The 99,505-nt window shown below is 72.3% G+C and carries 88 protein-coding genes and 3 pseudogenes; 31 read left to right on the forward strand and 60 right to left on the reverse strand.

All coding sequences use genetic code 11. The features are described from left to right. Window positions 1–47: 47 nt before the first annotated feature. Window positions 48–1,229 carry an MFS transporter gene (locus ACFFIA_RS41115; protein ID WP_377262351.1) on the reverse strand — a complete coding sequence of 394 codons (1,182 nt, stop codon included), beginning with the start codon at window positions 1,227–1,229 and terminating at the stop codon, window positions 48–50. Between the two features lie 211 nt (window positions 1,230–1,440). On the opposite strand from ACFFIA_RS41115, the gene ACFFIA_RS41120 reads away from it, so the two are divergent. Continuing rightward, a complete protein-coding gene (locus ACFFIA_RS41120) occupies window positions 1,441–1,938 on the forward strand; it encodes a GNAT family N-acetyltransferase (protein ID WP_377262354.1) in 498 nt (165 codons plus the stop codon). A 79-nt stretch (window positions 1,939–2,017) separates the two neighbouring features. Beyond that, window positions 2,018–3,229 (forward strand): CapA family protein, encoded by a 1,212-nt coding sequence (locus tag ACFFIA_RS41125; RefSeq protein WP_377262355.1) that lies wholly within the window; start codon window positions 2,018–2,020, stop codon window positions 3,227–3,229. A gap of 112 nt (window positions 3,230–3,341) precedes the next feature. Here the strand turns inward: ACFFIA_RS41125 and ACFFIA_RS41130 are convergent, their stop codons facing one another. Next, window positions 3,342–4,361: a LacI family DNA-binding transcriptional regulator gene (locus ACFFIA_RS41130; protein WP_377262357.1), complete on the reverse strand. Its 1,020-nt coding sequence runs from the start codon at window positions 4,359–4,361 to the stop codon at window positions 3,342–3,344. Window positions 4,362–4,529: 168 nt separating this feature from the next. Here ACFFIA_RS41130 and ACFFIA_RS41135 point away from each other — a divergent pair, with 168 nt between their 5' ends. Together ACFFIA_RS41135 and ACFFIA_RS41140 are read left to right on the forward strand one after the other, a co-directional pair. Continuing rightward, complete coding sequence (locus tag ACFFIA_RS41135) at window positions 4,530–8,099, forward strand: LamG-like jellyroll fold domain-containing protein (RefSeq protein ID WP_377262358.1); 3,570 nt, start codon at window positions 4,530–4,532, stop codon at window positions 8,097–8,099. Between the two features lie 98 nt (window positions 8,100–8,197). Then, on the forward strand, window positions 8,198–9,904 hold the full coding sequence (locus ACFFIA_RS41140) for a hypothetical protein (protein WP_377262360.1): 1,707 nt from the start codon (window positions 8,198–8,200) through the stop codon (window positions 9,902–9,904). A 98-nt stretch (window positions 9,905–10,002) separates the two neighbouring features. Here ACFFIA_RS41140 and ACFFIA_RS41145 read toward each other — a convergent pair whose 3' ends face one another. From ACFFIA_RS41145 to ACFFIA_RS41165, 5 genes are read right to left on the reverse strand one after another with little or no spacing between them, the layout of a single operon-like run. After that, window positions 10,003–10,197: a hypothetical protein gene (locus tag ACFFIA_RS41145; protein ID WP_377262361.1), complete on the reverse strand. Its 195-nt coding sequence runs from the start codon at window positions 10,195–10,197 to the stop codon at window positions 10,003–10,005. After that, window positions 10,194–11,708, reverse strand: coding sequence for an arabinosylfuranosidase ArfA (gene arfA / locus ACFFIA_RS41150; RefSeq protein ID WP_377262362.1), 1,515 nt, complete (start codon window positions 11,706–11,708; stop codon window positions 10,194–10,196). Before arfA ends, ACFFIA_RS41145 begins: the two co-directional genes overlap by 4 nt. 22 nt (window positions 11,709–11,730) lie before the next feature. Further along, window positions 11,731–12,642, reverse strand: coding sequence for a carbohydrate ABC transporter permease (locus ACFFIA_RS41155; RefSeq protein ID WP_377262365.1), 912 nt, complete (start codon window positions 12,640–12,642; stop codon window positions 11,731–11,733). After that, window positions 12,639–13,517: a carbohydrate ABC transporter permease gene (locus ACFFIA_RS41160; RefSeq protein ID WP_377262367.1), complete on the reverse strand. Its 879-nt coding sequence runs from the start codon at window positions 13,515–13,517 to the stop codon at window positions 12,639–12,641. Before ACFFIA_RS41160 ends, ACFFIA_RS41155 begins: the two co-directional genes overlap by 4 nt. Then, window positions 13,514–14,806 carry an ABC transporter substrate-binding protein gene (locus ACFFIA_RS41165; protein WP_377262369.1) on the reverse strand — a complete coding sequence of 431 codons (1,293 nt, stop codon included), beginning with the start codon at window positions 14,804–14,806 and terminating at the stop codon, window positions 13,514–13,516. Before ACFFIA_RS41165 ends, ACFFIA_RS41160 begins: the two co-directional genes overlap by 4 nt. A gap of 374 nt (window positions 14,807–15,180) precedes the next feature. On the opposite strand from ACFFIA_RS41165, the gene ACFFIA_RS41170 reads away from it, so the two are divergent. From ACFFIA_RS41170 to ACFFIA_RS41185, 4 genes are all read left to right on the forward strand, one after another. After that, a complete protein-coding gene (locus ACFFIA_RS41170) occupies window positions 15,181–16,236 on the forward strand; it encodes a LacI family DNA-binding transcriptional regulator (protein WP_377262371.1) in 1,056 nt (351 codons plus the stop codon). Window positions 16,237–16,654: 418 nt separating this feature from the next. Beyond that, window positions 16,655–18,037: an MFS transporter gene (locus ACFFIA_RS41175; protein WP_377262373.1), complete on the forward strand. Its 1,383-nt coding sequence runs from the start codon at window positions 16,655–16,657 to the stop codon at window positions 18,035–18,037. An 18-nt stretch (window positions 18,038–18,055) separates the two neighbouring features. Further along, window positions 18,056–18,907: a DUF3626 domain-containing protein gene (locus ACFFIA_RS41180; protein WP_377262376.1), complete on the forward strand. Its 852-nt coding sequence runs from the start codon at window positions 18,056–18,058 to the stop codon at window positions 18,905–18,907. A 41-nt stretch (window positions 18,908–18,948) separates the two neighbouring features. Next, entirely contained in the window at window positions 18,949–19,197 is a 249-nt protein-coding gene (locus tag ACFFIA_RS41185; RefSeq protein WP_377262378.1) for a hypothetical protein, read from the forward strand. A gap of 121 nt (window positions 19,198–19,318) precedes the next feature. Here the strand turns inward: ACFFIA_RS41185 and ACFFIA_RS41195 are convergent, their stop codons facing one another. The 11 genes from ACFFIA_RS41195 to ACFFIA_RS41245 form a co-directional block, all read right to left on the reverse strand. Further along, window positions 19,319–20,713 (reverse strand): FAD-dependent oxidoreductase, encoded by a 1,395-nt coding sequence (locus ACFFIA_RS41195; protein ID WP_377262380.1) that lies wholly within the window; start codon window positions 20,711–20,713, stop codon window positions 19,319–19,321. Continuing rightward, window positions 20,710–22,092, reverse strand: coding sequence for an MFS transporter (locus ACFFIA_RS41200; RefSeq protein ID WP_377262382.1), 1,383 nt, complete (start codon window positions 22,090–22,092; stop codon window positions 20,710–20,712). The genes ACFFIA_RS41195 and ACFFIA_RS41200 overlap by 4 nt, the downstream gene beginning before the upstream one ends. Beyond that, on the reverse strand, window positions 22,089–23,492 hold the full coding sequence (locus ACFFIA_RS41205) for an FAD-dependent oxidoreductase (protein ID WP_377262384.1): 1,404 nt from the start codon (window positions 23,490–23,492) through the stop codon (window positions 22,089–22,091). The genes ACFFIA_RS41200 and ACFFIA_RS41205 overlap by 4 nt, the downstream gene beginning before the upstream one ends. After that, window positions 23,489–24,451, reverse strand: coding sequence for a dihydrodipicolinate synthase family protein (locus ACFFIA_RS41210; protein ID WP_377262386.1), 963 nt, complete (start codon window positions 24,449–24,451; stop codon window positions 23,489–23,491). The genes ACFFIA_RS41205 and ACFFIA_RS41210 overlap by 4 nt, the downstream gene beginning before the upstream one ends. A gap of 1 nt (window position 24,452) precedes the next feature. Further along, window positions 24,453–24,890, reverse strand: coding sequence for a Zn-ribbon domain-containing OB-fold protein (locus ACFFIA_RS41215; RefSeq protein ID WP_377262388.1), 438 nt, complete (start codon window positions 24,888–24,890; stop codon window positions 24,453–24,455). After that, entirely contained in the window at window positions 24,883–26,019 is a 1,137-nt protein-coding gene (locus ACFFIA_RS41220; RefSeq protein ID WP_377262390.1) for a thiolase C-terminal domain-containing protein, read from the reverse strand. Before ACFFIA_RS41220 ends, ACFFIA_RS41215 begins: the two co-directional genes overlap by 8 nt. Beyond that, window positions 26,016–28,127, reverse strand: a complete 2,112-nt coding sequence (locus tag ACFFIA_RS41225) for an acetate--CoA ligase family protein (protein ID WP_377262392.1) — start codon at window positions 28,125–28,127, stop codon at window positions 26,016–26,018. The genes ACFFIA_RS41220 and ACFFIA_RS41225 overlap by 4 nt, the downstream gene beginning before the upstream one ends. Before the next feature lie 231 nt (window positions 28,128–28,358). Further along, a complete protein-coding gene (locus ACFFIA_RS41230; protein WP_377262394.1) occupies window positions 28,359–29,399 on the reverse strand; it encodes a LacI family DNA-binding transcriptional regulator in 1,041 nt (346 codons plus the stop codon). A 33-nt stretch (window positions 29,400–29,432) separates the two neighbouring features. Further along, window positions 29,433–30,437, reverse strand: coding sequence for a tripartite tricarboxylate transporter substrate binding protein (locus tag ACFFIA_RS41235; RefSeq protein WP_377262396.1), 1,005 nt, complete (start codon window positions 30,435–30,437; stop codon window positions 29,433–29,435). Beyond that, window positions 30,434–31,978 carry a tripartite tricarboxylate transporter permease gene (locus ACFFIA_RS41240; protein WP_377262398.1) on the reverse strand — a complete coding sequence of 515 codons (1,545 nt, stop codon included), beginning with the start codon at window positions 31,976–31,978 and terminating at the stop codon, window positions 30,434–30,436. The genes ACFFIA_RS41235 and ACFFIA_RS41240 overlap by 4 nt, the downstream gene beginning before the upstream one ends. Next, window positions 31,979–32,620, reverse strand: coding sequence for a tripartite tricarboxylate transporter TctB family protein (locus tag ACFFIA_RS41245; RefSeq protein WP_377262400.1), 642 nt, complete (start codon window positions 32,618–32,620; stop codon window positions 31,979–31,981). A 299-nt stretch (window positions 32,621–32,919) separates the two neighbouring features. Here ACFFIA_RS41245 and ACFFIA_RS41250 point away from each other — a divergent pair, with 299 nt between their 5' ends. Next, entirely contained in the window at window positions 32,920–35,349 is a 2,430-nt protein-coding gene (locus tag ACFFIA_RS41250; RefSeq protein ID WP_377262402.1) for a CoA transferase, read from the forward strand. 39 nt (window positions 35,350–35,388) lie between these two features. On the opposite strand, the gene ACFFIA_RS41255 is transcribed toward ACFFIA_RS41250, so the two are convergent. Both ACFFIA_RS41255 and htpG read right to left on the reverse strand, forming a co-directional pair. Continuing rightward, the gene (locus ACFFIA_RS41255; RefSeq protein WP_377262404.1) at window positions 35,389–36,468 is read right to left on the reverse strand and encodes a hypothetical protein; all 1,080 of its coding nucleotides are present in this window, start codon (window positions 36,466–36,468) and stop codon (window positions 35,389–35,391) included. Between the two features lie 136 nt (window positions 36,469–36,604). Next, complete coding sequence (gene htpG, locus ACFFIA_RS41260) at window positions 36,605–38,452, reverse strand: molecular chaperone HtpG (protein WP_377262406.1); 1,848 nt, start codon at window positions 38,450–38,452, stop codon at window positions 36,605–36,607. Between the two features lie 125 nt (window positions 38,453–38,577). Here htpG and ACFFIA_RS41265 point away from each other — a divergent pair, with 125 nt between their 5' ends. Further along, window positions 38,578–39,498, forward strand: a complete 921-nt coding sequence (locus tag ACFFIA_RS41265; RefSeq protein WP_377262409.1) for a bile acid:sodium symporter family protein — start codon at window positions 38,578–38,580, stop codon at window positions 39,496–39,498. 232 nt (window positions 39,499–39,730) lie between these two features. Here ACFFIA_RS41265 and ACFFIA_RS41270 read toward each other — a convergent pair whose 3' ends face one another. After that, window positions 39,731–41,374, reverse strand: coding sequence for a M28 family peptidase (locus ACFFIA_RS41270; RefSeq protein WP_377262411.1), 1,644 nt, complete (start codon window positions 41,372–41,374; stop codon window positions 39,731–39,733). Window positions 41,375–41,516: 142 nt separating this feature from the next. Here ACFFIA_RS41270 and ACFFIA_RS41275 point away from each other — a divergent pair, with 142 nt between their 5' ends. From ACFFIA_RS41275 to ACFFIA_RS41310, 8 genes are all read left to right on the forward strand, one after another. Then, window positions 41,517–41,765: a nuclear transport factor 2 family protein gene (locus tag ACFFIA_RS41275; protein ID WP_377262413.1), complete on the forward strand. Its 249-nt coding sequence runs from the start codon at window positions 41,517–41,519 to the stop codon at window positions 41,763–41,765. A 205-nt stretch (window positions 41,766–41,970) separates the two neighbouring features. Then, window positions 41,971–42,906, forward strand: coding sequence for an AraC family transcriptional regulator (locus ACFFIA_RS41280; protein WP_377262520.1), 936 nt, complete (start codon window positions 41,971–41,973; stop codon window positions 42,904–42,906). A 309-nt stretch (window positions 42,907–43,215) separates the two neighbouring features. Then, window positions 43,216–44,484, forward strand: a complete 1,269-nt coding sequence (locus ACFFIA_RS41285) for an ABC transporter substrate-binding protein (RefSeq protein ID WP_377262415.1) — start codon at window positions 43,216–43,218, stop codon at window positions 44,482–44,484. Beyond that, a complete protein-coding gene (locus tag ACFFIA_RS41290) occupies window positions 44,481–45,437 on the forward strand; it encodes a carbohydrate ABC transporter permease (protein WP_377262417.1) in 957 nt (318 codons plus the stop codon). The genes ACFFIA_RS41285 and ACFFIA_RS41290 overlap by 4 nt, the downstream gene beginning before the upstream one ends. Before the next feature lie 2 nt (window positions 45,438–45,439). Continuing rightward, on the forward strand, window positions 45,440–46,360 hold the full coding sequence (locus ACFFIA_RS41295; RefSeq protein WP_377262418.1) for a carbohydrate ABC transporter permease: 921 nt from the start codon (window positions 45,440–45,442) through the stop codon (window positions 46,358–46,360). Between the two features lie 93 nt (window positions 46,361–46,453). Continuing rightward, window positions 46,454–47,074, forward strand: coding sequence for a class I SAM-dependent methyltransferase (locus tag ACFFIA_RS41300; RefSeq protein ID WP_377262420.1), 621 nt, complete (start codon window positions 46,454–46,456; stop codon window positions 47,072–47,074). A gap of 483 nt (window positions 47,075–47,557) precedes the next feature. Continuing rightward, window positions 47,558–48,505, forward strand: a complete 948-nt coding sequence (locus ACFFIA_RS41305) for a GlxA family transcriptional regulator (protein ID WP_377262422.1) — start codon at window positions 47,558–47,560, stop codon at window positions 48,503–48,505. Window positions 48,506–48,613: 108 nt separating this feature from the next. Further along, window positions 48,614–49,006, forward strand: coding sequence for a VOC family protein (locus ACFFIA_RS41310; RefSeq protein ID WP_377262424.1), 393 nt, complete (start codon window positions 48,614–48,616; stop codon window positions 49,004–49,006). 42 nt (window positions 49,007–49,048) lie between these two features. Here the strand turns inward: ACFFIA_RS41310 and ACFFIA_RS41315 are convergent, their stop codons facing one another. The 4 genes from ACFFIA_RS41315 to ACFFIA_RS41330 form a co-directional block, all read right to left on the reverse strand. Beyond that, on the reverse strand, window positions 49,049–49,888 hold the full coding sequence (locus ACFFIA_RS41315) for an alpha/beta fold hydrolase (RefSeq protein ID WP_377262426.1): 840 nt from the start codon (window positions 49,886–49,888) through the stop codon (window positions 49,049–49,051). A gap of 116 nt (window positions 49,889–50,004) precedes the next feature. Beyond that, a complete protein-coding gene (locus tag ACFFIA_RS41320; RefSeq protein ID WP_377262428.1) occupies window positions 50,005–50,499 on the reverse strand; it encodes a helix-hairpin-helix domain-containing protein in 495 nt (164 codons plus the stop codon). Between the two features lie 81 nt (window positions 50,500–50,580). Continuing rightward, complete coding sequence (locus ACFFIA_RS41325; RefSeq protein ID WP_377262430.1) at window positions 50,581–51,258, reverse strand: TMEM175 family protein; 678 nt, start codon at window positions 51,256–51,258, stop codon at window positions 50,581–50,583. Between the two features lie 29 nt (window positions 51,259–51,287). Continuing rightward, window positions 51,288–51,704 carry a VOC family protein gene (locus ACFFIA_RS41330; protein ID WP_377262432.1) on the reverse strand — a complete coding sequence of 139 codons (417 nt, stop codon included), beginning with the start codon at window positions 51,702–51,704 and terminating at the stop codon, window positions 51,288–51,290. A gap of 91 nt (window positions 51,705–51,795) precedes the next feature. On the opposite strand from ACFFIA_RS41330, the gene ACFFIA_RS41335 reads away from it, so the two are divergent. Continuing rightward, the gene (locus ACFFIA_RS41335) at window positions 51,796–52,377 is read left to right on the forward strand and encodes a TetR/AcrR family transcriptional regulator (RefSeq protein ID WP_377262434.1); all 582 of its coding nucleotides are present in this window, start codon (window positions 51,796–51,798) and stop codon (window positions 52,375–52,377) included. Window positions 52,378–52,694: 317 nt separating this feature from the next. Here ACFFIA_RS41335 and ACFFIA_RS41340 read toward each other — a convergent pair whose 3' ends face one another. Beyond that, window positions 52,695–53,996: a hypothetical protein gene (locus ACFFIA_RS41340; protein WP_377262436.1), complete on the reverse strand. Its 1,302-nt coding sequence runs from the start codon at window positions 53,994–53,996 to the stop codon at window positions 52,695–52,697. Window positions 53,997–54,202: 206 nt separating this feature from the next. Between ACFFIA_RS41340 and ACFFIA_RS41345 the strand changes: the two genes are divergently transcribed. Continuing rightward, window positions 54,203–55,369 carry a sensor histidine kinase gene (locus ACFFIA_RS41345; protein ID WP_377262438.1) on the forward strand — a complete coding sequence of 389 codons (1,167 nt, stop codon included), beginning with the start codon at window positions 54,203–54,205 and terminating at the stop codon, window positions 55,367–55,369. Continuing rightward, a complete protein-coding gene (locus ACFFIA_RS41350) occupies window positions 55,366–56,016 on the forward strand; it encodes a response regulator (protein ID WP_377262440.1) in 651 nt (216 codons plus the stop codon). The genes ACFFIA_RS41345 and ACFFIA_RS41350 overlap by 4 nt, the downstream gene beginning before the upstream one ends. On the opposite strand, the gene ACFFIA_RS41355 is transcribed toward ACFFIA_RS41350, so the two are convergent. The 5 genes from ACFFIA_RS41355 to ACFFIA_RS41375 form a co-directional block, all read right to left on the reverse strand. Then, window positions 55,997–56,545, reverse strand: a complete 549-nt coding sequence (locus ACFFIA_RS41355) for a DUF2199 domain-containing protein (protein WP_377262442.1) — start codon at window positions 56,543–56,545, stop codon at window positions 55,997–55,999. The genes ACFFIA_RS41350 and ACFFIA_RS41355 overlap by 20 nt on opposite strands. Window positions 56,546–56,556: 11 nt before the next feature. Beyond that, entirely contained in the window at window positions 56,557–57,393 is an 837-nt protein-coding gene (locus ACFFIA_RS41360; RefSeq protein WP_377262522.1) for an ATP-grasp domain-containing protein, read from the reverse strand. Between the two features lie 475 nt (window positions 57,394–57,868). Then, entirely contained in the window at window positions 57,869–58,891 is a 1,023-nt protein-coding gene (locus tag ACFFIA_RS41365; RefSeq protein ID WP_377262524.1) for an ABC transporter ATP-binding protein, read from the reverse strand. Beyond that, window positions 58,891–60,405, reverse strand: a complete 1,515-nt coding sequence (locus ACFFIA_RS41370) for an ABC transporter permease (protein WP_377262526.1) — start codon at window positions 60,403–60,405, stop codon at window positions 58,891–58,893. The genes ACFFIA_RS41365 and ACFFIA_RS41370 overlap by 1 nt, the downstream gene beginning before the upstream one ends. Window positions 60,406–60,443: 38 nt before the next feature. Beyond that, window positions 60,444–61,475, reverse strand: coding sequence for an iron ABC transporter substrate-binding protein (locus ACFFIA_RS41375; RefSeq protein ID WP_512700743.1), 1,032 nt, complete (start codon window positions 61,473–61,475; stop codon window positions 60,444–60,446). A gap of 114 nt (window positions 61,476–61,589) precedes the next feature. Between ACFFIA_RS41375 and ACFFIA_RS41380 the strand changes: the two genes are divergently transcribed. Beyond that, window positions 61,590–64,124, forward strand: a complete 2,535-nt coding sequence (locus ACFFIA_RS41380) for an AMP-binding protein (RefSeq protein WP_377262446.1) — start codon at window positions 61,590–61,592, stop codon at window positions 64,122–64,124. A 1,192-nt stretch (window positions 64,125–65,316) separates the two neighbouring features. On the opposite strand, the gene ACFFIA_RS41385 is transcribed toward ACFFIA_RS41380, so the two are convergent. From ACFFIA_RS41385 to ACFFIA_RS41395, 3 genes are read right to left on the reverse strand one after another with little or no spacing between them, the layout of a single operon-like run. Next, the gene (locus ACFFIA_RS41385; protein ID WP_377262448.1) at window positions 65,317–66,228 is read right to left on the reverse strand and encodes a sulfotransferase family protein; all 912 of its coding nucleotides are present in this window, start codon (window positions 66,226–66,228) and stop codon (window positions 65,317–65,319) included. A 4-nt stretch (window positions 66,229–66,232) separates the two neighbouring features. After that, a complete protein-coding gene (locus tag ACFFIA_RS41390; protein WP_377262450.1) occupies window positions 66,233–67,114 on the reverse strand; it encodes a sulfotransferase family protein in 882 nt (293 codons plus the stop codon). Continuing rightward, window positions 67,111–68,352: a glycosyltransferase gene (locus ACFFIA_RS41395; protein WP_377262452.1), complete on the reverse strand. Its 1,242-nt coding sequence runs from the start codon at window positions 68,350–68,352 to the stop codon at window positions 67,111–67,113. Before ACFFIA_RS41395 ends, ACFFIA_RS41390 begins: the two co-directional genes overlap by 4 nt. 15 nt (window positions 68,353–68,367) lie before the next feature. On the opposite strand from ACFFIA_RS41395, the gene ACFFIA_RS41400 reads away from it, so the two are divergent. The 3 genes from ACFFIA_RS41400 to ACFFIA_RS41410 are packed head-to-tail and all read left to right on the forward strand — an operon-like array spanning window position 68,368 to window position 71,592. Then, window positions 68,368–69,321: a sulfotransferase family protein gene (locus tag ACFFIA_RS41400; RefSeq protein WP_377262455.1), complete on the forward strand. Its 954-nt coding sequence runs from the start codon at window positions 68,368–68,370 to the stop codon at window positions 69,319–69,321. Beyond that, window positions 69,314–70,078 carry a sulfotransferase family protein gene (locus tag ACFFIA_RS41405; RefSeq protein ID WP_377262457.1) on the forward strand — a complete coding sequence of 255 codons (765 nt, stop codon included), beginning with the start codon at window positions 69,314–69,316 and terminating at the stop codon, window positions 70,076–70,078. Before ACFFIA_RS41400 ends, ACFFIA_RS41405 begins: the two co-directional genes overlap by 8 nt. Beyond that, window positions 70,075–71,592 (forward strand): hypothetical protein, encoded by a 1,518-nt coding sequence (locus ACFFIA_RS41410; protein WP_377262459.1) that lies wholly within the window; start codon window positions 70,075–70,077, stop codon window positions 71,590–71,592. Before ACFFIA_RS41405 ends, ACFFIA_RS41410 begins: the two co-directional genes overlap by 4 nt. Window positions 71,593–72,494: 902 nt before the next feature. Here the strand turns inward: ACFFIA_RS41410 and ACFFIA_RS41415 are convergent. From ACFFIA_RS41415 to ACFFIA_RS41460, 10 genes are all read right to left on the reverse strand, one after another. Next, window positions 72,495–73,286 carry a sulfotransferase family protein gene (locus tag ACFFIA_RS41415; protein ID WP_377262461.1) on the reverse strand — a complete coding sequence of 264 codons (792 nt, stop codon included), beginning with the start codon at window positions 73,284–73,286 and terminating at the stop codon, window positions 72,495–72,497. A gap of 91 nt (window positions 73,287–73,377) precedes the next feature. Beyond that, entirely contained in the window at window positions 73,378–74,910 is a 1,533-nt protein-coding gene (locus ACFFIA_RS41420) for a flippase (RefSeq protein WP_377262463.1), read from the reverse strand. Then, window positions 74,907–75,887 (reverse strand): Wzz/FepE/Etk N-terminal domain-containing protein, encoded by a 981-nt coding sequence (locus ACFFIA_RS41425; RefSeq protein WP_377262466.1) that lies wholly within the window; start codon window positions 75,885–75,887, stop codon window positions 74,907–74,909. Before ACFFIA_RS41425 ends, ACFFIA_RS41420 begins: the two co-directional genes overlap by 4 nt. 1 nt (window position 75,888) lies before the next feature. Beyond that, on the reverse strand, window positions 75,889–77,334 hold the full coding sequence (locus ACFFIA_RS41430) for an O-antigen ligase family protein (RefSeq protein WP_377262468.1): 1,446 nt from the start codon (window positions 77,332–77,334) through the stop codon (window positions 75,889–75,891). Window positions 77,335–77,378: 44 nt separating this feature from the next. Beyond that, window positions 77,379–78,605, reverse strand: coding sequence for a glycosyltransferase family 4 protein (locus ACFFIA_RS41435; protein WP_377262470.1), 1,227 nt, complete (start codon window positions 78,603–78,605; stop codon window positions 77,379–77,381). A 366-nt stretch (window positions 78,606–78,971) separates the two neighbouring features. Beyond that, the gene (locus tag ACFFIA_RS41440; protein ID WP_377262472.1) at window positions 78,972–79,181 is read right to left on the reverse strand and encodes a LuxR C-terminal-related transcriptional regulator; all 210 of its coding nucleotides are present in this window, start codon (window positions 79,179–79,181) and stop codon (window positions 78,972–78,974) included. Beyond that, entirely contained in the window at window positions 79,178–79,438 is a 261-nt protein-coding gene (locus ACFFIA_RS41445) for a hypothetical protein (protein WP_377262474.1), read from the reverse strand. The genes ACFFIA_RS41440 and ACFFIA_RS41445 overlap by 4 nt, the downstream gene beginning before the upstream one ends. 21 nt (window positions 79,439–79,459) lie before the next feature. Next, entirely contained in the window at window positions 79,460–79,768 is a 309-nt protein-coding gene (locus tag ACFFIA_RS41450) for an STAS domain-containing protein (protein ID WP_377262476.1), read from the reverse strand. After that, window positions 79,768–80,229, reverse strand: coding sequence for an ATP-binding protein (locus tag ACFFIA_RS41455; RefSeq protein WP_377262478.1), 462 nt, complete (start codon window positions 80,227–80,229; stop codon window positions 79,768–79,770). Before ACFFIA_RS41455 ends, ACFFIA_RS41450 begins: the two co-directional genes overlap by 1 nt. A 107-nt stretch (window positions 80,230–80,336) precedes the next feature. Then, window positions 80,337–80,939 carry an MMPL family transporter gene (locus tag ACFFIA_RS41460; RefSeq protein ID WP_377262480.1) on the reverse strand — a complete coding sequence of 201 codons (603 nt, stop codon included), beginning with the start codon at window positions 80,937–80,939 and terminating at the stop codon, window positions 80,337–80,339. A 462-nt stretch (window positions 80,940–81,401) separates the two neighbouring features. Here ACFFIA_RS41460 and ACFFIA_RS41465 point away from each other — a divergent pair, with 462 nt between their 5' ends. Continuing rightward, window positions 81,402–81,860, forward strand: a complete 459-nt coding sequence (locus ACFFIA_RS41465) for a DUF2867 domain-containing protein (protein ID WP_377262482.1) — start codon at window positions 81,402–81,404, stop codon at window positions 81,858–81,860. Between the two features lie 37 nt (window positions 81,861–81,897). Here the strand turns inward: ACFFIA_RS41465 and ACFFIA_RS41470 are convergent, their stop codons facing one another. After that, window positions 81,898–82,875 carry a sigma-70 family RNA polymerase sigma factor gene (locus tag ACFFIA_RS41470; RefSeq protein WP_377262484.1) on the reverse strand — a complete coding sequence of 326 codons (978 nt, stop codon included), beginning with the start codon at window positions 82,873–82,875 and terminating at the stop codon, window positions 81,898–81,900. Window positions 82,876–83,325: 450 nt separating this feature from the next. On the opposite strand from ACFFIA_RS41470, the gene ACFFIA_RS41475 reads away from it, so the two are divergent. Beyond that, a complete protein-coding gene (locus ACFFIA_RS41475) occupies window positions 83,326–83,475 on the forward strand; it encodes a hypothetical protein (protein WP_377262486.1) in 150 nt (49 codons plus the stop codon). Between the two features lie 753 nt (window positions 83,476–84,228). Here ACFFIA_RS41475 and ACFFIA_RS41480 read toward each other — a convergent pair. The 14 genes from ACFFIA_RS41480 to ACFFIA_RS41545 all read right to left on the reverse strand — a co-directional run bounded on the left by ACFFIA_RS41480 (window position 84,229) and on the right by ACFFIA_RS41545 (window position 96,538). After that, the gene (locus ACFFIA_RS41480; protein WP_377262488.1) at window positions 84,229–84,723 is read right to left on the reverse strand and encodes a flavin reductase family protein; all 495 of its coding nucleotides are present in this window, start codon (window positions 84,721–84,723) and stop codon (window positions 84,229–84,231) included. After that, window positions 84,708–85,241 (reverse strand): NADPH-dependent FMN reductase, encoded by a 534-nt coding sequence (locus ACFFIA_RS41485; protein WP_377262491.1) that lies wholly within the window; start codon window positions 85,239–85,241, stop codon window positions 84,708–84,710. Before ACFFIA_RS41485 ends, ACFFIA_RS41480 begins: the two co-directional genes overlap by 16 nt. 12 nt (window positions 85,242–85,253) lie before the next feature. Then, complete coding sequence (locus tag ACFFIA_RS41490; protein ID WP_377262493.1) at window positions 85,254–86,345, reverse strand: LLM class flavin-dependent oxidoreductase; 1,092 nt, start codon at window positions 86,343–86,345, stop codon at window positions 85,254–85,256. Between the two features lie 59 nt (window positions 86,346–86,404). Further along, window positions 86,405–88,060: an ABC transporter substrate-binding protein gene (locus ACFFIA_RS41495; RefSeq protein ID WP_377262495.1), complete on the reverse strand. Its 1,656-nt coding sequence runs from the start codon at window positions 88,058–88,060 to the stop codon at window positions 86,405–86,407. Window positions 88,061–88,077: 17 nt separating this feature from the next. Beyond that, complete coding sequence (locus ACFFIA_RS41500) at window positions 88,078–89,103, reverse strand: ABC transporter ATP-binding protein (RefSeq protein WP_377262497.1); 1,026 nt, start codon at window positions 89,101–89,103, stop codon at window positions 88,078–88,080. Next, a complete protein-coding gene (locus ACFFIA_RS41505; protein WP_377262499.1) occupies window positions 89,100–89,900 on the reverse strand; it encodes an ABC transporter ATP-binding protein in 801 nt (266 codons plus the stop codon). Before ACFFIA_RS41505 ends, ACFFIA_RS41500 begins: the two co-directional genes overlap by 4 nt. Beyond that, window positions 89,897–90,793, reverse strand: coding sequence for an ABC transporter permease (locus tag ACFFIA_RS41510; RefSeq protein ID WP_377262501.1), 897 nt, complete (start codon window positions 90,791–90,793; stop codon window positions 89,897–89,899). The genes ACFFIA_RS41505 and ACFFIA_RS41510 overlap by 4 nt, the downstream gene beginning before the upstream one ends. Next, window positions 90,793–91,809, reverse strand: a complete 1,017-nt coding sequence (locus ACFFIA_RS41515) for an ABC transporter permease (protein ID WP_377262503.1) — start codon at window positions 91,807–91,809, stop codon at window positions 90,793–90,795. Before ACFFIA_RS41515 ends, ACFFIA_RS41510 begins: the two co-directional genes overlap by 1 nt. Further along, a complete protein-coding gene (locus ACFFIA_RS41520) occupies window positions 91,809–92,786 on the reverse strand; it encodes an alpha/beta hydrolase (protein WP_377262505.1) in 978 nt (325 codons plus the stop codon). The genes ACFFIA_RS41515 and ACFFIA_RS41520 overlap by 1 nt, the downstream gene beginning before the upstream one ends. Next, on the reverse strand, window positions 92,783–93,175 hold the full coding sequence (locus ACFFIA_RS41525) for a RidA family protein (RefSeq protein WP_377262507.1): 393 nt from the start codon (window positions 93,173–93,175) through the stop codon (window positions 92,783–92,785). Before ACFFIA_RS41525 ends, ACFFIA_RS41520 begins: the two co-directional genes overlap by 4 nt. Then, window positions 93,175–93,579 carry a RidA family protein gene (locus ACFFIA_RS41530; RefSeq protein ID WP_377262509.1) on the reverse strand — a complete coding sequence of 135 codons (405 nt, stop codon included), beginning with the start codon at window positions 93,577–93,579 and terminating at the stop codon, window positions 93,175–93,177. The genes ACFFIA_RS41525 and ACFFIA_RS41530 overlap by 1 nt, the downstream gene beginning before the upstream one ends. Beyond that, a complete protein-coding gene (locus tag ACFFIA_RS41535; RefSeq protein WP_377262511.1) occupies window positions 93,576–94,691 on the reverse strand; it encodes an LLM class flavin-dependent oxidoreductase in 1,116 nt (371 codons plus the stop codon). The genes ACFFIA_RS41530 and ACFFIA_RS41535 overlap by 4 nt, the downstream gene beginning before the upstream one ends. A 179-nt stretch (window positions 94,692–94,870) precedes the next feature. Further along, entirely contained in the window at window positions 94,871–95,563 is a 693-nt protein-coding gene (locus ACFFIA_RS41540) for a GntR family transcriptional regulator (protein ID WP_377262513.1), read from the reverse strand. Window positions 95,564–95,809: 246 nt separating this feature from the next. After that, the gene (locus ACFFIA_RS41545; protein ID WP_377262516.1) at window positions 95,810–96,538 is read right to left on the reverse strand and encodes a TSUP family transporter; all 729 of its coding nucleotides are present in this window, start codon (window positions 96,536–96,538) and stop codon (window positions 95,810–95,812) included. Here ACFFIA_RS41545 and ACFFIA_RS41550 point away from each other — a divergent pair. The 3 genes and pseudogenes from ACFFIA_RS41550 to ACFFIA_RS41560 all read left to right on the forward strand — a co-directional run. Then, window positions 96,504–96,593, forward strand: a pseudogene (locus tag ACFFIA_RS41550) (GntR family transcriptional regulator); the annotation flags it as partial. The gene ACFFIA_RS41545 and the pseudogene ACFFIA_RS41550 sit on opposite strands and share 35 nt — an antisense overlap. 364 nt (window positions 96,594–96,957) lie before the next feature. Then, on the forward strand, window positions 96,958–97,926 hold the full coding sequence (locus ACFFIA_RS42660; protein ID WP_512700742.1) for an NADPH-dependent FMN reductase: 969 nt from the start codon (window positions 96,958–96,960) through the stop codon (window positions 97,924–97,926). 152 nt (window positions 97,927–98,078) lie between these two features. Then, a pseudogene (locus tag ACFFIA_RS41560) lies at window positions 98,079–98,867 on the forward strand (transposase); the annotation flags it as partial. A 14-nt stretch (window positions 98,868–98,881) separates the two neighbouring features. On the opposite strand, the pseudogene ACFFIA_RS41565 reads toward ACFFIA_RS41560, so the two are convergent. Next, a pseudogene (locus tag ACFFIA_RS41565) lies at window positions 98,882–99,015 on the reverse strand (transposase); the annotation flags it as partial. 177 nt (window positions 99,016–99,192) lie between these two features. Between ACFFIA_RS41565 and ACFFIA_RS41570 the strand changes: the two are divergent. Continuing rightward, window positions 99,193–99,505, forward strand: a 313-nt coding sequence (locus ACFFIA_RS41570; RefSeq protein WP_377262518.1) for a hypothetical protein, incomplete at its 3' end; no start/stop codon positions are given.

The raw sequence follows: 99,505 nt of genomic DNA on the forward strand, positions 1-99,505 counted from the left end.
ACCGGAGCGGACAGCACAAACTGCTTCTACGGCACCTCCGACATCACCTACAGATAGGCGACGCGCTCCCGGCGCCACCGGTACCCGAGCAGGGTCAGGCCGGTGGCGCCGGCGAGTGCCGCGGCCACGACGAAGGTCGCCCGCGTGGAGGTCGCCGAGGAGAGCGGTCCGAACAGGAGCGGCGAAAGGAACTGCCCGCCGAAGCCGGCCGTCGCGAGCAGCGCGGTCGCCTGTCCACGATGGCTGGTCGGGGCGAGGTCGCCGGTCAGCACCGTGAGCGCCGGTACGGCCACGCCCATGCCGGCGCCGAAGAGCCCGACGGCGACGAGTGGCAGCGCCACCGCACCGGCGAGCCCGATGGCCAGCAGCGCGACCGTCCACAGCGCGAACGCGGCGAGCAGCAGTCCACTGTGGTCGACGCGGGAGCGCAGCCGCGTGTACCCGAGGCCGACGCCGCTCATCGCGACCGACAGGCTCGCGGTGAAGACCGCCACCGCGACCGTGCTCGTGACGCCCAACTCGCCGAGCCGCACCGGCAGGAAGACGAGCACGGCGTAGAGCAGGGCGGTGGCGATGCCCTGGAGCGCGTACACCGCCAGCAGCCCGGGCCGCCCGGCGAACAGCGCCAGCGGGCCGCGCCCCGCCCGCACCGCCGGCTCGGGCCGGGGGCGGTCGGCCATCCGCCAGGTGAGCGCGGCCAGCGGCACGCCGAGCAGGTAGACCGCGAAGGGCGCGTGCCACGAGATCGCCCCCAGCGCCCCGCCCACCAGCGGCCACACCACCCCGCCGAGGCTGATCGCGGCGGACCGCCAGCCCATGACCTTGTCGCGGAGCGGGCCGCCGTACCGGTCGAGCAGCTCCACGGTGGTGCCGGTGAAGACGAACGCGGCGCCGATGCCGAAGGCGAGCCGGGTCGCGATCAGCAGCGGGTACGACTCGACGACCAGCCCCGCGCCGCCGGCCAGCCCGTAGAGCAGCAGCCCGGCGGCGAGGGGCCGACGCGTGCCCCACCGGTCGACAAGCCAGCCCACCGCCGGCCCGGCCAGCGCGAGCGAGACGCCGTGCACGGTCACGACCAGCCCGGCGGCGGTGGCCGAGAACCCACGCTCGGTGCGCATCAGCTCGATGACGGGCGCGAGGACGGCGCCGGCCATCACGGTCAGGGTCGAACCGAGCAGCAGCACGCCGAGCGCGCCCGACCTGCCGGCACGTGCGGAAACCACGGTCACCGGCCCAGCATCAGACCTCAATGACGCTTGAGGTCAAGACCGCCGGGTCGCCCGCCCGAGCACCAGGATGCGAGGCGGCGCGCGGAAGATCGGCTCGTCCACTGTAGATATCCGCGCTGCCCACGCGGGCCCTCGCGGATTTCGACCCGACCTTCGACACGCTGCCGGGTCGCCCCGCACACCGCCGGGGCGCTCACGCTAGCGTGATCCCATGACGACTCTGCGCGGCGAGCGCGTGACGCTGCGGCCAGCCACGGCCGGCGATGTCCAGGCACTTGTCGAGATCCGGACGACGCCCGAGGTACGCCGGTGGTGGGGCGACGAGCACGACCACGCGGCGGTCGTCACCGAGGAGCTGTCGCAGACCTTCGTGATCATGGCAGACGGCGCGGTCGTCGGCGCGATCCAGTGGTACGAGAACGAGGATCCCCGCTACCGCCACGCCGGCATCGACATCTACCTGCGCCCGGACTCGGCCGGCAAGGGGCTCGGCACCGACGCGGTGCGCACGCTCGCCCGCCACCTGACCGGCACGCGCGGGCACCACCGGCTCGTCATCGACCCGGCGGCCGACAACACGGCGGCCATCCGGGCGTACCAGAAGGTGGGCTTCCGGCCGGTCGGCGTGATGCGGCAGTACGAGCGGGGCCCCGACGGCACCTTCCACGACGGACTCCTCATGGATCTCGTCGCCGGCGAGCTGACCTGACAAGCACACTCGCGGCCGGCGCGATGGCGGTTTCGCCAATCCCGACCGGCCCCCCACACCGCGCCCCAGAATGCCGGATATGCGGCGTAGATGGTGGACGGTGGTAGTGGTGGTGCTGGTCGCACTGGCCGGCGGATGTACCGACGACGACCCCGGAGCCGCGCGAAAGGCCGACGCCTCCACCACGGCGGCCCCCGCCCCGCCGGCCCGGCCGACGCGGCTGACCGTCGCGGCCGCGGGCGATCTCTTCGTGCAGCCGGAACTCGTCGCCCAGGCCCGCGCCGACGCCCAGGCGGCCGGGCGCGGCGGGTACGACTTCAGCCGGATCATGGCCGCGATCGTGCCGGCCATCGAGACCGCCGACGTCGCGGTGTGCCACATCGAGCAGCCGCTCGGCCCGGAACGCGGCCCGTTCACCGGTTTCCCGATCTTCAACTCCCCAGTGGAGCTGGCCGACAACGCCCGGGCCGCCGGCTTCGACACCTGCTCGACCGCGTCCAACCACACCCTCGACTACGGCGCCGAGGGAGTGACCCGCACGCTCGACAACCTCGACCGGGTCGGCCTGCACCACACCGGCTCGGCCCGCTCCGCCCGCGAGGCGACCACGCCCAACGTCTTCGACGTGCGGGGGATCAAGGTCGCGCAGCTGTCATACACGTTCAGCTTCAACGGCATCGACCGCCCGGCCGGCAAGCCCTGGATCGGCAACCTCATCGACCCGAAGGCGATCCTGGCCGAGGCGGGCCGCGCCAAGCAGGCCGGCGCCGAGATCGTCATCGCCTCGCTGCACTGGGGTACCGAGTACCAGAACGCCGCCGACGTCGGTCAGACCGGCCTCGCCGCGCAGCTCCTCGCCAGCCCCGACATCGACCTGATCATCGGCATGCACGCGCACGTGGTGCAGCCCTTCGAGCGGATCGGCGACAAGTGGGTCGCGTACGGGCTGGGCAACCTGCTCGTGCGCTTCCAGGACGGCTCCCCGGAGAACACCGCCGACTCCGTCATCCCCACGTTCACCTTCGCGGAGGTGGCGCCGGGCAGTTGGCGCGTGGAGGCGGTCCAGGTCCGACCGTTCTTCATGGACTACCACCCCCGCGCCCGGCTGGTCGACCTGAGCGCGGCCAAGACCGGCGACAGCCCTCGCAGGGCCGACTACGCCCGCATCCACCAGCGCATCAAGGGGTACGTCACCATGCGCGGTGCCGCCGCCGACGGCCTGGTCGTCGCCGACGGCCCCCTGGCGACCCCCGCCACCGCGACCAGCTCCGCGACGAAGCGTCCGGGGTGACGGTCGCCTGACGCGGTGCCACTCGCCACGGGTGACCGCGTTGAGGGCTGTTTACAAGGGTCGGTCGAGCCGATGCCCGCCGCGGGCCGGCCATGCCCTCGTGAAACAGGCCCTAACCGCCCACCGGTGCGGACGACGCGCGGACGACAAGGCGGCACGGCACGGTGTGCGCGCCCGGCTCGGTCGAGCCGCGCTGGATGGCCTCCAGCAGCAGCGCGCCGGCGGTGCGCCCCACCTGCTGGAGATTGAGATCGACACTGGTCAACGGGGGCCGCGAGCCCTCCGCGGTGGGCAGCCAGTTGTCCACGCCGACCAGCGCGATGTCCTCGGGGACCCGCCGCCCGCTGTCGCGCAGCCCCTCGGCGACGCCGCGCCCGATCGCGTCGCTGCCGCAGAAGACCGCGTCGACCTCGGGATGCTCGCGGACCAGTGACGCGGCGGCGAACCGGCCCCACACCTCGCTCCAGCCGCCGTACCACGGCTCGCCCACCAGCTCCAGCCCGGCCTCGCGCAGCGCGCGCAGCGTGCCGTCGACCCGGGTCCGCACCGAGGCGTGGCCGTGCGGGCCGGTGACGTGCGCGATCCGCCGCCGGCCCGTGCGCAGCAGGTGCTCGACGGCGAGCACCGCGCCCGCCTCCTCGTCGACGACCACGCTGCAGTCGGCGGGGTCGGCGGACCGGGCGAACGCGTACACGACCGGCACCTGTGGCAGGCCGACCAGCGGCGGGCGGGGCTCGGTGCGGCGCCCGGCGACGATGATCCCGTCGACCCGGCGCCGGGCGAGGCTGCGCACGTAGTGCTGCTCGCGGATCGGGTCGTCCCGCGTGTCGCAGACGAAGGCGAGCGTCTCGTCCCAGCCCAGCGCGTCTTCGGCGCCGTGCAGGATGGGCAGGCTGAAGCGTCCATGGTGGTCGGTCATGATCAGACCCACCGTGTACGTGCGGCCGGTGTGCAGGCTGGCGGCGACCGCGCTCGGCACGAAACCGAGCTCCTGCGCCGCGGCCCGCACCCTGGCCCGCGTCTCGTCGCGGAGCTGCCCGCGCCCATTGAGCACCTTTGACACCGTGCCGACCGATACGCCGGCCCGCCGGGCCACGTCGACGATGCCCACCCTGTTTCGCCGGTCTGCCACAGGGCCACCGTAGCGACGGAAAACCTTTTCCTCAACCAGCCCCGCTTCGAGGCGTTGACGGATGTCTCCGTCCCTCGTAACCTACGCGAAACCACGACGTGCCCCGGCTCAGAAAGCCGGAAACATTTTCCGCACGTGCTGTTAGCGTTCACACCAGCCGGAGGAGAGATGGTCCTGAGGCCGATCACCGCCGCCGCCCTGGCCGCCGCCGCTCTCGTCGCCCAACTGCCGGTCGCCGCCCCCGCGCTCGCCGCCCCGCCCGCGCCCCTGCTCCGGTACGAGTTCGACGCCGACGACCTGGCCACCGGCACCGTCACCGACTCCTCCGGCAACGGGCTGCACGGCACGCTCGTCAACGCCGCCACCGCCTCCCTCGTGGACGCTCCCGGCGGAGGTCACGCGATCGACCTGCCCGGCGGCGCGCCCACCTCCACCGGCGCGTACGTCCAGCTCCCCCGCGCCCTGCTGGAGGGGCGCACCGACCTCACGGTGCAGGCGCGCGTGCGGTGGGACGGCACAACCGCCCCATGGCAGTGGATGTACGCGCTGGGCAAGGACACCAGCCGCTACCTGTTCAGCACGCCGTACAACGGGGACGGGCGCCTGCGCACCGCGGTCACCTCCTCGTTCGCCGGGGGTGAGGCGCAGGTGACCGGCTACGCCCCGCTGCCCGCCGGCGCGTGGAAGACGGTCACGGTCACGCTCGACACGGCCGCCGACCGGGTCACCACGTACCTTTATGGCGCCGCCGTGGCCTCCGCCCGCACCACCGTGAGCGCCGCCGATCTGATCGACGCCGCCACCACGTCCGCCGGATTCATCGGCCGCTCGTTCTATCCCGACCCGCTCTTCGACGGCGCGATCGACGACTTCCAGGTCTACGCCGCCGCCCTGTCCGCACCGGAGGTGGCCGAGATCGCCGGCGCCGCACCGCCCACGCCCACCGGGCTCGCCCGGAACGCGTTCGACGTCCGCACCACGATCGGCACCGCGCCGCCGCTGCCCGCCGCCGTCCGCGCCACCTTCTCCGACGGGTACGACCGGGACGTGCCGATCGCCTGGTCGCCCGTGGACCCGGCGGACTACGCGGCGCGCGGCACGTTCACGGTGACCGGGGAGGCGGCCGGCACACCGGTCACCGCCACCGTCTCGGTGATCCGCGAGGGCGAGCTGAGCATCGACCTCGGCACGAACACCGGCGCCTTCCACGGCGGGGCCTCCGGCACGCTGTACGGCCTCTACGGTCCGGGCGTCCCCACCAACAACCTCATCGAGGGGATGCGGCTGCGCACCGTCTCGACCAAGGCGCAGGACGGTCCGCAGCATCCCGGCGCCGACGCGCTCGAGGTGGTCAGGCCGCTCGCCGACTCCACCGACGGCGACGTCTACATCTACATGACCGACATCCACCGCGGCTTCCCGTACCAGTGGCCGGGCAGCACGCCGAAGGAGAAGCTCGACCTCTTCCAGGAGAAGATCGCCAAGCAGGTCGAGCAGGTGCGCCAGCTCCCCGCGGAGTACCGGGACAACATCGTCTTCGTGCCGTTCAACGAGCCCGAGGGGAACATGTTCGGCACCGGCGAGTGGAGCTACAACCGGGTCAGCTGGCTCAGCGACCCGACCGACTACTTCCGCGCCTGGGACGAGATCTACGCGCTCATCAAGGGGAAGCTGCCCGACGCGCGGATCGCCGGCCCCAACACCAGCGTGCTCTTCGCCCAGGTCAAGGGCTTCCTGGAGCACACCGTCGAGGCGGGCACCGTGCCCGACGTGATGACCTGGCACGAGCTGAGCCACCCCGAGCAGGTGCGCGAGAGCGTGCGCCGCTACCGCGAGTGGGAGCGGGAGGTCCTCGGCGGCCGCCAGCTCCCGATCAACGTCAACGAGTACGCCTTCAACTACCACACCTCGGTCCCCGGCCAGATGATCCAGTGGATCTCCGCAATCGAGGAGTCCAAGGTGGACGCCGACATCGCGTACTGGAACATCGACGGCAACCTCTCCGACTCGGCCGTGCAGGCCAACCGCGGCAACGGTCAGTGGTGGCTCTACAACGCTTACGGCGGCATGACCGGCCACACCGTGCGGGTGACGCCGCCGTACCCGGGGCAGAACTACACGCTCCAGGGCGTCGCCACCCTCGACCGCGACAAGAAGCAGGCCCGCGCGATCGTCGGTGGTGCCAGCGGCGCCGGGCACATCCGCTTCGAGCGCGTGCCGCGCGACGTCTTCGGCCGCACCGTGCGCGCGCTCGTCCGGGAGATCCCGTGGACCGGGCAGCTGGGCGACTCGGCGCAGCCGCGGCTCGTCGCCGAGCGGGACGTGGCGGTGCAGGACGGCGCGGTCGTCCTCGACCTGCCGGGGCTGGTGGAGTCGTCGGCGTACGAGATCGTTCTGAGCCCGGCCGGCGGCAAGTCCCGCCCCACGCCGCGGTCGCTGCTGTGGGAGGGCTCGTACGAGGCCGAGGACGCCACGTACACCGGCGGCGGCTACAGCCGAAACGGCCCCGAGGGCTCGCCCGCCGACGTGTCGAAGTTCTACACCTCCGGCGGCTTCAACGTCGGCGGCCTGCGCACCGGCAGCGACGGCGTGCTCGACTTCACCGTCGACGTGCCCACCACCGGCCGGTACGACCTGCGCGTCTTCGCCAACTCACTGAACACGTACGACCTCGTGCGCGAGCAGGGGCCGACCAACGTGTTCCTGCGCGTGGACGGCGGCGCGGAGCAGGAGCTGTTCCTGCCACTGGGCTACAAGTGGGTCGTCTGGGACCACGCGGACACCACTGTGGAGCTCACCGCGGGGCGGCACACCATCTCGCTCGCCGCGCGCGGCCTCGACGGCAGCCGCGCCACCAAGGGCGACGCGATCGTCGACCGGATCACGCTCGCCCTGCCCAACCCGGCCGCCGCCACCTCCGTGTACGAAGCGGAGCTGGCCGACCTGCGCGGTGCCCGGCCGGTCTACAGTGGACAGGCCAGGGGCGTGGAGATCGGGCGCGGGCAGCCCGCCACCTTCTGGGTCTACTCCCCCACCGATGGCGAGTCCACACTCGACCTCGCCGTGGCCGGCGGCGGCAAGGTGCGGATGTCCGTCAACGGCATCGAGGTGGCGACCCCGCGCGCGGCGGTCTCGCTCTCCGGTGGCGTCAACAAGGTCACCGTCACCGGGCAGTCGCACCGCGCGCTGGTCGACCGGCTCTCCGTGACGCCGACCGCGAAGCACCTGCCGGCCACCGCCTACGAGGCGGAAGCCGCCGCGCGGGCCGGCACTGCGGCCGTGGCGAGCAGGAGCCTGGCCAGCGGGGCGGCGGCGGTCACCGGCGTCGGCGGCCCTCCCGGCAACGCCAACACGCTCACCTTCACCGTCACCGTGCCGCGCGCCGGCACGTACGCGATGCGGGTCCGCTACGCCAACCCCGAGCAGTCCGCCGCGACCCACTACAACCCCGACCCGCTCGCCCGGCACGCGGACATCTCGGTCAACGGCGGGGCGGAGCGGCGCGTGCTCTTCCCGCACACATTCCACGACAACAACTTCTGGGAGCTGACCGTGCCGGTGCGGCTCGCCAAGGGCGCCAACACGATCCGCTTCGCCGCCGCCGAGCTGCCCAACTTCGACGGCGTCACGTACGCGTCCGAGACGTTCCCCGGCATTCTGCTGCGCTCCCAGTACGCCCCCGTGATCGACAAGATCACGGTCGCCCCGTTCAGCGCGGTGGTCCCCCGCCCGCGCTGAGCCCTGTCGCCCGGCGCGGCTGCCCCCGGCCGCGCCGGGCCCGCCGTTCAGCGTGGTCGTCCCCGCCCGCGCTGGGCCCGTCCCGAGGAGGCACCCCCGTGCGAACGCCCCGCGTATCCGCGGCGGCGCTGGCCGCGGCCGTCACGGCCACCGTCGCCTGCGTCGCCCTGACCGAAGGCACAGCCAGCGCCGCCAACTCCACCCTCACGGTCAACGCCGCCACCCCGTTCCGCCCGGTCAGCCACGTCGGCGCCGGCGGACTCTACGCCCTGGCCGAGAACAACCGCCCGGCCGACAACATGCTGCTCCCGCTCAAGCTGCACACGATCACCCAGCCGGCGCCCCGGGTCGGCCAGCGCCCCAACGGCCAGCCGCCGGGCGGCGACTCGCTGCTCGTCGCGCCCCAGGCGACCCGGGTCGGCGCCGCCGAGTACATCCGCATGCCCGACATCTACCCCAACTTCCCGTACCAGTGGGTCAGCTGGAACGACTGGCTGGCCAAAGTGGACACGCAGGTGAACGACCGGCTCGCCGCCACCGGCACCAGCAACATCACCGGCTGGGAGCTGTGGAACGAGCCGGACTACACCTGGAACACCGCCGCGGCCGGCAACTTCAACGCCGGCTGGGTCCGCACGTACCAGCGGGTCCGCGCCCGGGACACGCTCACGCCGATCGTCGGCCCGAGCACGGCGACGTACAACGAGTCGTGGATGCGCTCGTTCCTCACGTACGCGCGGGACAACAACGCGCTGCCCGACATCATCTGCTGGCACGAACTCCAGACGTCGGCCAACGTCGCGGCCAACGTCGCCAACTACCGGAATCTTGAGCGGTCGCTCGGCATCAGCCCGCGCCGGATCTCCATCAACGAGTACGCCACGCCGACCGAGATCGACCAGCCCGGACCGGTCGCCAGCTACATCGCCAAGTTCGAGCGCGCCGGCGTGGACAACGCGCACCGCGCCTTCTGGTACGAGTACGGCACCGTCAACGGGCTGACCGTCGACAACCAGCCGACCGGGAGCTGGTGGCTGTACAAGTGGTACGGCGACATGGCCGGCAACATGGTGGTCACCACGCCCCGCGCGCAGACCGGGCTGGACGGCTTCGCCTCGCACGACCCGACCCGCCGCATCGTCGACGTGATCTTCGGCGGCGAGTCCGGCACCAACTACGTGCGGGTCACCGGCCTCTCCTCGCTCGGCGGCCAGGTCCGCGTGCGCGTGGAGTCGACGCCGGCCTCCGGGCGGTACACGCAGGTCTCCGCGCCGACGGTCATCAGCAACACCACCGCGACCGTCATCAACGGCGAGCTGACCGTCACCGTGCCCAACATGAGCGCCACCAGCGGCTACCACATCAACATCCAGCCGACCAGCGGCGTCCCCAGCTACCAGCAGCGGTACGAGGCGGAGAACGCGTCCATCTTCCGGGCCAACCGGTTCGGCAGCTCCAGCGCCTCCGCCGGCGCGTACGTCGGGCAGATCGACAACACCGGCGACCCGCGTACGGCCAGCTACGTCGACTTCGTGGTCAACGTGCCGACCGCCCGCGCCTACACGATGCGGATCGGATACGCCAACGCGACCGGCGCCACCGCGACGCACGGCCTGGCGTACAACGGCGGCGCCTGGTCCACGGTGAGCTACCCGCCCACCGGCGCGTGGGGCCAGTTCGGCGCGACGGTCAGCACCTCGGTCAGCCTGCGAGCCGGCTACAACGTGATCCGGCTGGCCAAGGGCTCGCCCTACTTCGGCGGCGGCACCGGATACGCGGAGCTGGACTACATCGAGCTGATCTGACCTCTCGACGGGCGTGGCCGCCGCCGGGCGCGGCGGCCACGCCGGAGGGCACGGCGGCGGCGCTCGACGCCGGCGCCGTGCCCTCCACCCCTGGTGGGCTACGAGGCGCAGACCGAGTACGAGCGCGCGTTCCACGGGCCGGCGCCGGACCCGTTGTAGTACCGGCCCTGCTTGATGATCGTGGGGTCGTGCGCGATCGGGTCCGGCGAGGCGGAGCCGGCGGCCGCCGCCGGGCCGGGCATCAGCGCGACGAACAGCGCCACGACGACGCCGAAGACGGTGCGCCGCCTCATCGCGGGGCCACCAGGCGGATCGCGCTCCACGAGACGCGGGGCAGGACGACCTTCAGCGTGGCGCCGTCTACCGAGGCCCCCGCGGTCGGTCGCGGCACGACCCGGTCCGGCCGTTCCTGGGTATTGGTGGCGCGCAGGTCGTCGTCGGTCAGCGTCCACGCCTCGGCGAGGCGCGGCTCGCCGCCGAACAGGTGCAGGTCCACGGTCAGCTCCACGGACTCGGTCTGGTCGCGGTTGACGGCGAAGACGACCAGGTCGCCGATCTCCTCGTCGTGGGTCGCGACCGCGTCCACGACGGACGCCTCACCGTGGCGGTCGGTGGCGTACGTGGGCGAGTCGAGCCGGGTCCGCAGCACGCTTCCCCGGGCCAGCGCGGCCGTCTTCGCGAACGGATGGAAGATGGTCTGCCGCCACGCCGGCCCGCCCGGCTCGCTGCGGATCGGCGCGATGACGTTGACGAGCTGCGCCTGGCAGGCGGCGGTGACCCGGTCGCTGTGGCGGAGCAGCGAGATCAGCAGGTTGCCGACCACGACCGCGTCCGCCACGGTGTACTCGTCCTCGATGACCCGCGGCGCGACGCTCCACTCGGTGGCCGGCTCCTGGCTCTGGAAGCGGGAGAGGTACCAGACGTTCCACTCGTCGAACGAGATGTTGATCTTCTTCTTGCTGCGCAACCGGGCGCCCACGCTGTCCGCGGTGGCCACGACGCTCTCCACGAAGTGGTCCATGTCGACCGCGCTCGCCAGGAACGAGCCGAGGTCGCCACCGTGCTCCTCGTAGTACGCGTGGCAGGAGACGTAGTCGACGACGTCGTACGCGTGCTCCAGCACCGTCGCCTCCCACGTGCCGAAGGTCGGCATCGCGGAGCTGGAACTGCCGCAGGCGACCAGCTCCAGGCCGGGCTCGGCCGCGCGCAGCGCACGGGCGGTGGCGGCGGCGAGCAGCCCGTACTCCTGCGCGGTCTTGTGCCCGATCTGCCACGGGCCGTCCATCTCGTTGCCGAGGCACCACAGCCTGATCCCGTACGGCTGCTTCGCCCCGTTGGACCGCCGCAGCTCGGCGAAGGCGGTGCCCTCCGGATGGTTGGTGTACTCGTGCACGTCCAGCGCCTCCTGCACGCCGCGCGTGCCGAGGTTGACCGCGTACATCATCTCGACCTCGGCCTTGCCCGCCCACCGGGCGAACTCGTCGATGCCGAACTCGTTGGTCTCCACGCTGTGCCAGGCCAGCTCGCGCCGGCGGGGTCGCCGCTCGCGGGGGCCGATGCCGTCCTCCCACCGGTATCCGGAGACGAAGTTGCCGCCCGGGTAGCGGACCATCGTGACGCCCAGTTCGCGGGTCAGCGCGAGCACGTCGGTGCGAAACCCGTCCTCGTCCGCGAGCGGATGGCCGGGCTCGTAGATTCCGGTGTAGACACACCGCCCAAGATGCTCCACAAAGGAGCCGAACGTGCGGCGGCTGACCGGGGCGACGACCGCGGCCGGATCGAGGACGCAGGATGCTACGCGCATGTCATCCCTTCGAAAGACGGGCTCACTTGAGGGCGCCGATGGTCAGCCCACCGCGCCAGTACCGCTGGAGCAGGAGGAACGCGACGATCAGCGGGACGATCGCGACCAGCGCGCCCACGACGATGACGTTGAAGAGCGCCGGACCGCCGTTGCCGATGGTCGCGGACATGTACCAGGTGCGCAGCCCGACGGTGAGCGGGAAGAGCTCGTTGTCGCTGAGCATCACCAGCGGCAGCAAGAAGTTGTTCCAGGTGGCGACCATCGTGAAGAGCAGCACGGTGACCAGCGCCGGCCGCATCGCCGGCAGCGCCACGCTGCGGAAGACGCGCAGCTCGCCGGCGCCGTCGATCCGGGCCGCCTCCAGCATCTCGTCCGGCACCGAGTCGTGAACGTAGACCCGCAGCAGGTAGACGCCGAAGGGGTTGAGCAGCGACGGCAGGATGACCGCCCACACCGTGTCGGTGAGCCCCGCCTCGCTCATCAACAGGTAGGTGGGGAGCACCAGCGCGGTCGCCGGCACCATGATGAGGCCGAGCAGCGCGGCGAAGAGCAGGTTGCGCCCGGGGAAGCGGAGCTTCGCGAAGGCGTAGCCGGCCAGGGCGGCGATCGCGGTGGCGCCCACACCGCTCACCATCGAGTAGAGCGCCGAGTTGCGCAGCCACTTCAGGTATACCCCACCGTCCTGAGTGAACAGCAGCGCGAGGTTGCCGAAGAGGTCGAAGTCGCCGCTGAACCAGAGCGGGGCGGAGCCGAAGAGCCCGTCGTTGTCCTTTGTGGAGGCGACGAGCAGCCACCAGAACGGCAGCAGGAAGTACACGGTCATCAGCGCCATGACCGCGTGCGAGGCGATCCGGCCGCCGGTCAGCCGGGGCGGCCGGTGGGGCGCCGGCGCCGGCTCGGTCCGGGAGGTGCCCGCCAGGGTTGCCGTGCTCACCGCAGCGCGCTCCTTCGCCGGGTCGCGAACAGGAAGATGTACGAGCCGACGAAGACCACCGCGCCGAGCAGGAAGGAGATCGCCGCCGAGTAGTTGTACTGCTGGTACGAGAACGCCTGGTGGTACGCGTACACGTTGGGCGTGTAGCTGTTGGTGACGGCGCCCGGGTTGAGCGGCTGGAGGATCAGCGGCTCGGTGAAGAACTGGAGCGTCCCGATGATCGTGAAGATCGTTACGAGCACGATCGCCGCCGAGATCATCGGCGTCTTGATGCGCAGCGCGGTCTGCACCGCCCCGGCGCCGTCGATCCGGGACGACTCGTAGACCTCGCGCGGCACGCCCTGGAGCGCCGCGTACAGCACGATCATGTTGTAGCCGGCCCACTGCCAGGTGACGATGTTGCCGAGCGAGTAGAGCACCGTGCCGGACGAGAGGAAGTCCACATTGGTCACACTGAGCGGGCCGGTGCTGGGGCTGTAGAGGAAGCCCCACATGAGCGTGCCGATCACCACCGGCACCGCGTACGGCACGAAGGCCGCCAGCCGGAAGAGGCGGGAGAAGCGCGAGGTCGCCTCGTCGACGAGCAACGCGGCGACCAGCGCGATCCCGATCATCACCGGCGTCTGCACCGCGCCGAAGACCAGCACGCGCACGACTCCCCGGCGGAACTCCGGATCGCCGAGCGCCTGCCGGTAGTTGTCCAGCCAGGCGAAGACCTCCCCCTCGACCAGCGTCGAGCGGTAAAGGCTCAGCTTGGCCGCGTACAGCATCGGCAGCAGCAGGAAGAGCACGAGCAGCACCGTGAACGGGGTGACGAAGAGCCACCCCGCCACGGCCTGCCGGCCCATCCGTGGACGCCGGGCGAGGATCGTCATGACGCGACCTTGAATCCCTGCTGCGAGGCGTACCCGGTGATGTTCCGCTGTGCGGTGTCGAGCGCGGCCGTCCAGGAGCTCTTCTTCTCCACGGCCTGGTTGAGCGCGGTGGTGAGCTGGCTGAAGTAGTAGCTGTTGAAAGGGCTCCACTGGAACTCGCCGATACCGTTGTACGCCGGCACGAACACCTCGTTGACCTTCTGGCCGCCGAAGAACTCGTACTCCTTGTCGAGGAAGTAGTCCCACTCCAGGATCGGGCTGGCGGTCGGGAAGAGGAACGCCTCGTCGATGCCGATCCTCCAGGCGTCCTTGTCGGAGCCGAAGATCTCCATCGCCACCTGGGTCGCCTGCTTGGGATGCTTCGTCTGGTCGGTCACCGCGAACGACGAGCCGCCCCAGTCGCCCTGCGCGTCCTCACCGGCCGTCCACTGTGGCAGCGGCGCGGCCCGCCACTTGCCCGCGGTGGTCTTGGCCACGCTCGCCAGGTAGCCGGGGCCCCAGCCGGCGGCGATGTACGTGGCGTACTTGCCGCTGGCGAGCCCGCTGTAGAAGTCGGTGGTGCCGTAGGCGGTGGTGTCGGCGAGTCCACTGTCGACCATGTCCTCCCAGTACGCCATCACCTTCTTCGCGGGGTCGCTGTCGAGCCGCACGCCGATGTTGGGCGACTGGGCCGCGGTGTACTCGAACGGGCGCGCGCCCGCCTGCCACATCAGCCCGGTCATGAAGCCGCCGTCGTTGGCGCCGAAGTCGGTGATGAAGCTCTCCGGCGAGGCGGCCTTCAGCTTCTGCGCCTGCTCCTTGAACTCGGCCCACGTCTTCGGCACGGTCAGCTTGTGCTGCTGGAAGACGTCCTCCCGGTAGAGCATCGCCATCGGCCCGGCGTCGACCGGGATCGCGTAGACCGCGTCGCCGTTGCTGACCTGCTTCCACGCCCAGTCGACGTAGTTGCCCTTGATGTCGTTGGCGCCGTACTTGCCCATGTCGACCAGGTGCTTGGTGAGCAGGAACGTGGGCAGCTCCTGGAACTCGAGCATCACCACGTCCGGCGCGCCCTTGCCGGCCTTGAGCGCGGTCTGGAGCTTGGTGTACTGGTCCTGCCCGGTGCCGGCGTTGGTCCACTTGATCTGCACGTCGGTGTGCGTGCGGTTGAAGTGGTCGACGACGCCCTGGAAGGCGGGGTACCACGCCCAGACCGTGATCGTGACCGGGCCGTTCGACTCCTCGCTGTCGTCGCCGCCACCGCAACCGGCGGCGACCAGCGTGAGCGCGGCGAGCACGGCAATGATCATGGCGCGGATCGGTCGGCGTCTCCGTTCTACACTGAGGTGCCTGACACTCATCGGTCCCTCCGCGGGGATTCGAAACGTTTCACTCAGGTGTTCAGGTAGGCCGGCCCGCGGTGCTGGCACACCAAGGGCCGGCCGTCGATTCTCATGCCTCCCACACTCGCGCGGCACACGTCACGGAGCGCGCGTGCGAAGGGCTCGCCGCGGGGTGGGGACCACGGCCGCTGTGCTGCGGGAATGGGCTTTCACCCGCCCTGCTACGATTTTGCAGCGCTGCAAACAGCATGCACGCATCGACGATGGTGGGCAAGGGGTAACGTGCCGGAAACTTCTGGCCGAGCCCTCTCGGGCCCAGAAGAGCGGCGGACGGAGAGCTGATGCGACGAGGACGGGATGTCACCCTCCGCGACGTGGCCGAGCTCGCCGGCGTCTCCAGTCGCACTGTGTCCAATGTGGTCAATGGATACGCCAACGTCACCGAGCGCACCCGGCTCCGCGTGCAGCAGGCGGTCGACCAGCTCGGCTACCGGCCCAACGTGCTCGCCCGCAACCTGGCCCGCGGCCGCTCCGGCCAGATCGCGGTCGTCGTCCCCTACCTCGACACGCCGTACTTCTCCGAACTGCTCCAGGGCATCATCCAGGCGGCCCGCGTGCGGGGCTACAACGTGCTGATCGACCAGACCGACGGCGACCGCGAGCACGAACGGATGCTCATCAACCACGGCTCCAGCCGGCTGCTCTTCGACGGGGTCATCTTCAGCCCGCTCGGCCTCGCCCAGGAGGCGCTCGCCGACCGCGACCCCGACCTGCCGCTGGTGATCCTCGGCGAGCGGGTCAGCGACGGCACGTTCGACCACGTGGGCATCGACGACGTCGCCGCCTCCATGCAGGCCACCGAGCACCTGCTCGACCTCGGCCGCACGCGGCTGGCGGCGATCGGCGACCAGCCGTACGCGACCGGCGAGGCGGCCCAGCTCCGCACCCGGGGCTTCCGCATCGCGCACGAGCGGCGCGGGCTGCCGGTGCACGAGGACCTCATCATCGGTACCCCGCGCTTCAACCGGGTCGACGGCGCCACCGCGATGGCCCGTCTGCTCGACCGGGACGACCCGCCGGACGCGGTCTTCTGCTACAGCGACCTGGTCGCGCTCGGCGCCATCCACACGCTGGTCTCCCGGGGCCTGCGGGTCCCCGACGACGTGGCGGTGATCGGCTACGACGACATCGAGGACGGCCGTTACTCCAACCCGACGGTCACCACCATCTCGCCGGACAAGGAGATGATCGCCACCACGGCCGTCGAACGCCTGCTGCTCCGGATCGGCAGCCGCACTCCCCCGCCCGGCCTCGAACTGCGCGCCCCGCACCGCCTCGTCGTGCGCGAGAGCACGGCGGGCAGGGCTGCCCGCACGCCCCACCAGTCAGGGACATAGCCCGTCCGGCCCCGTGCCGGTGGGCCTTGGCCCCGACCTCGCCATCCGGAGTGGGCCGGCCCGGAGAGCCCGTCGAACGCTGACCCGGCCTACCGCCGCAACGCCGTCCCCGCCGCTCGCGGACGGCACCGTCGCGGAGCGACGCGACCACGGCGGCCCCTGCCGCCGTCCGGACCGGCGTTTCGGCCCCGTGACTTTCCGTGTCGCCACCCCGCGTGGGAATAGGGATCGAGACGACTTATGGCGCCATGCTCGCCACAACTCGTCTCGATCTCGAATCTTCCACCGCCCACGCCAGCGAAGTGGCTACCAACGGTGACATCACGCGGAAGACCGTGTCCGCCGGGGATTCATCGGCACCGGCGGTTAGGTAAAAGCAGTGGACTTGAAGAGGGCTTGAGGTCTTATGGTCCAGACCATGCGCCACATCCACGGGGATCGCCGGACCTTCTTTCACCTGCTGGTGAGCACGCTGCTGGTGTCGGTCATCAACTTCACCGTCTGGTTCGCGATCACCTTCTACGTGTACCTCCAGACCCGCTCGGTCTTCGCGACCGGCGTCCTCTCCGGCATCTTCCTGGCGCTCACCGCCTCGACCGGGATCTGGTTCGGCAGCCTGGTCGACCACCACGCGAAGAAGCTGATGATGCAGGTCTCGGCGGTGGCGTCGCTGGCGCTGTACGCGGTGGCGTTCGCGGTCTACCAGGTCACGCCGAAGGAGTCGTTCACCGACCCGACCAGCGGTGCCCTGTGGGCGCTGGTGATGGTGCTCATGTTCGGTGTGATCGCCGGCAACATCCGCACGATCGCGCTCCCCACGCTGGTGACCGTGCTGATCGCCGAGGAGAGCCGGGGCCGGGCGAACGGGCTGGTCGGCACCACCTCGGGCGTGTCCTTCCTGGTCACGTCGGTGATCAGCGGCGTACTCGTGGGACTCGGCGGCATGCACTGGGTCCTGGTCCTCGCGCTCGCGGTGCTCGGGGCCGCCGTCGTGCACCTGGCCCTGGTGCCGGTGGCGGAGGGCGCCCGACCGGTGGCGGAGGGCGCCGCGCCGGTGCTGGAGGCCGCGGCCGGACGAAGGGTCGACCTGCGCGGCACGATCGGCGTGGTGCGCGGCGTGCCGGGGCTGATGGCGCTGATCGTCTTCTCCGCGTTCAACAACCTGCTCGGCGGCGTGTTCATGGCGCTCATGGACGCGTACGGCCTCTCGCTCGTCTCGGTCGAGGCGTGGGGCCTGCTCTGGGGGGTACTCAGCACAGGCTTCATCGTCGGCGGGCTGATCGTGAGCCGCACCGGCGTGGGCGCCAACCCGGTACGGCTGCTGCTCGCGGTCAACCTGCTTCTGTGGACGGTCACCCTGCTCTTCCCGGTCCGCTCCTCGATTGTCCTGCTGGCGGCGGGCATGTACCTCTACATGCTCTTCGTCCCGTATGCGGAGGCGGCCGAGCAGACGATCCTGCAGAAGGTGGTGCCGTTCGAACGGCAGGGACGGGTCTTCGGCTTCGCGCAGAGCGTGGAGCAGGCCGCCTCGCCGCTGACCGCGTTCCTGATCTCGCCGGTGGCCCAGTTCGTGTTCATCCCGTTCATGACCGACGGCGCGGGGGCACGCGCGATCGGCGGCTGGTTCGGTACCGGCGCCGACCGGGGCCTCGCGCTCGTCTTCATGCTGACCGGCGTCCTCGGCATCATCGCCACGGTGCTGGCCCTGCGCAGCCGCCCGTACCAGCGCCTCAGCCGCCGCTACGCGGAACAGCCCGCCCCCGCCGTGCCCGCCGGCGCCGGTGCTGGCGTGCCCGGCTAGATCGGATACCACCGACCGATGTCACTGCCCAAGGATCTGGCCATCGCCCACGTGACCGCGCTCGCGACCGGCGAGTCGGCCGACCCGTCGCTGCGGGTGACGCTGCACTTCCACCCTGACCGGCTGGTCGGCGGCGCACCGATCCTGGAGCTGATGGCGCGGGACGGCCGCTACCGCTCGCAGTTCGAGACCGGGACCAGCAACGGCGGCCTCACCGCGCACCGCGGCGGCGACCGATGGCTGTGGGAGAGCCGGATGTTCGCCGGGGCGTACGACGCCGGGCCGGCGGCCGACCGGCCCAAGTACGGGTCGCTCAACTTCCGCCGCCGGCAGGTCGGCGGCGCGCCCCGCTTCGGCAGCTCCCACCTGCGGATGGCCGCCCACACACTGCCCCGGACCACGTTCTGCTACCCCGACAGCCATCTGCAACCGGAGCACTTCGGCGTCGTCACCACGGTCTCCACGCTGATCGCGCTGGCCGAGGCGGACGACCTGGACGCGCTCGACGACTACGTGGAGGCCCACGTCCACGGCCCCGTCGTGCTCGGCCGCGACGTGGAGGCGCTGGTCCTCGATCCCTGCTACCGGGGTACGCCGGTCGAGGAGCAGGCCGCGCGGCTCGGCTGCCCGGTCGAGTGGCACGGCGGCTTCCGCCTGAGCACGACCGAGCTGCGCCGGCACCCGGAGTACCGGGGCCTGGAGTTCGTGGCGCTCGGCGAGTCGCTGGCCCGCGACGGCCACCTCGACCCGGCCGTCATCGGCGACGCGTCCCGCACCGGGCGGTACGACGAGCAGGCGCTCAAGCGGGTCTGGCACCACGTCGCCCGGTTCGGCAGCCCGGAGGTGCCCGGCGAGGCGACGCGCGAATAATGCCGCGCGTCGCGCTGGCCGGCCGGGGTTGAATGCGGGGCGTGACGGTTCCCGCTGGTTGGACCACGCGCCGGCCGACCCTCGACGACGTGACCGAGATCCTCGCGCTGGTGCACGCGAGCGACCTGGCCGCCGTCGGGCAGGCCGACTTCAGCCTGGACGAGGTGCGGTACGCGCTGGCCGGATCCTCGACGGCGCGTTCCGCGACACGCCGGACTACCAGCCGCGCACGTACGAGCGGTGGCGCGAGTGGGTCGACGGCCAGACCGACGTTTCCTGGGACGGTGTAGACGAAGTAGCGGCTCTCCCCGGCGACCGGGCGCAGCAACTCGAAGGCGAGGAACCCGGGCTGGTGCTCCACGGCATGCAACCGGGCGGCGAAGCGCCGGCGTGCTCAGCCGCTCGGGGAGATCAGGTACGGGCGGCGTTCGTCCCGGCGCGGCGGCCGGTGACCAGGGCGGGCAGCAGACCTCCGAAGTAGCCGGCGTGGCTGAGGCCGCCGACGTCGCAGCCGGCCGCGTACAGGCCGGGGATCGGGACCGGGTCGACGTCGGCCGGGTCGGTGACCAGCGTGCCGATCGGGCTGGTGGAGGCGGCACGGTCGAGTACGCGCTGTTCGTGGTCGACGGCGACGCCCCCGGTGGTGAAGGTCAGGCTGGCCTTGACCGCCACCGCGAAGAACGGTGGCTCGGTCAGGCCGTACCGGTGGCGGGCGCGGGGCGGATACAGGTCGCCCCAGCCGCCGGTCGCGCCGGCGCGGTTGACCGCGTGCACGGTGTCGAGCAGCGCGGCGGCGGGTACCCCGTGGTCGGCGAGGGCGGCGGCGAGCGAGTCCAGGGTCGGGGCGGTGACGGCGGCTCCCTTGGCGGCCGCCCGCTCGACGATCGTGCGAGTGGCAAGGCGGCCGGGCAGCGCGTCGGTGGCGAGGACCCGCGCGTCCCCGAGGTAGTAGCCGCGGCCGCCGGGGCGGCGGGCCAGGGCCTCGTTGAGCGACTCCTCGCCGGTACCTGCGCTCTCGTCGGTGAACCGGCGACCGTCCAGCCCGACCGCGTAGCTCAACGGCCCGAAGTACTGGCTGACCTCACGAAACTCGCGCGGCCCGAAGGCTGCCGACGAAGCGGACATGTCCTGCGGGGCGGCGGCGGCCAGGGCGGCGAGCATGGCGTGGCCGTAGAAGCCGTCCAGCCCGGCGGTGGTGGCGGCACCGAGCGCCAGCGCGGCGAGCAGCCCGTCGCCGGTGCTCCACGGGCTCGCCCGCAGGTACACGTGGTCGGGGGCGATGCCGTACCGGGTGAGCAGCTCGGGATTGCCCTGGAAGCCGCCGGTGGCGAGCACGACGGCGGGCGCGTTCCACTCGCCGTTGACGGTGAAGCCCGCCCGCGGCGAAGCGCCGGCAGTGGGGTCGGGCGTGAGCGTGCGCAGCGGGGTACGCAGCTCGATGCGGCCGCCGAGCCCGAGCAGGCGGGCCCGGAGCAGGTCGACGAGGCCGGCCGGGTCGACCGAGCGGCCGGTGCCGTGCACCATGTCCACCGTGGCGCCCAGCGGCACGCCGAGCCCGGCGATCCAGTCGAGGGTGGCGGCCGCTTCGGCGATGACGGTCTCCTGGAGCAGGTGGTCGGCGCCTGGCATGAGCCGCGCGGCCCGTTCGGGATCCGCGAATGTCCACAGTGTCCCGTTGGAGAGCAGTGCGGAGCCGCCGAGCCGGGGCGCCTTCTCGAGTACGAGCGTGTCGGCACCGGCCGTGGCGGCGCGGACCGCGGCCGCGAGGCCGGCGACGCCGCCACCGCAGACGATCACATCGGTCATCGTTCGCCCCTTCCCCCAGCGGCAGCTCCCCCGGCCGCGCCCCCTCCGCCCGCGAAACTCGCTTCGCCGGCCGACATCGGAGCGTCCGTCCCCGCCTGCCCTCGCCCCTTCCCGCCTTGGAGGCCGACCTCGGCCCCCAGCGCGTCGGCCGTGCGCCAGCGCGGTACGACGGCCGTGCCGGCGGCCACCAGGAGGCCGGAGAGCAACAGGAACGCCGCACCGGCACCGGTCGCGGCGGCGAGCGCGCCGGCGCCGAGCGGGATCGCGACGATCCCGATCCGGTTGACCATCAGCCGCAGCGCCAGCGCCGTGCCGCGGGAACGGGCCGGGGCGATCTGCACCAGCCAGGTCATCGACAGTGGGGTACCCAGGCCGAGCGTCACACCGGCCACCGCCATGATGACGACAAGCAACGCGTAGTCGGTGGTGAACGGCACGACGGCGAGGACGAGCCCGGGGATCACCAGGCTACCGACCACCAGCGGGATGCGACGGACCAGGCGCAGCGCCAGTGACGTGCCCAGCCGAGTGGCGAGCGAGGTGCAGGCGCGGACCGCGAGCAGGGCGCCCACGACCGACGGCGGCATACCCCGCTCCTCGCCGAGCACCGGCAGGTAGATGATGAGGATGTCGATGCAGACGGTCAGCGCCATGCCGGCGAAGAGCGCGACCCGCACACCGGGCGCGCCGACGACCTGACGCATGGGTACCCGGCTGTCCCGCGCCGGCGTCGCGCGGCCGGTGCGGACCCGGCGCCAGACCCACCACGCGAGGGGCACCGCGAGCGCGGCGATGGCCGCGCCGATGAGCAGCCCGTTCGCGGTACTGGCCAGGCGGCCGTCGACGCCGCCCGCCTCGATCAGCAGGCCCGCGCCGAGCGGGCCGACGAGCTGGTTGAGCGAGGCGGTGGCGGTGAGCCAGCCAAACCACCAGTCCTGGTGGTTGGCCGACGAACCGTGCGCGACGATCGACTCGCTCCCGACGAGCAGCCAGAGGTGGCCGAGGCCGAGCAGGGCCGACCCGGCGGCGAGGGTCGGCACGTCGGCGGCGAGCGCCAGCGCCAGGCAGCCGGCGGCGGTGCAGAAGCCGCCGGCGAGCAGCACCGACCCGCTGCGCCCGCGGTCGGCCTGGCGGCCGGTCCAGATCGCGACCAGCAGCGGCAGCGCGGCGAAGGCCGCCGCGATGACCCCGATGGCCACGGTGTCGGCGCCCACGGCGAGCGCGCGGTACGACACGACGGTGCGCGCGGCGTGTACCGCGGTGCCGCCGACCAGCATGATCGCGACCAGGGCCAGCTCGGTGAGCGGCAGTTGCCGCCGGCCCCCGGAACGCGGCTCCCCCGGCCGGCGGTCACCAGCCCTCCGGGGGCGGGCGGTCACGGCCGCGCCGCCGATTCCCCGGCGCGGCGGCCGGAGACCAGCGCCCATGCGATGTGCAGGCCGTGGCCGGACAGGCGCATGCCGCCCTGGCCGGCGCCGCCCGCCGCGTACAGGCCGGGGATCGGCACGCCCTCCGGACCCAGGACCCGGCAGTACGTGTCGACCGCGGCACCGCCCTCGGTGACGGTGAGCATCGCCTGCACCGGGCCGAGCGCGACGAGCGGCCCGGAGAGGCCGAGCGCCGCCACGTTGGCCGGCACGGCGCCGATGGCGGTGGCGAGGGCGGCCCCGTCGCGCCCCTCGTGCACCAGCTCGGGGCGGCTGCGGCGGTAGTCGCCGAAGTACGCGTAGCCGACGCTGGCCGCGGTGGAGACGTGGTGCGGCGGCCTCGTGAACCGGTCGGCGAGCGCGCGGGTCAGCACCACGTAGCCGCGCGCGCCGTGCTCGGCGGCGAGCCCCGCCGCCGCGCCGTCGACCCGCGCGCCCTTCTCGTTGACCAGGATCGCGCCGGCCTCGAACAGGCCCGGGCCGGGGCCGAGGTGGGCGACCAGCACGCCGGTCACGAACGGCCGCAGCGCCCACGCCGGGGCGTGTGACACGTACGAGCGCATGAGCCGGGTCAGCCACGGCCAGGTGGGGAGCTTCTCCACGAAGCCCTTGCGCCCCGGGGGAAAGCGCAGCTGCGGCCCGTACGCCAGGTCCATGTTGACCAGCTCGGCACCGGCCTCGGCGGCGAGCCGCTGGCTGGCACCGGACGACGCGGGGTTGACCGGCAGCGCGTCGTGCGCGGCGGCCGGCAGGTGCCGGCGGCGCATCTCGCGGTCGCCGGCGAAGTCACCGGCGGCGAGCACGACTCCCCGGCGGGCGGTGACCGTCGCGGCGCCGCAGCGTACGCCGGTGACCCGGCCGCGGGGGTCGCGGAGCAGGCCGGTCACGGTCACGCCGGTACGGATCGCCACGCCCCGGCGGCGCGCGGCCCGCAGCAGCCGGTCCAGGTACGCGCGGGCGCCGGGCAGGGCGTTGTGCATCCGGGGTACGCGGTTCGGCGGCTCCTCGAACGGCCCGGCGAAGGTGACGCCCAGCCCTTCAAGCCAGGCGATCGCGGGTCCGCTCTCGGTGGCCAGCATGAGCCGCAGGTCGTCGTTGTCCGGGCCGCCCGCGAACGCGTACATGTCCTCGACGAACGCCACCGCGTCGTCGGTGACCCCCGCGCGGCGCTGGGCCTCGGTGCCGGCGGCGGTGAAGGAGCCGACCGCGTAGCGCGTGGTCCCCCCGAGCCGGGGCTCCTTCTCCAGCAGCAGCACGCGCGCCCCGGCCGTCGCCGCCGACACGGCCGCGGCCAGCCCGGCCGCCCCTCCGCCGACGACGACCACGTCAGCGGAGGATGGCGCGGCGGTCATCGCGAGACGTGCGCGGTCGGGCGGAGCAGGCCGATCCTCTCCAGGGTCGCGCCGATCTCGGCGCGGGCCTCGTCGTCGACGTCGCAGGCCGGCGGGCGGACCCGGGACGAGGCGAACTGTCCCAGCTGCACCAGTGCCTCCTTTGTGGACGCGGCCTCGCTGCGCAGCTCGGTCGGCTCCTGGTTTTCGAAGACGGTGTCCATGAGCGGCACGCACCGGCCGAGGAACACCTGCCGGGCCCGCTCGGCGTCGCCTCCGGTCGCCGCGGCGATGAGCTCGGCCCAGGTCGGTGGGTCGATGACGCCGATGCCGATCAGGGCGCCGTGCGCGCCGTGCAGCAGCATGCCGAGCAGCGCCGGCGCGTCGGTGGCGGCGAGCACGGCCACGTCGTCGTGGAACGCGTCCCACACCTCGGCGTACCGCGTGGGGCTGAACGACGCGGCCTTGATGGCGACCACGCTGTCGAGCGCGACCACTTCGCGCAGCACCTCGATCGAGTACGCGCAGCCGGTGAAGTCGGGGTACTGGTGTACCACCGTGGGCAGGCCCACCTGCTTGTCGAGCGCCTCGAAGTAGTGCATGACCGAGGCCGGATGCTTGGCCAGCCGCCGGTATGGGCGCACGTCGATCGGCGGCAGTACGAGCAGCCCGTCGGCGCCCGCCTCCGCGGCGTTGGTGGCCTCGCGCACCAGGTCGTCGGCGGTGTTGGCCTCGATGCCGGCGATCACCGGCTGGCCGGGACGGCGCACGGTGAGCGCGTGCCGCACGATGTCGGCGCGTTCGGTGGAGGAGAGCTGGAGGACCTCGCCGACGTGGCCGTTGACGACCAGGCCCCGCACCCCGTCGGCCTCGGCGGTGGCGCCCAGGTGGGCGTCGAGGCCGGCGAAGTCGATCTTCAGGTCCTCGTCGAAGGGGGTCACCGTCGCGGGGTAGAGGCCCTGCATACGCAGCGTGCTCATCTCAGCTCTCTCCTTGTGGGTACACGGGTTGCCAGCACAGGACGACGATCTCCCCGTCCTCGCCGGCGGGTCGGAAGACGGCGCGCATCGGCATGCCGATGCGCAGCGGATCGGGGTCACCGTCGACGCTGCCGATCACGCGGACGCCCGGAGCGTCGGCCAGCTCGACGATCGCGACGGCGTACGGCAGGTCGGTGTAGCCGGGCACGGTGGCGTGCCCGACGACCGTGAAGGTGTACAGCGTGCCGGCCGGCTCGTGGCTCTCCCACTTGCGCTCCGTCGAGCCGCACGCCGGGCAGAGACCGCGCGGCGGCCAGACGACCGCGGCGCAGCCGCCACAGGCGGGGAGCACCAGCTCGCCCTTGGCGGTGCCGTCCCAGTACGGGGCGAAGAGCGGGTCGGTGACGTCCGGGACCGGGATCTTGGTCAGGTCAGCCACGGGGACCTCCGAGCACCGCGAGTGAGCCGTCGCCGAGGTTGCCCCAGCCGGTGACGGCGATGTGGCGAGCGCCCTGGACCTGCCGGGCGCCGGCCTCGCCGCGGAGCTGGCGGACCGCCTCGAGGATGTGGTTGAGGCCGACGAGGTGCCCTTCGGAGAGCAGCCCGCCGTGCGTGTTGACCGGCAGGCGCCCGCCGAGGCGGATGTCGCCCCGGGCGATCATGTCGCCCACCCCGTCGGCGGTGGCGAAGCCGGCCGATTCGAGCTGGTGCACGACCTCGAAGGTGAAGCAGTCGTAGATCATGGCGGCGTCCATGTCGGACGGTCCGAGCCCGGCCTCCGCCCACGCCCGCGGTGCCGCCTTGCTCAGCCCGATCTGCAGGAAGTCGGGGCGGCTGACCAGGTCGTCGGGAACGTCCGGGGCCCCCTCGGCGGCGGCCAGGATGCGCACCCCTCGGCCGTCGCCGCCGGGGTCGGCGGCGACGATCACCGCGCAGGCGCCATCGGTCTCCAGGCAGCAGTCGTAGAGCCGGTACGGGTCGGCGATGACCCGGCCGCTCAGGTACTTCTCCTTGGTCAGCTCCCGGCCGTACATCTGCGCGCCCGGGTTGAGGTTGGCGTGTGCCCGGGCGGCGAGCGCGACCTCGGCGAGGTGGTCGCGGGTCAGGTCGTGCTCGTACATGAACCGGCGGGCCAGCATGCTGTACCGCTGGGCCGCGGTGTTCCAGCCGGCCGTGTACTCCAGGTGCTGCCGGATCGACGCCCCCGGTACGAAGGACGGCCGCTTGTGCTTGCGCGGGCCCGAGTTGCCCTTGAGCGCGCGGTACATCAGCACGTACTTCGCCGCTCCCCCGGCGACCGCGACGGCGGCGCTGCCGAGGGCGCTGACCGCGCTGGCGCCACCGACCGAGCTGACCGCCCGGAACCGCACGTCGGGCAGGCCGAGCGTGGCGATCAGCGTCTCGGCCGAGACGTGCCCGGCGTACGCGATGATCCCGTCGATCTCGCGTACGTCGATGCCGGCGTCGGCGGCCGCGGCGATGGTGGCCTCGGCCGCGAGCGTCTCGACCGGCCGGTCGACGCGCTTGGCGTACTCGGTGTTGCCCACGCCGATCAGGTAGCCGGTCATGCGATCACCGCCCGGGCGTCGACCACGAACGCGCCGTCGGGGGTGACCACCACGGGGTTCAGGTCGGCCTCCAGCACCACGCCGGCGTGCCCGATCGCCCAGCGGGCCAGCGCCTCGACGACGTCGAGCAGCGCCTCCCGGTCGGCCGGCGGGTCGCCGCGGTACCCCGCGAGCAGTTCGCCGAGGACGCGGTGGTCGGCCAGCCGGCGGGACAGCTGCGCGCGTGTGGTGGGCAGCAGGACCCCGACCGCGTCGGTGTGCAGCTCGGCCCGGGTACCACCGACGCCGAGCACGAGCATCAGCCCGAACGCGTCGTCGTACTTGAGGCCGACGAGCACCTCGACGCCTCGGACCATCCGCTGTACCAGGACGCGGGCGTCGGTCAGCCCCTGCCGCTCGGCGATGTCGCGCAGCCGGGCGGTCGCCTCGCGTACGGCCGCCGCGTCGGCCAGGCCGAGGATGACGCCGCCGGACTCGGTCTTGTGGTTGAGGTCGGGCGCGTCGAGCTTGACCGCCACCGGGTAGCCGAGCCGGTCGGCGTGCGCGTCGGCACCGTCGAGCGTCTCGGTGAGCGCCATCGGCACGACGCTCACGCCCGCCTCGGCCAGCTCGGTGAGGGCGGCGCCGGCGGTACGTACCTCGGGCGTGCCCGGTCGCCGGAGCGGCGCGTCCAGCAGCGCGGGCAGGTCCGGGTCGATCTGGGCGTTACGGATCCGGGCACCGGCCTCGGCCGCGGCGACGGCCCGGGCCGGCTCGTCGTAGGCCGCGATGCCGGCCCGGTCGAGGTGGACGCGGCTGGCCGGGTCGAGGCCGACCCAGCCGACGTACATCTCCTGCGCGATCCGCGGGCGTACCTCGGCCAGCTTGACCGTCATGCCCTCCGAGCGCGGCCCGCCGGCGCCGCTGGCGATGAAGATGGCGTCCAGCGTCGGGTCCTTGGCGAGCGCGAGCGACATCCGGGCCAGCCGGTCCTGCTGGGCGAAAGCGCCGGTCACGTCGACCGGGTTGCCCAGCCCGTCCTGGCCGCAGATCTCCTCCAGTTCGGCGCGGACACCGTCGGGCAGCGGCGGCAGGGTCCAGCCCTGTGCGCTGAGCCAGTCGGCGGTGACGGTGCCGTTGCCGCCGGAGGTGGTGAGCACCGCGGCGCGGCGCCCGTGCGGCTCCGCCGCCCGCCGCACGGACTGGGTCGACAGCGCCAGCGCGGCGTCGAACATCTCCTGGTACGAGGAGACGACCAGGATGCCGGACTCGGCGGCGACCGCCTCCATCACCGCGGCCGTGCCGGCGATCCGGCCGGTGTGCGACTGCACCGCGTGGCGGCCGGCCTCGGAGCGGCCGGCGTTCAGCATGACCACGGCCTTGCCGGCGGCGCGGGCCCGCAGCGCGGCGCGCCGGAACCTCGGCCCGTCTGCGCTGCCCTCGACGAACAGCAGGATCACGTTGGTGTCGGGGTCGTCGACGACCAGGTCGAAGAGCCCTTCCATCGGCTGCGCGGCCTCGTTGCCGGTGCTGATGAGCCAGCTGTAGCCCAGCGCCCGGTCCCGGAACGCCTGGAGCAGGTACGAGATGACCGCGCCGCTCTGGCCGACCACGGCGACGTCGCCGGGGCGGAGCGCGCCGCCGTCCGCGCCGGTGGCGAAGCTGGCGTTGATGCTGGCGTTTCCGTTGAGCACGCCGACCGAGTTCGGGCCGATGACCAGCATGTCGTGCTCGGCGGCGATCGTCGCCAGCTCGTGGTCGAAGGCGCGCCGGTCGGCCTCGGCGCCGAGGTGCGCGGTGATCACGACCGCCGACCTCACGCCGAGCGCGCCGGCCTCGCGCAGCACCGCGGGTACGGCGCCGGCGCCGATCCCCACGACCACCATGTCCGGTACGGCGGGCAGGTCGTCCAGCCGCGCGTACACCTTGTGGCCGAGGATCTCGCCGCCGGCGAGGCGGGGGTTGACGGGGTAGATGTCGGCTGCGGGGTTGGCCGCGACAAGGTTGGCGATGAGCCGGCTGCCGTAGTAGCTGCCGCCCTCGGGCGGCGAGGCGCCGACGACCGCGACGCTGCGCGGGACCGTCAGGGTCGCGGCGCGATCCCGCGCCGGTTTTTCGCCTACTCGCATCGATGGCCTTCCGGTAGGACGGATGCGGGAACACTGTCGGACAACGCTGCCGCCTCGGTCGGCGGTCTCTTGCGGGGGTCGCCAGGGACCCTCGAGATAACGTTGTCTCAGCGACCGTAACATCGGGCGGAAACCAGGGTCAAGAACCCGGAAAACCGGGTTCTACCAGGGCTTTTGGCACGCTGAAGCGCCGCTCGGGCCCCGGGCTCCGGCGGTCGGCCACGCGGCCGGTCAGCCGCCGGGCGGGGCGATCGACCGGCCGTCGACGACGGTGGGCGCGATGGCCGGCGGCGCCGGGGCGGGCTCCCCGGCGACGTGCGCGGCGATGTGCCGCAGCGCCGCCCGCGCGTACTCGCCCACCGCGACGTCGACCGTGGTCAGCGTCGGGCTCGACCAGGCGGCCGAGCGAGTGTTGCCGATGCTGATCACGGACGCGTCGGCGGGCACCGACCGCCCGGCCCGGGCCAGGCCGTCGAGCACGCCGATCGCCATGGTGTCGGCGCCGACGAGGAAGCCGGTCAGCTCCGGCATCTGCGCCACCATCTCCCGCACCGCCGCCGAGCCGTCCTCCGGCGCGTACGGCGCGTGCCGCACCACGAAGCCGGAGCCCGCCTCCGTCAACGCCTTGATCGCACCGCGCAGCCGCTGCTGGGTCACCTCGCTGTTCGGCGGTCCGAGCAGGAGGCCGACCCGGCGGTGCCCGAGCGCCGCGAGCTTCGCCGCCGCGACCGCGCCGACCTGCTCGTTGTCGACGCAGAACGTCGGGATGTCGATTCCTCTCGGGGCCAGCGACGTGACCGTGACCCCGGCGCGGCCGACCAGGTTCATCAGCGCGGCGAACCGGTCCAGGTAGGTCCACTGGTCGAAGCCGCCGCCGGCCAGGATGAGGCCGGCGACCCGGTGCCCGCAGAGCCGTTCGATGTGCTTGAGCTCCAGCAGGGCGTCGCGCTGCATGTTGGAGACGATGGCGACGATGCCGTGCTCGCGCTCGGCCGCCTGCGTGACGAGTTCCGCGATCTCCCCGTAGTAGGGATCGACCATGTCGCCGACGACCAGGCCGACCATCGCGGCTCCGGCGCCGCGCAGGGCGCGCGCGGCGACGTTCGGCATGTAGCCGAGCTCCGCCGCGGCGGCCTGCACGCGCGCCGCGAGCTCCGGGTCCACCTTGTTGTCGGGCTGGCGCAGGACGCGCCCGGCCGTGCTGACCGACACGCCGGCGAGCCGGGCGATGTCGACCAGGGTCGGCGCCTTCGCCGGCACAATCGCGTCCATGTCTGCGATCCCCCTCGCGTTCTGACGAACTGACTAACTGGCGCCGAGCCGCTGCAACGACTCCGTGGTCCGCGCCTCCACCTCGGGCACCAGGGCGGTCACCTCGGCGGCGCTGCGGGTCTTCGGGGTGAGCCCGAGTGCCGAGATCTTCTCCTGGTACTCGCTGCTCGCGCCGACCTTCATCATCGCTGCCTCCAGTGTGGAGCGGATCGCGTCGGGCGTACCGGCCGGCACCACGACCGTGTAGTACGTCTCGGAGGTCACGTCGTAGCCCAGCGAGGCGACCGTCGGCACCTGCGGGTACTGGCTGATCGGCTCCTTGCTCAGCGTGGCCAGGATCCGGAACTTGCCCGCGTCCACCTGCGGCTTGGCTGTGGCGACGGTCAGCGTGGCCACGTCGATCTGCTTGCCGAGCAGCGCGGCGACCTTCTCCGCGGCGCCGGTGGCGTAGATGGCGGTCTTCAGGTCGATGCCGGCCGCCTTCTCCAGGTTGGTGATGGCCAGGTTGTCGGTGCTCTGCGCGCCCTCGATCGAGGCGATCAGCTGGCCCGGCTTCGCCTTCGCGGCGGCCACCAGGTCGGCCATGCTCTGGTACGGCGAGTCGGCGTTGACCGCCACCACGTCGGTGATGTCCGACAGGCTGCTGAACCAGGTGAACGATTCCTTCTTGTACGGCGCGTTCTGCCCCGGCCAGATCCAGGCCAGCGCGTTCGGCATGCTGATCATGCCGAACGTGTAGCCGTCCGGCTTGGCGTTCGCCAGCTCGGTGAGGCCGACCACGGTGTTGCCGCCCGGCTTGTTGAGCACCAGGACCCGCGCCCCGAGCTCCTTCTCCAGCAGCGTCGCGGCCACTCGGGCCTGGCTGTCGGCGGGGCCACCGGCCGAGTACGGCACGATGAACGTGATCGACTTGCTCTTCTCCGGGAAGCCCGCGGCGGCCTTCTCGCCGGCTTCCTCGTTGGCCGCCTCCTGGGCGCAGCCGGCCGTGGCCAGCAGGACGGTGGCCGCCGTGGCGGCGAGCACTCTGGTGAATCTCATCGTTGGCTCCCTACGTTGTCAGAGGAGATGTCGGGGGTGCGCGGCCGTGCGGCGGCGCGCCGGCTGGCCCGAGATCGGCGATAGCCGATGTAGCCGCGGGCCACGAAGACCGCGACGGTGACGAGGATGCAGATGTCGGTGAGCGGGCTGCGGAAGATGCCGAAGGAGTCGCCCGCGGTCAGCGACATCGCCGTGCGGAAGTTGGCCTCGATCATCGGCCCGAGGATGATCGTCAGAGCCGCGGGCGCGAGCGGCACCTCGAGACGGCGCATGACGAAGCCGACGAGCCCCGCGATCCACATGATCGCGACGTCCACGACGGAGTTGTTCACCGTGTAGGCGCCGATCATCATGAACGCGAGCGTGATCGGGTAGAGGACCTGGTACGGCACGCGCAGCACGCTCACCCAGAGGCGGACCAGCGGCAGGCTCAGGATCAGCAGCATGACGTTGGCGACGAAGAGCCCGGCGATGATCGTCCAGGCCACGTCGGGGCGGTCGCGGAAGAGCAGCGGTCCGGGCTGAAGCCCCTGGATCAGGAACGCCCCGAGGACGATCGCCATGGTCGGTGACGCCGGGATGCCGAACGACAGCAGCGGGATCATCGAGGAGATGCCGAGCGAGTTGTTCGCCGTCTCCGGCCCCGCGACGCCCTGGATCGCGCCCTTGCCGAAGCGCTCCGGATGCTTGGCGAACTTCTTCTCCGTGACGTACGAGGCGAAGGTCGCCGCGGCCGCCGGCGAGCCCGGGATCAGCCCGAACAGGAAGCCGATGACCGAGCCGCGGCCGATCGAGCCGGCGGAGTCCTTGAGGTCCTGGCGGCTCAGGTGCAGCGAGCCGACCCGGCTCGGCAGGCTGAGCGTGTTGCGGCGCAGGATGCTCTCCAGGATCTCGGCGACGCCGAAGAGGCCCATCACGACCGCGATGAAGCTGATCCCGCCCATCAGCGAGACCGTGCCCATGGTGAAGCGCGGATCGCCGAAGACCGGGTCGAGGCCGACCATGCCGACGAAGAGGCCGAGCAGCGCCGAGATGAGCGCCTTGGTCATCGACCTGCCGGCCAGGCCGACGACGATGGTCAGGGCGAGGATCGTCAGGCCGAAGAGCTCCACCGGGCCGAGCGTGATGGCGGCCTCCGCCAGCGTGGTCGCGCCGAGCATGCCGACCAGGGCGATCACGCCCCCGGCGAAGGAGCCGACGGCGGCGATGGCGAGCGCCTTGCCAGCCCGGCCCTGTTTGGTCATCTGGTACCCGTCGATGCAGGTCACCACGGAGGCGACCTCGCCGGGCACGTTGAGCAGGACCGAGGTGATGGTGCCGCCGTACATGGAGCCGTAGTAGATGCCCAGCAGCATGATGATGCCGCCGACCGGGTCGAGCGCGAACGTGATCGGCAGCAGCAGCGAGCAGGCCGCCGCCGGGCCGAAGCCGGGGATGACGCCGGTCAGCATGCCGATGAGGCAGCCGACGAGCGCGTACGCCAGCGTGGTCGGGGTCAGGATCTCGCCGAAGCCGGCCAGGAGCGCGTTGAACATGTCCATCTAGAGCACCGCCCACGGCAGGAACGGGATGTGTACCGGCAGGCTGGGCACGACCACGCCGAGGTAGTCGAAGAGCGCGCGGCTCACCATCGCGCCGAGGATCGCGCCGACAATGCTCCACAGTGGCCGCTGGCGGGCCACGACGGTCAGCAGCGCCGCGGTGTAGAACGCGACCGCGACGGTGTAGCCGAGGCTGACGAACAGGCCGACCGCGATGGCGGTGACCAGCAGCGTCGCGCCGAACCGGAAGGCGCCCCCGTGGCCCCAGTCGAGCTCCTCCTCGACCTGGCTCTCGGCGGCCTCCTGCTCGCTCTCGTCGAGCACGGTGGTCACCAGGTCGCCCGACTCCTCGGACTCCGGGCGGCCCGGCTTGAGCAGCCAGACCGCGGCCAGGAACGTGAGCAGGGCGCCGACCACGAACGGGAACAGGCCCGGTCCGGGCTGCGTGCCCTCGTGCAGGCCGTAGCCGTAGGCGGTGACGGTGACCAGAGCCGCGAACGCCAGCACGGTGGCCGCGGCGGCGCGCTGACGAACCCCCCAACTCCGGGCGGCGTCGCCCGGGCCGGCGGTGGTGCTCTCCTGCGACGCCTCGGTCGCCCGGGGGTCGGCCCGCGGCGGCGCAGAAAGGTGGCTATCTCCCATTTTCGCGCTCCCGTCGGGACGGCGTGAACGGTTGATGTCCTGCGTGTTTCAGCGGACATTAGCGCCGTGGTGACGGGAGCCACAAGAGGTTGGGGCAACGTTATCTCAGATTGTCGCGCGCCCCGGCTGCCCGCTTGGCGCTCCATGCTGAGCTGCTTAAACCCGACAACCAAGGTGTTACCGGCACGTTACAAGCCGCTCTGTTGGGCAGCGGCAGGAGCGGTGCTACGGTCCTCCAGACAACGAAGTCTCGCTGGCTGCGACCGGCTCTCGCCGCTTCGTCCCCGAGGTGATGCCCCGTGTCCTCCGCCGGTTCCATCCCCGCGTTCGCCGGTGCCCCCGCCGGTGCCCTCGTCGGCGTGCGAGTGTTACGCGTCGGCGAGTCCCGCGCCGGCGACCTCCTCGTACGGCTGCTGACCGAGCACGGCGCCCAGGTCACGGCCGTCCCCGGCAGCGCCGAGGCGGCCGCACGCGCGGCGACCCCGCTGCTGGCCGAGCACGACGTACTCGTCGACGACGCCGGCCGCGACGTCCTCGCCGCGCACGGCCTCAGCCCCGCCGGCGCCGCCCACCACAACGATCGGCTCATCCACTGCCGCCTGGTCGGCCTGCCGCCCGGCGCCGACCCGGCCGACGCGCTGCCAACCGCCGACGCGCCGTTGCCGGGCGGCGCGCTGTCGTCGGACGGCGCACTGTCGTCGGACGGCGCACTGTCGTCGGACGGCGCGCTCCCTCCAGGCGCAGCCCTCCCTCCGGCAGCTGTGACCGGCGGCGCGCTGCCACCGGGCGGCACGATGGAAGGCGTGCTGCCGCCGGCGGCTGTGACCGGCGGCGCGGCGGGAGAGCCGCAGCCGTCCGTCTCGCTGGCCGGCGGCTCGGCGCCGCGCGACGCCCTGCCACCGGGCCGGTACGAGCTCGACGACACCGCGATCGCGGCCCTGCTCGGCCTGAACCAGCTCTCCGGCCTCCCCCTGCGCGCCGAGCCGCTACCGGTCGCCAGCCTCTACGGCGCCGCCCTCGCCGCCGTCCACATCGTCGCCGCGCTGATCGCCCGCGAGGACCGGCCTGGCGCGATCCACATCGAGGTGCCACTGCTGGCCGCCGCGGCGACCGCGCTCAGCCGGGAGCAGATCCGCCTCGAAGACGGGCGCCTGGTCGACATCGCCACGCTGCCGCACCTGCCCCACGTCGAGCTCTACGAGTGCGCCGACGGCCGGTACCTGCAACCGCACGGCCTCTATGCCGAGTTCGTGCGGATCATCTGCCGCGTCGCCGGCCACGCCGACTGGGCCGACGAGGCGGCCGCCGCGCTCGCCCGCCTGCCCGATTGCGCCGCCGAGCAGGCCTGGCGGGAACGCCTGCGCGCCCTGTTCCGCCAGCGCCCCGCCGCCGACTGGGAACGTGACATCAACGCCGCGGGCGGTGCCGCCACCATGACCCGGGCGCCAGCCGAGTGGTCCGCCGAGCCACACGCCACCGCCGCCCAGATCGTCGCCACCGGCACTGGCACCGAAGGCACCGCCGCGGGCGGCGAGGGCGGCGGCGAGGCCGCGTTCCCACCGCCCGGACTTGGGGTACGCGTCATGCTCACCCCGGCCCCGGCCCCGGCGTCGGCGTCGGACCGCACCGCCCAGCGCCCGCCCGGCGGCTCGGCGCCGGGCCGCGCCCGGCTGGGCCTCGGAGCCTCCACTCCCCTCGGCGAGGCACCGCGGCTCGCCGGCGGCCCGCTCACCGGCGTCAAGGTGCTCGACTTCTGCATCGTGCTCGCCGGTCCCACCTGCGCCCGGATCCTCGCCGACCTCGGCGCCGACGTGGTCAAAGTGGACGATCCGCGCCGCCCGGTCAGCCCGTTCCCGTGGCTCGACGTCAACCGGGGCAAGCGCAGCACGATCGTCGACCTCACCACCGCCGACGGGGTCCGGCTCGTACACCGGCTGGTCGAGGACGCCGACGTCGTGGTCCAGAACTTCCGCGCCGGCAAGATCGACAAGCTCGGCTTCGGCGCCGACCGCCTCCGCCGCGAGCGCCCCGACCTCGTGTACGCCTCCCTGAACGCCTTCGACTTCGACGGCCCCTGGCAGGAACGCGCCGGCTGGGAGCACAATGCCCAGGCCGCCAGCGGGATGCAGGCGCTGCGGCGGCGCGACGGCGTGCCGCGGCAGGTGCCGTTTCCGGTGAACGACTACGCCACCGGCCTGCTCGGCGCCTACGGCGTCTGCCTGGCGCTGCTGCACCGCCGCCGCACCGGCGCGGGCGGCCACGTCCGGGCCAGCCTCGCCCGCAGCGCCACGTACCTGCTGCGCGCCGCCCCCGAACGCCCCGCCCGCTACCGCCCGGTGTCGTGCACGGACGGCTGGGTCTGGGCCGCTGCCGAGCCGCCGCGCGGCACGCCCACGACGAGGGCGGCCACACTGGCGACGCTCCGGGCCGCGGGCATTCCGGCGGTACCCGAGCTCGACCTCAGCGATCCAGGTACCCGCGACTGGCTGCGCTCCTCCGGCGTGCTGACCCGCTGGCGCCATCCGAGACTGGGCTGGATCGACCAGATCACCCCTACGGTCGGCGGTGACCTCGGTGCCGCGCCCGGCCATCCGGCACCGGAACCGGGCGACGACACCGAAGCCGTGCTGACCGGGGCCGGCATCGACCCCGGCGAACTCGCCAACCTGCGAGCCGCCGGCGTGATCAGCGGTACCCTGCGGTTCTTCCCCACGGTCCCGCTGCCGTGACAGCCCTGGCGTTGTCGGCCAGGGCCGGATCGACCTCGGCTACCGGAAGTCGGTGAGCCGGAAGACCGAGATCATGTCGGAGTACCGGGGGTCGCCGGACGAGCTGGGGTAGAACGACGCCTCCGCGCCGACCCAGCCGCGGAAGGCACCGAGGTCGTCGATGATCTGCAACATCGGCTTGACGTGCGAGTTGCCGGTGTAGCAGAACTCGTTACGCTCCAGTGCCAGGCAGGTGCACCAGTGCCACAGGTTGTCGCGCCGGTCGTAGCTGGACATCTTGACGAGGTAGTACTGGATCGACGTGATGTTGTACGAGGTGCCGCCGCCGTAGGTCGGGCAGCCACCGGACGCCTGGCACGCCCCGCTCGACGACGGTTGCAGGTAGGTCAGGCACTGCGTCGTCACGTCGCATCCACGAAACGCCGTGTGCCCGAACGTCTGCCCGTGCGACTGTCCAACCTGGTCCTTCGACCAGCTCACCAGATCCTGCTTGAGCACACCGGGGAACGCGAGCACCGAACTCATCGCGCGTCGCTCGCTCAGGCCGGCGTTGCTCCCGTAGCCGTACCCGTAAAGGGCTTTGGTGTTGTATTTGAAGTCCAACCTGGACAGTAGCCCGTTGGCGTCGCCGCGCACGTACCACTCGTCGGTCCACGCCTGGCCGACCTGCCAACTGACCGACACGACCTGGGTCGGCACGCCGCCGACGTTCTGCGTGTAGGTGGTGAACGTGCCGTTGCGCGTCTCGGACGCGGCGGAGGTGAAGCCACCGGCGGTGAGGATCTGGCACGTGCGGACCTTGCTGGTCGACGAGCCGGCCGTGGTCGAGCAGGATCCGTCCGGCGTGGCGCCCGTGCCGACCCGGGCCACCGGGGTCGTCTGCGACCAGACCCACATCCGGGCCGTCACCGTGCCGTCGGTGCGAAACTGGTACGTACCGAGCCGGACCCAGTTGGCTCGGAAGTTGTTCGCCAGGTGCCCCAGGGTCACGACGTAGTTGGCATGGCCGCCGGGGAGCGAGACGGCGGCCGCGGGGCCGGGAGTGGCGACCACCCCGACCGCGGCGGTGAGAACGGCCGCGGCGAGCACACGGCCCACGGCCTTCGGACGTATCCGCATCCTGACCCTCCTCGAAGCCGGAGACGCTCATCCCAGCTTCAAGGCCCTGACCCGGAAAACTCAAGAACGGACGTCGATGTTGTGTGGACCAGCGGCACGGCGGGTCGGTGCTCGCCCGCCGTGCCCTCGCCCGCCCTCAGAGTGTGCGGGCCAGCCGGTCGGCCAGCAGGCGGGTGAAGCGCGACGGGTCGGCCAGCTCGCCGCCCTCCGCGAGCAGGGCCATGCCGTAGAGCAGCTCAGCCGCCTCGGCCAGCGCCGGGTCGTCCGCGTTCGCCGCGTGCGCGGTGCGCAGCCCAGTGACCAGCGGATGGTCCGGGTTGAGTTCGAGGATCCGCTTGGTCTGTGGCAGCTCCTGGCCCATCGCCCGGTACATCTTCTCCAGCGTCGGCGTGATGTCGTGCTCGTCGCCGACGATGCAGGCGGCCGACGTGGTCAGCCGGGTCGAGAGCCGGGCCTCCTTGACGTTCTCCTGGAGCGTGGTGCCGAGCCACGACAGCAGGTCGGCGAAGTCAGCCGCCTGCTCGGCCGAGGGCTCCGACTCGCCGAGGTCGACCTTGCCCTTCGCCACCGACTGCAACGGCTTGCCGTCGAACTCGGTCACCTGCTCGACCCACACCTCGTCGATCGGGTCGGTGAGGATCAGCACCTCGTACCCCTTGGCGAGGAACGCCTCCAGGTGCGGCGAGTGCTCGACCATCGCGCGCGACTCGCCGGTCATGTAGTAGATGTCGGTCTGGCCGTCCTTCATCCGCTCGACGTACTCGCGCAGCGACGTCGACTCCGCGGCCGTGGAGGAGAACAGCACCAGGTCGAGCAGCTGCTCGCGGTTGTCGGGGTCTTCGAGCAGGCCCTCCTTGACCGCCCGGCCGAACTCGCCCCAGAAGCCGCCGTACTTCTCCGCGTCGGCGGCCTTGAGGTCCTTCAGCGTGGCGAGGACCTTCTTCACGAGCCGGCGGCGTACGACCTGGATCTGGCGGTCCTGCTGGAGGATCTCGCGGGAGACGTTGAGCGACAGGTCGTGCGCGTCCACCACGCCCTTGACGAAGCGCAGGTACTGCGGGATCAGCGCCTCGCAGTCGTCCATGATGAACACGCGCTTGACGTAGAGCTGCAGGCCGCGCTTGCCGTCGCGGCTGAACATGTCGAAGGACGCGTGGGCGGGGACGAAGAGCAGCGCCTCGTACTCGAAGGTGCCCTCGCCCTTCATGTGGATCGTCTCGAGCGGGTCGGTCCAGTCGTGGCTGACGTGCTTGTAGAACTCGTGGTACTCCTCGGTGCTGACCTCGCTGCGGGGCCGCGCCCAGAGCGCCTTCATCGAGTTGACCGGCTGGTCCTCGCCGGCCATGCGGATCGGCCACGCGATGAAGTCGGAGTAGCGCTTGACGATCTCGCGGATCTTCCACTCGGCGGTGTAGTCGAAGAGCTGGTCGTCGCGGTCTTCCGGCTTGAGGTAGAGAGTGACCGACGTGCCCTGTGGCGCCTCGTCCAGCGACTCGATCTCGTAGGCGCCCTCGCCGCTCGACTCCCAGAGCGTGCCCTGTGCCTCACTGGCGTGGCGGGTCACCAACGTCACCTTGTCGGCGACCATGAACGTCGAGTAGAAGCCGACGCCGAACTGCCCGATCAACGCCTGCGCCGCGCCGCCGTCCGTCGTCTCGCGCAGCTTGCGCAACAGCTCCGCGGTGCCCGACTTGGCGATGGTGCCGATGAGCGAGATGACATCGTCGCGGGTCATCCCGATGCCGTTGTCGCGCAGGGTCAGCGTGCGCTTGTCCTTGTCGACCTCGATCTCGATGTGCAGATCCGAGGTGTCGACGGCCAGATCCTTGTCGATCAAGGATTCGAGCCGGACCTTGTCGAGCGCGTCCGACGCATTGGAGATCAGCTCGCGGAGAAAGATGTCCTTGTTCGAGTAAATCGAGTGGATCATCAAATGCAGAAGCTGACGCGTTTCCGCCTGAAACTCCAGCGTTTCCCTGCTCACCGAAACCCCTCCGGCGCTCGCTCGACAACCGACGCCGAAAGAATACCGATCCCTCCACTCACGCCGAAGGACGATCCCTTCGGTCGATGGGCATGGCCTTGACTCAACGTGAAGAATTCTCGGTCATGGATTCGTTCCTGCCCCAGGTGCTGCTGCCCGTCGCCCTCGGCATCGTCATGCTCGGGCTGGGGCTCGGGCTGGTCGTGGCCGACTTCCGGCGTGTCGTCCAGTTTCCGAAGGCGGTAGTGATCGCGCTGGTCTGCCAGGTCGTGGTCCTTCCGGCGGTCTGCTTCGGCCTGGTGCTGGCGCTGGACCTGCCGCCCGTGCTCGCGGTGGGCATGATGCTGCTGGCCGCCTCGCCCGGCGGCACGACGGCCAACCTCTACAGCAACCTCTTCGGCGGCAACGTCGCCCTGAACGTCACGCTGACCGCGGTCAACTCGGTGCTCGCGGTCTTCACGCTGCCCATCGTGGTCAACCTTTCCCTCGACCACTTCCTGAGCGGAACGGGGCAGGTCGGCCTCCAGTTCGACAAGGTGCTCCAGGTCTTCGCGATCGTGCTGGCGCCGGTGGCGCTGGGCATGTTCGTCAGGTCACGCTGGCGCCCGTTCGCCGAACGCATGCACCGCCCGGTGCGCATCCTGTCGGTGGCCGTCCTGGTGCTGGTGATCGCCGGCACGGTCCTCCAGGAGCGCGACACGCTGGTCGAGTCGTTCGAGGCGGCGGGCCTGGCGGCGCTGGCGTTCAACCTGATCAGCCTCGCGGTCGGCTACCTCGCGCCGCGACTGGCCGGCGTGGGCCGGGCCGAGTCGGTGGCGGCGGCCTTCGAGGTCGGCATCCACAATGGAACGCTGGCCATCGTCCTGGCGACGACGCTGTTGGACAGCACCGAGATCGCGATACCGGCGGCCGTCTACAGCCTCATCATGTTCTTCACCGCGGCCGCATTCGGCTATCTCATCCGACCCCGCACGGCCGCGGGCGCCTCCTCCCCGCACACCACCACACAGACGTCCGGCGCCGACGCCGCGCACGCGGACGACTGACGGTCACGGCCGCCGCCACGGCGCTGTCGTCAACGGTACCGGTGCCGGAAGTCGCCGTGCCGCTCGTACATCAGCGTCCGCGCCGTCCACACCGCCTGGGCCTGGGGCTCGCCGGATAGCCGCCGCCGGGCGTGCCGGGCCGGCGCCCTCGCACCGTCGCCCCGATCCGGTCATCTCGGGACGCGAAAGGGGCCGAGCGTCGCCGCCCGGCCCCCTCGTCCTGATCAGCGGATCAGTGCAGCCAGCTCCCGTGCGTGTCCTGTGCCGCCGGGGCCGCGACCGCCGTACGCGCCGACGCGGCCGCCGTACGCGGTGGGATCGCGGACGTGTCGTACGCGAAGGTCGCCACCGCGGTCGCGATCGCGTCCGAGTTGGTCTCCAGCGCGAACGTGTTCACGTTGCCGAGGAGCTTGTACTCCCGGCGCAGTTGCCGGTAGAGCTCGGCGTCGGCGCCGTTGCGCTCCGGGGTGAGGCTGTCGCAGGGGTCGTGGTAGCACGGGTCGTACTGCGCGCCCGCGACGCCGCCCCACAGCGCGACGTCCGCCGGGGTCTTCAGCACCTCGGCGCCGGTGAAGAGGCCGCCGGCCGGGATGCCGACGCCGGCCGCGATGAACGGGCCGTAGTCGGAGCGACCGGTGAAGTCGGCCGCCGCCGTCGCCTCGCCCCGGGAGGCGAAGAAGCCCTCGAAGACCGCCTCGATCTCGGCGGAGCCGGGCGGGCCGGCCGGTGCGCCGGTGCCGGCGGAGTCGTCGCCGTCGTACACCCCGAAGGTGTAGTTGGGCGAGCCGATCATGTCGAAGTTGAGGTAGAGCGCGATCTTGTCGCGTTCGGCCTGCGGGAGGTTGGCGACGTAGTACGTCGAGCCGACGAGGTTGGACTCCTCGGCGCCCCACCACGCGAAACGCACCTTGTTCTTCGTCTTGAACTTCGCCATCTGGAGCGCGACCTCGAGGATGGCGGCGCTGCCGGTGCCGTTGTCGTTGATACCGGCGGTGTCGGGCTCGGAGTCGAGGTGAGCGCCGGCCATGACGACCTCGTTGGGGTCGCCCCAGCGGGACTCGGCGATCACGTTGGTGGTGTCGCGGGTCTCGGAGATCGCGTCGACCGAGATCTCCATCGTGACCGTGCCGGCCTGGGCCGCCGCGACCAGCGCCGCGCCGGTCTCGTACGAGACCGAGACGGCCGGGATGCCGACCGGCCCGCCGAGCGTGCCGAGGAACAGCCCGTACCGGTCGGGGTTGGCCTCCGGTGTGCCGTTGCCCTGGTTGAAGATGATCGCGCCGATCGCGCCCGCCGCCTCGGCGTTTTGCACCTTCAGGCCGAAACCGCAGGTGGCGCCGGGTGCGGCGCCGCGCTGCATGATCGCGATCTTGCCGGCGACCTCGGGGCCGAAGTCGCTGGCCTCGCATCCGGAGGTGCTGTCGCGCGGTGGCGTGAGGTTGACGTCGACGGGCACCACCTCGCCGTTGGCGGTGCCGTTGCCGGCGCAGTCCAGCACGTCGTAGTCGGTCTGGTCGACGTACGTCGTGGGCGTGGGCGCGATCTGCCGGAACGACGAGCCGGTGTCTTCGCAGTAGGTGAACGAGAACGGCTGCCGCGTCACCTTGTATCCGGCCAGCTTCGCCAACGCCGCGACGTAGTCGGCACTCCGGTCGTAGCCGGGCAGGCCCGAGGCGCGGTTGCCGCCGCTGAGCGAGGCGATCGCCTGGAACGCGACGAGGTGGCGGCTGACACCGCCGAGCGTGACCTGCTTGGTGAGCTTCTTGACGGCGTTGTTGCTGGACGTCGCCTGAGCGGGTGTGGCGACGGTGAAAGCACCGAGCAGTACGGCTGCTGTCGCCGCACCGCACAAGCGTCTGATGAACGAGCGAGACACCACAGTGTGTACTCCATTCCCGGAACGGTGGCTCCGACATCCAGCAATCTAGATTCGACACTCTCCGTGTGGAAGGGGTGACACGCCTTGACCCCACCCGCCAGCCGAAGCATGGCTGCCCGGAGGAGGCCGGTACCCCGGATTGAAGGTTGATTTTGCCGACGCGATGTGCAATTGGCGACGGGCTGACCCGGCGTACGCCGGCCGGCGTCACCCCGCTCGGGGGATCGCGGCTCACGGCCGGGCGCGAGCCCGGGATCGAGCACAGCTCGCCGCCCGCCACGAATCTGGCCCCGCGGCGTACAAGCTGCGGGTCACCACGATCTTCCGCCGCGAGGACGGCGCCTGGAAGGTGGTGCACCGGCACGGCGACCGGCTCGCTCCGGCCTGACGCTCAACCGTCCGGTCGGCCGGGACCGACAGGTCTACATCGGACGGACGGCCTTCGAGAGGGTACGGCACGAGCGGGGTAACCATCGGGTAACCGGCGATCGGGCCGTTGCTAGCCTGGTGCTTTGGGGAGGTGATGCCACATTCGCCCGAGCCAGGCGGCCAGCTCGATCCACACCTCTGACCTGGACGAGACGCGCGCGGTCATCGCCCGCCACTTCTACTCCAACTTCATCGACCGCCTGGACCCCTCGGAGACACTCGCCACTCGCTTGACGGTGGGACGGCTCGGCCCGGTGACCGTCGGCGACGTGCGCTTTGGCACCGACCTGCGGATCAAGCTCGACGAGCTGGGCTCCTACCACGTCGACGTGCTCCTTTCCGGCCAACTGGTCTGGCAGCAGGGCGGCAGCCAGCCACTGCTGGCGACCGGCACCACCGCCGCCGTCTTCCAGCCCGTCGGCAACACCGTGCTCGACCTCTGGACCGGCGACTGCCGCGTGCTCGCTGTGAAGATCGACCGTGCCGCGCTGGAAGACCGGCTGGCACGCATGCTCGACGCCCCGGTACGCACACCGATCCAGCTCGGCCGGGAGATGGACACCACCGGCGGCCCCGGCCGCAGTTGGGCGCGCCTGGCCGGGCTGCTCGCCGCCGAGGTGGGCGACGACGGCGGGCTCGCGCACCACGCGCTGCTCAGCGACCACCTCCAGGAGACCCTGCTGGAAGGGCTGCTGCTCGCCACCGACCACCCCTACCGCGAGCGCCTCGATGGGCTCGGCCGTCCCGATCCCGCTCCGCGCGCCGTGCGTCGCGTGGTCGACGCCGTGCAGGCCCACCCCGAGCGGCCCTACACGGTCGCCAGGCTCGCCGGCATCGCCGAGGTGAGCGAACGCTCGCTGCAAAACGGCTTCCAAAGCCACATGGGCATGTCGCCGACGGCGTACCTGCGGCAGGTGCGGCTCGCCCGCGTACACGACGAGTTGCGCCAGGCCACACCGCTCGACACGACCGTCGCCGACGTCGCGTACCGCTGGGGCTTCGTCCACCTGGGACGGTTCGCCAACGCGTATCGCCAGCGCTACGGCGAGTCACCCTCGCAGAGCCTCCGCTCCCGCCCCCGCTCCGGCGGCTCGGTCTAGCGTCCACTGTGTAGGGCCGTGTCGCACCGCGCCATGGCGGTTCGTCCGGGTAGGCTGACCGCCGAACCGGTTCAGCGGATCGACCCTCGTCCGCCCGGCACCGTCCACGCAGGACACGTAGTGCACGAGCCGTTATGGATCAGCAACCATTGCCCCGCTTGACGGCGCTGTGACGCGCGCCATACGTTTCCCCTCGCGCAACTAACTCGCAACATTTTCGATATATCCGCATTTGTCGATTGATCCCTTCGGGCACGGGAAAGGGTCGACCACTCGATGCGTAGCCGCGCCAGGCTGCTCCGAATAGTCGTGTCTCTGCTTGCCACGACGTCGCTGGTCGTTGCCAGCGGCTGCGGCACCGCCGGTCCCGGCGCGTCCCGCGACAAGATCCAGGTCTGGGCCTTGCACGACCCACAGAACGAGCCGGTGATCAACGCCGGCCTCGGCATGTTCAACCAGGGCTCACCGGTGCCGGCGGAGCTCGTCACATACGTCAACGACGCGTACAAACAGAAACTGCACGTGTCGATGGGGTCACCCAACGCACCGGACATCTTCTTCAACTGGGGCGGCGGCAACCTCGCCCAGTTCGTCAAAGCCAACCAAGTGGTCGATCTCTCCCACGCGCTGGCCGCCCGGCCCGACGTACGCGACGCGTTCCTGCCGAGCGTGCTCGCGGTCGGCCGGATCTCCAACGGGCAGTACGGGCTGCCGATGAACGGCATCCAGCCGGTCGTGCTCTTCTACCACAAGGGCGTGTTCAAGGACGCCGGTCTCGAACCGCCGAGGACCTGGAGCGACCTGCTGTCCCTTGTAGACGCGCTCAAGGCGCGGAAGATCACCCCGATCGCGCTGCCCGGCTCGCAGGGCTGGACCGAGCTGATGTACCTGGAGTACCTGCTCGACCGGATCGGCGGCCCCGACCGCTTCTCCGCGATCGCCGCCCAGCGCTCCGGCGCGTGGCGCGACCCGGCGATGCTCAAGGCCCTTCAGATGTGCCAGGAGCTGGCCGAGCGGGGCGCCTTCGGCTCCAACTTCGCCTCCATCAACTACGACAACACCGGCGCGTCGCGGCTCTTCGCCACCGGCAAGGCGGCGATGTTCCTGATGGGCAGTTGGGAGTACACCAACCAGTTGGCCAACAACCCCGACTTCGTCAAGCGGGGCGACCTCGGCTGGACCACGTTCCCCACAGTGGAGGGTGGAATCGGCGACGCGGCCAACGTGGTGGGCAATCCGGCCAACTACTTCTCGGTCGCGGCCAGCAGCCCACACGTACGCGACGCCACCACACTGCTGATCGAAACGCTCTCCTCCGACGCGTACGTCCAGGACCTGGTCAACTCCGGTCAGGTGCCGGCGGTCGCGGGCGTCGAGGCGAAGTTGGCCGGCACGCCCAACGCGGAGTTCGCCACGTTCACGTACGAGATGGTGGCCAAGGCGCCCAGCTTCACGCAGTCGTGGGACCAGGCGCTGAGCCCCGCGGTCGGCACCGAGATGCTGACCAACCTGCAGAAGCTCTTCCTGTCCGACATCACGCCGGACGAGTTCGTGACGGCGATGGAGAAGGTGTCGTGAGCGAACGCGGGCTCCTGGTCCGCCGGCCCGAGGTGCGCACGGTCATCCACGTGCCCGCCTCGCAGCTGGGTCCGGCCCGCCGCGAGCGCCCCGGCTTCATCTGGGCGCTGCCGGCCGCGGTGTTCTTCACCATCTTCGGCATCGTGCCGATCGTCGTCGTGCTCTACCTGAGCTTCACGACGTGGAACGGCCTCGGCACGCCGGAGTGGGCCGGCACGCGCAACTGGCAGGCGCTCCCCGGCGACTCCGACGCGCTGAACTCCATCAAGGTGACGATGCAGCTGACCGTGCTGTGCTGGCTCATCCAGACGCCACTGTCGCTGCTGCTCGGCGTGTGGGCGGCCGGTCCACAACGGAGCCGGGCCCTACTGTCCACACTGTTCTTCCTGCCGCTGCTGCTCTCCACCGCGGCGATCGCGCTCACCTGGCTGTCCCTTCTGGACCCCAACTTCGGCCTCGCGGCGAGCCTCGGCTCCTATGTGGGCGTGTCCGACGGCAACTTCCTCGGCGCCGACGACCGCGCGCTGTACGCGGTGGCGGCCGTCATCTCCTGGCAGTTCGTGCCCTTCCACACGCTTCTCTACCAAGCGGCCGCGCGGCAGATCCCGGCGTCGCTCTACGAGGTGGCGGAGATCGACGGTGCCCGAACGGTGCGCCAGTTCCTCTCCATCACCCTCCCCCAGCTCCGCAACACCATCATCGCGTCGTCGGTGCTCATCGTGGTCGGGTCGCTCACCTACTTCGAGACGATCCTGCTGCTCACCAACGGCGGCCCGGGCACCGCGACCCGCGTGCTCCCGCTGCACATGTACGTCAAGGGATTTGTCGGCTTCGACATGGGGTACGCGAGCGTCCTCGCCGTGCTGCTGGTCGCCGTGGGCACCGCCTTGTCCGTGCTGATCGTGCGGTCCACCGGCTACCACCGCATGACCAGCGACCGGGAGGGGATGTAGGGGTGACCATCTACACGGCCGCGCGCCACCGGGCGGCGGAGACGCCACGGACCCGCACCCACACCGCCTACCCACCGCCCCGGCGGCCGCGCGGCACCGTCGGCCGCCGCCGCCCGGTCAACGTCGTCGCCGGCGTCGCCGCCAGCTTCTGGCTGGTCGTCGTGGCGGTGCCGCTGTACTACATCGCGCTGACCAGCCTGCGCACCTCGGACTCGTACCTGACCGACGGCGCACTCCGCCCGCCCACCGGGCTCACGCTGGAAAACTACCGCCAGGTGATCGACCTGGGCTTCGACACGTTCATCGTCAACAGCACGATCGTCACCGTGCTGACGATGGCGCTGGTGCTCGTGATGGCGCTGCCCGCCGCGTACGCCATCGTCTTCGGCGGCACGCGGGCGGTCCGCACCACGTTCTCCATCTTCCTGCTGGGGCTCGCCATCCCGGCACAGGCGGTGATCATCCCGATCTACCTGCTCATCACCCGCCTGCACCTGTACGACTCGCTCACCGCGATCATCCTGCCGACGGCGGCCTTCTCGCTGCCGATGGCGATCGTCGTGCTCACCAGCACGCTGCGCGACATCCCGCGGGACCTCTTCGACGCGATGACCGTCGACGGCGCCGGCACGGTCGAGCTGTTTCGCCGGCTGGTGCTGCCGCTATCCCGCCCCGGGCTGGTGAGCGTCGGCATCTTCAGCGGCCTCAACGCCTGGAACGGCTTCATCTTCCCGCTCGTGCTGACCCAGAGCGAGGCCCGCCGCGTCATCCCGCTCGGCCTCTGGAACTTCCAGAGCCGCTTCGGCACCGACGTGCCCGGCCTGCTGGCCGCCGTGATGCTCTCGACCGTGCCGGTGCTCGCGCTGTACCTCTTCGGCCGCCGCCAACTGCTGCGCAGCCTCTCCGCCGGGTACGGCCGCTAGCGTTCTGCCCGGCACCGTCCGCGCGCGGCGCGCCCGCCATCGTCGCCGCGCTCTTCCCATCGACCATCGTGTACGCCCCGAAGGTAGCCGTCCATGACTGATCCCGCCGACGTCGTCCGCCGTGGCTACGACGCCATCTCGCACCTGTACCGGCAGGATGGTGACCTGCCCGCCGAGTACCTGGGCTGGATCAGTGTCCTGCGGACGCGGATCCCGCCGCGGGCTCGCGTGCTCGACCTCGGCTGTGGCTGCGGCGTCCCGGTCGCCAAGGTGCTCGCCGACACCGGCCACGCGGTCACCGGTGTCGACCTCAGCGACGTGCAGATCGAGCGGGCCCGCCGGCTCGTGCCCGGCGCGACGTTCCTGCGCGCCGACGCGACCGAGGTGGACTTCCCCGCCGGCTCGTTCGACGCGGTCGTCTGCCTGTACGCGCTCATCCACATGCCACTCGACCGCCAGCCGCCGCTGATCGCCCGCGTCGCCGGTTGGCTGCGCCCCGGTGGTTGGCTGGTAGCGACGACCGGCGCGCAGGCGTGGACCGGCACGGAGGCCGGCTGGCTCGGCGGCGAGGCCACGATGTGGTGGAGTCACGCCGACGCGGCCACGTACCGCGGCTGGATCACCGAGGCCGGACTGAGCGTTCAGTCAGAGCAGTTTGTGCCCGAGGGAGACGGCGGCCACCAGCTCTTCTGGGCCCGCCGCCCGCTGGAGTAGCCGGAGGTGGCCAGCCGGAGCTAGCCTGGCGCCGCATCGGCGTCGATCTGGCGAATCGGCTGCCGCTGTTTGGCGTGCGACGAGACCGCGTCGACAACGGTCCCGGTCGCCACAGCTAGGACCCCACCAACGCCGGCACGCGCGCGATCTCCAGCACGAGTTGGGGGCGCGCCCAGGTGACCCGCCCGGCCGGAGCCACGGTGCCGGTGCGCCGCGCGCCGCACGCGACGTAGAACGCTGCCCCGTATCGGCCCCGCGGTGTAGAGGCCCCGGTGATCCCGGCTCCCGCGTGGTGGGGAGCCGGGATCACATCAGACCGCGGCGTACGCCCGGCGCACCCATGGCGCCACACTACGGGCCGGAGCCCGGCCACCGAAGTGGCAGGATTGCCACACACCACCGAATTCTCGTCACCGGTATCTCATGCCAACACCGCAGGCCAGACCGGTTGGCGAGAAGCCAGCAGGCGCCTATCGTGTGGCCATGCACACCGTGGCTGTACTCGCCCTCGACGGAGTGATCGCGTTCGACCTGGCCACGCCCATCGAGGTCTTCTCCCGCACCCGCCTGCCGAGCGGCCACGCCCCCTACCGGGTCCGGATCTGCGGGGCGGGCGAGACCGTCGACGCGGGCGCGTTCACGCTGCGGCCACCGTGGGGGCTCGACGCGCTCGCCACCGCCGACACGATCATCCTGCCCGGGCGAGACACGCTCCAGCCCGTACCCGATGGTGTCCTCGAAGCCCTGCGGCGGGCGGCGGCCGCGGGCACGCGGATCGCGTCGATCTGCTCGGGCGCTTTCATCCTGGCCGCCACCGGCCTGCTCGACGGCCACCGCGCGACCACCCACTGGGCCGCCGCGGCCGAGCTCGCCGGCCGCCATCCGCGGATCGACGTCGACCCCGATGTGCTCTATGTGGACAATGGCCAGCTACTCACCTCGGCCGGCGCGGCGGCGGGCCTCGACCTGTGCCTGCACCTGATCCGCCGCGACCACGGCTCGGCGGTCGCCGCGCACGCCGCGCGCCTCTCGGTCATGCCGCTGGAGCGCGAGGGCGGGCAGGCGCAGTTCATCGTGCACGACCCGCCGCCCACGCCACGCGGCTCGCTGCTGGAGCCCGTACTGTCCTGGATGGAGGAGAACTCCGCGCGCGACCTCACCCTCCGCGACATCGCCGCGCACGCGGGGATGAGCGCGCGCACGCTCAACCGCCGCTTCCGCGAGCAGACCGGCACCACGCCGCTGCAATGGCTGCTGCGCACTCGCGTCCGCCAGGCCCAGCACCTGCTGGAGGCGACCAACCATCCGGTCGACCGGATCGCCCACCAGGTCGGTTTCGGCTCGCCGACCGCGTTTCGCGACCGGTTCCGACGCGTCGTCGGCACGACACCACAGGCGTACCGGGCGAGCTTCCCCTCCCCACGCCCCTGACGTGCCACACGAGGCCGGCCGGCGGTGTGGCGGGGTGGGCATGCGGCGGCGCCGGCCGGCCGGGCAAAGCGCCCGCCCCGCCGCGCGTTCTCGCGCATGATGGAGCGCATGAGCAGGCTCTCGTCCATCGTGATCCACTGCCGGGACCCGTATGTCGCCGCGCCGTTCTGGTCGCTCGCCTTCGGTCTGCCACCGGTCGCCGAGGACCGCACCAAGCTTGCCACGCACTCCCTCGATCCGAGTGAGTCGGTGCTGCTGCGCGACCCGAGCAGCCGCCTGCCGGACGTCTGGGTCAGCCCGATCGGCGACGACATCGACGCGCGTGGCCGCGGCCTCGTCCACATCGACCTCCAGCTCGACGATCTGTCCGAACTGGACGCACTCGTCAACGCCGGCGCCACCAGGATGTGGGAGGTCGCCGAGCCGCACCGCTGGACGGTGATGACGGCGCCTGACGGCATCCTCTTCTGCGCGCACCATCCTCGCCTGGCGCCACACTGAGCCCCTGACGCCAAGCCTCACCGGGCGCTCGGAGCAAGCGCCTCAGACCAGAAACGCCGCCAGCGTCCGCGCCAACCACTGTGGACCGTCGAGCCACGGGAAGTGCGCCGCGCCCGGCTGGACCGCGACCTCCGCGCCCGGGAACAGCTTCGCGAAGTCGGCCGCCCGCTTCGGCGGGAGTCCCACGTCGTACTCGCCGGCGACGAGCAGCACGTGCGCGCCCAGCCGGGCGATGGCCGCGCGGACCGCGTCCGCGTCGATGGCGCCAGGCGCGTAGTAGACCGCGGCCGCGTCCCCGTTGCGCTGGGCCGCCGCCGCGGCGTGGGCGGCCTGGCTGGCGGCGTCCCACCGGCCGTAGCTGAACGGGGTGATCGCCGCCCACTCGGCCCCCGTGTCGTCGCCCGCCCAGATCCGCTCGAACGCGGCGAACGCCTCCGGGAACCACGGCTCGGCCCGGCGCAGCTCGGCCACCTCGCGGCGGTCGTCGTCGGCGATCTCCAAGCCGACCGCGCGCGGGCTGGGATTGAGCAGGGCGAGCCGCCGGACGCGCTCGGGGTGGCGGGCGGCGTACAGCACGGCGAGCGTGCCCCCGGCTGAGTGCCCCACCAGGTCGATCCTGCTCAGCCCCAGGTGCACGCGGAGTGCTTCGAGGTCTTCGACCTGCCTGTCGCACCGGTAGCTGTCCGGATCCGCCGGCGCGGCTGACTCCCCGGTGCCCCGCAGGTCGAGGCGGATCACCTCGCGGTGCGCGGCCAGCCCGCCGAGGTCACCGAGGTACGCCGAGGCCTGCATGGGGCCGCCCGGAACGCAGATCACCGGGGCGCCGGCCCCCGCGCGGTGGTAGGCGAGCAGCGTGCCGTCAGGTCCGGAGAGAGTTGGCATCCAGAGATCGTATCCACGCGGCCGGCCGCTCCACCCGCTCCGGTGGCTCCCCGCGCGTCGGCGCCGCCGATCCACATAGGAGCGGGCAACGTGGACGGTCGCTCGTCAGGCCGGCCCTAACGCCCGATCGCCTCGCGGAGTACGCGGATGGCTTTCGGGCCGACGCCGTGCAATGCCGACAGCTCGGCCTCGCTCAGCGCGGCGACCTGGGCGAGCGTGGTGATGCCGGCGCTCACGAGGGCCTGCGTGGCGGGGCGCCCGATCGCCCTCGGCAGGTCGCCTACCTGCCCCGGCCGCACGGTCGCGGCCTCGGCCAGCCGCCGGGGCGAGCGGGCCAGCCAGGCCCGGCGTACCCAGTGGTTGAGCTGCTGGCCGTCGATGTCGCCGAGCGGGATGCGCACGCCACGGGTCAGCCGCTCGGCGGTCGGATGCGCGGCCATCACCTCGTCCGCCTCCGCCGCCGGCAGGTGCAGCTCCACGCGGCCGTCCTCCCCCAGGGCCGCGAACGGCTCGCCACCGACCGAGTACGTCACCGCGCCCGGGCGGGCGCCCTCCTGGTGAGTCTCGGGGTGGGACAGCGCGGTCTTGCGGAGCTGGGCTGCGGTCGTCATCGGTACACCCTGACACACCCGGCCCGCCACCGGCCGGCCGCGCCGCCGAGCGCGGCGCCCGCACGGCGAGGCGGGCGGGAGTCAGGGGCCGGTCAGGCGGCGGGCGACCGAGCGCAGGCTGTAGATGCCCGCGCTGGTCGCGCCGTAGAAGACCGGCAGCACCACGAAGACCGCGAGCGCCACAAGCGGTGCGACCAGAAAGCCCACGACGCCCGCCACGCCGTACAGGATGACGCCGCCCAACGCGCGCAGCCGCTCACCCCGGAAGAAGGGACGGTCGACGGCCTCCGCGACGAGGTCGTCGTGGCGGGCGAGGTACTGGAAGAAGACCGTCCAGCTCAGGCAGAGCAGCGCACCGACCAGCGCGTACAGGGCGACGGCGACCCGTTGGTCGGATGTGTTCTCCTCCTGGAGCGCGCGCGACACGACCGCCGTGGGAAACGGCAGGAGCGCGGTCGTGAAGAGCACGAACAGGTTGGCCCAGTGGAAGCCGCGGTCAGTCTCGCGGACCCGCGCGAACGCGGCCTTGTGGTTGAGCCACACCACGGCGACGTAGGCGTACGAGGCGACGTACGCCACGTAGCCGGGCCACTGGGCGAGCAGGGCGGGCAGCAGGTGGCCGGGCTCGACGTCGGGCACGCGAAGGTCGAGCACGAGCAGCGTGACGATGATCGCCAGGACCCCGTCGCTGAACGCCTCGGCGCGGCGCGTGTCCGAGCGTGTGGCGCGGGCGTTGTCCAGGTCATCCAGGTCCCCCATGCGCGACGGCTACCCGCCAGACGGCCCACCTAACGGTCGGTGAAGCGCTCGACATACTCCCCCGCCGGTGGGATCGGGGTGATGACGTCGACGAGCACGCCGCCGGGGTCGGCCACGATGAAGTGCCGCTGCCCGAAGTCTTCGCTGCGCAGCTCCAGCTCGGGCGCGAGGCCACCGGCGACGACCAGTCGCTGCCACTCCAAGTCCACATCGGACACTTCGAGGTTGAGAAGCAGCCCGCGCACCGGCGCACGGTACGCCTCGGGGAGCGTGGGGTGCGTGTGGTCGAGCAGAGCCAGCTCGCACTCCGGTGGGCCGGGGCGGCGCAGGCTCACGTACCAGTCCGCCTCGAAGGTCGTCTCGAACCCGAACCACTCCGCGTAGAACGCGTGCGACTCCTTGAGCCGCTCCGTGCAGATCACCGGGTAGAAGCTGGTCAACTCCATGATCACTCCATTCACATACCATCGGTATGCCAATGGACGCTATTGGCATACCATCGGTATGTCAAGTCGGGAGCGACGAGCGAGGAGACGGATGCGACGGGCGGAGCAGCGGGCGCAGACCCGGCAGGCGCTGGTGCGCGAGAGCCGGCACCTCTTCGCGACGCAGGGGTACGGCACGGTGGGCCTGGCGCAGATCGTCGCCGCCGCCGGGGTGACCAAGGGCGCGCTTTACCACCATTTCGACAGCAAGGCGGCCGTGTTCCGGGCGGTGCTGGAGCAGGTGCAGCAGGAGGTGGCCGAGCAGGTCGTCGGGGCCGCCGAGGCGCAGGCCACCTCGTGGGCGCGGCTGACCGCGGGGTGTCGGGCCTTCCTCACCGCGAGCACCGCCCCGGAGATACAGCGGATCATGCTGGTCGACGGGCCGGCCGTGCTGGGCTGGGCGGAGTGGCGGGCCATGGACGAGGCCGCCTCCGCACGCCACCTCGCCGAGGCGCTGGCCGACCTGGTCGCCGACGGGACGATCGCCGCGCAACCGGTGACGCCCCTGGCCCACCTGCTCTCCGGCGCGATGAACGAGGCCGCGCTCTGGCTCGCCACCACGACGAGCCCACACGCGCTGGAGCAGACCTGGGCGGCGCTCGCCCGCCTGCTCGACGGCCTCCGCACCCGCTGACCCGACCGGCCGCCGTCCCAGACGGTCTACCAACCAGACCAACCGCCCCGGCCACCACCAAACCACCTGCCGAAGCGCGTCACCACACGGCTCGGTCCGCACCGCCCAGCCGTCGGCCCGGCCGCCGACTCGGACAGCAGCCCGCGCGACACACGAACGGCCGCCCGCCCGGCCGCCGGCTCGAACGGCAGCCCGCGCGACACACGAACGGCCGCCCGCCCGGCCGCCGGCTCGAACGGCAGCCCGCGCGGCGCACGAGCGGCCGTCCACACCGGACACCGCCGCGCGGCGGGCGAGCGGCCGTCCACAGTCGACTGTCAGGCGGTCACCGGCGCCGGCTCCGGGCGGGCGGCCGGCGCGGCCACCGCGCGGGCCAGCAGGCCGTACGCCACCAGCAGCAGCGCCGGCGCGACCAGCCCCGGCACGCGCCCCACGGTCAGCGCGAAGAAGGCCACCACCCCCAGCCCGGCCACCACCGGCACCGGCCACCGCACCAGGCCGCCGCGGGCCGCCGCCACTGGCACCAGGATCAGCCCGAGCAGCGCGCACAGCATGCCGGGCAGCACGACGCCGAGCGACAGCGACGCGTACTCCCCGACGCGCGCCGCCACCGCCTCCGCCCGCGCCGGGTCGAGGACCTGCTCGGCGGCGATGCCCGCGTAGTCGCCGAGCATCAGGCCGTTGAAGTGCAGCAGGCCGAGCACGGCCACGCCGCCGGCCACCTGCGCCAGCCGCCAGCCACGACCGGTCAGCCGGCCGGTGAGCTCGATGATCCCGGGCACGAAGAGCAGCCACGCGAGGTGCAGGAAGAACGCGCTCGCCTGGGCCGCCGCCGGATCCCCGGCCATGTCGGTGGCGATGTGGAAGGCGCCGCCCGGGAGCGTGGCCATGCCCGCGGCCAGCGCCAGCGGCGCGCCGACGAGGCAGCAGACACCGAGGGTACGGCGGAACGCGGCGAACCCCGCCTGCTCGGCGCCGGTGTCGTCCCCGGCCGCGGGCGACCACAGCCGCACCGCCAGCACCGCGTGGGCGACCACCAGCAGCACCGGCCCGGCCAGCGAGAGCGGCGGCTCCTCGATGGCGAAGAGCAGGTACAGCACGAAGCCGGGCACCGCGGCGGCCGGGTACCACCAGCCGGCGTGCCCCGCCCGCGCCGCCGCGAACGGCGTGACCAGCAGCGCCAGCGCCCAGCCGAGCATTCCTGGTATCTGCCAACCGGCCGCCAGCCAGCCGTACCCCCCGACCTGGTCCTCGACGGCCGCGAAGGTGGCCTCGTCGGTGACCTCGAGCACCGCGAGCCCGAAGTAGTCGGAGAGCGTGAGCCCGGCGAACGTGGCCAGGCCCAGCACGGCGGCCGGCCACGCGATCGTGGCGAGGACCCGGCCGCGGCGCCGCACCGGCGCGAGGAGGGCGAGCAGCCCGGGCACGTAGAGGACCCACGACCAGTGCAGCAGCAGCGTGTGGAGGCGGGCGGCGGCCGGGTCGGCGGCGATCGCCGGCGCGAACTCGACGTCGCCCAGCGCGGGGTCAACGGCCGTGGCGGCGGTGAGCAGGATCGGTGCGGCGACCAGGCAGATCAGGCCGGCCCGGCGGCGGGCCAGGCGAGCGGGAGGAAGCATGACGTCGTTCCTTTCGGACGGCCCGGCGGCGCCCCTCCCAAGGCGGGAGGAGAGCCGGCGTGAGGGCGGGTACGGCTGGCGACGCTAAGCCGCGCGGCACCCAAAGATCGCCCGCACTGGGAGGGTGCGCGGGTCCCCCGCCAGGCGGACCGAGGATCCCCCCGCCGGTGGGCGAAATGCCGCTGACCAGCCCGTACGCTCTGCCAATGCGGCTGTGGCGGATCAAACGGGTCGACCTCGTGGTCGCTGTCGTGTTCCTCACGGTCGGGCTGATCGAGGAGCTGACGGCGCCGCACCGGCTGCCCTACTGGTGGCTCCGCCTCGGCTTCGCCGCCGCGCTCGTGGTGGTGCGCCGGGCCGCGCCGCTCGCCACGCTGCTGCTCGACATCGCCGTCGTGCAGGTGCTGTGGCTGCCCGCCGAGGTCGACGACTTCCGCGTGTGGCAGGCGTTCTGCTTGTTCATCGGCTTGCACACGGTCGGCCGCGAGATCATCCTGCGCGGGCCAGACCGCGACCCGCTGTGGCGCCGGCTGCTCGCCGCCGCGATGCTCGCCGGCACGGTGGCGGTGCTGGTCGGGCAGCGCACGACGATGACGTCCGACGTGTTCGCGTCGGCCGGCTACACGGTCGCCGCGTGGCTCTCCGGCCTGCTGCTGCAGATCCAGGCCCGGCGCGACGCCGAGCGGGCCACCGCGCTCGCCGCGGCCCAGACCCTCCGCGCCGACCAGGCCCTCGCCGACGAGCGCGCCCGCATCGCCCGCGAGCTGCACGACATGGTGGCGCACAGCGTGACCGTGATGGTGCTGCAGGCCGCCGCCGTGCGCCGCCGCCTCGGCCCGGCCCACGACGCCGAGCGCGACCTGCTGGCCGGCGTCGAGCAGGCGGGGCGCGACGCGGTCACCGAGCTGCGCCGCACGCTCGGGCTGCTGCGCGGCGCCGACACCGCCGGCACCGTCCCGCAGCGCGGGCTCGCCGACCTCGACGAGCTGCTCGACCAGATCCGCGAGGCCGGCGTCGCCGTGGAGGTGCACACCGAGGGCGAGCCGTCTCCGTTGCCGGCCAGCCTCGACCTGTCGGCATACCGCATCATCCAGGAGGCACTGACCAACGTGCTCAAGCACTCCGCCGCGCGGCGGGCCACGGTCACGGTCGGATACGGGCGGGAGGAGCTTCGCCTCACGATCACCGACGCGGGCGGCGCCACGCGGTCCGTCAGCGGCGCCACGGGCGGGCACGGGCTGGTCGGCATGCGGGAGCGGGCCGCGATGTTCGGTGGGCGGCTGACCGCGGGGCCGGAGCCCGGCGGCGGCTACCGGGTCGCCGCGGCGCTGCCGCTGGCCCGCCCACACGCCTACGCGGACGTGTCCCGGTGATCCGCGTCGCGCTCGCCGACGACCAGGCGATGATCCGTGCCGGCCTGCGGATGGTGCTGGAGACCGAGCCCGACCTTCAGGTGGTGGCCGAGGCGGCCGACGGTGCCGACGCGCTCGCCGTGACCCGCCGCACGCGCCCCGACGTGGTGCTGCTCGACATCGCGATGCCCCGCCTCGACGGGCTCGCCGCTGCCCGCCAGATCGCCGCGCTGCCCAGCCCGCCGCGGATCATCATGCTGACCACGTTCGACAGCGACGACAACCTCTACTCGGCGCTCCGCGCGGGCGCCAGCGGCTTCCTGCTCAAGGTCTCCCCGCCCGAGCAGCTCGTCGCCGCCATCCGGGTCGTCGCCGGCGGCGCCGCCCTGCTCGACCCGGCGGTCACCACGCGGGTGATCGCCGCCTTCGCCCACCAGCCCGCCCCGCAGCCGCCGCCCGAGCTGGCCCAGCTCACCCCGCGCGAGCTCGACGTGCTGCGGCTGCTGGCCCGTGGCCTCTCCAACGCGGAGATCGCCGACCACCTCACGCTCGGCGAGGCGACGGTCAAGACCCACGTCGCCCGCATCCTGATGAAGCTCGGCCTGCGCGACCGCGTCCAGGCCGTGGTGTATGCGTATGAAAACGGCATCATCCGGGTCGGCGGCTGAGCGGGCAGTCGGGCTGCCCCGCCCGGCCGTGCAGCAGCAGCTCGGCGATCTCCCGCACGCGCGCCCGCGTGATGCCCTCGCGCTGCTCGACCGCGAGCGGATGCCCGGTCGGCTCCAGCTCGATCAGTGGCCGGTGGCCCACCGGGCGAGTGTGCAGGTTGGTCTTGAGGTTGAGCGTCGGCTCGGCATACGCCGGAAGCTCACTGGAGAGCCAGCCGAAGTAGGGCGGCTGGCTCTCGCGCGCGGGGTCGTCCCACCGCTCGACCGTCCGGGCGAAGTTGTCCTTGCTGAGCGAGGTCCAGACGTTCCACACGAAGGTCTCGCCGGTGTCGACCACCGGGATCTCGATCAGTCCCCGGATGAAGAAGCTCTCGCTCTTGATCGTGCAGAGCTCCTGCTCCAGCGCGCTCAACGGGTCGGCCGCCAGCTCGTCCGACCAGTACGCGGGCGCCTCCATGCCGTACGCCAGTGGCAGCTCCGCGTGGTGCTCGCCGCAACAGCGGCAGACGTACCCCTGCTCCTTCGACACGACGCGGGAGCCTACCGCAGCGCGGCGACCAGGGCGGCCGGCGCGATGGTCGGCGGGAGGTCGCTCACCTGGCCGTCACCGAGCTCCACGACCCGCCACACGCCGTCCGCGCGGCGTGCCAGGTCGACCGTCACAAACGGCAGGTCGAGCCCTGCCACCATCGGCGCCACCCCGGAGACGTCCACATCGGAGGGTGCCTCCCCCGCCGGCGTGTCGGGATGCGCGCCGACCAGCCGGCACTCCCCGCGCATCCACCAGGTCCGCACCTCGGTGCCGGTGAGCTTCTCGTAGCGGCGCAGCACGTAACCGCCGGTGAAATCCCCCTCGCGCAGCTCGCGAAAGCGCGCCGCCACCGCCCACGCCGCCGCGACGTCCGCCACGTCCGGGACGAACATCGCCTCGTCCCAGTGGTGCTTCATCGACTTGCTGTAGTCGCGCAGCACCGCCGGCCCGCCGCCGAGCCGCGCGCACGCCTCCTCGAACGGCCCCCGCTCCGCCCCGCGCGTCCACACCGACGGCGGTGTCACGGACTCCAGGCTCGCGTACCAGCTGGGCAGTTCGTGCGCCCGCCGGTACCGCTCGGGGCTGGTCCGCAGCGTCACGCCCCGCTGAGCCAGCGCGGTCGCGAAGTCGGCGTACCGGTCGGCGGTGAGCATCCAGCCTCGGTACACCGCCTCCCCGCCGCCGGTCACGCGGGCGACCGCGCGTGCGGCACCGCCGGGGCGGGCCAGCGCGTCGTGGTCGACGAGCGCGACGTCGAGGCCGGCTTCGCGGGCCGCGGCCGCCTCCTCGGCGAAGTGGCCGTCGGGGCGTCGGGGGCGCAGCACGTCGGCCGGTACCAGCAGCATCACAGCGACATCGTGACCGGTGGTGCCCCACCACACCACGCCTTAAGCGTCCTAGGATACTAGTGTGGCGGCTACGGAAGGCGCCTGCCGAGACCAGCCGAAGTCTCACGCGACGGACGCAGCCCTGCGGCCACAGCCTCGCCCTCCGCGTCCACAACCCCTGCCCTGACCGCCGGCCGCGGGGTTGGGCCTCCGGAACCGGACGCGCTTGCACACCAACCAAGATCCCGACATTTCCCCGTCTTTGCTGCCTCCCGCGCCCGGCGAGGCAGCAAAGACAGGGAAATTGCTGTCACACGCCACTGGGCGCACCCGGCCACGAATCAGGAACGGCCGGGCCCTCGGACGCGCATGGATTTTCCCTGCTCACACGGGGGTTCAGGATGCGCCCGGCGTCATGATCAACTTGAGCCGAGTGGCATTGGGGCCGGACCACGGCGGGCATCGCGGCAGCCCAAATCTGTCGAAGGATCGGCTAGAGCGCGGGGAACGCGCGGGCCGGCCCGTGCACCGAGACCGTCACCTCGTCGCCCACCGCGACTGGCGGCGTGGAGTCGAGGATGCGGGCGGTCACCTCCGTGCCGTCGCCGAGTTGGAGCAGCACCAGCGCGTCGTGACCGTGGAAGTCGTGGCGGACGACCCTCGCGGTGGCGCCGGCGCCACCGGTCGCGACGCGCATCTGCTCGGGGCGGAGCAGCACGGTCACGGCGGATCCGTTCGACGTGCCGTTGAGCGGGAGGCGGCCCAGCGGGGTGACCGCCACCGGGCCGTCGACCGTGGCCGGCAGCAGCACCGCCTCACCGACGAAGCGGGCGACCCACGGGCTGGCCGGCTCGCGGTACACGGCCGACGGTGCTCCACTCTGGACGATCCGGCCGTCGCGCATCACGGCTACCTGGTCGGCCATCGACAGTGCCTCGCCCTGGTCGTGCGTGACGAGCACCGCCGTGGCGCCGTCGGCCCGCAGCGCCTGCCGTACGTCGCGGCGCAGGTCGCCCCGGAGCCCCGCGTCGAGCGCGCTGAACGGCTCGTCGAGCAGCACGAGCGGCGGGCGCGGGGCGAGTGCCCGGGCCACCGCGACCCGCTGCTGCTGGCCACCGGAGAGTTGGTGGGGCATGCGGTCGCCGTATCCGGGGAGCCCGACCAGCGCGAGCACCTCCTCGACCCGGCCGGAGCGGCGGGCGGCGCGGTCGAGGCCGTAACCCACGTTGCCGGCGACCGACAGGTGCGGGAAGAGCGCCCCCTCCTGCGGCACCACCGCGACCCCTCGGCGGTGGGGCGGCGCGTGCGTGCCGGGACCGGCGACGGTGCGGCCGGCGAGGCTGATCGTGCCGCTGTGCACCCGTTCGAAGCCGGCCACGCACCGCAGCAGCGTCGTCTTGCCGCACCCGGACGGGCCGAGCACCGCCGCGAGCGTGCCGGTCGCCACCTCCAGGTCGGCGCCGTCGAGCGCTGTGACGGGGCCGTACGCCTTGCGCAGCCCGGCGATCGAGAGCATCACGTGCCTCCCCGCACGGTGAGGAACCAGGTGGGTACCGCCGCGAGCCCGACGAGCAGCGCCGCGTACGGTGCGGCTGCGGCGTACGAGGCGGTGTTGGTGTACGTCCACAGCTCGGTGGCGAGCGTGTCCATGCCCGTGGGACGGAGCAGCAGCGTCGCCGGCAGCTCCTTCATGCAGGTGAGGAAGACGAGCGCGGCGCCGGCGCCGATACCGGGCAGGGTCAGCGGCAGCGTGACGGTGCGGAACACCGTGAACGGGCCGCGGCCGAGCGAGCGCCCCGCCTCCTCCAGCGACGGCGGTGACTGGGTGGCGGCACCGGCGACCGCCCCGACGGCGAGCGGGAGGAAGAGCGTGGCGTACGCGAGCGCGAGCAGCCACACGCTCTGGTAGAGCGGGTACGCCACGTTGATGCCGAAGAAGACCAGCGACAGCCCGATGACGACGCCGGGCAGCGCGTGCGCCACGTACGTCACGCGGTCGAGCACGGTGGCGAGCACGCCCGGCGCCCGCGCGGTGAGCAGCCCGACCGGGAGCGCGAGCAGCATCGTGAAGGCGGCCCCGGAGAGCGACACAGCGAGCGAGCTGCCGGCCGCGGCGGCCACCTCGCCCAGCGAGCCGGGCCGGGAAACGCCCTCGACCAGCCACCGCGCGAGGCTGGCGGCGGGCACGCCGAGGGCGAGCACCGCGACCCCGGTGAGCGCCACCGCCGCCGGCCACCGCCCGGCGTGCAGCCGCAGCCGGGTCGGGGGACGACTGCCGCCGCCGACCCGCGCGTACCGGGCGCCCCGGGCACGGGTGAGCAGCTCTCCGCCGATCAGCACCACGGTGAGTACGACGAGAACGGTGGAGAGCACGAGCGCGCCGGTGCGGTCGAAGCCCACGTTGAACGCGGTGAAGATGGCCCGGGTGAACGTGTCGACGCGCAGGATGGAGACCGCGCCGAAGTCGGAGAGCACGTACAGCGCGACCAGCAGCGCTCCGGCCGCCATCGACGGGCGCACCTGCCGGAGCGTGACGTCGGTGAACGTGCGCCACGGGCCGCGCCCCAGCGAGCGGGAGACCTCCTCCTGGGCCGGGTCGGCACCGGCGAGGGAGGCCGCGACCGGGAGGTAGACGTACGGGTACGAGCAGAGCGTGAGCAGCAGCGCGGCCGCCCAGAAGCCGGTGAACGAGTCCACAGTGGAGATCCAAGCGAAGCCCGCGACGTAGGTCGGCACGGCGAGCGGCAGCGCGGCGAGCACGCCGAAGACCCGCCGGCCGGGCAGGTCGGTGCGGGTGACCAGGAACGCCGACGCCACGCCCAGCGCGGTGCAGGCCGCGGTGACCACCGCGGCGAGCGCGACGCTGCGCCCGGCGAGCACAGCCACTCGTCTGGTGAGCAACTCGTCCGCGATCCGCGACCAGCCAGCCTCCCCGGTCCGTACCCCCAAATAGACGAGAGGCACGAGGGCGACCGCCACCGCGGCGGCCGATGCCACCGCGAGCGCCGGGCGGGGCAGGACCCGCCGCACCGCCCAGCGGGCGGGAGCGGTCACCTGTTGTGTCGCGCTCAGCCCAGCCCCGCTTCCTTGATCATCTCGACGGTGACGTCAAGGGTATCGAGGTCGTTGAGGTCGATCTCCGGCGCGGCGAGCGTGTCGAGCGCGGGCAGCCCGGCGGCGGTGGGCACGCCGGCGACCAGCGGATACTCGAAGGTCTCCTCGGCGAAGTAGGTCTGCCCCTCGGGGCCGAGCAGGTAGTCGACGAGCGCCTTGGCGTCCGGGTCGTCCGCCGCCTTCTGGAGCAGCCCGACGCCGGCCACGTTGACCAGCGCGCCGGTGTCGCCGTCGGGGAAGAAGTGGAGCTTGGCCGTCATCTGGTCGGCGGTGACGCCCTTCTCCTTGGCCTGCTCGAAGACGTAGTAGTGGTTGACCAGGCCGGCGGCGAGCTTGCCGTCGTCGATCTCCTGGACGATCTGGACGTTGCTCTCCCGGATCTGCGCGTCGTTGGCCTTCAGACCGGTGAGGAACTCCCGCGCCTTGGCGTCGCCGTGCTGCACGCGCAGCGCGGTCACGAACGCCTGGAACGAGCCGTTGGTGGGCGCGACGCCGACCTTGCCCCGCCACCGCGGCCCGGTGAGCTCGAACACCGACGCCGGCAGGTCCTCCTTCGCCACCATGCTCTCGTTGTACGCGAGCACGCGCGACCGCCCGGTCACGCCGACCCACTCACCGGACCGGGCCTGGAAGCTGGCCGGCACCTTGGCGAGCACGTCGGACGGGAGCTTGGCGAAGAGGCCGCGCTTGGCGATCTGGCCGAGCGCGCCGGCGTCCTGCGCGAAGAAGACGTCGGCCGGGCTCTTGTCGCCCTCCTCCTCGATCTGCGCGGCCATCTGGGCGGTGCTGCCGTAGCGCACCTTGACGGTGATCCCGGACCGCTGCTCGAACTTCTCCAGCGCGGGCTTGACCAGGGACTCGCTGCGACCGCTGTAAATGGTGATCGTCTTGTCACCGGGGTCGCCGCTGTCGAACTCATCGCCACCACAGGCGGCGGTGGCCGCGAGCACGGCGATCACCGGCAGGAGGGTCCAGATCCGACGCAGAGACACAGGTAAGGCATACCTTACTAAGGGCAGCCTGGCAATCGATTACCCAGCCATTATGAGCAGCCTCCCAGCTAGCTCCAACCTTAGGCAAGCCTTACTTAAACTCCGGACGTGACATCCGCGCTCCACGCTGCCCCTTTTGCGCACAACCTGTCGGCCTTCGCGGACAGGCCGGCTCTCATCACGGCCGCCGGCACGATCTCGTACGCGGAACTGGCCGACCGCGTGGGCGCAATGGTGCGGCGGCTCGGCGCGCGGCGGCGGCTCGTTCTCCTCGAAGGGGGCAACTCGGTCGACGCGGTGGTCGCGTACCTCGGTGCGCTGGCCGGCAACCATCCGGTGCTGCTCGTGCCGCCGGGCGGCGCGGGCGAGGCACTGGCCGCCGCGTACGACCCCGACGTGGTCATCGGCCCCGCGGGCGTCGACGTACGGCGTGCGGAGTCGGCCCACGACCTCCACCCCGACCTGGCGCTGCTGCTCAGCACGTCCGGCTCGACCGGCTCGCCCAAGCTGGTCCGCCTCTCCCACGAGAACCTGCGGGCGAACGCGGAGTCGATCGCCGAGTACCTCGGCATCCGCCCCGACGACCGGGCGGCCACCACGCTGCCGATGCACTACTGCTACGGGCTGTCGGTGGTCAACAGCCACCTGCTCGCCGGCGCCGCGCTGATCCTCACCGACCTGTCGGTGGCGGACGCCGGCTTCTGGGAGCTGTTCCGCGCGGCGCGGGGTACGGCGTTCGCCGGCGTGCCGTACACGTTCGACCTGCTCGACCGGGTCGGCTTCGCCGAGATGCGCCTCCCCCACCTGCGTTACGTCACGCAGGCCGGCGGCCGGCTGGCGCCCGAGCGGGTCGCCCGCCACGCGGCGCTCGGGCGGCGGGACGGCTGGCGGTTCTTCGTCATGTACGGCCAGACCGAGGCGACCGCCCGCATGGCGTACCTGCCACCGGAGCTGGCCGAGTCGCGCCCGTCGGCGATCGGCGTGCCGATCCCGGGCGGCTCGTTCCGCATCGAGGCCGGGACCGGCGAGCTGGTCTACTCGGGGCCGAACGTCATGCTCGGGTACGCCGAGCGCCCCGCCGACCTCGCGCTCGGCCGCACGGTCGAGGAGCTGCGCACCGGCGACCTCGCGCGGCTGGGGGACGACGGGCTGTACGAGATCGTCGGCCGGCGCAGCCGGTTCGTGAAGATCCTCGGCCTGCGCATCGACCCGCAGCAGGTGGAGGTGCTGCTCGACCGCCACGGCGTCACCGCGTACTGCGTGGGCGGCACCTCCGGCGAAGACCTGGTCGTGGCGGCGCGCGGGCCGGTCGACCCGGTGCTCGTGCGGCGCCTGGTCACCGAGGGCTGCGGGCTGCCGGCGCGGGCGGTGCGCGTGCACGTGCTCGACGAGCTTCCCCGCCTGCCCTCCGGCAAACCGGACCACCAGGCGATCCGCGCGCTCGCCGCCCCGGCGGCCGAGCCGGACCCGCCGCGCGACCTGTGCCGCCTCTTCGAGGACGTGCTCGGCACCACCGGCGTCACGCCCGACCACAGCTTCGTCAGGCTCGGCGGCGACTCACTGTCCTACGTGGACATGTCGCTGCGCCTGGAGCGCGTCCTGGGGCACCTGCCGCCGGACTGGCACACGCGCCCCATCCGCGACCTGCGCCCGGTGGAGCGGGGCCGGCGCTCGCTGGAGACCAGCGTCGCCCTCCGCGCGGTCGCGATCGTGCTGATCGTCGGTACGCACGCCACGCTCTTCAACGTCTCCGGCGGCGCGCACCTGCTGCTCGGCATGGCCGGCTTCAACTTCGGCCGCTTCCACCTCACCACCGCCGGCCGCACCGAGCGGCTCCGCCACGTCGCCGCGGGCCTCGGGCGCGTCGCCGTACCCAGCGTGGCCTGGATCGGCGCGGCGATCGTGCTGCTCGGCGCGTACGAGTGGCCCAGCCTCCTGCTGCTCAACAGCTTCCTCGGGCCGCGCGAAGGGGGCACCGGCTGGCACTTCTGGTTCGTCGAGGCGCTGGTCCACATCCTGGTGGTGGTGACCGCCCTGCTCGCCGTGCCGGCGGTGGACCGGCTCGAACGCCGCTGGCCGTTCGGGCTGCCGCTCGGGATCATGGCGCTCGGCCTGGTCACCCGCTACGACCTGTTCGACCTGCACCCGCAGCACCACCTCCCGTCCGCGGTACGGATCTTCTGGCTCTTCGCGATCGGCTGGGCGGCTGCCAAGGCGACGACCCGCTGGCACCGGCTGGTGGTCACGGCCGCCATCGCGGGCACGGTGCCGGGCTACTTCGGCGACCCGAAGCGGGAGGCGGTCGTGGTCGCCGGGCTGGTGCTGCTCGTCTGGGTCGCCAGCCTGCCCAGCACCGGCGCGGTCAACCGGATCGCCGCGGTGCTCGCCGGCGCCTCGCTCTACATCTACCTCGTGCACTGGCAGGTGTATCCGCGGCTGGACCACCACAACGCGCTGCTCGCGGTGGTCGCCTCGCTGGCGGCGGGCATCGCGTACGCGGCGCTCGTCACGCGCGTCCAGCGCCGCCTCGGCAGGCGTGGCGCAGCAGCGCGCCGACCATCGGGCGGAAGCGGGCCATCGTCTCCGGAGTCTCGAACGACCGCTGGCCGTACCCGATGGACCTGGCGACCACGACGGCGCTGAGCCGGCCGTGCGCGAGGCCGAGGACGCACGCGTGCTCCGACGACCGGCGGTCGGCGGCCCCGGCCAGGGCCGCGGCGCCCTCCCGCGCGGGGCTCTCCCCCACGAACGCCAGCAGCGTGTGGTCGGCCGGGCGGGCCACGACGCCCGCCGCGGCCCGGCCCTGCACCGCCGCCAGGCCGGTCGTCGCCTCGATCGCCGCACCGAGGCGCCGGTCGAGCAGGTCGCCGGGCCAGATCGGGGGCAGGCTGCCGCCGCGACTCACCTCGCCGATCCGGTACGTCCCCTCCGCCTCGAACGTGGCGGCCAGGTCGAGCGCGATCGCCACCAGGTCGCGGTCGGGGCGGTACGGCCGGTCGACGGCGAAGACGAGCACCGGGCCGCCGGCCGTCTCCACCGGAAGGTATCCGCTGCTCGACGGCGGCCGGTCGATCGCGCTGCGCAGCACGCCGGCCATCCCCAGCTCGGCCCGCCCCAGCGCGCCGGCCGCGGCGGTGGCCACCGGGACGCCCACCGAGGTCGCCGCCGCCGCGACGGCCAGGACCGCGAACACCACGTCGTAGCTGTCGGCCCGCTCGGTGTCGACGGCGGAGAGCGCGTCGAACGCCGAGTCGACCGCGCCCGGGCCGGCCCCGCGCACCGCGGCGAGCGCGCACCGCCGGGCGTAGTCCAGCAGGGTGCGCAGGTCGTCGCCGTTCAGGCTGGCCCGGATCCGGGCCTGCACCGGCGGGCGGGCGGCCGCGAAGACGGCGGCGAACGCGGCGACCCGGCCGTCTTCCGGTCGCTCGGTCCAGCGCCACGGCACCGCCGTGCCCTCGGGATAGCGGATGTCGGCGATCGGCGACACCGGGCGGGGTACCCACCGGCGGTGGACCTTCATCACCTCGGCCATCTTCGCCCGCAGGACATCGTCCGCGAAGCCGCCCGGATCCGCCATGCGTCCAGGCTAGAGACCTGCGTCCATACGCGAAGGGGTGCCCGGCGGACAGCGGGCACCCCTCCGCGCTCACCCGACCGTCAGCCGGCCAGGTCTCTCATCCACTCCTTCAGCGGTGCGCTGACCGCCAGCAGCGCGCGGCGCTTGTCCAGGTTGGACACCGAGGTGCGCGCACCGGCCTCGAACTTGTTCAACCCGCTGACGGCCGCGTGGTACTGGCTGCGAGCAGATGGCCGGACGCGGCCATCAATCGATTTCTTAGCTCTCGTATCCCCATTGGGGCAGGGATTTGTCGAGTGCGCGCTCCATCGCGGCGACCTGTGTGGCGGTGAGCTCGTGCCGGTACGCCGCGTCGCGCTCGGTGTGGAAGTGGTGCCGCGCGAAGCCCGCCTCGAACCGCGGCGTCCACTCCAGCCCGAGGAAGGAGAGCATCCGCGAGGTCTGCTCGTTGGGCGCGCGCACCAGGTCTTCGTAACGCACGTCGAGCCACTGGCCGGCGGGGTGGAGCGTGCGGGCCTGCGCGTACGCGTCCATCAGCATCCGCCAGCCGAGCGCGGCGAGCACCTGGAACGACCGCCCGGAGTCTTCCCACTCCTGGCGCAGCGGTGCGGGCAGCGGGCCGTAAAGCCAGTTGTCCGGGCCGCGCCAGCCGTCCCACCATCCCATCTGGAGCCACGAGTTGGCGACCGCGCGGCCGTCGCGGATCACGTGGACCACGCGCAGCTCGGGGAAGGCCGCCTGCAGGAAGCCGGTGCGCGGCCAGCCGGTGAGGTGCTGGAGCAGCACCTCGCAGCCCTGCCGCTCGATCCGCCGCTGGAAGAACGCGCGCAGCCGGGACGCCATCCGCGGGGTCAGGTCTTCGGCGAGCAGGTCGCGGCAGGGCTTGGAGAAGCCGGCGAAGACGTGCCGGTCGATCAGCCGGTATGCCTCCGAGGGGGCGACCCGCATCCGCCCCCGCTCCAGCAGCCGCGTGCTGTGCTTGAGCGAGGTCATGCCCGGCGGGCGGGGCGCCAGCCGGCGGTAGATCCGCCCGTTCCACCGGCCGTCGAGGTTGAGCCGGGAGAGCTTGTCGTCGACGCCGGAGATGAAACCCACCGCCGGATGGCGGGTCAGCAGCTCCTGCACCAGCGTCGACCCGCACCGCCCGGTGCCCACGACGAGGGCTAACACGGCCTCAGCCTCCCAGGGAAGAGTGGCGGCGCAGGGGGTAGCGCCAGCGCCACAATAAGGGGGCGGTGACGGCCGTGACCAGAGCGAAGGCTGGCCGGGAGAGCCCGCGTACCCACTCGTCATCGACGACCACCGGTGTGTCGCCGGTGCGGTGGCGGGACGGGTTGCCGGCGACCACATGGGTCGGTGCCAAGTGGACGGTGTTTCCGGTGAAGGCCGGCGCGAGCACTCCGGCGAAGGCGGCGATCCGCTCGCTGACGCCGGCCGGGTCGGCGGCGAAGTCTTCGTACCGCACGCGCAGGTATCGCCCTGAGCGGCGCCACAGGAGCGCGGTCGTGGCGTTCCACACCAGCCACAGCAGCGCCGCCTTGGCGACCGGCGGGCGGCTCATGAGGGCTTTGTCGCCCGGCCCGTCGAGCCCTCGCCTTCGGCGCCACGAGAAGGCGGCGGCCCGCGGGTCGCGGACGAGGTGCAGCACGCGCATCTCGACGCCGGGCAGCCCGTCGACGAGCAGCCCGTACGGCGGGAGCTTGGACGAGTCGACGACGAGGCGGTCACCGAGCGCCGCGTAGAGCGCCGGGATCGCCGGATGGCTCTCGACGCGGCGCCGCCACAGCATCGCTGGCAGCCGCCGCATCCGCAGCCGGTGCCGGAGGGCCTCCACCACGGCCGCGGGGTCGGCGTCGACCTCCTTCATCACACTGGTCCAGACCGGACACCGCGTGAACGGCTCGCCGCAGCCGCAGGGGCGATCCTCCACGGCGCCGCGCTGCCACAGATAGCGCAGCTCGCCGGCGGCGAAGACACCATCGGCCTGGCCGAGCACGTTGGTGACCAATGTGGACCCGCTACGCCCGCTGCCGGCCACGAAGAGCACACGGGTCACGGCATCTCTCCACTGTAGACACGACGGAGCCGGTCGAGGTGGACGTCGGGGGCGAAGTCGCGCTCCACCTTCGCCCGGCCGGCCTTGCCCATCGTGACCGCCCGCTTCGGGTCGGCGAGCAGCTCGGCCAGCGCGGCGGCGAGCGCTGGTGGGTCGTCGGCCGGCACGATGGCGCCGTCGAGGCCCGGCTCGACCAGCTCGGGTAGCCCGCCGAGCCCGGTCGTCACCACCGGCAGCCCGCAGGCGAACGCCTCCAGCACCGCCATCGGCTGGTTTTCGTGCCACCGGGACGGAGCCGCCGCGACCCGGGCGCGGCGCATCAGGTCGTGCAGGTCGTCCTTGGCGAGTCGGCCGTGGAACGTGACCAGCCCCGGTGCCGCCGTCGCCGCCAGCCGCTCCAGCTCCGCGCGGGCCGACCCCTCCCCCGCGACGTCGAGGCGGAAGCCACCGAGCCCGGCCGCCGCGACGAGCGTGTCGACGCCCTTCTCCGGCACCAGCCGGCCGGCGAAGACCACGCCCTCGCCCGGCCCCGCCTTGGGCGCGATGACCGCCCCGTCCACGAAGTGGGAGAGCACGCGGAGGCGGTCGGGGTAGACGCCCGCGTCGCGCATGACGCCGGCGAGGAAGCGGCTCGGGCTGACGAACGCGCGCACCGGCCCGTACGCCCCCGTGGCCCGGTGCAGCCAGGTCTCGGCCGCCAGCACCGCGCTGCGCCCGAGCGAGCCGTCCTTGCACCGCGTGCGCGCGGCCCGCCAGGGACCGCCGGTGACGCAGGCGTCACAGACCGCGTCGCCGGCCAGCAACTGGTAGCTCGGGCAGGCGAGCTTGTAGTCGTGCATCGTCAGCACGCACGGCACGCCCGCGTCGGCCGCCGCGCGCAGCACCGACGGGGACAGCTGGTGGTAGACGTTGTGCGCGTGCACGACGTCCGGGCGAAAATCGGCGATCACCTTCGCCAACCCCCGGCGACTCACCGGTGAATAGAGCATCCGCCCGACCGCGGCCGCCCGCTTGGCGAGCCCCGGCGGTGGCGGCTCCAACTGGACGTACGGCGGGAAGAAATGACCGTATCGCTGAGGGGAATCGTTGTCGGGATGCGCCATCCCGAAGTACGCCACCTCGTCGCCCCGGGCACGCTGAAGCGCGGCGAGGTCGAAGAGGTAGCCCTCGGCGCCGCCCCGCCGGTACAGGAACTTGTTGACGTGCAACACGCGCATCGACCGTGAGGCTACATCCATGCGAGGATGCTGTGCGTGCCAGCCACCGACCAGCCCACCGCCGTCGCCTACACGGCACGCCGCATCGCGCGGCACGTGCGGTGGGCGCGCACCGAGGGTTTGCGGCGGCTCATCGAGGAAGACCGGCTCAACCCGGTCGAGCGCGCCACCACCGCGTGGGCCAAGCGCCGCTGGCGCCGCGCCCACGGTGTCACACCAGGTCAGGCCCAGCCGGTGTATGTCGTGGGGCTCCAGCGCTCCGGCACCAACATGCTGATGCGCGGTCTCGACGCGGCGCCGCAGTTCGAGGTGCGCAACGAAAACGACCGCCGGGTCTTCCACCGTTTCCAGCTCCGCTCCGACGCCGTGCTCAGCGCCGCGATCCGGGCCAGCCGTCATGCGTACGTCATCGTCAAGCCGCTCTGCGAGAGCCACCGCGTCGACGAGCTGCTCGCCCTCCCCGGCCTGGCGCCGGGGCGCGCGCTGTGGGCCTGGCGCGACGTCGACGACCGGGCCCGCTCCGAGGTGGCCAAGTTCGGCCCGTCCAACCTCCAGGCGCTGCGCGCCATCGCGGCCGGCACGATCGGCGACGGCTGGCAGGGGCAGCGGCTCGACGCGGAGAGCCGCGCGCTGATCGCTGGCTTCGACTACGCGACGATGAGCCCACACACCGCGGCCGCCCTGTTCTGGTACGTGCGCAACCAGCTCTTCTTCCGCCTCGGCCTGCACCGCCGCGACGACGTGCTGCTCTGCTCGTACGACGCGCTGGTCGCCGACCCGGAGGCGGTGACCCGGCGGCTCTGCGACTTCCTCGGCCTGCCCTACGATCCTCGGCTCTGCGCCCACGTCGAGCGTCGTGCCCCAGGGCCGGCGGGATCCCGGCCGGGGGGCGAAGCGAGCACGGCCCCGCCGCGCCGCCCGCTCGACATCGACCCGCGCGTGCGGGCGCTCTGCGACGACCTGACCGAGCGGTTGGTGGCCCATGTCTGACGCGCCCATCTTTCTCGTCGGCTGCCAGCGCTCCGGCACCACGATGCTGCGCCTCGTGCTCGACTCGCACTCGCGGATCAGCTGCGGCCCGGAGACCCGCTTCCTCACCGACATGGAGCGGATCGTCGGGCGCGACTGGGAGCGGCTGGCCCGGTTCGGCTTCCCGCGCGAAGACTGGCTCCGCCGCATCCGCGACTTCTTCGGTGGCGTCCACAGCGACTACGCGGACGGGCGCGGCAAGGCGCGGTGGGCCGACAAGACACCGCTCTACGCGCTCGTCATCCCGTTCGTCACCGAGGTCTTCCCCGACGCGCAGATCGTGCACGTCATCCGCGACGGGCGCGATGTCGTGGTCTCGCACCGCAAGCGGTTCGGCTACTGGTCGGCGGTCAAGTGCGTGGTGAAGTGGCCGCGCTACATCCGGGTCGCCCGCGCCGCCGGCCGTGCGCTGCCGCCCGAGCGCTACCACGAGCTGCGCTACGAGGAGGCGGTGCGCGAGCCGGAGAAGACGATGCGCGCGCTCTTCGAGTTCCTCGGTGAGCCGTGGGAGCCAGGCGTGCTCGACTACGGCGACAAAGACCACGACGTGGCGGAGAAATACACCACCGAGGCCGAGAAGCGCCGCGCCGCCGCCCGCACCGACGCGCAGATCTACGGCTCCCGTGTGGGGACCTACCGGCGCGAGCTCGACCCGTTCCTGCGCCTGCTGGTGTGGGTCTTCTCCCGTTCCACACTGCGCGAGCTGGGCTACCGATGAAGTTTCTTCGACGTGGAGAGCGCGGCGCGTCTTTCACCTATGGCGCCGACGGGCCACGCGGGCAGGTTGGAAGAGGTTCACCGAGGCGTCTGCTCGTCGCCCTCGCCGCCGCGCTCGCGGTGGCCGGCTGCACGTCCTCGCCGGACCCGCGGCCTTCGCCGGACCCCACGCCCGCACCGACGCTGGCTCCACCGCCGGCGGCGGAGGGCGACACCACGCCGTTCGGGGCGCACTGGGACTGGAGCCGCTACGACCAGTTCACGCCCTACCTCCGCAAGATCTCCGGATCGGCGACCTACCACGAGCTGTCCTGGTGCGACATCGAGCCGGAGCAGGGCAAGGCCGACTGGAGCGCGGTCGACCGGGTCGCCGAGCGCAGCCGCTCCCTCGGCATCACGCTCCACCTGAAGATCCGCACCGGCGTCTGCTGGGCGACCGGCGGCACCGCGCAGTACGTCCGCGGGCAGGCCAACAAGACCGAGTCGGCCATGCCCCGCGACCTCGCCACGTACAAGTCCTTTGTAGACAGTGTGGTGCGCCGCTACGCGTCGTACGGCGTGCGCGAGTACGCGGTGGAAAACGAGGTCAACGCCCCGCAGTACTGGGCCGGCACCGCCGCCGAGTACACCACGCTCGTCGGCGCGGCGGCCGAGGCGATCCGGGCAGCCGACCCGGAGGCACGCGTGGTCGACTCCGGCATCAGCAGCGTGGCCTACGGCATGGGCGTCGCCGACCGTCTCCTCCGCGCCGGTCAGGAGGCCGAGGCGGTGCGCGCGTACACGGCGTACTTCCAGCGGCGGATCGGCACGCGCGGCAAGCAGATCCCGGCCGTGTCGTCGCCGGAAGACCTGCGCGCAACGCTGGCCGTAGCGCAGAACGCGCGCAACCTCGAATACCTCGCCGCCACCGAGAAGCTGCTCGACGACAAGACGGTCGACGTGCGGCAGCTGCACTTCTACGAGCACTGGAGCGCCGTCCCCGACCTGCTCGGCTACCTCTCCGCCGAGACGCCCGCCGGCACGCCGGTCGAGGCATGGGAGGTCGGCCAGTTCTGGCGCGACGGCGACTCCGACGCCGCCTCCCGCTCCGCCGAGGTGGTCAAGGTGGTGGCCCAGCTCGCGGCCGGCGGCGTGCGGCAGGTGATCTGGCTCCCGCTGGCGTACAACCCCAACAACCGCCAGGGCAGCGAGGTCCGCTACGGCCTGCTCGACCCCGACGGCACCGAGCGCACCGCCGGCCAGATGGTGGCCGACCTGGCCACGCTCGCCCAGGGCGCCACCGCCGAGCCGGTGCGTGAGAAGGGCCTGACCGGCGCCGCCTTCCGCCGTGGGGCCGAGACCACCCTCGTCGTGTGGGCCGCCGACGCCCCGGTCACCGTGCCGGCGACCGCCGGGCTGACCAGCGGCACGGTCGGCACGCCGGCATCCGGCACCGGTGCGGTGCGGGTCGCCGAAGACCCTGTCGTCCTGAAGGCCCAGCGCCCGCCCGCCGACATCCTGAGGTCCGTGGAGTAGCGTCGCACCTTTCGCGCTGCGGCCTCCGCGACCAGGCCTCCGCGACCAGGCCCGCCCGCGCCTTTCGCGGCGCTCCTCTTCGCGACGCGGCAGCCCTGCGGCCTCCGCGGCGCCGGTCCCCGCCCGGAGATGGCGCCCCGCCAGTGCGCACACGCCCTCCGCCCCACCGACGACGGCCGCGTGCCGGGAGCAGCGGGCTTACTCGCAGGAAGCTGTCGAGTTGGGCGCACCGATGCGCCCACCGCCGGCCGCCTCCTCGATGTCGCCGCATCCGCCCCGCGGCCTCCGCGGTGGACATTGTCAGGGACATAGCCCATTCACGCCGGAATGTGTGGGCGATGTCCCCGACATTGCCCACACCCTCCGCTGGAAAGCTTTCGCGTCTCCGGCACGGCGCTCGGGCTCCAGGATGGGGCACGGTCCCGCATGCCCTGTCACCGTGCGGTCCAGCGGCTTCGAAATCTGGACCAGTTATGGCTGACATAACGCCACAAGTCGTCTTGATCCGGCACCTTGTGCAACATTCCGTGGATCGCCGTGGCGTGGAGACCGGCTCGCCGCATCGGCGTGCGGCCGGTGGACGGACCTCCACCTCGAAAGCTCCATGGCTCTTGAAGCCTCGGCCGCCCGCGCCTCCGAGGCGACGGTTACCGAGGGAAACATCGCCCCTGTCTGGCTCGCGCGTCGTTCGCCGTCCCCGACCCGGCCTCGGCGGCGACTGGGCGCACCGGTGCGCCCAGCTCGACAGCTTCGCCGCACCAGGCCACCGTCTCTCCCAAGGACACGGAGGGCACCGTCGATCCCCGCACGGAGGCACTCCGCGTGGGAAGGCACCGCCTCCGCGCCTCCCGCGCGGGAGGGCAACGCCGCCGCGCGGAAAGGCACCGCCGGAACCCCGAGCGTCAGGGGGTCGCGGGCCAGGGGTCGGGCCAGCCGAGCAGGTCGGTGAGCCGCGCGTTGTGCGGGGTGAAGTGCTCGCGCAGCGTGCGTGCCACCTCCTCCGGCGGGCCGCCCCGGTCGACCCGGCGCGTGTGCACCGCGAACTCCGCCGGCGTGAACGGATCGAGCTCCAGAAAGCTCAGCACGCCCGCGTACACAGCGGCTGGGTCGGCGTAGAGGTCTTCGCTGCGCACCACGTGCAGGCGTTCGCGGGGTACGTGTGCCAACCACCGCTCCAGCTGCTCGGCATACCGGCCGCGGGCGGCGTACGAGTACCGGCGCAGGCCCTCCGGCGTGGCCAGGCGGGACGGCTCGGTGGCGATGGCGTCGGCGAAGCTGAGCGGCTCGTGGCCGTACGAGCGCGTGTGCAGGTAGTGCGACCAGGCCCGCTCGACCGGGTCGCGGAGCAGCGCGACGAAGCGCCCCTCCGGCAGGGTCGCCGCCGCCCGCTGCGCTGCCTGGGGATGGAAGAGGTAGAAAGGGCTCGCCTCGAAGGAGATCGTGCCGGGGACGGCGGGCGGGAAGTGGCCGCGATACCAGCGCTCGCCGCGTCCGTAGTGGAGGCTGAAGTACTGGAGCTCCTTGCCGGTCGCGGCGCGCACCTGGGGATGCGCGGCCAGGTAGCTGTGCAGCGACGTGGTGCCGCACCGCTGGCCGCCGATAACCAGGAAGCCGGGCAGCGCCCCCGGGCCCGCCGCCCAGGCCCGCGCGCCGCGCACCGCCCGGCGCACGCCGTCGACCACGGCCCGCCTCACGACCCGCCTCCGCGTGCGCGCACGGCGGCGAGCGCCGGCCGCCACGCGAGCCGCCGCCGGTCCGCGCGCGGGGCGGAAACCGCCGGCCGCCTCACGGCGTGACCCGGTCGCGGCGGCGGGCCAGAGCGCGGAGCACCATCGTGTCCTCCTTGGACAGTCCGAGCGCCAGCACCGCGCCACCGTAGACGACGACTGTCGCCGCCAGCCCGGCCACGAGCTGGCCGGCCCCCTCCGGCACCAGCCACCGTACGGCGAGCGCGGCGACGAGCGCGGCCGCGCCGGCGGCCAGGCCCTTCACCAGGCCGGCGGTGACCGGTACGGCGCGGACCAGCCACCACACCTGGGCCACGCGGGCGAGGTTGACCGCGATCAGCGAAGCGCTCCACGCGATGGCGGCGCCGATGATGCCGTGCGCGGGGATGAGCCACAGGTTGAGCCCGATGTTGAGGACGAGCGCGCCGATGTTGTCGAACATGTTCAAGGCGACCCGCCCGGACATGTTCAGCAGCGTGCCGCACGGGCCGGTCGCCGCGTTGACGAGCTGCCCCACCGCCAGGACGACGGTGACCGCCGCCCCCTCCGCGAAGCCGGCTCCGAAGAGCGGCAGCAGCGCCGACGGGAAGACGAGCAGCGCCACGAAGGCTGGCAGGGAGAGCCGCACGACCCAGCCGGTCGCGGCCCGGTAGACGCGGCGCACCTCGGCGAACTGGTCGCGGTGGTAGAGGTAGGCGATGTACGGGCCGAAGGCGGCGTTGATCGGCGCGAGCACGAAGATGGCGACGGTCACCAGCCGCGTGGCGACCGTGTAGACGCCGATGTCCTCGTTGGCGAAGGCACCGAGCATCAGCGTGTCGATCCAGATCAGCCCGGTGGAGGCGAGCGACGAGGCCCAGCTCACGGTGGAGAAGCTGAACAGCTGCCGGGGCCGGTACTCGGGCGCGGCCGGCGCCACGGTGCGCATCAGCCGCAGCAGCGCGCCGACCGCGAGCGCCGCCGCCGTCCACGCGGCCACCACGACGGCCCACAGCGCGCCGGTGACGCCGAAGCCCGCGAGCAGCGCCACGACGGTGAGCACGAGCCGCGCGCCCGGCTCGTAGAGCTGCCCCACGAGCGTGAACGGCCGCTGCGTGCGCCAGCCCCGCGTGGCCGCGAGCGCCGCCTCGCAGATGACCGTGGCGGGCAGCGCCAGCGCGACGAGTCGCAGCCCGCCGGTGAGCGCCGGGTCGTGCAGGACGTCCGCGACGAGCGGCGCGCCGATGGCGAGCAGTACGCCGATCAGCACGGCGCCGGCGGCGGAGATGGCGAGCCCGAGGCGTACGGTGCCGCGGATGCTCGCCGGGTCGTCGTCGGCGAGGTGCACGGCCACGAAGCGGGTCAGCCCGGCCCGGAAGCCGGAGAGGGAGAGCAGGCTGAGCAGTGCGAGGAGCGCGTAGCACTGCGCGTAGCGGCCCACCTCGGCGGTGCCCAGGTCGCGGGCGAGCACCAGCATGACGAGGAAGAGCGCGCCCTGGCTGCACAGCGCGCCGAGCAGGTTGAGGCCGCCACCACGGGCCATCCCGCGCACCTGCCGGTCGCCGTAGTCCGATGTGGACTCCGGCGGCGGGGCGGTCGTCCCGGTGGTCACGCCGCGCGGGAGAGGGCCGGTGCCGGCTCGGCGGCCGCCGCCGGCTGGGCCCGCCGGGACAGCAGCTCCAGCACGACCACGAGCAGCACCGCCAGCAACAGGCCGGCGGCAGCCGCCGGCGGAACGGTGGTAGCCAATGCCCGTACCCGGGAAACCGCGCGGACCTCGCCCACGCTCGCCACCTGGGCCGGATCCGCGGCCTGGGCCTGCGCCCTTGCCCCCTGGAGGCCCTGCCGCGCCTGGGAGAGCGCGCTGGTCGCGGCGTCGCGCTGGGCCAGCAGCGACTGGTAGTCGGGCAGCTTGGGGCCGAGCGCGTCGAGCCGCTTCTGGGCCGCGTCGAGCGCGGCGGTGGCCGCGGCGACCGCGCGGCTGTTGCCGACCGCCTCCATCGAGAGGCGCTGCTGCCGCAGGCTGGCGATCTCGGTGAGCGTGGCCTGGTAGAGCTTGTCCGGCTGGGAGACCTTGTTGGTCTTCTCCCAGTCGGCGATCGCGGCGGTCGCGGTGGTGACGTCGGCGTTGGCCGCGGCGACCTGCTCGGTGGCGATGTTGACCTGGGAGGTGAAGAGGAAGTCGAGCGCGCGCTGGGCGGTGGCGGTGAGCACCGGCTCGACGGTGGCCCGCCGCGTGCCGGTGTACGCGAGCGTGAGCTGGCTGCTCGCGCCGACCTGCGCGACCGCCAGCCCGTCGCGGAGCGTGCCCTCCGCCACGCCGGTGTCGGCGGCGACCTGGTCGAGCACGCGCGGCGAGGTGACCGCCGCCTTGAACGCGGCCACGAACTGGCTCGCCGCCTGCGTTCCGGTGTACTGCTGCGCGGCGGCGCCGCCGACCAGCGCGGGCGCGGCCACGTAGCAGGTGGCGGTGTAGCGCTGCGGCGACAGGCCGACGAACAGGCCGACCGCGAGCGCGGCGGCCAGCGGCACGCCCAGCAGGACCCAGAGCCGCCGCCGCGCGGCCCGCAGGTAGTCGACGATCTCCACGCTAGAGCTCCTCCTGAGCGGGCCGGCTGGCGACCAGGCCGGCCATCGCCGCGAACGCGACGAAGTACCACAGCGTAACCACGTTGGAAATGACGTTGGAGGCCGCGCTCACCGCCACGAACGCGACCGCGCAGCCGGCGAAGCCGACCGCGATCCCCCGGGCCAGCGTGCCCGGCGGCGCCCGCCGGACGGCCAGCGCCGCCGTGTGCAGGCAGAGCAGGATCATGCCGAGGTACGCGAGCAGCCCGAGCACGCCGGTCTCCACGTACGCGCGGAGGAAGTCGTTGTGCGGCTTCTTCGCCTCGTCGGTCTCCCGCTGGGTCATGTTGGGGCCGATGCCGGTGACCGGGTTGCGATTGGCGAGCGTGACCACCTGTGCCCAGTACTCCGCGCGCCAGGCGAGCGTGTTGCCGGTCGGGTCGCCACCGACCTCGCGGGCGGCACCGAGCTGGGCGAACCGGTCGGCGACCCCGGGCGCGACCGCGACCGCGGCGACCGCGGCCAGACAAAGCGCCACGACAAGCCGGGCACTGCGGTGCAACACGGCCACGACGACCAGCCCGATCGCGGCGCCGAGGATCGCGCTGCGCGTATTGGTCAGCACGAGAAAGACCATCGACACGGCGAGCAGCGCGCCCAGCGCCAGCTTGGCCCGCCGCCCGAGGAACCGGTGGACGCCGCAGCCGAAAATCACCATGAACATCAGGTAACGACCGAACGTCGTGGACTGGCTGAACGGCCCACTGATCCGGGTGAAGCTCCCCTTGACCTCCGAGGGCGGCGAGCCGAGCAGCGACATCACGATCGTGTAGCCGAGCGCGAGAGCGAGCGAGGCGTAGACGGCGACCAGGACCCGCCGCACCATCCGGCGCCGCGGCAGCAACTGCTCCAGCACCAGGAACATCGCCACGACCGTGAGGATCCGCAGCACCTCCAGCGCGCTGCTCGACGGGCGGGACGAGCCGAGCGCGCTCACCGCCCCGGTGGCGGCGACCAGCACGAGCGCGATGCCGAGCGGCGAGGTGCGCGGCCACTCGCGGGCCGCTGCGCCGCCGACCCTCGGGGCGCGGGCGGCGGCATGATACTGCGCGGCGAGCCACAGCCCGGCGGCGAGCAGGAAGAGCACGCCGACGAGCGTGGACGGGTCCATCGCGCGCGTGGCGCCGCCGTCGGAGCCGGTGCCGGCGGTCGGCCCGCTCAGCTTGAACAGGTCGACGCAGGAGCGCACCGCCAGCATCAGCAGCACGTAGCCGGCGAACCGGGTCAGCGCCAGCACCGCCACGAGCACGCCGGCCGCGACGGCGAGCGGAAGCACCGCGAGGGTGCGGCTCCCGCCGCCGACCGCGAAGGCGGACACGACAGCGACCGCCGCGGCCGCCAACGCCGCGGCGGCGGTCAGCGCCGTCCCGGCCGGCCGGACCGGGCCCCCTCGAACGAGTACCGTCACACTGCTCTCTAGCCGCTGGTCTGTGGTGTTTGCCCCCGAGGACCCTAACGCTTCGTGGCCAGGTCCAGGTAGAGCCGTTCGAGCAGTCGTGCGGCGGCGTCCCAGCTGTAGTGGGCCATCACCCGCTCGTGCAGCCCGGCCGCCCCGGCCCGCTCCGCCCGCGGGTCGGCCAGTGCCCTGGTCAGCGCGCGCACCAGGTCGTCTTCGTCGCCGTCGCGGAAGAGCCGGTGCCCCGGCCCGTCGCGCTCCAGCACCTCCACGTGTGGCGAGATGTCGCTCGCCACGACCGGGAGCGCGTACGAGGCCGCCTCCAGCAGCGTCAGCGGCAATCCCTCCACATGGGAGGGTTGCACGAAGACGGCCGCGTGCGAGTACAGCTCCGCGAGCAGGTCGCCGTAGGCGAAGCCGGTGAAGACCACGCGCGGGTCGCCCGCCGCGGTCGCCTTCAGGTGGGCGACGAAGTCGTCGGTGTACGACGAGCCGCCCACCACCGCCAGCTTGAGGTCGCCGGGGAGCCGCCGGAACGCGCGCACGAGCAGATCCGCCGCCTTCTCCGGGACGAGCCGACCCACCAGCAGTATGTAGCGTCCCGGGGTCAGACCGTAGCGCTCGGTGATCTGCTCGGCCGGTGCGCGGCGCGCCGGGTTGACCCCGTTGGGCTGGTAGCGGGTCAGCCGGCCGAACTTCGCGTCGTAGTGCGCGGCGAGCCCTCGGGAGACGGCGATCCGCGCGTCCGGCACGTGCCCGCTGAACCAGTACGCGGTGTTGAGCACCGAGCGCGCCGCCCGGCCCCACTTGGCCCGCGTGTGGTCGAGCCCGTGCACGGTCAGCACCACCCTCGCCCGGGACAGGAAGCGCGGCAGCGGCGCCACCAGACCGGGCCCGAGACCGTGGTAGTGCACGACGTCCGGCCGCCGCCGCATCGCCACCACCGTCGAGGCGGCACTGTGGACGATCGCGTCGAGGTGCTTGCTGGCAACGGTGCGCACGCGGTGCAGGCGTACGCCCCGGTGTGTTTCGGTGGTGAGATCCCCGTAACTGTCCCGACAGAACACCGTCACCGAGTGGCCGTAGGACACCAGCCGGCTGCCCAGCTCCTCGACATGCCGCTCCACACCGCCGTACGTCGCCGGCATCCCCTTCTGCCCGATCATCGCGATCGACAGGGGACGCCAGTCGGTCTTCGGCGCGGTGCGCTGCCGCGGGGTGGAATGTGCAGTTTCTCGGCCAAGCTGATGCAGATTTACGGCGGCCTGGTCACTCGCCGTCATCGTTCCTCCTCAAACGCATCGGCGGGGCAACCGCCGCGCCGACGACGGTGTGGAGGTGAAGATCGTGTTCCTGCCCTGGGACGCTAGGCCATGAAGTGGCGTTGCGCTAGCCCCGGGCGACAGCCGGATGTGTCCACAGTGGTGTGGGATGGTGCGCAGGTGCCGATGCCGCGCGGTGCCAGGTGTCACGAGCCGACCCGCCGGGCCGACGCCGAACGGTCCGGAGAGCCGGAAGAGCCGAATACCCGGTTACACCACGGTGAAGTCACGCGTGCCACCACATGACCACCGATGGAGATTGTTGACATTAAACGCCGGAGTTCGCGCCGAAGGCAACACCTTGACCGTCATCGGCCATCACCGATCTCACAACAGACCCTTCCGGACCGCCCACACGACGGCACTGATCGGGGCCTCCACGCCAAGTTCGTCACAGATGGCCCGCAGCCGCCGCCGGACCGTCCGCTCGGACATCTCCGTTCGCCGCGCGATCGTCAGCGTGGACAGGCCCTCCCCCAGCAACCGCAGCAGTGTCAGGTCACGCTCGGTGATGCTGGGCCCTTCGGGCCCACTCATCCCGCGCGCACCGGATCCGTCCCGTCCCAGCCGACCGACGCCTCGTGGAACCGCGCGTACACCCGCGCCTGCGCGGGCGTGTACTCGACCAGCTCGACCATCCCGGGCAGGACGGCGGTCGTGTCGACGTAGACGACCCGGGCGCCGCTCGGCAGCGTGTCCTCGTACGCCACCTCGTGCCCGCGGGCGGCGTACTGCGCCACGAACCGGTCCCAGAAGGGCTGGGCGCGGTCCGCGCCCAGCCCTTCGGTTGACACCGGGCGGCGAGCCCGGCCGGGTCAGTCCGGGCCGCCGTCCGTCAGGAGTGGCAGTACCTCGCAGATTTCCAGCACCTTCCGGGGCAGGCCGTGGACGTTGACCAGCCGCAGCTCCACGCCCGCGTCGTGGGCGGCGGCCCGCGCCTCCAGCAGCGCCGAGACGCCGGTGGCGTCGCAGAAGTCGAGGTCCACGCAGTCGAGCACGATTTTCGTGACGTCCCGGGCCTTCTCCACCGCCACGATCAGGTCGGGGCACGTGGCCATGTCGAGATCACCGGCCAGCACCAGACGCGCCGCGCCGTTGCGCGCGGTCTCAGTGATCGTCAGCATCAGGCACCGTTTCCCGGGGAGAGCGGGTCCGCCGCGTCCAGGGGCGAGCCGTTCCTGGCGGAGTCGGGCATTGGTGGCTCCGGGCAGACGCGCAGCCGTACCCATACGCGCTTGCCGCCGTGGAAGTCCTCGACGCCCCAGGCTTCGCTGTATGCCTCGATCACGCGCAGCCCGTAGCCGCCACCGTTGGCGCGCGGGCCGCGGTCGCGCGGCACCACCGACGAGCCGTCGGCGGCCTGGAGGATCACCCGGCCCTCGTGTGCCCGCATGCTGAGTTCGATGCAACCTCCGCCGTATCTGACCGCGTTGGTCACGAGTTCGCTCACGACGAGCTCGGCCTCGTCCAACCAGTCGGGGTCGGTCAGCTGCCACGCGATCAGCATGTGTCGCATGGCTCGGCGGGCCGCGGCGGGGGCAGCGGTGCCCAACGGCAGATCCAGCGTCGCGTTCAGCTCACTCACGGAAGCTCACCCCCTTCTCGTCCTGGCTGGTCGGTACCCAGTCGGGGGATCTGAGAAACGGCCGCGTAACCGACGCAACAGCGCGTTGGCGGGCGGGCTCGAGGGCGTCACGGCGCCGGAGATGGGGCGGCCTCCGCGGCCTCGCGCAGGTCGGCGTCGCGTTTGTCCAGGTCGGCGGCGGGCTCGCCACCGACCAGCGCCCCGGGCTCGCCCGCCACCGCCGCGCGCAGGTCGCGGATCGCGCGGTCCGCCTCGGGGGTACCGGCGAGCGCGGCCAGGTCGACCCGCCACCGGGCCAGCGTGCCGTCGGTGGAGCGTTCCGGCTGGCTCACCGAGACGACGCCGGCCACGCCCTCGACGGCGGCGGTGACCCGGTCGGCGGCGCCGGCGTCGGCGACCACCGTAACCGGCTGGGAGGTGCCGACCGGGAAGTGCCGGGCGAGCGCCTCCTGGCCGCGTACCGACTCCGCCTCGGTGCGGAACTGCTCGGTCCGCGGCAGCCCTATGTCCACTGTGGCCAGTCTGATGGCGAGCACGCCGAGCCCGAACACGGGCGCCACCACCACGCCAATCGCCGCGCTGACGCCGAGCGTGTGGTTGCTGGTGAGCACCGCCGCGAGCAGGGTCAGCAGGGCGAGCACGACCGTGACCGCGCTCGCGAAGACCGCCGAGCGGCTCCCGGTGATGGTCGCGCCACGCTGGGTACGCAACCGCGTGCAGCCGATCGCGATCCGGGACGTGCTGCACTACCTCACCGCCGCCACCGAGCTTCCGCCCACAGTGGAGGGTGACTTCCCGATCGGCGGCCCGGACGTGCTCACGTTCGCCGACATGACACAGCGGTACGCGCGGGTCGCCGACCTCTCCCGCCGCCTGATCGTGCCGGTGCGCGTGCTGACTCCCCGCCTCTCCGCGTACTGGGTCGGGCTGGTGACGCCGGTGCCGGGGCGGCTGGCCCGCCCGCTGGTGCAGAGCCTGGTGCACGAGGCGGTGGTCCGGGACAGGGCGATCGCCGCGCACGTCCCCGACCCGCCCGGCGGGCTGACCGGGTTCGAGGCTGCCGTGCGCCTGGCGCTGGCCCGGATCGCCGCCGGCGACGTGGGACCCGGTGGTCCACCGCCGCCGCCCCGTCCGACCCGCTCCCCAGCGACCCGGGCTGGGCCGGCGGCACCGTGTACACCGACGACCGGAGCACCGCCGTCGCCGCCCAGCCCGAGAGGCTGTGGGCGGTCATCGAGGCGATCGGCGGCACCAGCGGCTGGCACTCGTTCCCGCTCGCCTGGGCCGTACGCGGCTGGCTCGACCGGCTCGTCGGCGGCGCCGGGCTGGGCCGGGGACGCCGCCATCCGACGCGCCTGTACACAGGCGAGGCGCTCGACTTCTGGCGGGTCGAGCACCTGGAGCGCGGCCGGCTGCTGCGGCTGCGCGCCGAGATGCGTCTGCCCGGCCGCGCCTGGCTGGAGATGCGGGTCGCCGAGCGGGACGGCCAGGTGCGCTACGAGCAGCGGGCCGTCTTCCTCCCCCGCGGCCTGCCCGGCCACCTCTACTGGTGGTCGGTGGCCCCGTTTCACGCCGTGGTCTTCGGCGGGATGGTGGCCAACATCGCCCGCACCGCCGAGTCCGCCGGCTGACCCACCAGGCCAGCGCCGGCCACCTCGGGGACCCCGCTCAGCTCATCGCGGCCGGCACGCCGAAGTTCGCCAGGTCGGTGACGAGGAACGCGGTGATCGCGGTGATCCGGCCGTCGCGGAGCGTAAGCACGTCGAGCCCTTCGCCCACGTACTCGCCGCGGGCCTCGTCCCACCGGTAGCCGGCGAGCGCGAGCTGGCCGTTGGCCCAGGTCGGCACGAGGCGCCACCGGTGCGTGATCGGGCCGGCGAGCAGCGCGGCGCGCACGGCTGCGGGTCCCTCGTACCACTCCGGCGTCGGGGGCATCGCCAGCCGTACGTCCTCGGCCAGCATCGCCACGATCGCGTCCACGTCCGCCGCCTCCCACGCGGCGGCGTACCGCTCGGCGATCGCGAGCACCTCCGGGCCCAGGTCGGCCAGCTCGCGCTGCTGCGACCGGGCCGGCGTGCGAGAGCCGACGACCGCGCGCGCCCGCTGCAACGCGCTGTTGACCGCCGGCACGCTCGTGTCGAGCAGGTCGGCGACCTCTCGGGCCGGAAACTCGAGCACCTCGCGGAGCAGCAGCGCGGCCCGCTGTAACGCGGTGAGCTGCTGCAACGCGGCCACGAAGGCCAGCTCGACCCGCTCCCGCACCACCGCCCGCGCCTCCGGGGCCAGCGCGTCGAGCCCGAGCCGGGCGTCCGGGTACGGCTCCAGCCACTCGGTCTCCTGGCCCGGTGCCGCATCCGCGGAGAGGTCTGTCGGCAGTTCGCGGCGCCGCCGGCTCTCCAGCGAGGTCAGGCACCGGTTGGTCGCGATCCGGTAGAGCCAGGGCCGCACCGGCTGGCGCCCGTCGTACCGCCCGATCGCCTTCCAGGCCCGCAGCAGCGACTCCTGCACCGCGTCGTCCGCGTCGTGCACCGAGCCGAGCATGCGGTAGCAGTGCTGGTGCAGCTCCCGCCGGTGCGGCTCGACCAGCCGCTCGAACGCCCACTCGTCCCCGGCTCGCGCCGCCGCCAGCAGCTCCGCGCTCTCCATCCCTCGTTCCTACGCGATTTTTCCGCCCTCGGCATGCAAGGTGGGTGGCGCCCCGCGTGTCGGTATGGGTAGATGCCCAGGAGAGCGGGGATGGGATGCGGGAGTCCGAGCGCGTGGCGTTCACGGAGTTCGTGGCGGGGAGCAGCGCGCGCCTGTTTCGGGCCGCGATGGCGCTCACCGGCGGCCACCACGCCGCCGAAGACCTGCTCCAGGGGGCGCTGGCCCGTACCTACGCCCGGTGGAGCCACGTCCGCGGCGATCCCGAGGCGTACGTGCGACGGGCCATGTACCGCGCGCAGGTCTCCATCTGGCGGCGACGCCAACGGCACCTGGAGGTCTCGCTCGAGTGCGTGCCCGAGCCGGCCGACCAGCGCGACGACATGCGCGCCACCGATCGGTGGCTGGCGCTGCGCGCGGCCCTGCTGCGGCTCGGGCCCCCGGCAGCGCGCGGTGCTCGTCGCCCGGGTGCTGGAGGACCTGTCCGTGGAGGAGACCGCCGCCCTGCTCGGCTGCTCACCGGGCACGCAGGACGACCAAGACATCGACACCGGACACATCGCGATCACCGTTGCGGAAAGCGCAGACTCCTCAACGCCCTGATAATCACCCCAGCCCACGACCTCGCCCACACCATGCGCTGGTCCGCATGGCGACGCAAAGTCCAAGCCCGCGCCCGACGAGCCCACTACCAGCGCAGACTCACCCGAGACACACAGGTGATGTTGGAGTACTAGCGTTCACCGACGATTAGGCGCGCACACCCCGAGCGTTCCGGCACCCGCCCCGGCCCGCACCAGCCTCGGCAGTCGGCGCAGGGGTCATGGTGCGGGCCGGTATCACGCCAGCCTTGAGACACGACCAAAGGGTCACGCCTTGCCCGGACGCGTCCACCACAAGCGGCAGGAGCGGGCATCTGACCAGCCTCAGGAATTTCACGGCGATGCGCCATCCGGCTGCGGGCCGGGGAGCGTCAGTAGCCGCCGCCCCCTCCACCACAGCTCGACGCCGCCACGACAATAATGACGATGATCACGATCAGTGCGATAATGATTCCCAGGATCACCTTGCCTCGTCTGGTCATGGGTCACCCTCCGCCAGACGCGATGCCCCTGGCGGGAGGCCAATCACACGCCTCACGTTGGATGTAACGCCAGGTAGCGCTGGTGGTCGGCCACCCCTGTTGCGATTTGCCGTCCAACGCTGGCAGGGGCCGGACACGGCGATGAACGAACCATCCAGCCAGGCGCGGAGCGCCGCGAACTGACGCTCTGCGAACCTTGTGGCCGGCGATTAGTCGAGGCCGCAGTATCGGCGTGCCATCGACCGCAACTCGCCGGGCTGCCGGCTTGTGGGTCAGGCTGCCAGGCGGCCGTATGCGCCGCGGAAGTAGAGCAGTGGCTCGGTCGCGCCGGTGTGTTCTAGTGAAACGACCCGGCCGATGGTGAGGAAGTGGTCGCCGGCCTCGTGTTCGGCGACGGTCGTGCATTCCACCCAGGCAAGTACTCCGTCCAGGATGGGGCTGCCGGTGCGGCGGCCTGGTCGCCAGGAGACGTCGCGCCACTTGTCGGGTCCGCTGCGGGCGAATATCGTCGACAGGGCCTGTTGGCCCTGGGCCAGGATGTTGATGCAGAACGACTGCGCTCGCTGGATCGCGGGGTAGCTCTTCGAGGTGCGCGCACTGGAGAACGCGACCAGCGGCGGGTCGAGCGAGACGCTGAAGAACGATTGGCAGGTGAGTCCGGCCGGGGTGCCGTCCGCGATGGCGGTGACGACTGTGATGCCGGAGCAGAAGTGCCCTAGCACTTGGCGATAGGCGGCCGGTGGGATCTCGGTCAGTTCGTCGGGCATCGATCGCCCTTTCCCCGCGCGGCCGCGTTGCTGTGCAGCGCCGCCCGGTTGCTTTCGGTCCAGGACTTGACGGTGGCGTCCAGTTCGGACAGTTGGGCCATGGTGACGTACAGGCTCCGGGTGGGGACGCTCGCGCCGAGTTCGACCAGCAGTGGGCGCAGGTACGCGTCGGGGGCCATCGAGTGGGCCGGCGAGCCGCCGGACATAACCGGGATCGCGACCACGCCGGCGAGCCCGTCGGTCGGGTACCGGTCGAGGAACGCCTTGAGCAGTCCGGTGTACGTGGCCTTGAAGGTCGGAGAGGCGATCACCACGAGGTCGCTGCCGGCCACCGCGGCTGTACACCGGTCCAGTTCGTCGGATGGCCACTGGAACATCGACGCCGCGAGGTCGGCCAGGTCGAAGACCTGGTGCTCGGTCGCGCCGGTGACCTCGGCGACCGCGTCGGCGAGCACCTCGGCGATCCGCCGGGTGCGGGACTGTGGTTTGGGGTTGCCGACCACCACGCTGATCTTCATGCCGTCGCTCCGTCAGTCGAGCGCCAGCGCGGCGCTGGTCAGGCCGTGGCGGGCCAACTGCGGCAGGATGCCTTCGCCGAGGGCGGTCAGGTCGCCGATGAAGTCCGGCATGATGAAGACGGCGCCGTCGATCTGGCCGGCTTCGATGATGTCGGCGAGCTGCTCGGCGATCGTCTCGGTGGAGCCGCAGAGGGTGCCCGTGCTCACCGCGGTCGCCTTTTCCCATACGGCCCGGCGGGCCTCGAATTCCGCCTTGTCCCAGGCCGCGTCGCCGTGCTCGGCGAACATCCGGGCCATGGTCTCGGTATCGCGTCCGGCGTTGTAGAGGTCGAGGCGCCGCTGCGCGTCGGCGTCCGTCTCGCCGGGGATGATCATGAAGACGCAGTACGTCTTCAACGGCGAGCCGACCTCCTCGGCGATGCGCTTGGCGCGGGTGCCCACCTCGATCATCGACTGCCGGGAGGTGCCCTCGAACAGGCAGCCGTCGAGCATCTCGGCGGTGAACCGCAGCCCGACGTCGGAGACGGCGGCGCAGATCATCGGTGGTGGGCCGGCGGCCGGTTTGGGCTTGGACTGGCAGTCCTTGAGCGTGAAGAACTCGCCGTCGAAGTCCACGTCGTCCTCGGTCCACAGCAGTTTGCACACGGTGACCCACTCGCGGGCGCGGCGGTACTTGTCGGGGTTGCTGAGCGAGGCGCCGAGTCCCATCTGGGCCTCGGAGGCGCGGTTGCCGCCGGCGACGATGTTGAGCCCGGTGCGGCCGCCGCTGATCTGGTCGGCGGTGGCGATCATCTTGGCCAGTACCGCCGGGTGGAAGGTGGCGGTGTTGCAGGTGGACCAGACGCCGATCCGCTCGGTGGAGGCGGCCAGCCCGGCTGTGGTGGTCAGCGACTCGAGGTTGACCTCGAAGTGGTGGCTTGGCCCGGCGTAGCCGCGCCAGACCGCCTGGGAGAGGGTGAAGTCGAAGCCCAGCCGCTCGGCCAGCCGGGTCACCGCCAGGTTGTACGCGTAGCTGCCGTCGAGCGTCGGCGTGGTGGTCGACGGGATCCAGCCTCCGCTGCTCACCGGTAGGAACACGCCGTACTCGACCGTCCGTGTGGACATCTGCTCTCCTTGTGCTCGGATCGGCCCGTGGGGCGGCCTCGATCGCCCCACGGGGTGTGTCACTTCCGCCAGCCCAGCGTCCAGAAGCGGGTGTGCGAGTCGTTGGTGAAGGACATCGCGGTCAGCGCCGGGTTCAGCGCGACAGTGCGGCCGGTGATGGCCAGCGGGATCGTCGGCACGTCCGCGGCGATCGTCTCCTGCACCTGTTGGTAGGCGGCGGCGCGGGCGGCCGCGTCCGGGTCGAACCGGTGCTCGGCGTGCAGGCTGTCCACTGTGGCGTTGCTGTAGTGCGTCCAGTTGCTCGACCCGCCGGTCTTGAAGGGCGTGTCGGTGCTCGGGTCGGGGTCGTCGAGCCAGATGACGCTGCTGCCCAGCAGCAACCCGTGCTGGCTTGTCTCGGCCTTCTTGACCCGGGCCGTCCGCTGCTCGGCGAACTGCGTGGTCGGCTGCGGGCTCGCCTCGACGGTGATGCCGACCTGGCCGAGCGCGTCCTTGACCAGCAGGGCGATGTCCTCGTTGTAGACCACGCCGGAGTCGTAGAACATCGGCAGCGTCAGGCTCGTGACGCCCGCCTCGGCCAACAACTGCTTGGCTTTGTCCACATTGGTGGAGTACTGCTCCCAGGCGGGTTCGTACCCGGGCGACTTGGGATTGACGTACGACATCGCCCGCTCGCCCCGGCCGGCCAGGGCCACCTTGAGGATCTGGTCGTACGGCATGGCGTACGCGATCGCCTGCCGCACCCGCACGTCCTTGAGCGCCTCGTCGTCGACGGCCAGGTGCACGGAGACGATGTTCGGGATCGGCTGGTTCAGCACCGAGTAGCCGCTGCTGGCCAGTTCGTCGAAGGAGCGCGGGGTGAGCCCGGTGGCGGCCAGGTCGATGTCGCCGCCCTTCATCAGCGCGACGATGTCCGCGCTGCCGGTGACCCGCAGGACCACCTTCTTGATCTGCGGCTGTTCACCCCAGTAGTCCGGCACCGCCTGCAGGACGGTCTGCTGGTTGGGGGTCCGCTCGGCCACGTAGTACGGGCCGGTGCCGGCCACGTTCTCGGCGAGCCACTTGGCGGACCACGGATCCTCGGGCGTGGCCTTGGACTTGGCCGTCTTGGAGTCCAGGATGCTGAACTGCGGGAACCGCATCGACGGCAGCGAAGCCGGCAGCAGCATCGGCTCGCCGGCCGCGTTCGTGAACGAGAGCTTCACGGTGGCCGGGTCGACGACGGTGACCTGCTTTACCGGGTCGAAGATGCCGGCCAGGTTGGCGTTGAACGCGCCGAACCCGCCCGGTACGGCGACGGTGCGCTCGAAGCTGTACTTGACGTCCTCGGCGGTGAGCGGGTTGCCGCTGGGGTGGAACTTCACGCCCTGCCGCAGGTGGAACGTGATGCTGGCGCCGTCGATGTCCCACGAGGTGGCCAGGGCGGGTGCGACCTCCAGGCCGTCCCAGGTCAGCGAGCCGTCCGGCTGTGGCACCAGCTTGTACCGCACGAGCGGCTCGTACACGTTGACGGCCAGCTCGCGGTTCCACTCCACGAGGCTGAACGGGGGGTCCATGCTGTTCAGGTCGCCGGTCCAGGCGACCACCAGCTGGTCCTTGACCTGGCCCACGTCGGCCGGATCGCGCTCGGCACCGCCACAGGCGGCCGTGGCGAGGGTCAAGGGAAGCGCGGCGGCGAGTAGCCGCCGGCGCCACCGCCGATCGGTTGTCGTCATCTTGTCCTCCACAGTGGTCACTCCGGGGCCGGGGCGGTGACTGCCGCGCCCGGTCCGGCAGGGGAAGTCGCGTGGTTCGTCTCGACCGGGCACGCGGCGGCGTGGCCGGGGCCGACCGGTACCAGGGGCGGCCGGGCATGCGAACACGCCGGGACCGCCAGCGGGCAGCGCCCGACCAAGCGGCACTGGTCGGGCAGGTCGACCGGGCTGGGAATCTCGCCGGTGAGATGGAACCTGTCCCGGCGTACCCCCCACTCGGGCACGGGTGCCGCCGACAGCAGCGCCCGGGTGTAGGGGTGGACCGGCCGGGCGAACACCGCACCCGTGGGCCCCTGCTCGACGATGCCGCCGAGGTACATGACGAGGACGCGGTGTGCCACGCGGCGCACCACGGCCAGGTCGTGGGTGATGAACAGATACCCGATCCGCAGCTGCTGCTGCACCTGCGCGAGCAGGTCGAGGATCTGGCCACGGACCGAGACGTCGAGGGAGGAGGTCGGCTCGTCGAGGATGACCACGCGAGGCCGTACCGCGAGGGCACGGGCGATGCCGACGCGCTGGCGCTGGCCGCCGCTGAGCTGGTGGGGGTACCGGTCCAGGTGCTCGGCGCGCAGGCCGACCATCTCGACCAGCTCGCGCACCCGCGCCTGCCGCTCCCGCCGGGCCGTGCCCAGGTGCAGGCGCAGCGGCTCGGCCAGCAGGGCGCGCACGGTCATCCGGGGGTCGAGCGAGGAGTTCGGGTCCTGGAAGACCATCTGCACATCGCGGTAGACCCGGGTGAGCGCGGAGACCGGCCGGGCGCGCACCGGCTGGCCCGCGACGTGCACCTCGCCGGCGGTCGGCTCGACCAGCCGAACCAGGCAGCGGGCCACAGTGGACTTGCCAGAGCCGCTCTCGCCGACCAGCGCGACCGTCTCCCCGGCCCGTACCTCCAGGTCGACGCCGTCGACAGCGACAAGGGTGCGGTGGTCGCCGAACGCACCGACCCGGTAGTGCTTACGCAGCCCGGTCGCGGACAGCACGATCGCCGCTTCGCCGCTCACGGCACACTCCCCTCGACGAGGCGGCTGGCCGCCAGCAGCTCGGCCGTGTACGGGTGCCGGGGCCGGGTGAAGATGTCCTCTGTGGACGCCTCCTCCACGACCCGCCCGTCCCGCATGACCACGACGGCGGCGCAGGTCTCGGCGACCACGCCGAGGTCGTGCGTGATGAGCAGGGCGATCAGCCCGCCCGCGGTGAGCGTGCCGATCAGGCCCATGATTTCGGCCTGGATGGTGACGTCGAGCCCGGTGGTGGGCTCGTCGAAGACGACCACCTCCGGCTGGCAGATCAGCGCCATCGCGATCAGCGTCCGCTGGGCCATACCGCCGGAGAACTCGTGCGGGTACTGGCGGGCACGGCGCGCCGCGTCCGGGATCTGTACGGCGGCCAGCGCGTCGACCGCGGCCCGCTCGGCGTCCCGGCGGCTCACCGGCCGGTGCAGCCGGCACACGTCGGCGAGCTGGCGGCCGACCGGGATCACCGGGTTGAGCGCGGCCCGGGCGTCCTGGAAGACCATACTGACCCGGGCGCCGCGCACCGCGCGCATCCGCCGTTCGGGCAGGGCGAGCAGGTCCAGGTCATCGAGCAGCACCCGCCCGCGGTCGACCACGAACTCCGGCGGTGCGATCCGCAGGATGGACAGGGCGGTCATCGACTTGCCGCTGCCGGTCTCGCCCACGATCGCGGTCACCTGGCCGGCGCGGGCGGTGAACCCGACGTCTTCCAGGACCGGCACGTCACCGTACCGGGTACGGAAGTGGCCGGTCAGCCCGTCGACGCGAAGTGACGCCGCGCTCATCGCCGCCGCCTCGGGTCGGTGGCGTCGGTCAGGCCGTCGCCGAGCAGGTAGAACGCCGCGGCCAGGCCGAGCACGGCCAGGCCGGGGAACAGCGAGATCCACCACTCGCCGGAGGTGATGCCGGACTGACCCCGGGAGATCATCGAACCCCATTCCGGCTCGCCCGGCCGGATGCCCACACCGAGGAACCCGAGGCTGGAGGTGACCAGCACGACCCACGCCGCGTTGATCGACGTGTACGCCAGCAGCGGACCGGTGCTGTTGGGCAGCAGGTGGCCGAACGCGACCCGCCAGGGCCGGCAGCCGGCCAGCCGGGCCGCGTCGGCGAACTGCCAGGTCCGTTTGGAGAGGATCTCGGCGCGGGCCAGCCGCAGGTACTCCGGCAGCCCGACGAAGGCGAGCACGGCGATGACGTTCCAGGTGCCCGGCCCGACCGCCTGGACGATGAGCATCGCCAACAGCAGCGTCGGGAACGCCTGCAGTACCTCCAGCGACCGCATGATCACGCTGTCGGCGACGCCCCGGTAGTAGCCGGCGATGGTGCCGAGGAACGCGCCGACCACGAGCGCCAGCGCCACCGCGGCGACGGTGATGCCGAGGTCCAGGCGCGTGGCGGCCAGCGCCTGCGAGAACACGTCGGTGCCGAGGCGGTCGGTGCCGAACCAGTGGCTGCCGCCCGGCGGCGAGTACGGTTCCCCCGCGCCCACCTCGCGCGGATCGAACGGGGTCCACACGGCCGAGACGGCCGCCGCCCCCAGGTACAGGCCGAGCAGGGCGGCGCCCACCCGCAGCGACAGCGAGCCGCCGCCACGCCAGCGGGCCCGACGCGGTCCCGCGGTGACCGGGGCCGCCGGCAACTCCACAGTGGATGGTTGCTTGTCGAGGAGAGTCATCACGACCTCGTCCGGGGGTCCACGACCAGGTAGAGCAGGTCGACGGCCAGGTACACGAGCACGTACAGCAGCGCCGCGTACATCACGAAGCCCTGCAGCGCCGGGTAGTCGGCGCGGGAGATTGCCTCCAGCGCGTACTGGCCCAGGCCGGGCCAGCCGAACACCGCTTCGATCAGCACGGCGCCGGAGAACGCGAAGCCGATCACCCCGCCGGAGGTGGTGACCACCGGCAGCAGTGCGTTGCGGAGGGCGTACCGGAACCAGACCCGCGTTCGGCCAGCGCCCATCGCCACCGCCGTGCGCACGTAGTCGGACTGCAACGCCTCGACCATCGCGGTGCGCGTGACCCGGGCGACCGGGGCGAGGATGAGCACGCCGAGCGTGACCGCGGGCAGCACAAGATGCAGGCATGCCTGGCCGAACAGCCACGGGTCGCCGGCCAGCAGGCTGTCGGCCAGCAGGAAGCCGGTGATCCGGTTTGGCTCCGCCGTGCCGATCGGCAGCCGGCCCACCGGGCCGGGCAGCACGTCGAGGGTGACCGAGAAGACCAGGATGAGGATGAGTCCGAGCCAGAACGACGGCAGCGCCATGCCACCGACCGTCACCCCACGGATGAGGAAGTCCGTCCACCGGTCCCGGCGGATGGCCGCGAGCACGCCCAGCGGTATCCCGGCGGCGAGGCCGATCAGTACCCCCACCACGCCGAGCTCCAGCGTCGCGGGCAGCCGGTCGGTCAGGTCGGTGGCGACCGGCTGGCCGGTGGTGAAGGACGTGCCGAGGTCGCCGTGGAACAGGTCCACCAGGAACCTCCAGTACTGCACCGGCAGCGGCTCGTCCAGCCCCATCGACGCCCGGATCTGGTCGCGCAGCCGCTGGTCGGCGTCGGAGGGCAGGAACAGCTCGGAGGGGTCGCCGGAGAGCACCCGGGAGACGAAGAAGGTCACCGTGACCACGCCAAGCGCGACCGGTACCACCCAGGCGACGCGGACCAGCACGGTCCTGGCGAGCCGGCTCATCACGGCTCCTTCGCGGTGACGGGCGCGGCCAGCCGCCCAGCCATCGCCGCGCTCGCCCGGGCCAGCGCGGTCCGGCCACTGCGGATAGCCGGGTTGCCCACGAAGCCATGCGGCACCCCCTCGACCGTGACCACCTCCACCGGCACCCCGGCGGCGGCCAGCCGGGCGGCGTACTCCTCGGCCTCGTCGCGCAGGGGGTCGGCACCCGCGATCACCACGGTGGCCGCCGGCAGTCCGCGCAGGTCCACTGCGCGCGCCGGGCTGGCGTCGGGGTCCCGGCGGGCCGCCCCGTCCGGCAGGTACATGTCCCAGAACCAGGCCATGTCGTCCAGGGTGAGCAGCAGACCTTGCCCGAACCGCCGGTACGAGGGCCGATCGAGGTCACAGTCGAGCACCGGGCAGATGAGGATCTGGTGGGCCACCGGCGGCGCGGTGCCGTCGCGGGAACGCCGCGCGAGGGTGGCGGCGAGCGCACCACCCGCGCTGAGGCCGCCGACGGCGAGCACCCGCGGCAGCGGCACGCCGTCTGGTGTGGACAGTCCGGCGGCGAGCTGGTCGAGTGCGGCGGCCGCGTCGCGCAGCGCCGCCGGGAACGGGTGCTCGGGTGCCAGCCGGTAGTCGAGGCTCACCACGGCCACCCCGCCCCCGACGGCCAGGGCTCGGCACACCCCGTCGTTGATCTCCAGATCGCCGAGCGCCCAGCCGCCGCCGTGCAGGTACAGCAGCGTGGCCTGCGCGGGACCGGCAGCCGGCCAGTACAGCCGCGCCGGGCGCCGGTCATCCGCGCCGGCCAGCGCCAGCGCGGCCACCCGTACCCGCGGGTCGCTGTCCGGTGGCGTGGCCGGCCGGCGGACCCTGGCCCGCGCGGTCGCCAGCCCGGCCAGGTGCCGGGGCTCCAGGTTGCGCGCCTCGGCCGCCGCCACGGCACGGGCCGCGTCCTGGTCGGTCAGCCGGGGGTCGGCCCGCAGCGTGGTCACGGTAGGACCGCCACCGCGTCGATCTCGACGAGCGCGCCCGGCTTGGCCAGCCCGGCGACCGTGACCAGTGCGCTCGCCGGCGGGGTGAACCCGGCGAACCGGCGCTGCCGGGCGGCGACGATCGCGCCGACGTACGCGTTGTCGACCGTGTAAGCGGTGACCCGCACGATGTCGGGGAGGCTCCCGCCGGCGGCGGCCAGGATCGCCTCGATCTGCTGCCAGACCCGCTCGACCTGGCCGTCGATGTCGCCCGGCGCGACCAGCTCCCCGCCCGGCGAGAGCGGCAACTGTCCCGCGACGTACAGGGTCCGGCCGCCCTGGACGAGCACTCCCGCGGAGAACGAGGGGTGGCTGTAGAAGCCCTCCGGTACCACGGCTTTGCCGGCCATCACGCTGTCCTCTCCGGCGGCACCACGGCCACCACGTCGATCTCGACCAGCAAGTCCGGATCGGCCAGCCCGGCGACGACCAGGAAGGTGCTGGCAGGGAACCGTCCCGGTGTGAAGTGCCGGGCGCGTTCGCGCCCGATGGCCTCGCGGTAGGCGAGGTCGGTGGTGTATGTCGTCAGCTTCACGATGTCCTCCAGGCCGGCGCCGGCCTCGGCGAGCACCGCCCGGATGTTCCGCCACACCTGCGCCACCTGGGCCGCGGCGTCACCGACGCCCACGACCGCGCCGGTGTCGTCCCACGCGACCTGCCCGGTAAGGAAGACGGGCACACCCGGGCGCACCACCGCGTGGGTGTACGCGCCGACCTCCCGCACGCCGGGCGGGTTGAGGTACCGGGTGCTCATGCCGCGCCGCCCACGCCGGCGGCGGTCCCGGCCGCCCGCGACCGCACGCCGTATCCGGCCATCAGCGGCGCCACCCGCTCGCCGACCGTCCGTAGGTCGTCGATGAAGTCCGGCACGATCACCGTGACACCGTCCAGGTCGGCGTCCCGGACCAGGCCGGCGAGCTGCCGGGCGATGGTCTCCGGCGAGCCGACCACGGCGCCGTCACCGACCGCGGTCGGCCGCTCGGCCCGCTGGACCATCCGCTGGCGCATCGTGTTCTCCCGCACGTCGGTGGCGTACTCGCCGGCCTGGCGGCGCAGCGCCTCGACGTCCACGCCCGCGTTGAAGTGGTCCACCCGGGCCCGCGCCGCCTCGTCGGTCTCCCCTGGTACGACCGTGAACAGCCCGTAGGTCTTGGTGGTCCGGCCGAGCTCGGCGGCGATCCGCTTGGCGCGCTGCCCGGTGCGTACCAGGCTTTGCGGGTTGTTGCCGGAGATGAAGCAGCCGTCGCAGTTCTCGATGGTGAAGCGGAAGCCGGTGTCCGAGGTGCCCGCACAGATGACCTGCGGCGTCCGCACCGGCTTGGGGTTGGAGACGCAGTCGGTGAGCTGGAAGAATTCTCCACTGTGGTCGACCCGTTCCTCTGTCCACAGTCGACGAGCCACGGTGATCCACTCGCGGGCCAGCGCGTACCGTCCGTCGTGGCTCAGGTCCCGCCACAGACCCATCTGCCCCTGGTCGTACGGATTGGAACCGGCGACGAGGTTGAGGCCGAACCGGCCGCCGGAGATCTGATCCATCGTGGCGGCCATCTTCGCCACCACGGCCGGATGGAACACCATCGTGTGCACGGTCGCCCAGATCCCGATCCGGCTGGTCGCCTCGGCCAGCCCGGCCATCGTTGTCATCGACTCGAGCGTGAAGTCCCAGTGCCGGGTGCTGCCGCCGTACCCGCGCCACTTCGCCATGCTGAGCGCGAAGTCCAGGCCCAGCTCCTCGGCCAGCAGGGTCACCTCGCGGTTGTAGCCGTACGTCGACCTGATGTCCGGGCTGTTGACCGACGGGATCCAGCCGCCGTTGCCGACCGGGATGAAGACGCCCAGTTCGATCGTCTTTTCGCTCTCGCTCATTCGTCGCTCCGATCGCGTTCGTCCTGGGTCCACGCTGGCGCGCAGGGGCTGTCGCCGCCGCGGCGCGGGGAGTACGCGGGCACGCGGACGTAACGATGTCTGTTCGATGTGTACGGACGCGGCATCCGTCTACAGAGGACGGCGCGGAGTGGACCGCGCGAGGACGGACGCGGGTGGCCTCAGTCAGGGACGGTCGTCGCGGCGGCCCGGCTACGGCACAGCGCCTCGACCGCGTCCCAAGTGGGGGCGAGGTGCCGCACCGTCGCCTCGGCGGCGGCATCGCCATCGCGCCGGCGCAGCGCCGCCAGGATCGGACGATGCTCCTCGATCCCCTGCTCCACTCGGGACGGGACGGTGCCCAGCGCGGTCGTGATCACGACCCGTGAGGCGACCCGCAGAGGTCCGAGGATCGCCGCCAGGCGGGGCGCCTTCGCTGCCGTGGTCATGTAGTCGTGGAAGTCGGCGTTCAACGGAAGGTAGTCGCTGGCCGCGGTGACCCGCTCCAGCTGGTCCTGGATCGCGTGTAGCGTGGCGAGCTCGTCGTCCGTGATCCGCTCGGCGGCCAACCGGGCGCACAGCGGCTCCATGAACTCCATCAGCTGCCGTATCTCCAGGAACTCGTCCAGGTCGATCAGGCGCACCCGGGCCCCGCGGTGCGCGTCCAGCGCGATCAGCCCTTCGGCCGCGAGGTCGCGCAGCGCCTCCCGGACGGGGGTGACGCTCACCCGCAACGACTTCGCGATCGACGCCTGGTGGACCTTGGCGCCGGGGGCGAGATCGCCCCTCGTGATGGCCTCGCGGAGGGCCAGCTTGACCCGCTCCTGGACGGTGTCTCCGGGCTTGGCGTCGGGCAGCGGGTAACGCGCGGCCATGGGCACGGACTCCTCTACCCGATCCAGTTGTCACAGTGCTGTCTGGCCCCCGTTGGGGGACCGCCACCGCCTCCGGTGACCGCGCCATCGCCGTTGACGACGCAATACCCTGAAAGGCCGCCGAAACTCAAGCTCGACTCGCCTTGCTAGCTAGATTCGAATTTATCTGTGGCCTGCCGGCACAACAAGACGATCTACGTGAAGCTCTTGGTGCGGTCCTGTAAACCAGCCGTTTCGGCGCCGCGGTCACATCAACAGGCCGCGGGTGATGGTGGCGAGGCCGCCGGTGAGAGCGATGGCGACGACCGCACGCCGGGCCAGGGACGCGGGTACGTGCCGGTGCAGCAGCTGCCCGGCGGCGATGCCGAGCGCGAGCGTGGCCAGCGCGCCCACCCATACCGCGACGGGCAGTCGGGGGAACCCTTTGAACGCCAGTGACATGGTGTTGACGCCGAGGAAGTACGCCTGGGCGGTCCCGACGAACACCGGCGCCGGCCAGCGGTCGGCGATGGAGTGCATGGCGATCGCGGGGCCGCCGACGCCGGCGGTGGTGTTCATGAAGCCGGAGAGGGCGCCGCTGACGGCGCCGCCACGGACCCCGGCGAGCAGGCGCGGGGACGGCCCGGCGAGGACGATTCCGATCGCCGCCACGGCCAGGGAGCCGACCAGGACGAACAGTGCGCGGGTGGGCACGGCGGTGAGCAGGAGGGCGCCGGCGGCGGTCCCGACGAAGGCGGTGCCGAGGAGCAGGCCGGTGCGGCGCCACCTGGTATCGCGCCAGGTGCGGGTCAGGACGGCGGTCGCGAGGGCGATGGCCAGGACGTTGCCGAGCGTCACGCCGGCGACCGGCCCGACCAGCAGCACCAGGAACGGCGACGCGACCAGGGCGAAGCCGAGGCCGGTCCGGGACCAACTCGTGTCGTCGCTGCGGGGCGCGATCCTGGCCGGCGAGCTTCGCCCGGGCGACCGACTCATCGAGCGGGAGCTGTGCGAGCAGACCGGCGCCTCGCGCACCGCTGTTCGCGAGGCGCTGCGCCTGCTGCAGGGCGAGGGCCTGGTCACCCAGCTGCCACGGCGCGGTTGCGTGGTCACGGTGGTCAGGCGGGAGGAGGCCGAGTCCATCTACGGCATGCGCACGCTACTGGAGGGTGAAGCCGCCCGCCTCTTCGCGCTGCGCGCCGGCCAGTCCCAGCGGGACGCTCCGGCGACCCGCAGGCCGCCCGCGAGGCGATGGTCGCCCACGTCGAGCGGGCGATGGCCATCGCACTGTCCATTTTGGAGCAGGACGAGCCCGCTCCCTGAGCCCATCACGTCAGGCCCACCGTCGCGACCGGTCGCGACGGCCGTCCCCGCGCGCCCACAGCACGGCGTCCGGCATCGAGGAAGGACACGCAATGAGAAGACCCATACGACGGTGGTGGCGGGGGCCACGCTGGGCGGTCGCCCTGGCCGCCGCGGTCACGCTCGCGGCCACCAGCACATGCGGCGGTACCGACGACGGCGCGGCCGGGGCGGATCCGGCGAGCACCGACTTCACCGGCCAGGAGCTGGTCGTCTCGGTCTGGGGCGGCGCCTACCAGGAGGCCGTCGCCGCGGCGGCCGTACCGGCGTTCGAGAAGCGCACCGGCGCGAAGGTGGCGGCATCCCGGACACTCACGCTCGCCCAAGCCGTGGCCGAACGGTTCGGCGAGCCAGCCGTCATCGACTTGGCCAAATACGCTGGTCACCTCTTCGCCTGGCCCTCCCCCCGCATCGACGCCCTGCTGGGCGACGTGGCCGGCAGCGACCTGGTCGTGGTCGCCTCGCCCACGTACAAGGCCAGCTACACCGGGCTACTCAAAGCCTTCCTCGACCGATACCCCAGCCGGGCACTGGCCGGCGTGGTGGCGGTCCCGGTTTTGACCGGCGGCAGCCTCCACCACGCCATGGCTCCCGAGGTCCACCTGCGGCCGCTCCTCGTGGAACTCGGCGCGAGCGTACCGGCTGGTGCGCTGTACTTCGTCGCCGGCGACATGACCGGCATGGACAGCGCGGTCACGACATGGGCGGACCAGCACGCCGAACCAGTACGCGCTGCCATCGCAGGACGGACGCCATCACCACAGCACCGATCCGTGATCTGGAACGACTGGAGTTGGTCGGCGAGACACTCCGCGCGGCGTTGGAGGCTATCGCTGCGATCGATCCGGTCTGGCTGCGTAGCTTCGCGCCCAGTGACTGGTTCACCCGGTACGGTGCGCGGGTCGACGCCTACCGGCTGCCCAGATCCGAAACCGAACGCCTCGAACTGGCCCGGCGGATCGGCGCCGACGGCGTCACTGTGCTGGCGCAGGCATGGCGCGCCGACGCGCCGGAATCCGTGAAGGCGCTGCCGGCGGTGGCGAGCCTGCGGACGATCTGGGTCCAGCAGTACTACCGCGACGACAGCGGAATCGTCTTGCGGGACAAGGAAATCCACGGCCGTCCGCCAGGTGCGATCGCGATCACCTCGCCCTATGATCTGGACGCGCGCTACAGCGTCAAACGCGGTGCCGGCTGGAACGGCTACAAGGTCCAGCTCAGCGAAGGCTGCGACGACGGACGCCCGCATCCGATCACGTACGTGGACACCGTACCCGCCACCGAGGCCGACATCGATACCACCACGCGAGTACATGAATCGTTGACGCGACGCGATCTGGTTCCGGTCGAGCATCTGGCCGACTCCGCGTACATCACCGCCGATGCGGTCCTGGACGCGCATGCCCGACACAGCATCGAGCTGGTCGGCCCGGTCGGCCAAGGAAACCAGTGGCAGAGCAGGAATTCCGGCGCCTTCGACACCGACGCGTTCACCATCGACTGGGACACCCTGACCGCCGTCTGCCCGCAAGGACACCGCAACACCTGGTCCGGCACCGGCACCGACCGACACGGCAAACCCCGCGTGATGTTCACCTTCAGCCTGACCGACTGCACGCCCTGTCCGGTCCGCTCCCGGTGCACACGCGCCAAGACCGCCGCCCGCACCATCACTCTACGAACCCGAGAACAACACGAACTCCTGCGCGACTTACGAGCCGAACAACAGACCGAACAGTGGCGCCAACGCTACGCGGCCAGATCAGGCATCGAAGGCACCATCTCCCAGGCCGTTCGCGCCTTCGGCCTACGAAGATGCCGCTACAAAGGAATCGCCAAGGCCCGCGTGCAGAACATCCTGACCGCCACCGCGATCAACCTCACCCGACTCGACGCATGGCTCGCAGGCAAACCCATGGGACGCAACCGCATCTCCCACCTGGCCGCACTCGCCACCACATAACCTCCGGAATTCGCCAGCGGAGTCTGCTCGGTTGGGAAGTGACCGCGGGCGTTAACCGCGCGGCGGAACCGGGCGTTGAGGCTTTCGATGCCGTGGTGCAGACGATCTTGCGGATTTCGGTGTCGAGCGCCAGGTTAGGAAAGCGCCTTCCTTGAGGTGCTAGGAACGATCCCGGCACAGGGCAAGGAACGGCCTGGAATCTGCTGATTTGTCGACCGATGCATGTAAAACCTTCACCTGTTGGTCACAGCCGGAGTCCTCGATCTTACAGACGATGCGTAGAACTACCGACGCCACCGGCGGCCCCGACCCCGACCATCAAGGTATGGCTGACATCGATGAGGACATCCAGGCGGCACTGGACGCAGTTGCCCAAGCCCGCGCCGACCACAGCGACGTCGCCCTTTTGGGGGCGCTGCACATCCTAGCGGCGCGGCTGAGCCAGGCGGGCCGCTCGTCGGAGTCGGCGGGACTCGGTCTTGAGGCCGCCGGTGTACTGGCAGCGACCGCCGTCACGGGCGACCCGCTGCAGGGCATGGCCTCCAACGCGGTCTACATCGGCGCGTACATCTCCCCCGGCGACGAAGCCATCGCCGTCACCTCCACCGCCGTCAACGTGTTCCGGGGCCTGCACGTCG

Origin of the sequence: Phytohabitans kaempferiae, assembly GCF_042433955.1 — a bacterium.
Lineage (GTDB): Bacteria > Actinomycetota > Actinomycetes > Mycobacteriales > Micromonosporaceae > Phytohabitans > Phytohabitans kaempferiae.

Coding starts and splice junctions, on each gene's coding strand:
- ACFFIA_RS41505 (WP_377262499.1), bottom strand. CDS start 89,900: ATGAGCGCGGCGTCACTTCGCGTCGACGGGCTGACCGGCCACTTCCGT.
- ACFFIA_RS41360 (WP_377262522.1), bottom strand. CDS start 57,393: ATGCTGCTGGTACCGGCCGACGTGCTGCGCCCCCGACGCCCCGACGGC.
- ACFFIA_RS41230 (WP_377262394.1), bottom strand. CDS start 29,399: ATGGACGCGATTGTGCCGGCGAAGGCGCCGACCCTGGTCGACATCGCC.
- ACFFIA_RS41305 (WP_377262422.1), top strand. CDS start 47,558: ATGCACACCGTGGCTGTACTCGCCCTCGACGGAGTGATCGCGTTCGAC.
- ACFFIA_RS41320 (WP_377262428.1), bottom strand. CDS start 50,499: ATGACGACCGCAGCCCAGCTCCGCAAGACCGCGCTGTCCCACCCCGAG.
- ACFFIA_RS41485 (WP_377262491.1), bottom strand. CDS start 85,241: ATGAAGATCAGCGTGGTGGTCGGCAACCCCAAACCACAGTCCCGCACC.
- ACFFIA_RS42660 (WP_512700742.1), top strand. CDS start 96,958: ATGAGAAGACCCATACGACGGTGGTGGCGGGGGCCACGCTGGGCGGTC.
- ACFFIA_RS41325 (WP_377262430.1), bottom strand. CDS start 51,258: ATGGGGGACCTGGATGACCTGGACAACGCCCGCGCCACACGCTCGGAC.
- ACFFIA_RS41145 (WP_377262361.1), bottom strand. CDS start 10,197: ATGAGGCGGCGCACCGTCTTCGGCGTCGTCGTGGCGCTGTTCGTCGCG.
- ACFFIA_RS41220 (WP_377262390.1), bottom strand. CDS start 26,019: ATGACCGGCTACCTGATCGGCGTGGGCAACACCGAGTACGCCAAGCGC.
- ACFFIA_RS41300 (WP_377262420.1), top strand. CDS start 46,454: ATGACTGATCCCGCCGACGTCGTCCGCCGTGGCTACGACGCCATCTCG.
- ACFFIA_RS41340 (WP_377262436.1), bottom strand. CDS start 53,996: ATGCTTCCTCCCGCTCGCCTGGCCCGCCGCCGGGCCGGCCTGATCTGC.
- ACFFIA_RS41180 (WP_377262376.1), top strand. CDS start 18,056: ATGTCACTGCCCAAGGATCTGGCCATCGCCCACGTGACCGCGCTCGCG.
- ACFFIA_RS41365 (WP_377262524.1), bottom strand. CDS start 58,891: ATGCTCTCGATCGCCGGGCTGCGCAAGGCGTACGGCCCCGTCACAGCG.
- ACFFIA_RS41495 (WP_377262495.1), bottom strand. CDS start 88,060: ATGACGACAACCGATCGGCGGTGGCGCCGGCGGCTACTCGCCGCCGCG.
- ACFFIA_RS41545 (WP_377262516.1), bottom strand. CDS start 96,538: ATGAGTCGGTCGCCCGGGCGAAGCTCGCCGGCCAGGATCGCGCCCCGC.
- ACFFIA_RS41515 (WP_377262503.1), bottom strand. CDS start 91,809: ATGAGCCGGCTCGCCAGGACCGTGCTGGTCCGCGTCGCCTGGGTGGTA.
- ACFFIA_RS41265 (WP_377262409.1), top strand. CDS start 38,578: ATGGATTCGTTCCTGCCCCAGGTGCTGCTGCCCGTCGCCCTCGGCATC.
- ACFFIA_RS41450 (WP_377262476.1), bottom strand. CDS start 79,768: ATGCTGACGATCACTGAGACCGCGCGCAACGGCGCGGCGCGTCTGGTG.
- ACFFIA_RS41225 (WP_377262392.1), bottom strand. CDS start 28,127: ATGCGAGTAGGCGAAAAACCGGCGCGGGATCGCGCCGCGACCCTGACG.
- ACFFIA_RS41315 (WP_377262426.1), bottom strand. CDS start 49,888: ATGCCAACTCTCTCCGGACCTGACGGCACGCTGCTCGCCTACCACCGC.
- ACFFIA_RS41310 (WP_377262424.1), top strand. CDS start 48,614: ATGAGCAGGCTCTCGTCCATCGTGATCCACTGCCGGGACCCGTATGTC.
- ACFFIA_RS41195 (WP_377262380.1), bottom strand. CDS start 20,713: ATGACCGATGTGATCGTCTGCGGTGGCGGCGTCGCCGGCCTCGCGGCC.
- ACFFIA_RS41530 (WP_377262509.1), bottom strand. CDS start 93,579: ATGAGCACCCGGTACCTCAACCCGCCCGGCGTGCGGGAGGTCGGCGCG.
- ACFFIA_RS41410 (WP_377262459.1), top strand. CDS start 70,075: ATGAAGTTTCTTCGACGTGGAGAGCGCGGCGCGTCTTTCACCTATGGC.
- ACFFIA_RS41245 (WP_377262400.1), bottom strand. CDS start 32,620: ATGGGAGATAGCCACCTTTCTGCGCCGCCGCGGGCCGACCCCCGGGCG.
- ACFFIA_RS41435 (WP_377262470.1), bottom strand. CDS start 78,605: ATGACGGCGAGTGACCAGGCCGCCGTAAATCTGCATCAGCTTGGCCGA.
- ACFFIA_RS41335 (WP_377262434.1), top strand. CDS start 51,796: ATGCGACGGGCGGAGCAGCGGGCGCAGACCCGGCAGGCGCTGGTGCGC.
- ACFFIA_RS41235 (WP_377262396.1), bottom strand. CDS start 30,437: ATGAGATTCACCAGAGTGCTCGCCGCCACGGCGGCCACCGTCCTGCTG.
- ACFFIA_RS41480 (WP_377262488.1), bottom strand. CDS start 84,723: ATGCCCGACGAACTGACCGAGATCCCACCGGCCGCCTATCGCCAAGTG.
- ACFFIA_RS41175 (WP_377262373.1), top strand. CDS start 16,655: ATGCGCCACATCCACGGGGATCGCCGGACCTTCTTTCACCTGCTGGTG.
- ACFFIA_RS41135 (WP_377262358.1), top strand. CDS start 4,530: ATGGTCCTGAGGCCGATCACCGCCGCCGCCCTGGCCGCCGCCGCTCTC.
- arfA (WP_377262362.1), bottom strand. CDS start 11,708: ATGCGCGTAGCATCCTGCGTCCTCGATCCGGCCGCGGTCGTCGCCCCG.
- ACFFIA_RS41165 (WP_377262369.1), bottom strand. CDS start 14,806: ATGATCATTGCCGTGCTCGCCGCGCTCACGCTGGTCGCCGCCGGTTGC.
- ACFFIA_RS41255 (WP_377262404.1), bottom strand. CDS start 36,468: ATGCGGATACGTCCGAAGGCCGTGGGCCGTGTGCTCGCCGCGGCCGTT.
- ACFFIA_RS41525 (WP_377262507.1), bottom strand. CDS start 93,175: ATGGCCGGCAAAGCCGTGGTACCGGAGGGCTTCTACAGCCACCCCTCG.
- ACFFIA_RS41345 (WP_377262438.1), top strand. CDS start 54,203: ATGCGGCTGTGGCGGATCAAACGGGTCGACCTCGTGGTCGCTGTCGTG.
- ACFFIA_RS41510 (WP_377262501.1), bottom strand. CDS start 90,793: ATGACTCTCCTCGACAAGCAACCATCCACTGTGGAGTTGCCGGCGGCC.
- ACFFIA_RS41120 (WP_377262354.1), top strand. CDS start 1,441: ATGACGACTCTGCGCGGCGAGCGCGTGACGCTGCGGCCAGCCACGGCC.
- ACFFIA_RS41210 (WP_377262386.1), bottom strand. CDS start 24,451: ATGAGCACGCTGCGTATGCAGGGCCTCTACCCCGCGACGGTGACCCCC.
- ACFFIA_RS41205 (WP_377262384.1), bottom strand. CDS start 23,492: ATGACCGCCGCGCCATCCTCCGCTGACGTGGTCGTCGTCGGCGGAGGG.
- ACFFIA_RS41405 (WP_377262457.1), top strand. CDS start 69,314: ATGTCTGACGCGCCCATCTTTCTCGTCGGCTGCCAGCGCTCCGGCACC.
- ACFFIA_RS41170 (WP_377262371.1), top strand. CDS start 15,181: ATGCGACGAGGACGGGATGTCACCCTCCGCGACGTGGCCGAGCTCGCC.
- ACFFIA_RS41440 (WP_377262472.1), bottom strand. CDS start 79,181: ATGAGTGGGCCCGAAGGGCCCAGCATCACCGAGCGTGACCTGACACTG.
- ACFFIA_RS41535 (WP_377262511.1), bottom strand. CDS start 94,691: ATGAGCGAGAGCGAAAAGACGATCGAACTGGGCGTCTTCATCCCGGTC.
- ACFFIA_RS41240 (WP_377262398.1), bottom strand. CDS start 31,978: ATGGACATGTTCAACGCGCTCCTGGCCGGCTTCGGCGAGATCCTGACC.
- ACFFIA_RS41540 (WP_377262513.1), bottom strand. CDS start 95,563: ATGGCCGCGCGTTACCCGCTGCCCGACGCCAAGCCCGGAGACACCGTC.
- ACFFIA_RS41330 (WP_377262432.1), bottom strand. CDS start 51,704: ATGGAGTTGACCAGCTTCTACCCGGTGATCTGCACGGAGCGGCTCAAG.
- ACFFIA_RS41125 (WP_377262355.1), top strand. CDS start 2,018: ATGCGGCGTAGATGGTGGACGGTGGTAGTGGTGGTGCTGGTCGCACTG.
- ACFFIA_RS41470 (WP_377262484.1), bottom strand. CDS start 82,875: ATGGAGAGCGCGGAGCTGCTGGCGGCGGCGCGAGCCGGGGACGAGTGG.
- ACFFIA_RS41490 (WP_377262493.1), bottom strand. CDS start 86,345: ATGTCCACACGGACGGTCGAGTACGGCGTGTTCCTACCGGTGAGCAGC.
- ACFFIA_RS41395 (WP_377262452.1), bottom strand. CDS start 68,352: ATGGATGTAGCCTCACGGTCGATGCGCGTGTTGCACGTCAACAAGTTC.
- ACFFIA_RS41160 (WP_377262367.1), bottom strand. CDS start 13,517: ATGACGATCCTCGCCCGGCGTCCACGGATGGGCCGGCAGGCCGTGGCG.